Annotated in this window: 103 protein-coding genes and 2 tRNA genes (2 of these 105 cut by a window edge); 54 read left to right on the top strand and 51 right to left on the bottom strand. The window is 71.8% G+C overall.

Features of this window, described 5'->3' with window-relative positions; genetic code table 11:
* Positions 1-674 carry the 5' portion of a glycosyltransferase family 2 protein gene (locus VQH23_RS23665; protein WP_338663122.1) on the bottom strand. It extends 307 nt beyond the left edge of the window, so the window shows 674 of its 981 coding nt (coding positions 1-674); the start codon lies at positions 672-674; the stop codon falls past the left edge of the window.
* A gap of 89 nt (positions 675-763) precedes the next feature.
* Positions 764-1489: a methyltransferase domain-containing protein gene (locus tag VQH23_RS23660; RefSeq protein WP_338663121.1), complete on the bottom strand. Its 726-nt coding sequence runs from the start codon at positions 1487-1489 to the stop codon at positions 764-766.
* Between the two features lie 253 nt (positions 1490-1742).
* On the opposite strand from VQH23_RS23660, the gene VQH23_RS23655 reads away from it, so the two are divergent.
* The 5 genes from VQH23_RS23655 to VQH23_RS23635 all read left to right on the top strand — a co-directional run bounded on the left by VQH23_RS23655 (position 1743) and on the right by VQH23_RS23635 (position 7000).
* Positions 1743-3377 (top strand): hypothetical protein, encoded by a 1635-nt coding sequence (locus VQH23_RS23655; protein WP_338663120.1) that lies wholly within the window; start codon positions 1743-1745, stop codon positions 3375-3377.
* A gap of 96 nt (positions 3378-3473) precedes the next feature.
* Entirely contained in the window at positions 3474-4316 is an 843-nt protein-coding gene (locus VQH23_RS23650) for a MaoC family dehydratase N-terminal domain-containing protein (protein ID WP_338663119.1), read from the top strand.
* Positions 4309-5223 carry a DMT family transporter gene (locus VQH23_RS23645; RefSeq protein WP_338663118.1) on the top strand — a complete coding sequence of 305 codons (915 nt, stop codon included), beginning with the start codon at positions 4309-4311 and terminating at the stop codon, positions 5221-5223. Before VQH23_RS23650 ends, VQH23_RS23645 begins: the two co-directional genes overlap by 8 nt.
* Positions 5223-6110: a DMT family transporter gene (locus VQH23_RS23640; protein WP_338663117.1), complete on the top strand. Its 888-nt coding sequence runs from the start codon at positions 5223-5225 to the stop codon at positions 6108-6110. Before VQH23_RS23645 ends, VQH23_RS23640 begins: the two co-directional genes overlap by 1 nt.
* Entirely contained in the window at positions 6107-7000 is an 894-nt protein-coding gene (locus VQH23_RS23635; protein WP_338663116.1) for an MBL fold metallo-hydrolase, read from the top strand. Before VQH23_RS23640 ends, VQH23_RS23635 begins: the two co-directional genes overlap by 4 nt.
* 2 nt (positions 7001-7002) lie before the next feature.
* Here the strand turns inward: VQH23_RS23635 and VQH23_RS23630 are convergent, their stop codons facing one another.
* A complete protein-coding gene (locus VQH23_RS23630) occupies positions 7003-7680 on the bottom strand; it encodes an NUDIX hydrolase (protein WP_338663115.1) in 678 nt (225 codons plus the stop codon).
* 219 nt (positions 7681-7899) lie between these two features.
* Between VQH23_RS23630 and VQH23_RS23625 the strand changes: the two genes are divergently transcribed.
* The 8 genes from VQH23_RS23625 to VQH23_RS23590 are packed head-to-tail and all read left to right on the top strand — an operon-like array spanning position 7900 to position 14407.
* Entirely contained in the window at positions 7900-8361 is a 462-nt protein-coding gene (locus tag VQH23_RS23625; protein WP_338663114.1) for an Rrf2 family transcriptional regulator, read from the top strand.
* A gap of 10 nt (positions 8362-8371) precedes the next feature.
* The gene (gene sufB / locus VQH23_RS23620; RefSeq protein ID WP_338663113.1) at positions 8372-9868 is read left to right on the top strand and encodes a Fe-S cluster assembly protein SufB; all 1497 of its coding nucleotides are present in this window, start codon (positions 8372-8374) and stop codon (positions 9866-9868) included.
* Positions 9869-9890: 22 nt separating this feature from the next.
* Positions 9891-10640: a Fe-S cluster assembly ATPase SufC gene (sufC, locus tag VQH23_RS23615; RefSeq protein ID WP_338663112.1), complete on the top strand. Its 750-nt coding sequence runs from the start codon at positions 9891-9893 to the stop codon at positions 10638-10640.
* 10 nt (positions 10641-10650) lie between these two features.
* Positions 10651-11940 (top strand): Fe-S cluster assembly protein SufD, encoded by a 1290-nt coding sequence (gene sufD, locus VQH23_RS23610; RefSeq protein WP_338663111.1) that lies wholly within the window; start codon positions 10651-10653, stop codon positions 11938-11940.
* A complete protein-coding gene (locus tag VQH23_RS23605) occupies positions 11940-13196 on the top strand; it encodes a SufS family cysteine desulfurase (protein ID WP_338663110.1) in 1257 nt (418 codons plus the stop codon). Before sufD ends, VQH23_RS23605 begins: the two co-directional genes overlap by 1 nt.
* Complete coding sequence (gene sufU, locus VQH23_RS23600) at positions 13196-13657, top strand: Fe-S cluster assembly sulfur transfer protein SufU (protein ID WP_338663109.1); 462 nt, start codon at positions 13196-13198, stop codon at positions 13655-13657. Before VQH23_RS23605 ends, sufU begins: the two co-directional genes overlap by 1 nt.
* Positions 13650-14024 (top strand): SUF system Fe-S cluster assembly protein, encoded by a 375-nt coding sequence (locus tag VQH23_RS23595; protein WP_338663108.1) that lies wholly within the window; start codon positions 13650-13652, stop codon positions 14022-14024. Before sufU ends, VQH23_RS23595 begins: the two co-directional genes overlap by 8 nt.
* An 11-nt stretch (positions 14025-14035) precedes the next feature.
* Positions 14036-14407, top strand: a complete 372-nt coding sequence (locus VQH23_RS23590; protein ID WP_338663107.1) for an iron-sulfur cluster assembly accessory protein — start codon at positions 14036-14038, stop codon at positions 14405-14407.
* 102 nt (positions 14408-14509) lie between these two features.
* Here VQH23_RS23590 and VQH23_RS23585 read toward each other — a convergent pair whose 3' ends face one another.
* The 5 genes from VQH23_RS23585 to VQH23_RS23565 form a co-directional block, all read right to left on the bottom strand.
* Positions 14510-16168, bottom strand: coding sequence for an acetolactate synthase large subunit (locus VQH23_RS23585; protein WP_338663106.1), 1659 nt, complete (start codon positions 16166-16168; stop codon positions 14510-14512).
* 206 nt (positions 16169-16374) lie between these two features.
* On the bottom strand, positions 16375-17367 hold the full coding sequence (locus VQH23_RS23580) for a tripartite tricarboxylate transporter substrate binding protein (protein WP_338663105.1): 993 nt from the start codon (positions 17365-17367) through the stop codon (positions 16375-16377).
* Positions 17368-17401: 34 nt separating this feature from the next.
* Entirely contained in the window at positions 17402-20458 is a 3057-nt protein-coding gene (locus VQH23_RS23575) for an FAD-binding and (Fe-S)-binding domain-containing protein (protein WP_338663104.1), read from the bottom strand.
* A 19-nt stretch (positions 20459-20477) separates the two neighbouring features.
* On the bottom strand, positions 20478-21494 hold the full coding sequence (locus VQH23_RS23570; protein ID WP_338663103.1) for a hydroxyacid dehydrogenase: 1017 nt from the start codon (positions 21492-21494) through the stop codon (positions 20478-20480).
* A gap of 33 nt (positions 21495-21527) precedes the next feature.
* Positions 21528-22208: an RraA family protein gene (locus VQH23_RS23565; RefSeq protein WP_338663102.1), complete on the bottom strand. Its 681-nt coding sequence runs from the start codon at positions 22206-22208 to the stop codon at positions 21528-21530.
* Between the two features lie 127 nt (positions 22209-22335).
* Between VQH23_RS23565 and VQH23_RS23560 the strand changes: the two genes are divergently transcribed.
* Genes VQH23_RS23560 through VQH23_RS23550 form a run of 3 tightly spaced genes read left to right on the top strand, consistent with a single transcriptional unit; the run spans position 22336 to position 25049 of the window.
* Entirely contained in the window at positions 22336-23334 is a 999-nt protein-coding gene (locus tag VQH23_RS23560) for a tripartite tricarboxylate transporter substrate binding protein (protein ID WP_338663101.1), read from the top strand.
* Positions 23335-23344: 10 nt separating this feature from the next.
* Positions 23345-24262, top strand: coding sequence for an SMP-30/gluconolactonase/LRE family protein (locus VQH23_RS23555; RefSeq protein WP_338663100.1), 918 nt, complete (start codon positions 23345-23347; stop codon positions 24260-24262).
* A gap of 16 nt (positions 24263-24278) precedes the next feature.
* On the top strand, positions 24279-25049 hold the full coding sequence (locus VQH23_RS23550; protein WP_338663099.1) for an IclR family transcriptional regulator: 771 nt from the start codon (positions 24279-24281) through the stop codon (positions 25047-25049).
* On the opposite strand, the gene mnhG is transcribed toward VQH23_RS23550, so the two are convergent.
* The 11 genes from mnhG to VQH23_RS23495 form a co-directional block, all read right to left on the bottom strand.
* On the bottom strand, positions 25046-25411 hold the full coding sequence (mnhG, locus tag VQH23_RS23545) for a monovalent cation/H(+) antiporter subunit G (RefSeq protein ID WP_338663098.1): 366 nt from the start codon (positions 25409-25411) through the stop codon (positions 25046-25048). The two genes, VQH23_RS23550 and mnhG, sit on opposite strands and share 4 nt — an antisense overlap.
* On the bottom strand, positions 25408-25689 hold the full coding sequence (locus VQH23_RS23540; protein WP_338663097.1) for a K+/H+ antiporter subunit F: 282 nt from the start codon (positions 25687-25689) through the stop codon (positions 25408-25410). Before VQH23_RS23540 ends, mnhG begins: the two co-directional genes overlap by 4 nt.
* Positions 25686-26171 (bottom strand): Na+/H+ antiporter subunit E, encoded by a 486-nt coding sequence (locus VQH23_RS23535; protein WP_338663096.1) that lies wholly within the window; start codon positions 26169-26171, stop codon positions 25686-25688. Before VQH23_RS23535 ends, VQH23_RS23540 begins: the two co-directional genes overlap by 4 nt.
* Positions 26168-27772, bottom strand: coding sequence for a monovalent cation/H+ antiporter subunit D (locus tag VQH23_RS23530; protein ID WP_338663094.1), 1605 nt, complete (start codon positions 27770-27772; stop codon positions 26168-26170). The genes VQH23_RS23535 and VQH23_RS23530 overlap by 4 nt, the downstream gene beginning before the upstream one ends.
* Positions 27769-28113, bottom strand: a complete 345-nt coding sequence (locus VQH23_RS23525; protein WP_338663093.1) for a Na+/H+ antiporter subunit C — start codon at positions 28111-28113, stop codon at positions 27769-27771. The genes VQH23_RS23530 and VQH23_RS23525 overlap by 4 nt, the downstream gene beginning before the upstream one ends.
* On the bottom strand, positions 28113-31007 hold the full coding sequence (locus VQH23_RS23520; protein ID WP_338663092.1) for a monovalent cation/H+ antiporter subunit A: 2895 nt from the start codon (positions 31005-31007) through the stop codon (positions 28113-28115). Before VQH23_RS23520 ends, VQH23_RS23525 begins: the two co-directional genes overlap by 1 nt.
* A 105-nt stretch (positions 31008-31112) precedes the next feature.
* Positions 31113-31598: a PTS sugar transporter subunit IIA gene (locus VQH23_RS23515; RefSeq protein ID WP_338663091.1), complete on the bottom strand. Its 486-nt coding sequence runs from the start codon at positions 31596-31598 to the stop codon at positions 31113-31115.
* A gap of 444 nt (positions 31599-32042) precedes the next feature.
* Entirely contained in the window at positions 32043-33026 is a 984-nt protein-coding gene (locus VQH23_RS23510) for an MBL fold metallo-hydrolase (protein ID WP_338663090.1), read from the bottom strand.
* 94 nt (positions 33027-33120) lie between these two features.
* Positions 33121-34413, bottom strand: coding sequence for a TRAM domain-containing protein (locus VQH23_RS23505; protein WP_338663089.1), 1293 nt, complete (start codon positions 34411-34413; stop codon positions 33121-33123).
* Between the two features lie 67 nt (positions 34414-34480).
* Entirely contained in the window at positions 34481-35707 is a 1227-nt protein-coding gene (locus tag VQH23_RS23500) for an acyl-CoA dehydrogenase (RefSeq protein WP_408904253.1), read from the bottom strand.
* A 108-nt stretch (positions 35708-35815) separates the two neighbouring features.
* Complete coding sequence (locus VQH23_RS23495) at positions 35816-37969, bottom strand: DEAD/DEAH box helicase (RefSeq protein WP_338663088.1); 2154 nt, start codon at positions 37967-37969, stop codon at positions 35816-35818.
* A 295-nt stretch (positions 37970-38264) separates the two neighbouring features.
* Between VQH23_RS23495 and VQH23_RS23490 the strand changes: the two genes are divergently transcribed.
* On the top strand, positions 38265-38969 hold the full coding sequence (locus VQH23_RS23490) for an alpha/beta fold hydrolase (protein WP_338663087.1): 705 nt from the start codon (positions 38265-38267) through the stop codon (positions 38967-38969).
* Positions 38970-39038: 69 nt separating this feature from the next.
* A complete protein-coding gene (locus tag VQH23_RS23485) occupies positions 39039-40256 on the top strand; it encodes a DNA topoisomerase IB (RefSeq protein WP_338663086.1) in 1218 nt (405 codons plus the stop codon).
* Positions 40257-40323: 67 nt separating this feature from the next.
* Here VQH23_RS23485 and VQH23_RS23480 read toward each other — a convergent pair whose 3' ends face one another.
* The 4 genes from VQH23_RS23480 to dps all read right to left on the bottom strand — a co-directional run bounded on the left by VQH23_RS23480 (position 40324) and on the right by dps (position 45797).
* The gene (locus VQH23_RS23480) at positions 40324-41316 is read right to left on the bottom strand and encodes a tripartite tricarboxylate transporter substrate binding protein (protein ID WP_338663085.1); all 993 of its coding nucleotides are present in this window, start codon (positions 41314-41316) and stop codon (positions 40324-40326) included.
* A 68-nt stretch (positions 41317-41384) separates the two neighbouring features.
* The gene (locus VQH23_RS23475) at positions 41385-43058 is read right to left on the bottom strand and encodes an FAD-dependent oxidoreductase (RefSeq protein ID WP_338663084.1); all 1674 of its coding nucleotides are present in this window, start codon (positions 43056-43058) and stop codon (positions 41385-41387) included.
* A gap of 87 nt (positions 43059-43145) precedes the next feature.
* Positions 43146-45119, bottom strand: coding sequence for a DNA topoisomerase IV subunit B (parE, locus tag VQH23_RS23470; protein WP_338663083.1), 1974 nt, complete (start codon positions 45117-45119; stop codon positions 43146-43148).
* 159 nt (positions 45120-45278) lie between these two features.
* Positions 45279-45797 carry a DNA starvation/stationary phase protection protein Dps gene (gene dps / locus VQH23_RS23465; protein WP_338663082.1) on the bottom strand — a complete coding sequence of 173 codons (519 nt, stop codon included), beginning with the start codon at positions 45795-45797 and terminating at the stop codon, positions 45279-45281.
* A 320-nt stretch (positions 45798-46117) separates the two neighbouring features.
* On the opposite strand from dps, the gene VQH23_RS23460 reads away from it, so the two are divergent.
* Entirely contained in the window at positions 46118-46798 is a 681-nt protein-coding gene (locus VQH23_RS23460; RefSeq protein WP_408904354.1) for a fumarylacetoacetate hydrolase family protein, read from the top strand.
* 274 nt (positions 46799-47072) lie between these two features.
* Here the strand turns inward: VQH23_RS23460 and VQH23_RS23455 are convergent, their stop codons facing one another.
* Complete coding sequence (locus VQH23_RS23455) at positions 47073-48665, bottom strand: MFS transporter (protein ID WP_338663080.1); 1593 nt, start codon at positions 48663-48665, stop codon at positions 47073-47075.
* Positions 48666-48796: 131 nt separating this feature from the next.
* On the opposite strand from VQH23_RS23455, the gene VQH23_RS23450 reads away from it, so the two are divergent.
* Together VQH23_RS23450 and VQH23_RS23445 are read left to right on the top strand one after the other, a co-directional pair.
* Complete coding sequence (locus tag VQH23_RS23450; protein ID WP_338663079.1) at positions 48797-50524, top strand: ABC transporter ATP-binding protein; 1728 nt, start codon at positions 48797-48799, stop codon at positions 50522-50524.
* A gap of 32 nt (positions 50525-50556) precedes the next feature.
* On the top strand, positions 50557-50886 hold the full coding sequence (locus VQH23_RS23445; RefSeq protein WP_338663078.1) for a DUF962 domain-containing protein: 330 nt from the start codon (positions 50557-50559) through the stop codon (positions 50884-50886).
* A 24-nt stretch (positions 50887-50910) separates the two neighbouring features.
* Here VQH23_RS23445 and rutD read toward each other — a convergent pair whose 3' ends face one another.
* The 4 genes from rutD to VQH23_RS23425 form a co-directional block, all read right to left on the bottom strand.
* Positions 50911-51681, bottom strand: a complete 771-nt coding sequence (gene rutD / locus VQH23_RS23440) for a pyrimidine utilization protein D (RefSeq protein ID WP_338663077.1) — start codon at positions 51679-51681, stop codon at positions 50911-50913.
* Between the two features lie 8 nt (positions 51682-51689).
* Positions 51690-52076: a pyrimidine utilization protein C gene (rutC, locus tag VQH23_RS23435; protein WP_338663076.1), complete on the bottom strand. Its 387-nt coding sequence runs from the start codon at positions 52074-52076 to the stop codon at positions 51690-51692.
* A 20-nt stretch (positions 52077-52096) separates the two neighbouring features.
* On the bottom strand, positions 52097-53056 hold the full coding sequence (locus VQH23_RS23430) for a tripartite tricarboxylate transporter substrate binding protein (protein WP_338663075.1): 960 nt from the start codon (positions 53054-53056) through the stop codon (positions 52097-52099).
* A 77-nt stretch (positions 53057-53133) separates the two neighbouring features.
* The gene (locus VQH23_RS23425) at positions 53134-54420 is read right to left on the bottom strand and encodes an NCS2 family permease (RefSeq protein ID WP_338663074.1); all 1287 of its coding nucleotides are present in this window, start codon (positions 54418-54420) and stop codon (positions 53134-53136) included.
* Between the two features lie 137 nt (positions 54421-54557).
* On the opposite strand from VQH23_RS23425, the gene araD reads away from it, so the two are divergent.
* The 3 genes from araD to VQH23_RS23410 all read left to right on the top strand — a co-directional run bounded on the left by araD (position 54558) and on the right by VQH23_RS23410 (position 57838).
* On the top strand, positions 54558-56363 hold the full coding sequence (araD, locus tag VQH23_RS23420) for an L-arabinonate dehydratase (protein WP_338663073.1): 1806 nt from the start codon (positions 54558-54560) through the stop codon (positions 56361-56363).
* Positions 56364-56387: 24 nt separating this feature from the next.
* Positions 56388-57104, top strand: coding sequence for a ribonuclease activity regulator RraA (locus VQH23_RS23415; RefSeq protein WP_338663072.1), 717 nt, complete (start codon positions 56388-56390; stop codon positions 57102-57104).
* Between the two features lie 119 nt (positions 57105-57223).
* Positions 57224-57838: an isochorismatase family cysteine hydrolase gene (locus VQH23_RS23410; RefSeq protein ID WP_338663071.1), complete on the top strand. Its 615-nt coding sequence runs from the start codon at positions 57224-57226 to the stop codon at positions 57836-57838.
* A gap of 4 nt (positions 57839-57842) precedes the next feature.
* On the opposite strand, the gene VQH23_RS23405 is transcribed toward VQH23_RS23410, so the two are convergent.
* From VQH23_RS23405 to VQH23_RS23385, 5 genes are all read right to left on the bottom strand, one after another.
* Positions 57843-59336 carry a glycosyltransferase family 1 protein gene (locus tag VQH23_RS23405; RefSeq protein WP_338663070.1) on the bottom strand — a complete coding sequence of 498 codons (1494 nt, stop codon included), beginning with the start codon at positions 59334-59336 and terminating at the stop codon, positions 57843-57845.
* 180 nt (positions 59337-59516) lie between these two features.
* Positions 59517-59607, bottom strand: a tRNA-Ser gene (locus VQH23_RS23400).
* Positions 59608-59680: 73 nt separating this feature from the next.
* Entirely contained in the window at positions 59681-60244 is a 564-nt protein-coding gene (locus VQH23_RS23395) for a nucleoside 2-deoxyribosyltransferase (protein ID WP_338663069.1), read from the bottom strand.
* Positions 60245-60288: 44 nt separating this feature from the next.
* On the bottom strand, positions 60289-60939 hold the full coding sequence (locus tag VQH23_RS23390; protein WP_338663068.1) for a flavin reductase family protein: 651 nt from the start codon (positions 60937-60939) through the stop codon (positions 60289-60291).
* A 33-nt stretch (positions 60940-60972) separates the two neighbouring features.
* Complete coding sequence (locus tag VQH23_RS23385; RefSeq protein ID WP_338663067.1) at positions 60973-61941, bottom strand: D-glycerate dehydrogenase; 969 nt, start codon at positions 61939-61941, stop codon at positions 60973-60975.
* Between the two features lie 120 nt (positions 61942-62061).
* Between VQH23_RS23385 and VQH23_RS23380 the strand changes: the two genes are divergently transcribed.
* From VQH23_RS23380 to VQH23_RS23365, 4 genes are read left to right on the top strand one after another with little or no spacing between them, the layout of a single operon-like run.
* Positions 62062-62850, top strand: coding sequence for an SDR family oxidoreductase (locus tag VQH23_RS23380; protein ID WP_338663066.1), 789 nt, complete (start codon positions 62062-62064; stop codon positions 62848-62850).
* A 3-nt stretch (positions 62851-62853) separates the two neighbouring features.
* Positions 62854-64944: a hydantoinase/oxoprolinase family protein gene (locus VQH23_RS23375; protein WP_338663065.1), complete on the top strand. Its 2091-nt coding sequence runs from the start codon at positions 62854-62856 to the stop codon at positions 64942-64944.
* A complete protein-coding gene (locus VQH23_RS23370) occupies positions 64941-66560 on the top strand; it encodes a hydantoinase B/oxoprolinase family protein (RefSeq protein WP_338663064.1) in 1620 nt (539 codons plus the stop codon). Before VQH23_RS23375 ends, VQH23_RS23370 begins: the two co-directional genes overlap by 4 nt.
* Positions 66561-66571: 11 nt before the next feature.
* Positions 66572-67045 (top strand): YaiI/YqxD family protein, encoded by a 474-nt coding sequence (locus tag VQH23_RS23365; RefSeq protein WP_338666152.1) that lies wholly within the window; start codon positions 66572-66574, stop codon positions 67043-67045.
* On the opposite strand, the gene VQH23_RS23360 is transcribed toward VQH23_RS23365, so the two are convergent.
* Positions 67042-68046, bottom strand: a complete 1005-nt coding sequence (locus tag VQH23_RS23360) for a hypothetical protein (RefSeq protein ID WP_338663063.1) — start codon at positions 68044-68046, stop codon at positions 67042-67044. The two genes, VQH23_RS23365 and VQH23_RS23360, sit on opposite strands and share 4 nt — an antisense overlap.
* A gap of 320 nt (positions 68047-68366) precedes the next feature.
* Between VQH23_RS23360 and VQH23_RS23355 the strand changes: the two genes are divergently transcribed.
* Positions 68367-68615: a hypothetical protein gene (locus tag VQH23_RS23355; RefSeq protein WP_338663062.1), complete on the top strand. Its 249-nt coding sequence runs from the start codon at positions 68367-68369 to the stop codon at positions 68613-68615.
* 169 nt (positions 68616-68784) lie between these two features.
* Complete coding sequence (locus VQH23_RS23350; RefSeq protein WP_338663061.1) at positions 68785-70278, top strand: D-aminoacylase; 1494 nt, start codon at positions 68785-68787, stop codon at positions 70276-70278.
* A 123-nt stretch (positions 70279-70401) separates the two neighbouring features.
* Here VQH23_RS23350 and VQH23_RS23345 read toward each other — a convergent pair whose 3' ends face one another.
* The gene (locus tag VQH23_RS23345) at positions 70402-70548 is read right to left on the bottom strand and encodes a hypothetical protein (protein WP_338663060.1); all 147 of its coding nucleotides are present in this window, start codon (positions 70546-70548) and stop codon (positions 70402-70404) included.
* Positions 70549-70655: 107 nt separating this feature from the next.
* Here VQH23_RS23345 and VQH23_RS23340 point away from each other — a divergent pair, with 107 nt between their 5' ends.
* On the top strand, positions 70656-71564 hold the full coding sequence (locus tag VQH23_RS23340) for a LysR substrate-binding domain-containing protein (protein WP_338663059.1): 909 nt from the start codon (positions 70656-70658) through the stop codon (positions 71562-71564).
* A 7-nt stretch (positions 71565-71571) separates the two neighbouring features.
* Here the strand turns inward: VQH23_RS23340 and VQH23_RS23335 are convergent, their stop codons facing one another.
* A complete protein-coding gene (locus VQH23_RS23335; protein ID WP_338663058.1) occupies positions 71572-72372 on the bottom strand; it encodes a lytic transglycosylase domain-containing protein in 801 nt (266 codons plus the stop codon).
* Positions 72373-72616: 244 nt separating this feature from the next.
* Entirely contained in the window at positions 72617-73495 is an 879-nt protein-coding gene (locus VQH23_RS23330) for an N-formylglutamate amidohydrolase (RefSeq protein ID WP_338663057.1), read from the bottom strand.
* A 203-nt stretch (positions 73496-73698) separates the two neighbouring features.
* Here VQH23_RS23330 and VQH23_RS23325 point away from each other — a divergent pair.
* The 3 genes from VQH23_RS23325 to VQH23_RS23315 all read left to right on the top strand — a co-directional run bounded on the left by VQH23_RS23325 (position 73699) and on the right by VQH23_RS23315 (position 77099).
* Positions 73699-73773: transfer RNA gene (locus VQH23_RS23325), tRNA-Val, on the top strand.
* A 114-nt stretch (positions 73774-73887) separates the two neighbouring features.
* Positions 73888-75846 carry a hypothetical protein gene (locus VQH23_RS23320; protein ID WP_338663056.1) on the top strand — a complete coding sequence of 653 codons (1959 nt, stop codon included), beginning with the start codon at positions 73888-73890 and terminating at the stop codon, positions 75844-75846.
* On the top strand, positions 75846-77099 hold the full coding sequence (locus tag VQH23_RS23315) for a class I SAM-dependent methyltransferase (protein WP_338663055.1): 1254 nt from the start codon (positions 75846-75848) through the stop codon (positions 77097-77099). The genes VQH23_RS23320 and VQH23_RS23315 overlap by 1 nt, the downstream gene beginning before the upstream one ends.
* Before the next feature lie 39 nt (positions 77100-77138).
* Here the strand turns inward: VQH23_RS23315 and lexA are convergent, their stop codons facing one another.
* The 4 genes from lexA to trpC form a co-directional block, all read right to left on the bottom strand.
* Positions 77139-77873, bottom strand: coding sequence for a transcriptional repressor LexA (lexA, locus tag VQH23_RS23310; RefSeq protein ID WP_338663054.1), 735 nt, complete (start codon positions 77871-77873; stop codon positions 77139-77141).
* Between the two features lie 106 nt (positions 77874-77979).
* Positions 77980-79185, bottom strand: a complete 1206-nt coding sequence (glp, locus tag VQH23_RS23305) for a gephyrin-like molybdotransferase Glp (protein WP_338663053.1) — start codon at positions 79183-79185, stop codon at positions 77980-77982.
* Between the two features lie 15 nt (positions 79186-79200).
* Positions 79201-79677: a cyclic pyranopterin monophosphate synthase MoaC gene (gene moaC, locus VQH23_RS23300; RefSeq protein WP_338663052.1), complete on the bottom strand. Its 477-nt coding sequence runs from the start codon at positions 79675-79677 to the stop codon at positions 79201-79203.
* Entirely contained in the window at positions 79674-80468 is a 795-nt protein-coding gene (trpC, locus tag VQH23_RS23295; RefSeq protein ID WP_338666151.1) for an indole-3-glycerol phosphate synthase TrpC, read from the bottom strand. Before trpC ends, moaC begins: the two co-directional genes overlap by 4 nt.
* A gap of 375 nt (positions 80469-80843) precedes the next feature.
* On the opposite strand from trpC, the gene VQH23_RS23290 reads away from it, so the two are divergent.
* Together VQH23_RS23290 and VQH23_RS23285 are read left to right on the top strand one after the other, a co-directional pair.
* A complete protein-coding gene (locus VQH23_RS23290) occupies positions 80844-81716 on the top strand; it encodes a metal-dependent hydrolase (RefSeq protein WP_338663051.1) in 873 nt (290 codons plus the stop codon).
* Positions 81716-82534, top strand: a complete 819-nt coding sequence (locus tag VQH23_RS23285; protein ID WP_338663050.1) for a class I SAM-dependent methyltransferase — start codon at positions 81716-81718, stop codon at positions 82532-82534. The genes VQH23_RS23290 and VQH23_RS23285 overlap by 1 nt, the downstream gene beginning before the upstream one ends.
* Here VQH23_RS23285 and trpD read toward each other — a convergent pair.
* Genes trpD through VQH23_RS23260 form a run of 5 tightly spaced genes read right to left on the bottom strand, consistent with a single transcriptional unit; the run spans position 82531 to position 88356 of the window.
* Entirely contained in the window at positions 82531-83538 is a 1008-nt protein-coding gene (gene trpD / locus VQH23_RS23280) for an anthranilate phosphoribosyltransferase (RefSeq protein ID WP_338663049.1), read from the bottom strand. The two genes, VQH23_RS23285 and trpD, sit on opposite strands and share 4 nt — an antisense overlap.
* 3 nt (positions 83539-83541) lie before the next feature.
* On the bottom strand, positions 83542-84168 hold the full coding sequence (locus VQH23_RS23275; protein WP_338663048.1) for an aminodeoxychorismate/anthranilate synthase component II: 627 nt from the start codon (positions 84166-84168) through the stop codon (positions 83542-83544).
* A gap of 48 nt (positions 84169-84216) precedes the next feature.
* Complete coding sequence (locus VQH23_RS23270) at positions 84217-84927, bottom strand: FkbM family methyltransferase (RefSeq protein WP_338663047.1); 711 nt, start codon at positions 84925-84927, stop codon at positions 84217-84219.
* Between the two features lie 4 nt (positions 84928-84931).
* Positions 84932-86467, bottom strand: coding sequence for an anthranilate synthase component I (gene trpE / locus VQH23_RS23265; RefSeq protein WP_338663046.1), 1536 nt, complete (start codon positions 86465-86467; stop codon positions 84932-84934).
* On the bottom strand, positions 86464-88356 hold the full coding sequence (locus tag VQH23_RS23260) for a SurA N-terminal domain-containing protein (RefSeq protein WP_338663045.1): 1893 nt from the start codon (positions 88354-88356) through the stop codon (positions 86464-86466). The genes trpE and VQH23_RS23260 overlap by 4 nt, the downstream gene beginning before the upstream one ends.
* Before the next feature lie 123 nt (positions 88357-88479).
* Here VQH23_RS23260 and tpiA point away from each other — a divergent pair, with 123 nt between their 5' ends.
* From tpiA to VQH23_RS23180, 16 genes are all read left to right on the top strand, one after another.
* Positions 88480-89238, top strand: a complete 759-nt coding sequence (gene tpiA, locus VQH23_RS23255; RefSeq protein ID WP_338663044.1) for a triose-phosphate isomerase — start codon at positions 88480-88482, stop codon at positions 89236-89238.
* A gap of 44 nt (positions 89239-89282) precedes the next feature.
* On the top strand, positions 89283-89621 hold the full coding sequence (secG, locus tag VQH23_RS23250) for a preprotein translocase subunit SecG (RefSeq protein ID WP_338663043.1): 339 nt from the start codon (positions 89283-89285) through the stop codon (positions 89619-89621).
* A gap of 116 nt (positions 89622-89737) precedes the next feature.
* Positions 89738-91369 (top strand): CTP synthase, encoded by a 1632-nt coding sequence (locus VQH23_RS23245; RefSeq protein WP_338663042.1) that lies wholly within the window; start codon positions 89738-89740, stop codon positions 91367-91369.
* A 125-nt stretch (positions 91370-91494) separates the two neighbouring features.
* On the top strand, positions 91495-92097 hold the full coding sequence (gene wrbA / locus VQH23_RS23240; RefSeq protein ID WP_338663041.1) for an NAD(P)H:quinone oxidoreductase: 603 nt from the start codon (positions 91495-91497) through the stop codon (positions 92095-92097).
* 176 nt (positions 92098-92273) lie between these two features.
* Positions 92274-94220, top strand: a complete 1947-nt coding sequence (locus VQH23_RS23235) for a PAS domain S-box protein (RefSeq protein WP_338663040.1) — start codon at positions 92274-92276, stop codon at positions 94218-94220.
* A gap of 72 nt (positions 94221-94292) precedes the next feature.
* Positions 94293-94667 (top strand): PH domain-containing protein, encoded by a 375-nt coding sequence (locus VQH23_RS23230; protein WP_338663039.1) that lies wholly within the window; start codon positions 94293-94295, stop codon positions 94665-94667.
* 123 nt (positions 94668-94790) lie between these two features.
* Positions 94791-96074: a phosphopyruvate hydratase gene (gene eno / locus VQH23_RS23225; protein WP_338663038.1), complete on the top strand. Its 1284-nt coding sequence runs from the start codon at positions 94791-94793 to the stop codon at positions 96072-96074.
* A gap of 156 nt (positions 96075-96230) precedes the next feature.
* A complete protein-coding gene (locus VQH23_RS23220) occupies positions 96231-96560 on the top strand; it encodes a septum formation initiator family protein (protein WP_338663037.1) in 330 nt (109 codons plus the stop codon).
* 219 nt (positions 96561-96779) lie between these two features.
* A complete protein-coding gene (gene pdhA, locus VQH23_RS23215; RefSeq protein ID WP_338663036.1) occupies positions 96780-97844 on the top strand; it encodes a pyruvate dehydrogenase (acetyl-transferring) E1 component subunit alpha in 1065 nt (354 codons plus the stop codon).
* Between the two features lies 1 nt (position 97845).
* The gene (locus tag VQH23_RS23210) at positions 97846-99303 is read left to right on the top strand and encodes a pyruvate dehydrogenase complex E1 component subunit beta (RefSeq protein WP_338663035.1); all 1458 of its coding nucleotides are present in this window, start codon (positions 97846-97848) and stop codon (positions 99301-99303) included.
* Positions 99304-99315: 12 nt separating this feature from the next.
* Positions 99316-100698: a pyruvate dehydrogenase complex dihydrolipoamide acetyltransferase gene (locus VQH23_RS23205; RefSeq protein ID WP_338663034.1), complete on the top strand. Its 1383-nt coding sequence runs from the start codon at positions 99316-99318 to the stop codon at positions 100696-100698.
* A gap of 10 nt (positions 100699-100708) precedes the next feature.
* Positions 100709-101197 carry a GNAT family N-acetyltransferase gene (locus VQH23_RS23200; RefSeq protein ID WP_338663033.1) on the top strand — a complete coding sequence of 163 codons (489 nt, stop codon included), beginning with the start codon at positions 100709-100711 and terminating at the stop codon, positions 101195-101197.
* Between the two features lie 78 nt (positions 101198-101275).
* A complete protein-coding gene (gene lpdA / locus VQH23_RS23195; RefSeq protein WP_338663032.1) occupies positions 101276-102670 on the top strand; it encodes a dihydrolipoyl dehydrogenase in 1395 nt (464 codons plus the stop codon).
* A gap of 66 nt (positions 102671-102736) precedes the next feature.
* Positions 102737-103804 (top strand): lipoyl synthase, encoded by a 1068-nt coding sequence (gene lipA / locus VQH23_RS23190; RefSeq protein WP_338663031.1) that lies wholly within the window; start codon positions 102737-102739, stop codon positions 103802-103804.
* Position 103805: 1 nt separating this feature from the next.
* Positions 103806-104285: a type II toxin-antitoxin system RatA family toxin gene (locus VQH23_RS23185; RefSeq protein WP_338663030.1), complete on the top strand. Its 480-nt coding sequence runs from the start codon at positions 103806-103808 to the stop codon at positions 104283-104285.
* 74 nt (positions 104286-104359) lie between these two features.
* Positions 104360-105424, top strand: coding sequence for a threonine aldolase family protein (locus VQH23_RS23180; RefSeq protein ID WP_338663029.1), 1065 nt, complete (start codon positions 104360-104362; stop codon positions 105422-105424).
* On the opposite strand, the gene VQH23_RS23175 is transcribed toward VQH23_RS23180, so the two are convergent.
* The 5 genes from VQH23_RS23175 to VQH23_RS23155 all read right to left on the bottom strand — a co-directional run bounded on the left by VQH23_RS23175 (position 105399) and on the right by VQH23_RS23155 (position 109910).
* Entirely contained in the window at positions 105399-105917 is a 519-nt protein-coding gene (locus VQH23_RS23175) for a GNAT family N-acetyltransferase (protein WP_338663028.1), read from the bottom strand. The two genes, VQH23_RS23180 and VQH23_RS23175, sit on opposite strands and share 26 nt — an antisense overlap.
* 192 nt (positions 105918-106109) lie before the next feature.
* Entirely contained in the window at positions 106110-106604 is a 495-nt protein-coding gene (locus VQH23_RS23170) for a nicotinamide-nucleotide amidohydrolase family protein (protein WP_338666150.1), read from the bottom strand.
* Positions 106604-107044, bottom strand: coding sequence for a phosphatidylglycerophosphatase A (locus tag VQH23_RS23165; protein WP_338663027.1), 441 nt, complete (start codon positions 107042-107044; stop codon positions 106604-106606). The genes VQH23_RS23170 and VQH23_RS23165 overlap by 1 nt, the downstream gene beginning before the upstream one ends.
* Positions 107044-107889 (bottom strand): alpha/beta hydrolase, encoded by an 846-nt coding sequence (locus tag VQH23_RS23160; protein ID WP_338663026.1) that lies wholly within the window; start codon positions 107887-107889, stop codon positions 107044-107046. The genes VQH23_RS23165 and VQH23_RS23160 overlap by 1 nt, the downstream gene beginning before the upstream one ends.
* On the bottom strand, positions 107886-109910 hold the full coding sequence (locus VQH23_RS23155; RefSeq protein ID WP_338663025.1) for a lytic transglycosylase domain-containing protein: 2025 nt from the start codon (positions 109908-109910) through the stop codon (positions 107886-107888). Before VQH23_RS23155 ends, VQH23_RS23160 begins: the two co-directional genes overlap by 4 nt.
* 249 nt (positions 109911-110159) lie before the next feature.
* Here VQH23_RS23155 and dapA point away from each other — a divergent pair, with 249 nt between their 5' ends.
* Complete coding sequence (gene dapA, locus VQH23_RS23150) at positions 110160-111038, top strand: 4-hydroxy-tetrahydrodipicolinate synthase (RefSeq protein WP_338663024.1); 879 nt, start codon at positions 110160-110162, stop codon at positions 111036-111038.
* Positions 111038-111081, top strand: the 5' end (the start) of a protein-coding gene (smpB, locus tag VQH23_RS23145; protein ID WP_338663023.1) for an SsrA-binding protein SmpB. Its footprint extends 442 nt past the window's final position; only the first 44 of its 486 coding nucleotides appear in the window; it begins with the start codon at positions 111038-111040; its stop codon lies beyond the right edge, outside the window. The genes dapA and smpB overlap by 1 nt, the downstream gene beginning before the upstream one ends.

Here is a 111081-nt window from a genome sequence, read left to right as displayed (position 1 = left end):
TTGAGCCAGAGCCGCACGAGGCGGCGCAGCGTGTAGTTGCTGTGCCCCTCCGCGCGCTTGAGGTGGCGCACCTCGATCGAGTCGATGCGCTGCGTCACCTGCATGATCAGGCCGTCGATATAGGGGTAGGGGCCGGCGTAGCGCGTGATCTCCCGCACGACCAGCGCGGACATGCAGCGGAAGGAGGAGAGATAGAGGCCCTTCGGCTTATCGATCAGCAGGTCCGCGACGCCGTTGGCGAAGCGGCTGCCGAGGTTGCGCCAGCCCTCGTGCTCCTTCACCGCGTAACGGGTGTAGACCACGTCGAAGCCGCCGAGGCGGGCGTGGTCGTAGAGCTTCAGCACCTCCTCCGGCGGGTTCTGCAGGTCGTCGTCCATGGTGATGACGTAGGCGCCGCGCGCGACGCGGAGGCCGGACATGACCGCGTTGTGCTCGCCGAAGTTCCGGGCGTGCTCGACATAGGTGAGGGGGACGGTGGCTGTCTCGGCCAGCGCCCGGCAGACCTCGCCGGAATTGTCGGGGGAGCCGTCATTCACCAGCACGATCTCGATCCCGCCCGCCGGGCGGAGCTCCGAGAGCGCGGCGACGAGGGTGCCGACCGTGGCCGCGCCCCGGTACACGGGCACGACGATGGAGAGGCCGACCGTCTCGGCGAAGGGGGCGACGCTGGGCATGGGGCCTTCCTGGTTCCGCATGGCGGGCGGGTCCTCGGCGGGTGATGGCCGGACAGTTGGTGGGACGGATGCGTCGGAAGAATGGCGCATCAAGGGCGGGTTGCGGCAACCAGCACGGAGCCGCCGGCGGGCATGGGCAGGGGAAGGCGGCGCTCCGCCTCCGTCGCGCCGTAGAGGAGGCGGTCCAGCCAGCGCGGGAACTCCGACACGTCGCTCGCATGGCCCTCGCCCCGGGCCAGGACCTTGCGCTGCACGACCATGAGAGGGAGCAGGACGCTGTTCCAGTAGCCGGCCGAGACCTCGGCGAAGCCGGCGCGGCGGAGAAGTTGCGCGGCGCCGGCGGTGGTGTAGCGCCGCGCCGTGTGCACCCGCAGGTCGTGGGCGGAGTGCAGCCAGGCATAGGCGGGCAGGTTCAGCACGAGGGTGGCGCCGGGGGCGAGGACGCGGCGCAGCTCCGCCAGGGCCGCCGCCTCGTCCACGCCGGCGTGGCAGATCACGTCCACGGAGACGGCGGCGCCGAAGCTGGCATCGGGGAAGGGCAGGGCGTTCACCGTGCCGCCGGCAGCGGGCAGGCCGGACTTGGCAGCGGCGCGGCCGGCGGCGCGGGGGTTGTAGTCCAGCCCGATGGCGGCGCGGGGGATGGAGTTGGAGAAGCGGCGGAGGAAGCCGCCCGTGCCGCAGCCGGCGTCCAGCACGGGCAGGGCGGCCCGGCCGGGGCGGCGACGCAGCACGTCCAGCAGGCGGGCGTGGACGGCGCGGTACCACCACATGCCGTCCTCCGCGGCGTCCATCAGGTCGTATTCGGCGTCTTCCAAGCGGGGCTCCGAGGGCCTGGCGGCCCGGACCAGGGATCCGGCGGGGGAGGGGGAGCGGTGGGGGCCTCCCCGTCCGCTCCAGCGGGCCGCTTGTGGCAGGGGGGTGCGGCGGGGACAAGGCAGCCCCGCCCAGGGGCCGCCGCAATCCCTGTCCATTGTTAAGGGGTTCGGGGGTACAAACCCCGCAGGCCGGGTGGCGCCGGTTGCGCCGCCCGCCCCGCCCACACAGGATGCGACCGCAGATCCCTCCGGCATGAACGCTCCCGTCCCCCCCTCCCTGCCCAACCAGGCGCCAGGCGTCTCGATCGGGCGCCGCCCCGTACTGGCGTCGATGGCGGTCTCGCCCGCCCTGGCCGGGCGGCTCTGGCGGGCGGTGGCGCTGCTGCCGGCGCTCTTCTTCCTCGCCGTCGTGCTCTCTCCGCCGCTGAACCACGACGTGGCGGCGGTGCTGAACTTCACCCAGCGCTGGATCGCGGGGGAGCGGCTGTACTCCGAGCTGATCGACGTCAACCCACCGCTGATCTTCGTGCTGAACCTCGTCCCCGGCTATCTCGCGGAATGGACGCCGCTGGACGGGGTGGGGGCGCTTCTCCTCTGTCTCGTGGCGCTGGCAGGGCTGTGCTGGTGGCTGGTGGCGCGGATGGCGCGGGACATGCCGCTGGGGCCGGTGGAGCGGGCGGCGCTGGGCGCGCTGGTGCCGCTGGCCCTGGTGCTGCCGGGCTATGATTTCGGCCAGCGCGAGGTGCTGATGGGCGGCGCCGCCATTCCCTACGCGGTGCTGGCGGCGCGGCGGATGCTGGGCATGCCCACGGGCCGGCGGATGACCTTCGGGGTGGCGGTGCTGGCGGCGCTGGGCTTCGCGCTGAAGCCGCACTTCCTCGGCGTGCCGCTGCTGGTGGAGGCGGCGGTGCTGCTGCGCGCGGCCGCCACGGCCGGCTGGGCGGGGGCGCTGCGGGCGCTGAAGGACCCGGTGCCCTGGAGCTTGGCGGGGGTCTGGCTGCTCTACCTGGCCTCCATCCCCCTGCTCTTCCCCGACTTCTTCGGGCATGTCCTGCCCCTGGTCTGGGACTACTACGTCGATCTCGGCGGGCTCTCCGCGCTCAGCGCGCTGCTGACGCCGAACATGTCGGTGGCGGCGCTGGCGCTGGCGCTGGTCTCCGCCGCCTGCCTGGCGCGGCCGGGCGGGCCGCTGGTGCTGGCGCTCTGGGCCGCGATGGGCGGGGCCTTCCTCGCGGCCTGGGTGCAGCACAAGGGCTGGACCTACCACGTGGCGCCCACCTTCATGCTGGGCGGGCTGGCGGGCGGGCTGATGGCGGCGCGCTGGCTGGACGGCGCGCTGCCCTCCGCCCGTGCCCGCCGGGCGGCGCCGGCCCTCTCCGCCCTGCTGGCCGCGGCGCTGTGCCTGGGCATGGTGCGCGGAGGGGAGGCGCCGTACCGTGAGATCGAGTTCGAGACCGCCAAGGCCGGGCGCCTGACCGCCTGGCTGAGGGAGCACGCCTGGAACGAGCGGCTGCTGGTCCTGACGCCCGACATCTGGCCGATCTACCCGGCGCTGAACTATGCCCGGAGCCAGTCCACGCTGCCCTTCATGAACCTGTGGCTGCTGCAGGGGGCGAACAGCACCTGCCCCGAGAGCGGGGAGCGCTACCGCGAGACCTGGGAGATGTCCCGGGCCGAGTACTTCGTCTTCCGCACCGTGGCGGAGGTCTTCGCGGCCGCCCCGCCGTCCGCGGTGCTGGTGACGCGGCATGTCGGCATTCCCTGGTGCGGGAAGGAGTTCGACTTCATCGAGTACTTCAACCGCCACCCCCTCTTCGCGGAAGCGTTCCGGCACTACCGGCAGCAGGGCGAGATCGAGGGCTACAAGCTCTACGTCCGGGAGGATTGAGCGGGGCGGCGCATGCCAGCTTCCGGCTCCGCCGCCCTGTCGGCGACGGGAAAGCGGGGTAAGTTGCCCGCCGGCACGGGGGAGGGGACAGGGGCGATGGCGTTCGAGGCGTATGTGGGCCGGCAGGAGGAGCGCGAGGACCGCGCGGATCCCCGCCTGGCCGAGGGCATGGCGGCGACGCTCGGGCGGCCGCTCGAGGGGGCGGAATGGCCGGCGCTGTGGCACTGGACCCTCTTCCAGGACTGGCGCATGCCCGACGGGCTGGGGCCGGACGGCCATCCCCGCCGCGGCGGCTTCCTGCCCCCGGTGCACGACCTGCCGCGCCGCATGTGGGCGGGCGGGCGCGTGACCTTCCGCGCCCCGGTGCGGACGGGCGACGCGCTGCGGCGCGTCAGCACCATTCTCTCCGTGAAGGAGAAGTCCGGGGGCTCCGGGCGGCTGGTCTTCGTTACCGTGGGGCATGTGCTGCACGGGCCGGGCGGCGTGCTGGTGGAGGAGGAGCAGGACATCGTCTATCGCGGCACGGAGGGGGCGGCGGTAAAAGCCGCGGTGGCGGCGCCGGCCCTGGAGGGGGCGCTGGAGGCCTCTCTCGTGCCCGATCCGGTGATGCTGTTCCGCTACTCCGCGCTGACGGGGAACGGGCACCGCATCCACTACGACCAGCCCTATGTCACGGGGGAGGAGGGCTATCCCGGGCTGGTGGTGCACGGGCCGTTGCAGGCAACGCTGCTGGCGCGGCACGCCCTCGATCTGGCCCTGCGGGAGGGGGCGGGGCCCGGCACGGTGCTGGCGCGCTTCGCCTATCGCGGCAAGCGGCCCTGCTTCGACGGGCGCCGCCTGACGCTGCTGGGCCGGCGGGACGCGGAGGGCGTGATCCGGCTGGAGACGCGGGACGAGGACGGCGCGACCTGCCAGGAGGCCGAGGCCAGCTTTGCCTGAACTTCAGCCGGCGCGGCCGGAGGATGCGCTGCGCGGGATCGGCTGCGTCGCGGCGGGCTTCGCCATCGTCACCGTCTCCGACGCCGCGGTGAAGTGGGTGCTGCCGGAGATCGGCGTGGCGGTGGCGATGATCCTTCGCGGGACCATCGGCGCCCTCACGGTGCTGACGATCACCGGCGCCTGGCGGGCGCCGGGGCGGGTGCGGGCCGTGAACCGCCGGCTGATGTTCTGGCGCTGCCTGCTGCACTGCGCGGTGACCGTGACCTTCTACTTCGCCTGGCTGCGGGGCATGCCGCTGGGGGACAGCTACGCCGTGGCCGCCATGGCGCCGCTGGCGATGACGCTGCTGGCCATCCCGCTGTTGGGCGAGGTGGTGGGGTGGCGGCGCTGGCTCTCCACCCTCGCAGGGTTCCTCGGCGTGCTGGTGATGGTGCGGCCGGGCGGCGACCTCTGGCGCTGGGAGGCGGGGCTGCTGCTGGCGGGCGTCGGGCTCATGGCGCTGACGCGGCTGTGGATGCGCGTGCTGTCGCGCACGGACCGGCCGGCGGGGGTGACCTTCTGGCTCATGGTGGCGCACGTGCCCGTCGGCATCGCGGTGCTGCCGCTGTTTCCGCCGCTGGGCTGGCCCTCGGCGGGCGGGCTGGCGGCGATCCTGGTGCTGGGCTTCGGCAATGCCTGCGCGCATTTCCTTTTCGCCCGCGCCTTCGCCCTGGCGCCGGTGGGGCTGCTGGCGCCCTTCGAGTACTCCACGCTGGTGATGGGCACGGCGCTGGGCCTAGTGGTCTGGGGCGACGTGCCGGCGACGACGACGGTGCTGGGCGCGGCGGTGGTCGTGGCCGCCGGGCTGTACAACCTGTACCGCGAGAGGGTGCGGGCACGCCTGGCGCGCGCGGCGGGCGCGGGCTGATGGCGCTGCGGCACGATGCCCGGCGCGGGGCGCTGATGATGCTCGGCGCCACCGCCTGCTTCGCGGTGATGGGCGCCTGCGTGAAGGCGCTGAGCGCCCGGTACAGCTTCCTGGAGCTGATGTTCTTCCGGAACGTCTTCTCCCTTCCCATCGTGCTCGCGGCGGGGCTGCGGATGGGGGCGCTGCTGCGGACGCGGCGGCTGGGGGGACATGCCGTGCGGGCCTTCACGGGCATGGTGGGCATGGCCTGCGCCTTCTTCTCCCTCACCCTGCTGCCCTTGGCCGAGCAGACGGCGCTGAACTACACGCAGCCGCTCTTCGTCATCCTCCTCGCCATCCCCTGGCTGGGGGAGCGGCCGGGGGCGATGCGCTGGGCGGCCGTGATCATGGGCTTCGTCGGCGTGCTGGCGATCGCGGCAGGGCAGGGGGCGGGGCGGGGCGTGGCTGCCGGCGGGGCGGGGATGCTGGTGGGCTACCTCGTCGCGGCCCTGGGCGGGTTCTTCGCGGCGCTCTCCACCATGCTGGTGCGCCAGCTCTCGGCGACGGAGGCGAGCACCACCATCGTGCTCTGGCAGGCGCTGATGATGACGGCAATGACGGGGCTGGCCCTGCCCTTCTTCTGGACCACGCCGAGCCTGCCGGATCTTGCGATGCTGGTGCTGATTGGGCTGATCGGCGGGGTGGGGCAGGTGCTGAACACGGAGGCTTTCGCGAGCGCGCAGGTCTCCTCCCTCGGGCCCTACACCTATACCGGGCTACTCTGGGCGGCGCTGCTGGGCTGGCTGGTCTGGGGCGAGGTGCCGGGCGTGGCTATGCTGGCGGGAAGCGTGCTGATCGTGGGGGCGGGCTTTCTGGTCCTCCGCGGCGAATTCAGGAGGGCGCGATGAACCCTGTGTTCCGCCGGGACGATCCCCTGGCGCCCGGAGAGGTGGAGTGGATCGCGCCGGGCATCCGGCGGGTGATCTGCGGTAATCCCGGGCCCTTCACCTTCCGCGGCACCAACACCTACCTGATCGGGCGCGGCGAGGTGGCGGTGCTGGATCCCGGGCCGGTGGACGCGGCGCACCTGGACGCCTTGCTGGCCGCGGTGACGGGGGAGCGGGTGACGCGGATCCTCGTCTCCCACACGCACCGGGACCACTCGCCCGGCGCTGCGCCGCTGAGGGCAGCGACGGGGGCGGAGACCCTGGGCTTCGGGCCGCACCTGACTCCGGCCTCGGAGGGGGAGGGGGGCGACCACGACTTCTCGCCCGACACGCGCCTGCCGGATGGGGCCTTGGTGGAGGGGGATGGCTGGCGGCTGACGGCGCTGCACACGCCCGGCCACTGCGCCAACCACCTCTGCTTCGCGCTGGATGCGGATGCGGCGCTGGCGCCGCCCGGCGTGCTGTTCAGCGCGGACCACGTGATGGCCTGGTCCACCAGCGTCGTCTCCCCGCCCGACGGGGACATGGCGGATTACATGCGCTCGCTGGACCGGGTGGCGGCGCGGGGCGACCGGTTGCTGCTGCCCGGGCACGGGCCGGCGCAGGACGATCCCGGACCGTATATTCGGGCGCTGATCGCGCACCGGCGGGAGCGGGAGGAGGCGGTGCTGGCGGCGCTGCGCGCGGCGCCGGGGCCGGCCTCCGCGACGGAGCTCGTGCGGGCCGTCTACGGTCCGGCGCTGGAGGAACGGCTGGTGCCGGCGGCGGCGCGCAGCCTTCTGGCGCACCTGCTCAAGCTGGCGGGGGAAGGGCTGTCCCTGGAGGAGGACGGGCGCTTCCGCCCAGTCTAAGCTTACCCGCCCCGCTCCAGCCGGCGGGTGTCGCGGCCCTGGTACCAGATCATCGGGCGGGTCTCGCGCTCGGCCTCCGGCAGGGCCATGAGGTCGCGGAACTCCTTCAGCACCTTGGCGGTGATCGGGGCCATCTCGTGCGCCGGGGTGGAGTCCACGCGGTGGTACTCCAGGTGCTCCAGCTCGCCGGAGCCGGCCAGCTCGCCGCTGACAGCCTCGGCGGGGGCCGTAAGGAAGCGGGCGTTGAAGCGCACCGGGCTCATCGGCGGGGTGACAGCGCGGCAGAGGTAGCGCATCGGCGCGAGGTCGGCGTGGAGGCGCCCCTTCTCCATTCGTCCGAGGATCAGGCCGGTCTCCTCCAGCAGCTCCCGCGCGGCGGCAACGGCTATGGCGCGGGACAGCCGGGGCGGGGCCTGGCGTTCCAGGGCGCGTCGGGTGCCGGGGTGAAGCTCCGAGAGGAGCGGGGCGGTGCGGTCCTCCAAGTCCACGCGGCCGCCGGGGAAGACGAGGCGGCTGGGCATGAAGCGGTGCTTCACGCTGCGCACGCCCATCAGCACCTCCAGCCCGCCGTCGGATTCGCGCCAGAGGAGGAGCGTGGCGGCGTGCCTGGGGTGGACGGGTCTGGCAGGGGCGGCCTCGCCGGCGGCGATGAAGTCGGTGGGGCGCATCGTTTCCGTCATCGGGGCTTCTTCTCCGCTTCCGCCCATCGCTTCTAGGCCGCGGGCCGGGGTGGCGGAAGTCATGGCCCGGCCGCATGCCAGCCGCGAATCACTCTCAAGTCGTTGTTTTTGCCGGTCACGCCGGCGTGGGCGGCTTGACATGGAAGGGGTGGCGACGCATTTCCCAGCCATACCGGACCGCTGGGGTCTGGTATCCAGATCACTGGTCCGGACATCACCGTGCTTCGCCTGTCCAAACTCGCGGATTACGCGGTCGTCCTCCTCGCCCGGCTGGGTGGAGAGGGTGGGCTGCACACCGCCCCGTCCCTCTCCGCCGCAACCGGCATCGCCGAGCCGACGGTGGCAAAGGTGCTCCGCATCCTTTCCCAGGCCGGGCTCGTCGAGGCGCAGCGCGGGGCGCGGGGCGGGCACCGGTCGGCGCGGCCGATCGCTGCCATCAGCCTCGCCGAGGTGGTGGTGGCGATGGACGGCCCGATCGCCCTGACCGCCTGCGTGGACGGTGGCTCCGGTGGCTGCGAGGCGGAGGGGCACTGCCCCATCCATGGCCGCTGGAATCCCGTGAACGAGGCGGTGCGCGCCGCGCTCTCCGCCGTGACCATCGCCGACCTGGCCCGGCCTTCCTGCGCGGAGGCCCATCGCCGCGCTCCCGTTTCCCCCACCGCCAATCTGGCGGCCGAGTAAGGGATCTGACATGCCCGCCGTCGAAGAGACCCTCGATACCGTCCGGGACGCCACGCAGGGCGCCTACAAGTGGGGGTTCGAGACCGATATCGAGATGGAGTTCGCCCCCAAGGGGCTGAACGAGGACATCGTCCGCTTCATCTCCGCCAAGAAGAACGAGCCCGGGTGGCTGCTGGACTGGCGGCTGCGCGCCTTCGAGGCCTGGAAGGGCATGGAGGAGCCGCGCTGGCCCGCCGTGACCTATCCGCCGATCGACTACCAGGACGCCTACTACTACGCGGCGCCGAAGCAGAAGGTCGCGCCCAAGTCCCTGGACGAGGTCGATCCGGAGCTGCTGAAGACCTACGCCAAGCTCGGCATCCCGCTGAAGGAGCAGGCGATCCTGGCCGGCGTGGAGGGCGCGGGCGAGAGCCCGTCTGACGGGCGCCTGCCGGTGGCGATCGATGCGGTCTTCGACAGCGTCTCCGTCGCGACGACCTACAAGGGCCGGCTGGAGAAGGAGGGGATCATCTTCTGCTCCATCTCCGAGGCGGTGCAGAATCACCCGGAGCTGGTGCGGAAGTACCTGGGCACCGTGGTGCCGCACACCGACAACTTCTACGCGGCGCTGAACAGCGCGGTCTTCACGGATGGCAGCTTCGTCTACATCCCCAAGGGCGTGCGCTGCCCGATGGAGCTCTCCACCTATTTCCGCATCAACGCGAAGAGCACGGGGCAGTTCGAGCGCACCCTGATCATCGCGGACGAGGCCTCGACCGTCTCCTACCTCGAGGGCTGCACGGCGCCGCAGCGCGACGAGAACCAGCTGCACGCGGCGGTGGTGGAGCTCGTCGCCATGGACGACGCCTCCATCAAGTACAGCACGGTGCAGAACTGGTACCCGGGCGACGAGAACGGGAAGGGCGGCATCTACAACTTCGTCACCAAGCGCGCGGCCTGCCGCGGCAAGCGCAGCAAGGTGAGCTGGACGCAGGTGGAGACGGGTTCCGCCATTACCTGGAAGTACCCGTCCTGCATCCTGCAGGGCGAGGAGTCGGTGGGCGAGTTCTACTCGGTGGCGATCACCAACAACCACCAGCAGGCCGATACCGGCACGAAGATGATCCATCTGGGCAAGAACACGCGCAGCACGATCGTCTCCAAGGGCATCTCGGCGGGCAAGGGGCAGAACACCTATCGCGGCCTGGTGCGGATCAGCCCGAAGGCGACGAACGCGCGCAACTTCACCCAGTGCGACAGCCTGCTGATCGGCGATCTCTGCGGGGCGCATACCGTGCCCTACATCGAGAACCGCTGCATGACGGCCAAGACCGAGCACGAGGCGACGACGAGCCGCATTGCGGAGGACCAGCTGTTCTACTGCCGGCAGCGCGGGCTGTCGCAGGAGGATGCGGTGGGCCTGATCGTCAACGGCTTCTGCCGCGAGGTGCTGAAGGAGCTGCCGATGGAGTTCGCGGTCGAGGCGCAGAAGCTGCTGCAGATCAGCCTGGAAGGGAGCGTCGGGTAAGCCCGGCGCGGAGAGTAGAGACATGCTGCGTATCGAGAACCTGACGGCCGAGGTCGAGGGCAAGGCGATCCTCAAGGGCGTGAACCTTGAGGTGCCGGACGGCGAGGTGCACGCCATCATGGGGCCGAACGGCGCGGGCAAGTCCACGCTGTCCTACGCCCTGTCCGGGCGCGAGGGCTACGAGATCACCGGCGGTTCCGTGACCCTGAACGGCCAGGACCTGCTGGAGATGGAGCCGGAGGAGCGCGCGGCCGCCGGCCTGTTCCTCGCATTCCAGTACCCGGTGGAACTGCCCGGCGTGGGCAATGCCAATTTCCTGCGCACCGCGCTGAACGCCATCCGCCGCACCCGCGGGGAGCCGGAGGTGGATGCGATGCAGTTCCTGAAGCTGGCGCGCGCCCGCATGAAGGAGCTGTCCATGCCGGAGGACATGCTGAAGCGCGGCGTCAATGTCGGCTTCTCCGGCGGCGAGAAGAAGCGGAACGAGATCCTGCAGATGGCGCTGCTGGAGCCGAAGATCGCCATCCTCGACGAGACGGATAGTGGGCTGGACATCGACGCGCTGAAGATCGTGTCCGACGGCGTGAACGCCATGCGCGGGCCGAACTTCTCCGCCCTGGTGATCACCCACTACCAGCGCCTGCTGAACCATATCGTGCCGGACCGGGTGCACGTGCTGGCCGATGGCCGCATCGTCACTTCCGGCGGGCCGGAGCTGGCCCATCGCCTGGAGGCCGAGGGCTATGCCGGCGTCCTGGGCGAGGCCGCCTGAGGGGAATGCGATGAACAGCGTTTCCCCTGCCGGCAACGCGGCCGCCTTCCTGCACCGCTACGCGGGGCTGGCGGAGCGCCTGCCCGGCGCCGAGATCCCGGCGGTGCGCGCGCTGCGCGACGCGGCCGCCGAGACGCTGACGGCGGCCGGGCTGCCGAGCCGCCGCTTGGAGGCCTGGCGCTACACCGACCTGGCCCCGATGCTGCGCGCGGAGTTCCGCGAGGCGCTGACGCCGGTGGACGAGGCGGTGGCGCTGCCGACCGCGCGGGCGGATCGGCGGGCCGTGTTCGTGGACGGGCGGTTCCGGGCCGACCTGTCCTTCCTGGACGGGCTGGTCGCGGGCTCGCTCGCCGAGGTGATCGGGACGGTGGCGCCGCGGCTGAACAGCGTGGCTTCTGCCTCCCAGCCGATGGTGACGCTGAACACGTTGCTGTTCGAGGACGGGCTGGTGCTGGAGGTGCCGGAGGGCGCCGATGCCGGACGGGTGGAGCTGCTCTCCCTCGTCTCCGGTGAGACGGCGGCCACCGTGCACCCGCGCCACCTTATCCGCCTCGCGCGCGGGGCACGGCTGGTGCTGCTGGAGACGGCGGCCTCGCCCTCCGGCTCCGCGCACCTGCACAACCCGGTCTTCGAGATCGAGGTGGCCGAGGATGCCGTGCTGACGCATGTCCGCGTCCAGCGGGAGGCGGAGAGCGCCTACCACCTCGCCCATCTCGGCGTGCGGGTGGCAGAAGGCGGCACCTATGACGGCTTCGTCCTGAACGCCGGCGGGAAGATCAGCCGCAGCGAGACGCACCTCGCGCTGCTCGGGCCGCGCGCGACGGCGCACCTGAACGGCGCGCAGCTGGTGGCCGAGGGGCAGCTGGCCGACACGACGACGGCGCTGGACCATGCGGCGCCGAACTGCGCCAGCCGGCAGACGGTGAAGACGGTGCTGGCCGGGCGCGCGCGCGGCGTGTTCCAGGGCAAGATCCTGGTGCGGCGCGAGGCGCAGAAGACCGACGGCTACCAGATGAACCAGGCCCTCCTGCTGAGCGAGGAGGCGGAGATCGACAGCAAGCCGCAGCTGGAGATCTACGCGGACGACGTGAAGTGCAGCCACGGCGCTACGGCCGGCGCGCTGGACGAGGACAGCCTCTTCTATCTCCGGTCCCGCGGCATCCCCGCCGATGCGGCCCGCGCCATGCTGGTGCGCGCTTTCCTGCAGGAGGCGGTGGAGGTCGTGGAGGACGAGGCGGCGCGCGAGGCCTTGGACGAGGCTGTGGCGGGCTGGTGGGCGCAGCACGGGGAGGCCGCGTGATGGATGGCAGCGTGCGGCCCCCCTCTGCGAAGCAGGCGCTGGACGTGCAGCGGGTCCGGCAGGATTTCCCGATCCTGTCCACCAAGGTGCACGGGAAGCCGCTGGTGTTCCTGGATTCCGGGGCCTCCGCGCAGAAGCCGCGCGCGGTGATCGACGCCATGCGCGAGATGTTCGAGACGAGCTACGCGAACGTCCACCGTGGCGCCTATCAGCTGAGCGAGGCCTCCACCGCCGCCTACGAGGCCGCGCGCGGGGCCGTGGCGCGCTTCCTGAACGCGGGCGACGCGCGCGAGGTGGTGTTCACCTACAACTCCACCTCCGCGATCAACCTCGTGGCCCATTCCTTCGGGCGCGGGGTGCTGAAGCCTGGGCAGGCGGTGCTGGTCTCGGAGATGGAGCACCACGCTAACTTTGTGCCCTGGCAGATGCTGGCGCAGGACCACGGGATCGAGCTGCGGATCGCGGACGTGACCGAGGCCGGCGAGCTGGACATGGCCGACCTGGAGGCCAAGCTGGCCGACGGGAAGGTCGGGCTCGTCGCCGTCACCCACATGTCGAACGTGCTGGGCACCGTGACGCCCGCCGCGCGCATCGCGGCGCTGGCCCATGCGCACGGTGCCAAGGTGCTGTTCGACGGGTCTCAGGCGGTGGTCCACCGGCGCGTGGACGTGCGGGCGCTGGATGCCGACTTCTACGTCTTCACCGGCCACAAGCTGTACGGCCCGACGGGCATCGGCGTTCTGTGGGGCCGGATGGAGCTGCTGGACGCCATGCCGCCCTTCCTCGGCGGCGGCGACATGATCTCCGAGGTGACGCGGGAGGGATTCCGCCCCGCCCCGGTGCCGGCGAAGTTCGAGGCGGGCACGCCGCCGATCGTGGAGGCGGTGGGGCTGCACGCGGCGATCGACTACGTGACCGCGATCGGGATGGACGCCATCGAGGCGCATGAGCGCGCCCTGGTGGACCATGCGATGGCGAAGCTGTCCGTCATCGAGGACCTGACGCTAATCGGGCACGCGCAGGACCGCGGCGGGGTCTTCTCCTTCGCGCTCGGCAACGCGCACGCGCACGACCTTTCCACCCTGCTAGACCGCGTGGGAATCGCGGTGCGCGCCGGGCGGCACTGCGCGGAACCGCTGCACGTCCGGATCGGGCATGACAGCACCTGCCGCGCCTCCTTCGGCGTTTACACGACCCATGAGGAAGTCGATTTCCTGGCGGAGGCGCTGACCTCCGCGCGGAGGTTCTTCGCCTGATGTTCGACGACCTGCGCGACCTCTATCAGGAGGTCATCTTGGACCACGGGCGCAAGCCCCGGAATTTCCGGCGGCTGGAAACGCCCGACCTCTCCGCGCGCGGGGACAACCCGATGTGCGGCGACCGGATCGAGCTGTTCCTTGGCATGGAGGATGATCGCATCGCGGACGCCGCCTTCCAGGGGCGGGGCTGCGCCATTTCCACCGCCAGCGCCTCGCTGATGACGGAGACGGTCCGGGGCAAGACGACGGCCGAGGCACGGGATCTCGCGGCGCATTTCCGCGAGATGGCGATGACCGGCACCTGCCCGGATTGCGGCACGGCGCTGGAGGAGGAGATGGACCGGCTTCAGGCCCTCTCCGGCGTGCACGAATTCCCGAGCCGGGTGAAGTGCGCGACGCTGGCCTGGCACACCCTCAACACCGCCCTCGACGGCGGGAAGGAGGCTTCGAGTGAGTGAGTCCGCAGCGAACGGGGGCACGACCCACGAGGCCTGGTCCCCCGAGGGTCCGATCCCGGCGACGCGGGTGAGCGAGGTCGCGGTGCTGGACGCGCTGAAGACCGTGTTCGACCCGGAGATCCCCGTCGACATCTACGAGCTCGGCCTGATCTACGCCGTGGAGATCGGGGACGACGGGGCGGTGAAGGTGGACATGACCCTCACCACCCCCTCCTGCCCCTCCGCGCAGGAACTGCCGAGCATGGTGGAGGAAGCGGTGAAGGGCGTGCCCAACGTCACCTCCGTGGCGGTGGAGGTGGTGTGGGATCCGCCTTGGGACCCGTCCCGCATGAGCGAGGACGCGAAGCTGGCCCTGAACGTGTATTGATGGAGGCGGTGATGGGAACGACCACGACCGAGGCCCCGAAGGCTCGCCGGGCCCTGCCGCCGCTGATGACGCTGACCGACGCGGCGGCGGAGCGGCTTCGCGCGATGTATGAGAAGGGCGACGGCAGGAAGCTCCTGCGCGTGGCCGTCTCCACCAAGGGCTGCTCCGGCATGTCCTACCAGATGGAGTTCGTCGATGCCGCCGGGCCGGGCGACGAGACGGTGACGGACAAGGGCGTGACGGTGCTGGTGGACCGCAAGGCCACCCTGTTCTTGATCGGGACGGTGATGGACTACGAGAGGAAGGCCATGTCGGCCGGCTTCACCTTCACCAACCCGAACGAGAAGGGCCGCTGCGGCTGCGGCGAGAGCTTCCACGTGTGAGATGGCCGTCCGTCACCGCGTCGGTGGGCAGGGCGGGCCCTTGCTTGTCGCGCCTTGCCGAGGTGAAAGGCGGGTGGCGCAATTGCCGCCCGCCGCAGCAAGCTAACCAATCATTCCGGTGACTGACAGCCGGGCCCTCAGCTCGTCCACCAGGACGCGCTTGTTCTCGGAATAGTCGATCGGAACCGCGATGAGGTGCACGCCGCCGGCCTGGAAGGCGGCCTCCAGCGTCGGGACCAGCTCCTCCGTCGTCGCGACGCGATGCCCCCTGGCACCGTAGGCCTCGGCGTAGCGGACGAAGTCCGGGTTGCCGAAGGTCATGCCGAAGTCGGGGAAATCGTCCACGGACTGCTTCCAACGGATCATGCCGTAGGCGCCGTCCTCCAGCACCAGCACCACCAGGTTGAGGCCGAGCCGGACGGCCGTCTCCATCTCCTGGCTGTTCATCATGAAGCCGCCATCCCCGCAGACCGCGAGCACCCGGCGTCCCGGGTTCAGCATCGCCGCCATCATCGCCGAGGGAAGGCCGGCGCCCATCGTGGCCAGCGCGTTGTCCAGCAGCAGAGTGTTGGCCACCGTGGTCCGGTAGTTCCGGGCGAACCAGATCTTGTACATGCCGTTGTCGAGGGCGACGATCCCGTCCTCCGGCATCACCCGGCGGACATCGCGCACCAGGCGCTGCGGCGTCGGCGGGAAGCGCCCTTCCTCGGCACGGTCCGCGATCCGGGCGAGGATGCCCTCGCGCAGCGGCAGCAGGGCCCCGGCGTTGGGGAGGCGGCCCTCCAGCCGGTCCGCCACCGCCTCGAGGCTCGGGCCGACATCGCCGACCACCTCGGCGTGCGGGAAGTAGACCTGCTCGACATGGGCCGGCGTGTAGGAGAGGTGAATCACCTTGGGACCGTTCGGACCCATGAGGAAGGGCGGCTTCTCCACCGTGTCGTGGCCGATGGCGATGATGAGGTCGGCGCGCTCGATCGCCTCGTGCACGTAGTCGCGCTCGGACAGCGCGGCGGTGCCCATGTAGAGGTTGGAGCCGGCGGGAAGGGTGCCCTTGCCCATCTGCGTCGTGAAGAAGGGGATGCGGGTGCGGTGGACAAAGCCCGCCAGCCCCTGCGTGGCGCGCGGGCGGCTCGTCGCCGCGCCGAGCATCACGAGCGGCCGCTCGGCGGCCAGGATCATCGCGGCGGCCCGGTCCAGCGCGGCGGGATGTGCCACGGGGATCTCGATCGGGTGCGGCGGGATCAGCGGCGGCGCGGGTTCGATCTCCTCTCCCGCCACGTCCTCCGGCAACTCCAGGTGCACCGGCCCCGGCCGCTCCTCCTGCGCCACGCGGAAGGCGTCCCGGACCAGGGTGGGGATGGTGGCGGGGGAGACGATCTGCCGGGTGAGCTTGGTGAGGGGCCGCATGGCGGCGACCGTGTCCACGATCTGGAAGCCCGCCTGCCGGCTGCTCATGATCCCCTTCTGGCCGGTGATCATGACCATCGGCATGGCGCCGAGCTGCGCGTAGGCGGCACCGGTGACGAGGTTCAGCGCACCGGGGCCGAGGGTGGCGAGGCATACTCCCGGCCGCCCGGTCAGGCGGCCGTGGGTGGCGGCCATGAAGGCGGCCGGCTGCTCGTGCCGGGTCAGGACGAGCTCGATCCTGGACTTCCGGAGGGACTCCAGGACGTCCAGGTTCTCCTCCCCCGGCACCCCGAAGATCCGGTCCACTCCCTCGTTCTCGAGGGCCGCGACCAGCAGGTCAGAGGCCTTGGTCATCGCGTGCTCTCCTCCGATGTGCCGCACGCGTCCCGGCGCGGTGCGGCAGCATCGGCGGACCAGGCGCTGCGCGCCACCCTCCCGGTGCCCGGCAAGGGCGGGAAAGCCGTGGAACTCGGCCGGGTCGCCGCCGCGGGCGCGCCTCTACATGGCCCGCCCCACCACGGCGACCGCGATGAGGTGTTCCTGCCCCGTGCGGTCCGGGCCTACTGCTGCCACGGGGTCCTTTCCCAGATTCCGCGGTAACGGGCCTCCTGGGCGGGCATCTGCGCCTCCCACTCGGCACCGGGCAGGTAGGCCATCGCGAGCTCGAGTTGCCGGGCCTTTTCCGCCCATTCCGGCCGGCCGACCACGCTGGCGACGGCCCCTTGCAGCCGGAGGGCGATCTCGTCCGGCACGCCGCGGGGCGCGCCGATGCCGCGCTCGCTGGTCATGACCACGTCGTGGCCCTCCTCGCGGAAGGTCGGCACGTTCGGCATGAGGTCCCAGCGATGCGTTCCCATGCCCGCCAGCGGGCGCAACGGGGGCGCGTCCTGGCCGAGCATGCCAATCTCGCCGAGGTTCAGCCCGGCCACGTCGATGTGGCGCGCCAGCACGGCGTTCTTCACCAGACCCGCCCCTGCATAGGGCGCGTGGATGAACTCGGTGCCCGTGGCCGCCTGGAACAGCGTGAGGCCGAGATGGTCGTCGGTGCCGACCCCCGAGGAACCCACGCTGATCTGCCCGGGACGCCGCTTCGCGTCCGCGATGAGATCGGCGAGGGTCCGGTACGGCGAATCCCGGTGCACGACGAACGCGCTGGGGTCGTCCACCAGGCGGGCGATGGCCCGGATCCGCGTCCGGTCGTAGCGCACGCGGCGCTCGATCGGGACGGAGAGATAGCCCGGCGTGTTCAGGCCGCCGATCGTGAAGCCGTCCGGCCGTGCGGCCTGGAGCAGCGCGTAGGCCGTCTCTCCGCCCGCGCCGGGGCGGTTGCTGATGACGAAGTTCGAGCCGGGCAGCTCCGCCGCGAGGGCCTGGGCCAGGGCGCGCAGCATCACGTCGGTACCGCCGCCGGGCGCGAAGCCGACGATGATCTCGATCGGCCGGCCCGCCGGCCAGGCGGGCTGCGCCAGGGCGGGGCGGGCGAGCGGCGCGGCGACGAGCGCCGCTCCGGCCCACAGAAGGCCGCGGCGGCCCATGCCTGTGTCTTGGGTCACGGTTGATTCCTCTTCCTTGTTGACGCTCTGCCGCTCAGGCCGCCCTTGCCGGCAGCACCGATCCGCTGCCTCGCGCCTCCCGGATGGCAGCGAGCAGGGCTTGGGCGGGATGGCGGAGCGCGACGCCATCCAGTCGCTTGACTTGGGACCGGCAGGAATAGCCGGTCGCCAGGAGGTCCTCGCCCGCCGCGACGTGCCGCTTCCAGCTCAGGCCGTAGAGGTGCTCCGACATGGCGCGGTGCTCGGCCTCGTGGCCGTAGGTGCCGGCCATCCCGCAGCATCCCGCCGCGACGACCTCGAGCGACAGACCGTGCCTGGCGAAGGCGGCCCGCCACTCGCGCGGCGAGGACGCGGCGTTGGTGCGCTCCGTGCAGTGCAGGAGCAGGCGGAAGGTCCCCGGCGCCGCCCGTGGCGCATCGCCCTCCCGCTGCGCCAGCCACTCCTGCAGCAGCAGGACGGCAGGGGCCTCCACACCGGCGTCCCGGTACTCCGCCCGGTAGGTCAGCGTCATCGACGGGTCGATCCCGACGAGCGGAACCCCCGTGCCCGCCAGCTCCTCCAGCATCGCCGCGTTTGCCTCCGCCGCCCGGCCGAAGGCGCCGAGGAAGCCGTGGACATGGAGAGGCTTCCCGTTCGGCCGGAAAGGCGCGACCCAGGGCCGGGCGCCGAGCGCCAGCATCAGGTCCAGCACATCGAGCAGCAGCCGGGTCTCGTTGAAGCTCGTGAAGGCGTCCTGGACGAGGACCACGGAGCGGTCGCGCTCGGCGGCCGGCAGGTCCCGAAGCGATCCTGGTGCGGCAAGCGCGACGCCGCGGGCGGCGAGCTCCGCCGGGAGGTCGATGCCGGAGATGGGCGGGCTGTCCACGAGGCCGAGGGCACGCAGCACGGCGCGGCCCGGGGCGCTGCCGACCGCGGCGTTGTAGAGGCGGGGGAACCGCGCCGCGCGGGGCAGGGCGCGCTCCACCTCGGCGACGAGGTGGTGGCGCAGGGGGCGCAGGTAGCGGCCGTGGTAGAGCTCGAGGAACCTCGCCCGGAACCCCGGCACGTCCACCTTGATCGGGCACCCGCCGGTGCAGGACTTACAGGCGAGGCAGCCATCCATCGCCTCCTTCACGGCGTGGGAGAAGTCGGCCTCACCGCGCCGGACCAGCGTGTTCCGCAGGCGGGCGAGGAAACCGCGCAGGGGCGGGGCGGCGCGCAGGGCGCGGGCCTCCTCCACCGGATCCACCCCGGCCTCGCTCAGCCGCCGAAGCCATTCCCGCACCAGCATCGCCCGGCCCTTGGGGGAGTGCCGCCGTTCCCGCGTGCCCTTCCAGGAGGGGCACATCGCCGTGTCTGTGTCCCAGTCGAAGCAGACGCCGTTGCCGTTGCAGTGCATCGCGGTGTCGTAGGGGGCGCGCACCGCCTCGGGGATCGTGCGATCCGCCGCGCCGCGGGTCGGCACGCCGTCCACCCGCATCAGGCCCCCGCCCTCGGGCGGTGTCGCGATCTTGCCGGGGTTGAGCTGGTTATGAGGGTCGAAGGCGCCCTTCACCGCCTGCAGCAGCGGGTAGAGCGGGCCGAAGAAGCGCGGGGAATACTCGGAGCGCACGCCCTTGCCGTGCTCGCCCCAGAGCAGGCCGCCATAGCGCTGCGTGAGGGCCGCGACGGCGTCGGAGACCTCGCGGATCAGCCGCTCCTGCGCGGGGTCCTTCATGTCGATGGCGGGGCGGACGTGCAGCACGCCCGCATCGGCGTGCCCGAACATGCCGTAGTCCAGCCCGGCGCCGTCCAGCAGCGCGCGGAACTCGGCGATGTAGTCGGCCAGGCGCTCTGGCGGGACGGCGGTGTCCTCGACGAAGGCGATGGGGCGCCGCTCGCCCGCCATGTTGCCGAGCAGGCCGACCGCGCGCTTGCGCATGTCCCAGACGGCGCCAACCGCCGCCTCGCCGCGGGCCACCGTGTAGCCCAGGCGAGGCCCGGCGAAGCCCTCCGCGTCCAGCATCGCGGTCAGGCGCCCGAGCGAGGCCTCGACGGCGGCCGGCGCGTCGCCCACGAACTCCACCAGCAGCACGCCCCGGACCGGGCGCCCGGCCTCCTCGGGGAAGAAGGCGCGCACGCTCTCCCAGACGATGTCCCGCTGCGCCAGGGCCAGGACCTTGCTGTCCACGGTCTCGACAGAGGCCGCGCCGAAGGCCATCAGCGCGCCCGCGTCGCGCAGCGCCGCGTCGAAACCCGCGTAGCGCAGGTTCACCAGCGCGACGTGCTTCGGGATCGGCAGGATGTTGAGCGTGGCCTCCGTCACCACGCCGAGCGTCCCCTCGGCGCCGCAGATCACGCTGTTCAGGTCGAAGCGGCCGGCGGAGTCCCGGATGTGGGCGAGGTCGTAGCCGGTGAGGCAGCGATTCAGCTTCGGGAAGCCCGCCTCGATCTCCCCCGCGTGCTCGCGCCTGACGGTGTCCACCGCCCGGTGCACGGCGCCCACCCGGTCCGTCCGGCGCTGGATGGCGCGGAGCGCCTCCTCCTCAAGCGGGGCGGATTCCCAGGCCGTCCCGTCGGTCAGGACGGTGGTGAGGCCCAGCACGTGGTCCCGCGTCTTGCCGTAGAGGCAGGAGCCCTGGCCGGAGGCGTCGGTCGAGATCATCCCGCCAATCGTCGCGCGGTTCGAGGTGGAGAGCTCCGGCGCGAAGAACAGGCCATGCGGCGCCAGCGCGGCGTTGAGCTGGTCCTTCACCACGCCCGCCTGCACGCGCACGCGCCGCCCCGCCGGGTCGATCTCCAGGATGCGGTTCATGTGGCGGGACAGGTCGAGCACGATGCCCGACGTCAGCGACTGGCCGTTCGTGCCCGTGCCGCCGCCTCGCGGGGCCAGCACCACCCCGCGGAACCGCTCCTCCGCCAGGAGGCGCATGGCCCGGGAAACGTCCGCCGTGTCGCGCGGGAAGAGCACGGCCTGGGGCGGCACGCGGTAGATGGAGTTGTCGGTGGCGAAGACCATCCGGTCCGCGTCGCCGGACGACATCTCGCCCATGAACCCGGCCGCCCGCAGCGCGGCCAGGAAGGCGCGGGTGAGCGCCTCCGGCGGAGGCGCCTCGGGGATGCGCGGGATCATGACCGTCTCCCTTCGCCCCTCAGACCGCCTGGACGGGATCGGCGGGAAGCCCGCCCGGCACGACCACCGCCCCTTCCAGCGCGGGCAGGCGCCCGGCCAGCACGGCGATGATGCTCTCCGCCGCGCCGCAGGCCATGCCGGTCGCGCCGCGGGGCGTGTTGGCGGCCAGGTGAGGGGTCGGCACCACGCGCGGGTGGGTGCGGAAGGGGCTGTCGGCCTCCAGCGGCTCCTTCGCGAAGACGTCCACCCCCGCCCAGCTCAGCCCGCCGGAATCGAGCGCCGCCAGCAGCGCGTCCTGGTCCACGATGCCGCCGCGCGCGGTGTGGACAAGGACGGCGCCCCTGGGCAGCAGCGCCAACTCCCGCGCCCCGATCAGACCGCGCGTCTCCGGCTCCAGCGGGCAGTGAAGGGAGAGCACTTCGGAGCGGGGAAGGAGTTCATCCAGGCTCCCCACGCGCTCGCCCGGCCCGGGCAGGCCGTTCCCGGGAAGGTAGGGATCGTAGGCGAGCACGCGCATACCGAAGGCGGACGCCATGCGCGCCACCTTGGAGCCGATCGCGCCGTAGCCGACGAGGCCGAGCGTCATGCCGTCCATGTCGCGGGTCATGCGCGAGGTCTTCTCCCAGAGCCCCTCGCGCATGCCGGCGGTGACGGAGGGCAGGTCCTTCAGCACTGTCAGCATCAGCGCCATCGCGTGCTCCGCGACCGAGCGGGAGTTCGCGCCCGCCGCGCGCGTCACGGTCAGGCCGCGGGCGCGGGCGGCAGGGATGTCGATCCCGTCGATCCCCGCGCCGTGGCGGGCGACAAGGCGCAGGTCCGGCGCCGCGGCGTCCATCACCGCGCCGTTGATGATGCCCTGGCGGTGCAGGATCGCCACCGGCCGGTACTCCCGGATGGCGCCGAGCAGCTCGTCCTCGCCCGGGTAGCCGCTGGTGCAACGGACGGCGTAGCCCGCCTCCTCCAGCATCGTGACGGCCTCCGCCGCAAGCCAGGCGGCGGAGACGAGGACGTTGGGGCGCGTGTCGGAATCGGTCATGGATCGGCCTTGGGGTGAGGAGGGGAGGGCGCTCTACTCGAGCCCGTCGCAGCCCAGCTTGCGGAGGGAGGCGTCCACCCAGGACGCGTCGTGGGTGCCGGCCAGGATGTTGGGCATCTGCCTCTCCTCCGCGGCCTGCTTCGCGGATGCGGCGGCGTGGACCGCCTCCGCCTCGTCGATCGCCACGCAGAGCAGGCCGTCATCATCGCCGAGGACGAGGTCGCCCGGCGCGATCACCATGCCATCGAGCGCGACGGGCGCGTTGATCTCGCCCGGGCCGTCCTTGTAGGGGCCGCGATGCGTGACGCCGGCGGCGAAGACCGGGAAGCCCTGCGCGCGGATCGCCGCGCTGTCCCGGATGGCGCCGTTGATCACGATCCCGGCGAGGCCCTTCCTGACCATCTGCGCCAGCATCAGCTCACCGATGAGGGCGTTGGTCAGGTCGCCGCCCGCATCCACCACGATGACGTCGCCAGGCGCCGCCAGCGCGATCGCCTTGTGGATCATCAGGTTGTCGCCGGGGCGCGTGCGCACCGTCAGGGCGGGGCCGGCAAGGACGCTGCCGGGGGCGTGCATCGGCCGCAGCCGCGCGCCGCCAGCGCTCATCCGCGCCATCACGTCGCTGACATTGGCGACGGGCAGGTCGCGGAAGCGCGCAACGAGGGCGGCGTCGACCTGTCGGGTGCGCCGATGGATGCGGAAGCCGATCGCCACGGCCGTCCTCCCGGATGCGGCGCCGTTCCGCGCCGGATTGTTGACACCGGTTCTTCCCCGGTGCCAGAACGGCCAGCGGAAAATGCAACGGCGTTTCGAAATAGCCGAACGGGAAGAGGAAGCGCAAGTGTCCTGCTATCAGACCCAGTCCATCGCCCGGCGCACCCTTCTTGGGGCCGGGCTTGCCGCGCCCTTCGCCGGGCTGGCCCGCCCCGCCCTCGCACAAGGGGAATATCCGTCCCGCCCGGTCCGGGTGATCGTGCCCTGGGCGCCAGGCGGGGCCGTGGACACGCTGGCGCGCCGGATCGCCCAGAAGCTGACGGACGCGATGGGGCAGAGCTTCGTGGTGGAGAACAAGTCCGGCGCCACCGGCACGATCGGCGCGGGCGAGGCGGCGCGGGCGGTGCCGGACGGCTACACCCTGCTGGCGATGGACAACACCTACGCCATGCTGCCCTACCTGTTCAGCCGGCTGCCCTTCGACCAGGCGACGGCCTTCCAGCCGATCAGCGTCACCGCCTTCTCGCCGATCCTTCTCGCGGTCGGGGAGAGGTCGCCCTACCGCGACCTCGCCTCCCTCGTCGCCGCGGCGAAGAAGGACCCGGAGAAGCTGACCTACGGCACGGGCAGCACGGGCAGCGCCCCGCATTTCGCGACCCTCGCCTTTCAGCGCGCGGCGGGGGTGAGCCTCTACCACGTGCCCTATCGCGGTGCCGGAGAGGCGGTGATCGGCGTGCTCTCGGGCAACGTGGATCTCGTGATGATCTCGCCCGGCTCGGCGCTGGGGAACATCCGCGGCGGGCAGCTTCGTCCGCTGGCCATCAGCGGGGATCACCGCGCGGCCGCCCTTCCCGACGTGCCGACCTTTCGCGAGGCCGGGCTGCCGGGCTACAGCGTGATCAACTGGTCGGGCCTCGCCGCCCCGAAGGGCACGCCGGCCGCGATCGTGGAGCGGCTGCACGGGGAGATGGCCCGCGCGCTGGAGGCGCAGGACATGAGGACGTTCATCGCCGAGCTCGGCTCCGAGCCGGGCGGCATCACCCCGGGCGCCTTCTCGCAACTGCTGGCCGAGGAGGCCGCGCGCTGGCGCGAGGTCGCGGCCTCCGGCGGCATTGAGCGGCAGTAGGGGTGCGGGGATGAGCTTCTTCGCCCCGCCGCCGCGCATCGAAACCGAGGTCTTCACGCGCCTGCCCGACCGCTTCCGCAACGCGCGACGGACTGCCTGGAGCGACGCCAACCGCGCCGGCAAGCCCGTGGACAGCTTCCTCGAGGGGCCTTCCTTCGACCGGCAGGGGCGGCTCTACGTCACCGACATCCCCTTCGGCCGCGTCTTCCGCGTCTCGCCCGAGGGGGAGTGGGAGCAGGTGGCCGAGTATGACGGCTGGCCGAACGGGCTGAAGATCCACCGGGACGGGCGCATCTTCATCACGGACTACAAGCGCGGGATCATGCTGCTGGACCCGCAGAGCGGCAGCGTCACGCCCTTCCTCGAGACGGCGCGCTCGGAGAGCTTCAAGGGCGTCAACGACCTCGTTTTCGGGCCCTCGGGCGAGATGTACTTCACCGATCAGGGCCAGACCGGGCTGCAGGACCCGACCGGGCGGGTGTACCGCCTGGGCACCGATGGACGGCTCGACATCCTGATCGACACGATCCCCAGCCCCAACGGAATCGTGGTGGCGCCGGACGCCTCCTTCCTATTAGTGGCGGTGACGCGGGCCAACCAGATCTGGCGCCTGCCGCTGCACGCGGATGGCAGCGTGACGAAGGCGAGCATCTTCTGCCACCTCCATGGCGGCCCGAGCGGGCCGGACGGGATGGCGCTGGATGAGGAGGGCTGCCTGCTGGTCGCCCATGCCGGCTTCGGCACCGCCTGGCGCCTCTCGCCCCGGGCCGAGCCGCTGGCGCGCATCGCCTCCTGCGCCGGCTGGTCCACCACGAACCTTGCCTTCCGGCCCGGCACGGCCGAGCTCTTCATCACGGAGTCCGAGACGGGCAGCATCCTGCGCGCGACCCTTCCGGCCCCGGGAATGGCCCTGTACTCTCACGCCTGAAGGGGTGGACTGCTCCATGAGGCAGGATCGGCAGGCTGTCGGTGCGGGGATGACCGGTTCCTCCCGCGCCAAGCCATCACTGGAGGGCGTGGCATCGGCCGGGCGGGCCCTGACGGTGCTCTCGGCCTTCCGCAAGGGCGACGATGCCGTGTCCCTGGCCGAGCTGGCCGAGCGCACGGGGCTGGTGAAGAGCACCATCATGCGTCTCGCGCTGACGCTGGAGGAGCACGGCTACATCGTCGGCCTGCCGGATGGCTCCTACCGGCTGGGGGCGGAGCTGTTCCGCCTGGGCTCCCTCTACCAGCAGAGCTTCCGGGTGGAGGCGCATGTGATGCCGTCGCTGGAGGCCCTGGTTTCCGAGACAGGCGAGAGCGCGGCCTTCTACGTGCGCGACCGGCAGAGCCGCCTCTGCCTCTTTCGCGCGGACTCCCCGCACCCGCTCCGCCTGCACGTACGGCAGGGCGACCGCCTGCCCATGGACGGGTCGTCCATCGCCCAGGTCCTTCGCCTGTTCGGCGCCGTGCCGCTTCCGCCCGAGGCCGCGGGGACGGCGATCCCGTTCTACACGGCGGCCGCCAACGATCCGCATTCCTCCAGCATGGCGGCGCCCGTCTTCGGGCCGGGCCCCAACTTCGCCGGCGCGCTGTGCCTCACGGGGCCGATCACGCGCTTCACGCGCGAGGCGGCGGATGCGGCAGCGCCGGTCCTCCTCCGCGTCGCGGCGGAGCTGACGCGGAGCATGGGCGGAACGCTGCTCCCCGGCGCCCTGTCCCGCACCCCTGCCTAGCGCCCCACATCCTCCGGGCGGGCGGTGGGCGGGACCTCCGCACGGCCCTCAAGCCTGTCCCGGTGGAGCGCGGCGCGGCCGAGCAGCATCAGCGTGACGGGCGTGGTGACGACGACGAGAAGAGCGATCAGCACCTCGTGGATCACCAGCCGGCTCTGCAGGGCCGAGAAGAAGATCATGGAGCCCAGCAGCACGCAGCCCATCCCGCAGGAGGTGCCGATGGTCGGCGCGTGCAGGCGCTCGTAGAAGGTCTTCAGACTCACCAGGCCGAAGGCGCCGGCCAGGGACAGGCCGGATCCCAGGAGGAGGAGCAGCGCGACCGGGACGGCGATCCAGATCGGCAGGTCGGAGGCGTGGCTCACTCGATCACCTCGCCGCGCATCAGGAACTTGGCCAGGGCGGCCGTGCTGACGAAGCCCAGCAGCGCGACGACGAGGGCGACCTCGAAGTAGAGGTCGGTGCCGGAGCGGATGCCGAAGGTCAGCAGCAGCAGCATGCCGTTGACGTACAGGGCATCCAGCCCGACCACGCGGTCCTGCGCCCGCGGCCCGCGCGCCACGCGCCACGCGCAGAGGATGAAGGCCACGCCCAGCATGATCTGCGCGGCGAGAAGCGAGAGGTGCAGCACGGCCTGGCTCATTGGAACATCTCCATCAGCGGCGCCTCGTAGCGATCCTTGACGATCCGGACCCAGGCCTCCTCGTCGATGAGGTCCAGGACGTGCAGCAGCAGCCAGCCCTCCTCCTCCTCGTACTCCACCCAGGCCGTGCCGGGGGTCGCGGTGAGGATCACGGCGAGGATGGCGAGGGCCTGCGGGTCGCGCAGCGCCAGGCGGATGCGGATGAAGCCGGCGCGCCGGTCCTTCCGCCGGAGCAGGATGACCTGCGCCACGCCAAGGTTGGAGCGGATCACATCGGCCGCGACGTTCCCCAGCAGGCGCAGGGCCGCGCCCGGCCGGCCCAGCCGGGTCCGCCCGGGCTGCAGCACGGCCAGCGCCCAGCCGCCCAGCAGGGCCACCGCGGCGCCGACCAGCGCCGGGCCGGGCATGACCGTCCGCTGCATCAGCATCCACATGACGAAGAGCCCCGCCGAGAGCAGGGGGTGCGGCAGGAGCCCTCTCATCGGCTGTCTCCCGTCACGCCGCGCACATAATCCTGCGGCGCGTGCAGCGAGGTGGCGGCGGCCTGCATGTAGCGCGTCACCGGTCCCGCCGCCGCGGTCATGGCGACGCAGAGGCCGATCAGGAGCAGCACCGGCGCGATCTCCGCCATGCCGACCATCGGCACGCTCCGCTCCGTGGCCCAGAGGCTGCGGATGCCCGCGCGCGCCATGGCCAGCACGGTGGCGAAGCCGGACAGCACGAGCGCGGCCAGGAGGGCCCAGCCGGAGATCGGAAGCCCGGCGGGCCCGCTGCCCAGCCCATCCGGGTTCAGGATGCCGGAGAGCATGGCGAACTTGCCGATGAAGCCGGAGAGCGGCGGCAGCCCGGCCAGGACCAGCGCGCAGCACAGGAAGGAGACGCCGAGGATCGCCATGGTGGCGGGGATGGACTCGCCGCTCTCCTCGTCCTCGTGCTCGTCGTCCTCGTCGCCGTCGCCGAAGGCCTCGAGCGTAACGGCCAACACGTCGGCACCGATCTCGCGCCCGCGCTCCAGCAGCTCGATCAGCAGGAACAGCGCGCCGATCGCGAGCGCCGAGCTGGCGAGGTAGATCAGCGCCCCGCCCGTGACTGCGACCTGCCCCGCGCCGACCGCCGCGAGCAGGGTGCCCGAGGAGATGAGCACGCAGGCCCCGGCGAGGCGCGACAGGTCCTGCGTGGCGAGGACGGAGACGGCGCCGAAGCCGATCGTCATGATACCGCCCGCGAGCAGGAAGGTGTTGCCGAACCCGGCGGAGCCCCCGGCATCCGCCCCGAACAGCAGGAGGGAGAGGCGCAGCACGGCGTAAACGCCGACCTTGCTCATCAGGGAGAAGATCGCGGCGGCGGGCGGGCTCGCGGCGGCGTAGGTTGGGCCGAGCCAGAAGCCCAGCGGCCACATGGCCGCCTTCACCAGGAAGGCGGTGCCGAGGATCGCCGCGCCCGCCTCCAGCAGCGGGCGGTCCTCCGCCGGCATCTGCGGGATGCGGGCGGCGAGATCCGCCATGTTCAGCGTGCCGGCCACGCCGTAGATCATGGAGACGCCGATGAGGAAGAGCAGCGAGGCGGCGAGGTTGATGGAGATGTAGTGCAGCCCCGCCTTCACGCGCGCGACGCCGGAACCGTGCAGCGCGAGGCCGTAGGAGGCGGCCAGGAGCACCTCGAAGAAGACGAAGAGGTTGAACAGGTCCCCCGTGAGGAAGGCGCCGTTGAGGCCCATGAGCTGGAACTGGAACAGCGGGTGGAAGTGCGATCCCACCCGCTGCCAGCGCGTGAGGGAGAAGAGCAGGGCGGAGAAGCCCAGCACCGCCGTCAGCACCAGCATCAGCGCCGCCAGCCGGTCCGCCACCAGCACGATGCCGAAGGTGGCTGGCCAATTGCCCAGGCGATAGACGGTGACGATCCCGTCCCCGGCATGGGCCTGCCAGGCCAGCGCCGCGGCGATCGGTATCAGCGCCAGCGCCGAGATCACGCCGAGCGCCGCGCGCAGCCGGCCGCGCTGGTCCTCCATCGGGATCATGAGGGCGCCCGCCAGGAGCGGCACGATGATCGGCAGGACCGCCAGGTGCTGCATCCAGCCGCTCACCGCCCCGGCCCCCTTCCGTCCACGTGGTCGCCGCCGGTCAGGCCGCGCGCGGCCAGCATGACGACGAGGAAGAGCGCCGTGGTGGCGAAGCCGATGACGATGGCGGTCAGCACCAGGGATTGCGGCAGCGGATCCGCGAAGGCGGCGGGGTCGCCGGAGGTGCCGGGCTCCAGGATCGGCGGCCGGCCCACGGGGAAGCGCCCCATGCTGAAGATGAACAGGTTCACGGCGTAGGAGAGCAGCGAGAGCCCGATGATGAGCTGGAAGGTGCGCGGCCGCATCAGCAGCCACACGCCGGAGCCGCCGAGCACGCCGATGGAGAGGGCAAGGATGAGTTCCATCAGTCGTCTCCGGCGATGGCGGGGGCCGGCGGCGCGCGCTCCGGACGGATGCGGCGCGCCGGCTTGGGGCTGCGGACGGACTGGTGCGCGATGGCGATGAGCATCAGCACCGTGGCCCCGAAGACGAGGGCGAAGACGCCGAGATCGAACAGCACCGCGCTGGCCACCGGCAGTTTCCCCAGCCAGCCAAGATCCGCGTAGGCGAAGTAGGAGGTGAGGAAGGGCCGCCCCGCGACCAGGGCGGCGGCGCCCGTGCCGGCCGCCAGCAGCAGCCCGCCCCCCATCCAGCGCAGCGGGCGCACCCGCAGGTGGTCATCCACCCAGCGCGTGCCGGCGGCCATGTACTGCAGCAGGATGGCGACCGACATCATCAGCCCCGCGGCGAAGCCGCCGCCGGGCAGGTCGTGCCCGCGCAGCAGCAGGAAGATCGCGACGGTCAGGATCACCGGGAACATCAACCGCATGATGGCGCCGGGCACCAGAAGCCAGTTCCCGTCGCCGCCCCTCTGCTGGTCCGGCACGCCGATGCTCTCGGGCGCCGGGCGGAAGCGCCGCAGCAGGGCGAAGACGGTCAGCGCCACGATGCCGAGCACGGTGATCTCGCCCAGCGTGTCGAAGCCGCGGAAATCCACGAGGATGACGTTCACCACGTTGGTGCCGCCGCCCTCCGTGTAGGCGCGCTCCAGGAAGTGGCGGGAGATGCCGTCGGGCGAGGGCCGCGTCATCGTGGCGTAGGAGATGGCGGTCAGCCCCGCGCCGGCCGCGACGGCGATGACGAAGTCGCGCGCGCGGCGCAGGCGCGGCAGCAGGGCGCGGGACGCGTTCTCGAACTCCAGCCGCTTGGGCAGCCAGCGCAGGCCGAGCAGCATCAGCACCGTCGTCACCACCTCCACCAGCAGCTGGGTCAGCGCCAGGTCGGGGGCGGAGAACCAGATGAAGGTGAGGCAGGTGGCCAGCCCCGCGCCGCCGAGCATGATCAGCGCCGCCAGCCGGTGATACTTGGCCTGGTAGGCGGCGCCGACGGCGCAGCCCGCCCCCACCAGCCAGATCAGCGCCACCACCGGGTCCACACCCGTCAGCGTCACCGCGCCCAGCCGGAGCCCGTGGGGCATCAGGGCCAGTGCCCCGGCCAGGAAGGCGGCGCAGACCATCAGGCGCAGCTGCATCTGCAGCCGGCTCGTCCCCAGCAGCCGCTCCAGGGTGCGGGCGAAGCGCCAGGAGAGGAAGACCATGGTGCGGTCGAAGATGCGGCGGCCATCCAGGCGGCGCATCAGCGGCGTGCCTTCCACTCCGGCGGCGAAGTGGCGCTGCAGCAGGCGGTAGAGCAGCACGCCGAGCATCAGGGCAAAGAGGCTCAGCACCAGCGGCAGGTTGAAGCCGTGCCACACCGCCAGGCTGTACTCCGGCGTGCCGGCCCCCAGCACCGAGCGGACGGCGACGTCGAGATAGGGCCCGATGGTGGCGGCCGGCAGGATGCCCACGACCATGCAGAGGAAGACCAGCACCTCCACTGGCACGCGCATCCACTGCGGTGGCTCGTGCGGGGTGCGGGGCAGGTCGTCCGTGTCCGGGCCAAAGAAGGCACCGTGGATGAAGCGCAGCGAGTAGGCCACGGCCAGCACGCTGGCCACCAACGCCGCGATCGGCAGCACGCTGTGCAGCAGGGTGGGGGCGGAGGCGGCGGTCAGCGCCTCCGTGAAGAACATCTCCTTGGAGATGAAGCCGTTCAGCAGCGGCACGCCCGCCATGGCGGCGGCGGCCACCAGCGCCAGCCGCGCGGTGAAGGGCATGGAACGGTTGAGGCCGGACAGGCGCCGGATGTCGCGCGTGCCCGTCTCGTGGTCGATGATGCCGGCGGCCATGAAGAGCGAGGCCTTGAAGGTCGCGTGGTTCATGGTGTGGAAGACCGCGGCCACCAGGGCCAGCGGGCTGTTCAGGCCTAGCAGCAGGGTGATGAGCCCGAGATGGCTGATGGTGGAATAGGCCAGAAGGCCCTTCAGATCGTGCTGGAAGATCGCGACGTAGGCACCCAGCAGCAGGGTCACCATGCCGCAGGTGCTGACAATCCAGAACCACTCCTCCGTGCCGGCCAGGGCAGGCCAGAGCCGGGCCATGAGGAAGATGCCGGCCTTCACCAGCGTGGCGGAGTGCAGGTAGGCCGAGACCGGGGTGGGCGCCGCCATCGCCTGCGGCAACCAGAAGTGGAAGGGGAACTGCGCGCTCTTCGTCAGGGCGCCCAGCAGGATCAGCACCAGCGCGGGGGTGTAGAGCGGGTGGGCGCGGATGATGTCGCCCGCCGCCAGCACGCGGTCCAGGTCGTAGGACCCGGTGATGTGGCCCAGCAGCAGCACGCCCGCGAAGAGCGCGAGCCCGCCGCCCGCCGTGACCGTGAGCGCGATGCGCGCCCCGTCCCGCGCCGCGGCCGATCCCTGCCAGTAGCCGATGAGCAGGAACGAGAAGAGGCTGGTCAGCTCCCAGAAGAAGACGAGCTGGATGAGGTTGCCCGAGAGCACCAGCCCCATCATCGAGCCCATGAAGAAGAGCAGGAAGGAGAAGAAGCGCGGGATCGGGTCGTCCGGCGACATGTAGTAGCGCGCGTAGAGCACGACGAGGAAGCCGATCCCCGCGACCATGGCGGCGAAGACCAGGGCCAGGCCGTCCGCGCGCAGGACGAGGGTGAGGCCGAGCTCCGGCACCCAGGGCAGCTCCAGCCGCGGCACCTCACCTCCGGACACGGCGAGCCAGAGCGCCCAGACGGTCGCGAGCGTCAGCAGCGCCACGCCGCCGGCCAGCCAGGACTCCAGCTGGCGTCCATTGCGCGGGAGCAGCGCGGTGACCAGCGCGCCGAGATAGGGAAGGCCGATGGCAGCCGAAAGGGCGAGGGCGTCGGGCACTGGGCGCCGTCCTTTCTCCGTGAGTCCAGGGGATGGGCCGTGCGGGCCCGCCGGGTTGCCTCCTCAGGGCTGCCTTCTCAGGGCCGCCCTGTCAGGATTACCCCTTCAGGGTTGGGCGTCGGGGTCGGCGTGGTCCATCGCCTGCAGCATCGCCAGTGCCTCGGCGGCGGAACCGGCCCCTCGCAACCGGCGCGGCAGCCCGTTGTCGCGCAGCGCGCGGCAGATGCCGGAGAGGGCGGGCAGGAAACCCTCGGGCGTAGATTCCGGCCAGAGGACGAGAAAGACGAGATCCACCGGCTCGCCGTCGCGGGCCTCGAAGTCGATCGGCTGCGTCAGCCGAGCCAGGATCGCCAGGGGCTCCTGCAGCCAGTCCAGCCGCGCGTGCGGCAGCGCGATGCCCCGCCCCAGCGCGGTGGACCCCAGCTTCTCCCGCGCCATCAGCGCGTGCAGGACGTCCTCCTCGGTATCCTCCTCCGGGCGCCCAAGGCGGCGGGCAGCCTCGGCCGCGAGCATGTCGAGGAGCTCGGCCTTGTTCGCAGGCCCGAGGCTCAGGATGCCATCGGGGGCGGGGAACAGGTCGGCGATCGCCATGGAACACTCCAGAAGTCACGGTCGCCAGGGCGGCGACCCAGATGCGGCACCTCGGTCCGGCCCCCTTCTAGCAGAAGCTGTCCGGCTCGACCCCTGCCGCACCTCCCATATGGGGAACGCGGCCGTCGCTGGCGGAAGATCACGCGGCGGCCAGTGATCCGGCCGACCTGGAGATGCTAACCGGAGCGACGCCGGCCGGCTGCGCCTGTTTCAGCCGCTGTTCCCAGCTGGACTGGCGGCATTGCCGGGCGCCTTCCGCCTCGGTGAACAGCGGCAATCTTGCCGCCGTCCGGAGGCGCACGGACCCTCAAACCATATCCCATCCCGTGCAACAAGTCTCGCGGAGCACGCGAGGCGGGAACCCGCAACACGCGAGCACCGCCCTTGCGCCGCGGAGAGGCCGGCCTGGCTTATCCGGCGGGGCGGCCCGCGCCGCCTTCCACCCTACAGCACGCTGGACCAGTCCGCGGGCAGGAGCCGGTAGCCGTTCCCTTCCTTCACCACCGTCCCGCGCGCCGGGAAGGGCCAGTGATAGGCGACACAGGGGGTGCGGTCCGCCGCCACGCGGTCGAAGACCTTGCGGCGGGTCGCCTCCGCCATCGTCGGGTCCATGTCGAAGACGAGGTGCCAGCCGGGATTGGCGAGGTTCAGCTCCGGCCGGTTGGTCAGGTCGCCCAGGATCATCAGAGATGCGGTACCATCCGTGAGCTGGAAGGACATGTGGCCGGGCGTGTGGCCGGGCGTGTCGATACCGCGGAGGCCCGGCAGGACCTCGGCGCCGTCGCCGATCCGCTCGATCCGCGAATCATAGGGCGCGAAGCGGCGGCGGACATTGGCGAAGGCCGGGCGCATGGCCTCCGGCGCGCGGGCCGCCTGACCCTCGTCCATCCAGAAGGCCCACTCCTTTTCCGGCACCACGACCCGGGCGCGCGGGAAGGCGGCGTTGCCGCTGCCGTCCAGCAGGCCGCCGATATGGTCGCCGTGGAAATGGGTGAAGGCGATGATGTCGATCGAGGCGGGGTCGATCCCCGCCGCGGAGAGGTTCGCCTGGAGCTGCCCGATCCGGCTGTCGGCCGCCGTCTGGGGGCCGTTGCCCGTGTCGAACATCACCGTGCCGCGCGCGGTGCGGACCACGGGGATGGTGAAGGGGATCGTGATCTGCGCGGGGTCCAGCCCCTGGGCGCGGAGGGAGGTGGTGACCTCCTCCGCCGAGGCGTTGCGGACGAAGCCCTGGGTCGGGTTGGGGCGGGCGCCCTGGCCGTCATGCACCATGGTGACGAGGGCGGTGCCGACGCGGAAGCGGTAGAAGCCGGGCGCCTGCGGCGGGGGCGGCGCGGCCGCCGGCGCGGTAGCCGCAGTCTGGGCCATCGCGGCCGGGATCAGGGCAGGGGCGGCGAGGCCGGCCGCAAGCAGCGCGCGTCGATCCATGGGTCCGGTTCCTTCGGGCGGAGCCGAAGAGTTCCGGAGGCGCGTGGCTTAATCAAGGCCCACGCTTCAGGGTCCACGCTTCAGGCCCCTCGCTTCAGGACCCCCGCGCGAGGGTGACGACCGCCTCCACCTGGGAGGACCAGAGGAACTGGTCTACCGCCACCGCGCCCGCCACCCGCCAGCCCGGCGCCCGGGCGAAGGGGACGAGGTCCCGGGACAGGGCGGCGGGGTTGCAGGAGACGTAGATCACCCGCGGCACGGTGGAGCGGGCAAGGATCGCGGCCTGCTCCGCGGCGCCGGCGAAGGGCGGGTCCAGTACGAGCGCGGCGGCGCCGTTCAGCTCGGGGGGGAGAAGCGGCTGGCGGACCAGGTCGCGTCGGGTCGCCTTCACGCGGGCACCGGCGCGGCCGGCGGCGGCGTGCAGGGCGGCGGCGGCCTCGGGCGCCCCCTCGAAGGCGTCCACCCGGCCCTTGCCGGCGAGCGGGAAGGTGAGGGTACCGAGGCCGGCGTGCAGCTCAATGATCCGGGGCTTGCCGGGCAGCCGCTTCGGCAGCCCGGCCAGCACGGCGGCGGCGATGGCGGCCTCGCCCTGCGGCGTGGCCTGCAGGAAGGCGCCGGGGGCTGGGCTGACGGCATTGCCCGCGAGCACGGCCTGCACCGGGCCGGACTGGGCGGCGATCTCCGGCGTATCGCGCGTGCCCTCCCTGGACCAGGCGATGCGGGGGATGCCGTTCGCCGCCGCGAAGGCGGCAAGCTTCGTGCGGTCCGCCGGGGTCAGCGCCGCGTCGGTCCGCAGCCAGAGGTCCGGGCCGCTGTCCAGCAGGTTCACCATGGCCGATCCCGCGCGCTTCAGGGCGGGCAGGCCCGACAGCATCGCGCGCAGCGGGGCCACCAGGGCAAGCAGGCGCGGGTCGATCACGAAACAGGCCGCCATGTCAAAGGGCTCGGCGCTGCCGCGGGCGTGGAAGCCGACCGTGATACCGTCCGGCCGGCGCCGCAGCGCGAAGTCTGCCCGGCGGCGGCTGTTGGGCGGGCTGGGGGTGGCCGGCTCCACCGCGATGCCCGGGAAGCCGGCGCGGGAGAGGGCCTCCACCACGCGGGCGGCCTTCCAGGCGGCGACGGCGGGCGGGGACAGGTGCTGCACGGCGCAGCCACCGCAGGTGCCGAAATGCGGGCAGGGCGGCGGGACGCGGTCGGGGGAGGGGGTCTCGACCGCCACAAGGGTGGCGGCGCGGCCCTCGCCGCGCGCTGGGCCGGGCTCGGCCTCCACGGTCTCACCGGGCAGGGCGAAGGGGATGAAGAGGGGGCGGCCGGCCCCCGTGCCTCCCGATGGTTCGCGGGCGATGCCGTCCCCGGCGGCGCCCAAGGCCTCGACTGTCACGCGCATGATGGTTCCTGAAACAGGAAGGGGCGGCCCCGAAGGACCGCCCCCTCTCGACGTCGTGCGGCGCGGATCAGCCGAAGGCGTTCAGCCCGGTCTGCGCGCGGCCGAGGATAAGGGCGTGCACGTCGTGCGTGCCCTCATAGGTGTTCACCGTCTCCAGGTTCATGACGTGGCGGATCACGTGGTACTCGTCTACGATCCCGTTGCCGCCGTGCATGTCGCGGGACACGCGGGCGATATCCAGCGCCTTGCCGCAGTTGTTCCGCTTCATCATGGAGATCATCTCCGGCGCGGCCTTGTGCTCGTCGAAAAGCCGGCCGAGCCGCAGCACGCCCTGCAGGCCGAGCGCGATCTCGGTCTGCATGTCCGCCAGCTTCTTCTGGATCAGCTGAGTCTGCGCCAGGGGCTTGCCGAACATCTTGCGGCCCAGCGTGTACTCGCGGGCGCGCATCCAGCAATCCTCGGCCGCGCCCAGCACGCCCCAGGAAATGCCGTAGCGGGCGCGGTTGAGGCAGGAGAAGGGGCCGGCGAGGGACTTCACGCCGGGCAGGCGGTTCTCCTCCGGCACGAAGACCTCGTCCATCATGATCATGCCGGTGACGGAGGCGCGGAGCGAGAGCTTGCCCTCGATTTTCGGGGCGGTGAGGCCCTTCATGCCCTTCTCGAGGATGAAGCCGCGCAGCACGCCCTCGTCGTCCTTCGCCCAGACCACGAAGACGTCGGCGATCGGGGAATTGGAGATCCAGGTCTTGGAGCCGGAGACGAGATAGCCGCCATCGACCTTCTTGGCGCGGGTGCGCATGGAGTTGGGATCGGAGCCGGCGTCGGGCTCGGTCAGGCCGAAGCAGCCGACGAACTCGCCGGTGCGGAGCTTCGGCAGATACTTGTCCTTCTGCTCCTCGGAGCCGAAGGCGTGGATCGGGTACATCACCAGAGAGGACTGCACGGAGAAGGCGGAGCGATAGCCGCTGTCCACCCGCTCCACCTCGCGCGAGATCAGGCCGTAGGAGACGTAGCCGACGCCGGCGCAGCCGTGGCTGTCCAGGGTCGCGCCGAGGAAGCCCATCTCCCCGAACTCGTTCATGATCTCGCGGTCGAAGTGCTCGCGCCGGGTCGCCTCGATCACGCGGGGCAGCAGCTTGGACTGGCAGAAGTCGCGCGCCGCGTCGCGGATCATGCGCTCGTCCTCCGTCAGCTGCTCCTCGAGCAGTAGCGGGTCCTCCCACACGAAGCTGCCCATCTTCTGCGGAACGCGGGCCTGCGGGGCCTCCGGCAACACCTGGGTGACGACGTTCATCTCAGCGTTCCTCTGATGGGCATAATCAACGCGGTCGCATCCTGCCCCAGGGGGCAGGCGAGTGCCAGCGACAGGAGGCGGGGAGGGGCCGGAACCCCTCCCGGCAGATCAGGCCGCCTCGGCCTCGTCGTCCCGCACCCGGCGCGGCCGGGGCAGGGGGATCAGCATGAAGGCGGGCACGGCGTCGCCGAAGCCGACCACGGCGGGGCCGAGATCGTCCTGGCGGAAGCGGCGGTCGTCGCGATCGCGGCGGCCGCCTTCGCGATAGCGGTCGTCGCGCGGGCGGTCGTCCCGGCGGGGGCGGTCCTCGCCGCGGGCCCGGTCATCACGAGAGCGGTCGTCGCGGCTCCAGTCGCGGCCGCTCTCTCGCGCGGCGTCGCGGTTCACCTCGTCCAGCACGCGGTCGGCGCCGCGGGTCTCACGGCCGCCGCGCTCCTCGCGGCGGGGCTCGTCCCGGCGCCTCTCATCCTGGCGCTTCTCATCCTGGCGCTTCTCGTCCCGGCGGGGTTCGTCGCGCCGGCCCTCGTCCTTGCGGGCATGGGCCTCGCGGCGGCCGCCCTCGCGGGCCTCGCCGCCGCGCTCGCGCCTGGTATCGCCGCGGCCGCGCTCACCCCGACCCGAATCACGGCCACCCCGGCCCTCGCCGCCACGACCCCGGCCGCGCCCGCGGCCGGTCGCCTTCAGCGCGGCCTGGATGTCCTCGGGGTCCACCGGGTCCAGCCCCTCGATGGTCATGGGCGGGATGGGGCGGCCCGTCAGGGTCTCCACCGCGGCCACGGCCTTGGCCTCGTCCGCGGTGGCCAGGGTATAGGCATGGCCCTCCCGCCCCGCGCGGCCGGTGCGGCCGATGCGGTGGACGTAGTCCTCAGCGTGGAAGGGCACGTCGAAGTTGAAGACGTGGGAGAGGCCGCCAATGTCGATGCCGCGCGCCGCCACGTCCGAGCAGACGAGGAGCTGCAACTCGTTGTTCTTGAACTTCTCGAGCGTGGCGAAGCGGACGGACTGGGCGAGGTCGCCGTGCAGGGCCCCCACGCTGAAGCCGTGCTTCTTCAGGCTCTTGAAGAGGACGTCCACCTCGACCTTGCGGTTGCAGAAGATCAGGGCGTTCTGAACCTGCTCCCGCTTGATGAGTCGGCGCAGGGCCTCCCGCTTGTCGCGCTCCCCCACCCAGAACAGGCCGGCCGTGATGGTGGTGGCGACCGAGGCGGGGGCGGAGACGCTGATCTCGCGCGGGTTCTGCAGGAAGGCGTCGGCCAGGCGCTTGATCTCCGGCGCCATGGTCGCGGAGAAGAACAAGGTCTGCCGCAGCTTCGGCAGCATGGAGACGATGCGCTCGACATCGGGGATGAACCCCATGTCCAGCATCCGGTCAGCCTCGTCGATCACCAGCACCTTGCAGTCCGCCAGCAGGATGCGCCCGCGGTCAAACAGGTCCAGCAGGCGGCCGGGAGTGGCGATGAGGACGTCCACGCCCTTCTCAAGCACGGCCTTCTGCTCATCCATGCTCTCGCCGCCGATCAGCAGCGCGTGGTTGAGGTTCAGGTACTTGCCGTACTTCACGAAGTTCTCGGCCACCTGAAGCGCCAGCTCGCGGGTCGGCTCCAGGATCAGGCTGCGCGGCATGCGGGCCTTGGCGCGGGAGCCGGCCAGGATGTCCATCATCGGCAGGACGAAGCTGGCGGTTTTGCCCGTGCCGGTCTGGGCGCAGCCCAGGACGTCGCGCCCCATCAGCACCACGGGGATGGCGGCTTCCTGGATCGGGGTGGGGTGGACGTAGCCCGTCTCCGCCACCGCCTTCAGGATGGGATCCGAAAGGCCGAGGTCGGCGAAGGTGGCGCGGGGCTCGGCTTCCTGCTCCTCCTCATCCTCGTCGTCCTCATCATCCTCCTCGTCATCATCCGCAGAGGACTCGTCGGAGTCGTCCTCCGCGCCGATCTCGCCGCCATCGGGGCCGGTCTCGCCAGGATCGGACTCGTCGTCGGGGCCGGTTGCGCCCGCGTCGGAAACATCGTCGGCCTCGGCGGAAGGCTCCGCGGTGGCCAGCAGCGGATCGGCCACCTCGAAGGCGGCGGGGCGTGCGGCGAAGCCCGGGGACTCGCCCTCGCCGACAGGGTCGCCGTCCGCAGCTCCCTGGATGCTGCCGGTGGCGCCCGCGTCGGGGGGATTCGCCGACATGTTCCCGGGCAGATCCTCGCGCACGGTCTCCGGGCGCTCGTCAGGAGAGCTGGTGTCGGCGGGGCGGGGCTGGTCGTGATCGCTCAAGCGTATTTCCCTGTGCCGCTGCCCGGCCTGCTGCGGCGGAGGGCGGCGAAAACTCGGCTGCGTGGTCAAAAATGGGGTCGGGCGCCGTGCGGCACTGCCGGAAGCGCCCGGCCGGTGGTCCGGCGTGGCGCGGCCGCGCCCGGACCGGCCGGGCATGCGTCCACGCGACACGCAGCCGCGTGCGCGCGATATGCGCCTGCGGCGCCCGCGATGCAAGGTTGCAGGCCGATTCCCGGGCTTTTCCAGCCCTCCCCGCCGGGTTGCCCGGTGTTGCGCGGCGTGTTTGACACGGTGGATGAGCCGCACGCCCCTCCTTCTCCTCCCCGGCCTGCTCTGCGACGCGCGACTCTGGCGGGACCAGATCGCGGGGCTGGAGGATGTGGCGGCGCCGGTGGTGGCCGATCTGACGCTGGACGAGGATCTGGGGGCGATGGCCTCGCGGGCCTTGGCAGCGATGGACGCGGCGGGAGCGGTGCGCTTCGCCCTGGCCGGGCTCTCCATGGGCGGCTACGCGGCCTTCGAGGTGATGCGGCAGGCGCCTGGGCGGGTGGAGCGGCTGGCGCTGCTCGACACATCCGCCCGGCCGGACACGCCGGAGCAGGCACGGCAGAGGCGGGGGCTGATGTCGATGACGCGGTCCGGCCAGTTCCGGGGCGTGACGCCGCGGCTGATCCCCCGCCTGCTTCACGAGGCGAACCAGGAGGGTCCGCTGGCCGAGGAGGTGATCGCCATGGCCGGGCGGGTGGGGAAGGAGGCCTTCCTGCGTCAGCAGGAGGCCATTCTCGGGCGGCCGGACTCACGGCCGGGGCTGGCGGCGATCGCCGTGCCCACCCTCGTCGCGGTTGGGGAGGCCGATGTGCTGACCCCGCCGGAGCTGGCGCGGGAGATGGCCGGGGGCATCCCCGGCGCGCGGCTGGAGGTAATCCCGGGCTGCGCGCACCTGCCGCCGATGGAACGGCCGGGGGAGGTGACCGCGCTGCTGCGGGGTTGGCTGGACTGAGTCTCCGAGCGGGGTGCTCGGAAACCCGGGCTCGGCCCAGCGGGTTTCCTCTCGCAGAAGGATCCCGGCATGACCAGCACCGATAAGAAGCCCATCGGCAAGACCCCCGCCGACAGTGCCCCCGAGGAGGGCTCCATTGTCGAACCGCGCGAGGCGGCGCGGGCGGCGGGGCTGCGATACGTCTCGGATACGCGGCCGGGAATCACGCGCCGTCCGAAGGGTGACGGCTTCGCCTACTTCGATGCCTCGGGCGATCCCGTGACGGAAGAGGCGGTGCTGGAGCGCATCCGCTCCCTCGCCATACCCCCGGCCTATACCGATGTCTGGATCTGCCCGCACGCGAACGGCCACATCCAGGCCACGGGGCGGGACGCCAAGGGGCGCAAGCAGTACCGCTACCATCCGCGCTGGCGGGAGACGCGGGACGCGACGAAGTACGAGCACATGGAGGAGTTCGCCGCCGCCCTGCCCGCGCTGCGCGCCCGGGTGGCGGCCGACCTGGCCCGGAAGGAGCTGTGCCGGGAGAAGGTGCTGGCGACCGTGGTGCGGCTGCTGGAGACGACCCTGATCCGCGTCGGCAACGACGACTACGCGAAGGAGAACGGGTCCTTCGGCCTCACCACCCTACGGAACAAGCACGTGAAGGTGGAGGGCCGGACGATGCGCTTCGCCTTCAAGGGCAAGAGCGGAAAGACCTGGAAACTCGGGGTGGAAGACCGGCGCATCGCCCGCGTGGTCAAGGCCTGCCAGGAGCTGCCGGGGCAGGAGCTCTTCGCCTGGCCCGCCGAGGACGGGACGATGCACGACGTCTCCTCCGGCGACGTGAACGACTATCTTCGCGAGGTGACCGGGCGGGACATCACCGCGAAGGATTTCCGGACCTGGTCCGGCACAGTGATGGCCGCGCTGGCGCTGCGCGAGTTCGAGGCCTTCGACAGCCAGACGGCGGCGAAGAAGAACGTGCGCGCGGCGATCGAGAACGTCGCGGCGCGGCTGGGCAACACGCCGACCGTCTGCCGCAAGTGCTACGTCCACCCCGACGTGATCGAGGGCTACATGGCCGGCCAGCTCGTGCTGGAGATGGCGGAGCGGGCGGAACAGGAGCTGCGGGAGGAGCTGGAGCAACTGCGGCCGGAAGAGGCGGCCGTGCTGGCCCTGCTGGCGCGGCTGAAGGCCGGGAAGGCCGCCGCCCCGCCCGCGAAGATCAAGGCAAAGGCGATGCGCGCCGCCGGGAAGGCGGCGACCCGGGGCAAGAAGGCGGTGGAGACCGTGGCGGCCGCCGCCTGAGCCGGGGAGCACCGCGCCGGCAGTGGCCAGCAGGGCCGCGAGGCCGGCGACGTCGCGCGGCCCGGCCCTACTCCACCTTCGTGCCGATGGCGCGGATCACGCCGGCCCATTTCCCCGTCTCGGCGCGGATGAAGGCGGCGAACTCCTCCGCCGTGCCGGGCTGGGCGACGGTGCCGACGGATTCCAGACGCGCGCGGATCTCCGGCTCCCGCAGGGTGGCCGTGAAGGCGGCGTTCAGCGCCTCCACGACCGGGGCCGGCGTGCGCGCGGGGGCAACGAGGCCGAACCAGCCGACCGATTCGTAGCCGGGTAGCCCCGCCTCCGCGAGGGTGGGCGCCTGCCGCATGGAGGAAACGCGCTCGGGCGTGGTGACGCCGAGAACGACGAGCTGCCCGCCGGCGGCGAGGCCGCTCACCGAGGCGAGGTCCACCACGGCGAGGTCCGTGTCCCCCGACACGGCCGCCGTCATCGCCGGGGCGCTGCCGCGGAAGGGAATGGGCTCGATCCGCAGCCCCGCCATCTGGTTGAACAGCTCCGCCGAGAGGTGCATGGCCGTGCCGTTGCCGCCATGGGCGACGGTGAGCGCGCCGGGCCTGGACTTCGCCACGACGACCAGCTCCGGCAAGGTCCTGACGCCGAGCCTAGGGTTGGCGACGAGGACGAAAGGTATCCCCGCGAGCATGGTGACGGGCGCGAGGTCCCGCAGCGTGTCGTAGGGCATGTTGGGGTAGAGGCTGGGGTTCACCGAGAGGGCACCGGCGGCCCCGATGCCGAGGGTATGGCCGTCCGGCGCCGCCTTCGCGACGATGTCCATGCCGATGTTGCCGCCGGCGCCGGGACGGTTGTCGATCACCAGGGGCTGGCCGAGGCGGGCCTCGATCCGGGGGGCCAGGATGCGGCCGATGACGTCGCTGCTGCCGCCCGGCGGAAAGGTGACGATCAGCCGGATGGGCCGGGCAGGGAAGGCCTGCGCGGCGGCGGGCCGGGCGGCGCCGGCCAGGGCCGCCGCGGTGATGGCGCGCAGGGCCGTGCGACGCCCGACGGGGCGATCCTCTCTCATGGTCCGTGTCCTCGTCTCGTGCTGCGCCGCCCCTCTTCGCGGGGGCGGTCGGTTCAGGCAGGCAGGGCTCAGGCAGCGATCCTGCGCGTGGCTGCCGTGGAGGCGCCGCGGAGGCGGTCGATCAAGGCCTCGGGGTCGGCGGGCACGGCGTTGCCGCGCCAGGCCACGTGCCAGTCCGGGCGGGAGAGGACGAGCGGGTGGTCGTAGCCCGCCGCCCTCGCGTCCTCCCCGTCCAGGTCCAGCAAGGTAAGGGGCATTCCGGCGCGCGCCGCCGCGGCTTCCAGCCCTGCCGTGTCCAGGGCCGGATCGAGGCGCAGCAGCGTGTAGCCCGGGCCCATGGCGTCCAGCAGGGAGCGCCCGTCCTTCAGCCAGAGGTGCGGCGTGCGGCAGCCCGGCACGGTGGAGGGGGTAAACTCGGACATGGTGTAGGCGGGGGGCTCCGCGCCGTCATGCGCAATGACCGGGGAGGCCGGGTAGAAGTAGCCGAAATTCAGCCCGCCGCAGCAGTACTGCTGCACGTTCAGGTCGTAGGCCTCCTGGCCGAGCCTGGCGCGCGCAGCGTCTCCCTCCGGCCCCGGCGCCTCGATGTTCGCGGGCACGCCGCCGCGCTGGCGCATCATCGCCAGCGCGTGGCCCATGGCGAAGCGGGAGACCTGCTCCGTGATCGGGCGGCGCTCGGCCTCGTAGGCGTCGAGCATGCCCTCCTCCGCCCAGCCGCGGATCACGGCGGCGAGCTGCCAGGAGAGGTTCACGGCGTCGGCGATGCCGGCGTTCATCCCGTAGCCGGCGTAGGGGATCCAGAGATGCGCCGCGTCGCCGCAGAGGAAGGCGCGGCCGTTGCGGAAGCGGTCAGCGACGAGGCGGCGGCCAACCCAGTCCTCCTGGCTGATGACCTCGTAGCGGAACTCCGGCCCGACGCCGAGGATGGTGCGGATGGCCCAGTCCCGGTCGACGGAGTCGAACTCCGTCTCGTGCTCGTGCAGGTGGTTGTGGACGAGCCACTCCTCCCTCCCGTCGATCGCGACGACGGTGCCGGACCGGCGGGGGTTGAGGGAGAGGAGCATCCAGGCGGGCTGACCGATGCGGTCGATCAGGTCCGGCGCGCGGATGAAGGTGGACTGCACGCGCTGCACCACCGGCGTGCCCTCCAGCCTCGCGCCCATGGCCCGGCGGATGGTGGAGCGGCCGCCGTCGCAGCCGACGACGTACCGGCATGCGATGTGGAAGGTGCCGCCGCCCTCCAACCTCTCCACCGTCGCGCGGACGCCCTCGCGATCCTGCTCGAAGCCCTCCACCGCGACGCGGTTCAGCACGCGGATGCCGGGCTTGGCCGACATCTGCGCGAAGAGGACGGGCTCGAGGAAGGTCTGGTTGATCCGGTGCGGCGGCTCCGGTGTCGGCCACCAGGTGTCCGGGCCGCCGGTGGCGGTGTAGCGGTCGCGGCGGCAGGGGATGGGGATCCGGGACAGTTCGAGGCCGGTGGAGGTCGTGCGGTAGGCACAGTCGTTCGGGAAGTCGGCGGGAAGCCCGGTGTTCCGCACCGCCTCCACCACGCCGAGGCGCCGGAACACCTCCATGGAGCGCGCGGAGACGTGGTTGCATTTCACGTTGGGCGGCTCACCGGGCGCGCGGCGCTCCGCGACGATCACGTCCACGCCCCGGGAGGCGAGGTCCATCGCGAGCACCATGCCGACCGGCCCGCTGCCGACCACGAGCACGTCCGCGCGCATCTCCTGCGGCATGGTCCCCCCACCTTCTTGTCCGTTCCTCTAAGGTCAATACCATGACCTTATGGCCGGAGCTCGGCAAGGGACTTCTGCCGCGGCGGGTCAGACGTCCACTTCGGCCTCGTCCAGCTTGGACGCGTTCTCCTGAATGAACCGGAAGCGCAGCTCCGGCTTTCGGCCCATCAGCGCCTCGATCAGGTCGGCGGTCTCGGCCCGCGCCTCCTGCGGCAGCACCACCCGGAGGAGCGTGCGCTTCCTCGGGTCCATCGTCGTCTCCTTCAGCGAGGCGGGCGGCATCTCGCCGAGGCCCTTGAAGCGGGAGACCTCGACCTTCTGGTTCGCCTTGAACTCGCGCTTCAGGATGCGCTCGCGGTCCGCGTCGTCCCGCGCGTAGACCGACTTGGCGCCGTGCTGCAGGCGGTAGAGGGGCGGCTGGGCGAGGAAGACCTTGCCCTCCCGCACCAGGGCCGGCAGCTCCTTGTAGAAGAAAGTCATCAGCAGGGCGGCGATGTGGGCGCCGTCCACGTCCGCGTCGGTCATGACGATGACGCGGCCGTAGCGCAGCTTCGCGAGGTCGAAGCGCTCGCCGACGCCGCAGCCCAGGGCCTCCACGAGGTCGCGCAGCTCCTGGTTGCCACGAAGCTTCTCCGTGGAGGCGGAGGCGACGTTCAGGATCTTGCCGCGCAGCGGCAGCACCGCCTGGGTCGCGCGGTCCCGCGCCTGCTTGGCGGAGCCGCCGGCGGAGTCACCCTCAACCAGGAAAAGCTCCGTGCTGGCCGCGTTCTCGCTGCTGCAATCCGCCAGCTTGCCCGGCAGGCGCAGCCGGCGGGTGGCGGACTTGCGCGGCGTGTCCTTCTGCTCGCGCCGGCGGATGCGGTCCTCGGCGCGCTCCACGGCCCAGGCCAGCAGGTTGTCCGCGGTGCGCGTATCGCCCGTCAGCCAGTGGTCGAAGTGGTCGCGAAGCCCGTTCTCGACGAGGCGGGCGGCCTCGGGAGAGGTGAGCTTATCCTTCGTCTGGCCCTGAAACTGCGGCTCGCGGATGAAGACGGAGACGGTGCCGGCGAGGCCGCCGAACAGGTCCTCCGCCGTCACGCTCGCGGCGCGCTTCTCCTTCTTCAGCTCGCCATAGGCGCGCAGGCCCTTCACCAGGGCGTTGCGGAAGCCCGTCTCGTGCGTGCCGCCCTGCGGGGTGGGGATGGTGTTGGCGTAGGTGCTGAGGAAGGCCTCGCCGCCCTCCAGCCAGGTGGCCGCCCACTCCGCGCGGCCGGCCCCGCCGGGGAAGGTCACCTCGCCGGTCCAGGGGTTGGGCACCACGGTGGGCCGGCCGGCGATGGAGGTGGCGAGGTAGTCGGCCAGCCCGCCCGGGAAGTGCAGCACCGCCTGGGAAGGGGTCTCGTCCTTCACCAGGGCGGGATCGCAGGACCAGCGGATCTCCACGCCCTTGTAGAGGTAGGCCTTGGACCGGCAGAACCGGTAGAGCCGCGCCGCCAGGAAGTGCTGCTTGCCGAAGATCTCCGGGTCCGGCCGGAAGCGGATGGTGGTGCCGCGGCGGTTCTGGACCGGCCCGGCGTTCTTCAGCTTCGCCAGCGGCTTCCCGCGGGAATAGGCCTGGGTGAACAGGGTGCGGTCGCGCGCGACCTCCACCTCCATCCGCTCGGACAGAGCATTCACCACCGAGGAGCCGACGCCGTGCAACCCGCCCGAGGTGTCGTAGGCCTTGCCGGAGAACTTGCCGCCGGAGTGAAGGGTCGTGAGGATCACCTCCAGCGCCGAGAGCTTCGGGAACTTCGGGTGCGGGTCCACGGGAATGCCGCGGCCATTGTCCCGCACGGTCAGCCAGTTGTCGGCCTCCAGCACCACCTCGATGCGATCGGCATGGCCGGCCACCGCCTCGTCCATGGCGTTGTCGATCACCTCGGAGGCGAGGTGGTGCAGCGCGTTCTCGTCCGTGCCGCCGATATACATGCCGGGGCGGCGGCGGACGGGCTCCAGCCCTTCCAGCACCTCGATGTCGGCCGCGGAATAGCTCTGCTGGGCCGGACCCTTGGGGGCGCGGCCACCGAATAGATCGTTCATGTCTTGTTCTGGTTCCCCGGCCCAACCTAGCCCGGTGGCACCCCAAAAAGCAACCGCCCCGGGCCTCTCGGCGCCGGGGCGGCTGGATTGTCGGCCTTGGGGCCACCGGGCTCGGCGGCCTCCGGGCCGCCGGGATCAATGACCCTTCAGGCCGGCGGATCAATCCTTGCCCTGCAGGTGGGCCTCGATCATCCACAGCATCTTGTCGAGCTCGCGGGAGACCTGGGTCAGAAGGTCGGAGGTGTCGGCGTCGCCGGCCTCGTCCGTCTGGTCGATGCCCTCGCGCAGCTCCTTCGCCATCTGGGCGTAGCGGTCGGCCAGCGCCGCGCAGTGCTCCAGCCCGTCCAGCAGCTTGCTATCGTAGCGCTCGATCCGCTTGGTGGAGCCGATCGTCTCCGTCGTGCCGTCCGGGATGCCGCCGAGCTGGACCGCGCGCTCCGCGATCTCGTCCGTCTGCTCGTTGAGGACCGTGTAGAACTCCTCGAACATCTTGTGCAGGCCGTAGAAGTGGCTGCCCTTGACGTTCCAGTGCGCCTGCTTTGTGGAGTTGGTCAGGTCGGCCATGTCGACGAGGCAGGCCTGCAGCACGCCGATAGAAACGGCCTTGCCGTTGCTCGGGGTGTCGTTGCGGGTGGGGATCTTGCCGGGAACCTTGCCGGCTTCGGTCTTGGTCGCCACTGGGCGCTCCTTTTCTCGAGTCCGATGGACAGGATCCATGATGGTGTGGATGCCGTCCTCGGCAACCCGAATGCGCGGCGCCGGGGAAGGTTTCCGGAACGGGGCTGACCCTATGGGAGAGCATGGCCGGGCCATGCGGCCGTGCTAGCCTCCACGCCCAAGCCCCGGAACGGGGCGGGACGGAGGAGATGGGCATGAGAACGAATCGCAGAACGATGTTAAGCGCCGCGCTGCCACTCGGCGCCGCGGGGCTGGTGGGGACCACGGCGGCGGAGGCGCAGGTCGCGGCCGGGCCGCGCACCCTGTTCGAGGTGCCGCAGATGACGGTGCCGGTGGTCGGCAGCGAAGCCGCTTTTCCCGTGCGCCGCGTCTACTGCATCGGCCGCAACTACGCCGCCCACGCGCGGGAGATGGGCAGCGACCCGACGCGCGAGCCGCCCTTCTTCTTCCAGAAGCCGGCGGACGCGGTGCAGTTCGTCGCGCCCGGCACGGTGGGGGACCATCCCTACCCGACGCTGACGCGCAACTACCACTACGAGGTGGAGTTGGTCGCCGCGCTGAAGTCCGGCGGGCGGAACATCCCCGCCGACCGCGCGCTTGAGCACGTCTACGGCTACGCGCTGGGCCTGGACATGACGCGGCGCGACCTGCAGCGCGGCATGGGCGACCAAAAGAAGCCCTGGGAGGTTGGCAAGTCCTTCGACCGCTCCGCCCCCATCGGGCCAATCCATCCGGTGGCCGGCACAGGGCACTTCACGAAGGGCGCCATCTCGCTCGCCGTGAACGGCCAGGTGAAGCAGAACGCGGACCTGTCGATGATGATCTGGAGCGTGGCGGAGCAGATCGCCAACCTGTCCCAGGCCTTCGAGCTGAAGGCAGGCGACATCATCTACTCCGGAACGCCGGAGAATGTCGGGCCGGTGGTGCCGGGCGACGTGATCCTCTGCAAGATCGAGGGGCTGCCCGACCTCTCGGTGCGGATCACGCCGGCGCAGGCCTGATCCTCGGACGTCGGGCTGCCCCCGGGGAGAGGAAGAAGGAATTCCTCCTCTCCCCGGACCCCTCACCATCATTCTCTTCTAGGCTTTGGGTTTACTCGGCTGACGGTGCGCCTCGGGTCGGTGACCCGAGGCGACTGCAAGGGCAGGAAGGCGCCCGTCAAGCGGAGATCCCGTTCCAGGACGGGGCGGCGGCAGCCAGACGAGGGTCCAAGGGCCTCAGGCCCTTGGCGGGGGTTCCAGGGGGCTGCGCCCTCTGGCTCCGCAACGGCCGCCCTCAGACCGGTAGCTGCACGAAGCGCTCCGCCTCCGGCGCCGATCCGGCTTCCTGGAAGGCGGCGGCGGCGGCGAGCGTCGCGTGGTCCTGCTCGGACAGGCGCGACTGTTCCCGCAGGTGGTCTGTCCAGGAACGGACGGCCCAGAGCTCCACGTAGCGCTCGGGGTGGGCCACGTCCTCGTAGAGGCGCCACACGATCGCGCCCGCGCGCAGCCGCACCCCGCGCACCTCTCCCATGGCCGCCAGGAAGGCGGGGCGGGAGGAGGCGGGGACCCTGTAGCGCACGGATTCGAGCAGGCGGGCCTCGTCGCTGGCGAGGCTGCGCAGGATTTCCGGCGCCGGGGCGTCCGGCACCGGCTCGGCGGGCAGGGCGGCGGTGGGGGGCGGGGGCGCGGCCTCCATTGGCAGGCGGCGGGTGGCGATGGCCAGGGCGATCCCGATGGCGCCGGAGGCGATGAGGGTGGCGGGGACGCCCACGAAGGCCGCGCCCACCCCGCCGCAGACGGATCCCAGGGCCATGGCGCCGAAGGTGGCGACCTGGAAGAGGCCGATGGCGCGGGCGCGCACCCAGGGCCGGGCGCCGAGCTGGGCGGCGGCGCTGAGGGTGGAGGTCATGCCGAGCCAGGAGGCGCCGTAGAAGAGCATGGCGAGCCCGGCGGGCAGCCAGTGGCTGGAGAGGCCGAGGGCGATCATGGCGAGCCCGACGCAGGAGGAGCAGACGACAACGGTGTTGGAGAGCGAGAGGCGGCGGCGGAGGGCCGGCAGGAAGAAGCCGGCCATCACGGCGCCCGCGCCCATGGCGCCGAGCAGGAGCCCGAAGGTGCCGGGGCCGAGACCGAGGCGGTAGCGCACCAGCACCGGCATCAGGCCCCAGACGGCCGTGCCTGCAAAGAAGCAGGCCGTGGCGCGCAGGATGACGCCGCGCATGACGGGGCTGGCGACCACGTAACGCAGGCCGCTGGCGATGGCGTCCCCCAGGCCCTCGCGCGGGGTCTCGTTCCGATCCGGCTCGCGGCGCCAGAGGAGGAGGGCGACGGTGAGGTAGAGGAAGCAGGCGGCGTTGAGGGCGAAGGCCACCTCCGCCCCCGCCCAGCCCAGCACCAGCCCACCAAGCGCCGGGCCGACCGCGCGGGCGAGGTTGAAGCCCATGGAGTTGAGGACGATGGCCTGGACCAGGTCTTCGCGCCGGACGAGCTCCGGCGTGGTGGCGCCGAAGGCCGGGAAGTTGGCCGCGGCGCCGACGCCGATGCAGAAGGTGAGCGCCAGCAGCCCCCAGGGGCCGAGCATCCCCGTGGCGGTGAGGGCGCAGAGGATCATGGCGGTGACCAGGATCCAGACCTGGGTGAGGATGAGGAATCGCCGCCGGTCCATGATGTCCGCCAGCGCCCCTGCCGGCAGGGCGAGGAGGAAGACCGGCAGCATGGAGGCCACCTGCACGAGGCTGACCATGAGGGGGGAGGTGGTGAGGGAGGTCATCAGCCACCCCGCCCCGGTGTTCTGCACCCATCCGCCGATGTTGCTGACCGTGGTCGCGATCCAGAGCATCCGGAAGGCGGGGTTCCGGAAGGGGATGAAGGCGTCGGGGGCGGGCATCGTCACCTGGCGGAACGGCGGGGGATGTCCTGCCCGTCATGGACCGGCAAGGCAAGGCCGGGTTGCGCGCCAGGGCCGGGTTGCGCGCTTGTGCGGTGCGGCTACGCGGGGCGGGTGGTAAGGGGGCGGCCATGCTGAAGCGCTTTTTCGCCTACTACCGGCCCCACCGCCGGCTGTTCCTGCTGGATTTCGGCTGCGCCGTGCTCTCGGGCGTGCTGGAGCTGGGCTTCCCGATCGCCGTGAAGCTCTTCGTGGACCGGCTGCTGCCCGGGCAGGACTGGGCGCTGATCGGGCTGGCCTCGGCGGGGCTACTGGCGGTGTACCTGCTGAACGCGGGGCTGATGGCGGTGGTGACCTACTGGGGCCACATGCTCGGCATCAACATCGAGACGGAGATGCGGCGGCGGGCCTTCGCGCACCTGCAGAAGCTCTCCTTCTCCTACTTCGACAACAACAAGACCGGGCACATCGTGGCCCGGCTGACGAAGGACCTGGAGGAGATCGGGGAGGTGGCCCATCACGGGCCGGAGGACCTGTTCATCGCCGTGATGACCTTCCTCGGCGCCTTCGCGCTGATGTTCGCGGTGAACCCGCAGCTGGCGCTGATCACGGCAGCGGTGGTCCCGGTCACGGGCTGGCTGACGGCGCGGTTCGGCGGGCGGATGACGCGGAACTGGCACGCGATCTACGGGCGGGTGGGCGGCTTCAACGCCCGGATAGAGGAGAATGTGGGCGGCATCCGCGTGGTGCAGGCCTTCGCGAACGAGGAGCACGAGAAGCGGCTCTTCGCGCAGGACAACGCCGCCTACCGCACGACGAAGCTGGAGGCCTACCGGCTGATGGCGGCCAGCGGCTCGCTCTCCTACATGTCCATGCGGCTGACGCAGCTGGTGGTGATGGTGGCCGGCAGCCTCTTCGTCATGCGCGGGGAGCTCTCGGCGGGCGGGTTCGTGGGCTTCCTGCTGCTGGTGGGGGTGTTCTTCCGGCCGGTGGAGAAGATCAACTCCGTCATCGAGACCTACCCCAAGGGCATCGCGGGGTTCCGCCGCTACACGGAGCTGCTGGACACGGCGCCGGACATCGTGGACCGGCCCGGCGCGCGGCAGGTCTCCGGGCTGGCGGGCGAGATCCGCTACGAGGGCGTGCACTTCGGCTATGCCGCCCCGGCGGCCGATGCCCGGCCGGTGCTGGACGGCATCGACCTGCATATACGCCCCGGAGAGACGGTGGCCTTCGTCGGGCCGAGCGGGGCGGGCAAGACCACCCTCCTCTCCCTGCTGCCGCGCTTCTACGAAGTGGCGGGCGGGCGAATCACGGTGGACGGGATCGACGTGCGGGACATGACCCTCGCCTCCCTGCGCGGGCAGATCGGGATCGTGCAGCAGGACGTCTTCCTGTTCGGGGGCACGATCCGGGAGAACATCGCCTATGGCCGCCTGGGCGCGAGCGAGGCGGAGATTCTGGAAGCGGCGCGGCGGGCGCGGCTGGACGGGGTGATCGCGGCATTGCCGGATGGGCTGGACACGGTGATCGGGGAGCGGGGCGTGAAGCTCTCCGGCGGGCAGAAGCAGCGGCTGGCCATCGCGCGCATCTTCCTGAAGAACCCGCCGATCCTGATCCTGGACGAGGCGACTTCCGCCCTGGACACGGAGACGGAGCGGGCCATTCAGGAGTCCCTGCGGGAGCTGTCCGAAGGGCGGACCAGCCTCGTGATCGCGCACCGGCTGGCGACGATCCGGGACGCGGACCGCATCGTGGTCGTGGATGCCGGGCGCGTGGTGGAGCAGGGACGGCACGGGGAACTGCTCGGGCGGGGCGGGGTGTATTCCCGGCTGGCGGCGGTGCAGCGCGCCGGTTGATTCCGGCCGTGCAGGTCTGTCAGTCTGGCCCCATGGCCCAGCGCATCGCCACCTACGCCGAGTTCTGGCCCTACTACCTGCGGGAGCACGCGGACCCGCGGACGCGGCATGTCCATGTGCTCGGTACTGTGCTGGGGGTCGGGCTCTTCCTGGCGGGGCTGCTGACCGGGCGGTGGTGGCTGGTGCTGGCCGGGCTCGTCAGCGGCTACCTTTTCGCCTGGGTCAGCCACATGACGATCGAGCGGAACCGGCCGGCGACCTTCACCTATCCCCTCTGGTCGCTGGGTTCGGACCTGCGGATGGCCGGGTTTTACCTGACCGGGCGGCTGGACGTCGAGCTGCGGCGGGCGGGGGTTCGCTGAGAGCCGCGCCGCTTCCCGGTGCGGTCAGGCCCCCAACAGGAATTCCAGTACGGCGCGGTTGAACGGCTCCGGCTGCTCCACGGTGGAAGCGTGGCCGCCGGTCTCGCTTACCCAGAGGCGGGCATTCGGCAGACCCTCCGCGAGCTTCTGCGAGGCGGTCCAGGGCACGAGAAGGTCGTCCTTCGTTGCGACGACGAGAGTCGGCGCCGTGATGGCGGCGAGGTCCGCGCGGGCGTCGAAGGCGCGGAGGGCGCCGATGCGGCGCAGCAGGTTCTCCTCACCCTGGAAATGCGCGGTGCCGTGGGCGATCTCCTCGTCCAGCTTGTCGGAGTGCTCCGCCATGTAGGGAGCGGTGTGGAGAAAGAGGGGTTGGGCGGCGACGTAGGCGGCCGGGCCCTGCGACTTCAGGATGCCGATGCGGATGTCGAAGCACCGCTCGGAGTGGCGTTCCACCTTCGCCCAGGCGTTCACGGGAACGAACCGGCCCAAGCGCGCGGGGTGGCGGCGGGCGAGTTCGAGGCCGACGAGCCCGCCCAGCGCGTGGCCGACGAAATGGGCGCGGCCGATGCCGGCATCGTCCAGCACCGTCACCACATCGTCGGCCATTTGGGCGATGCTGTAGCCATCCGGCAGCGGCTCTGCGTTGCGGCCCGTGCCGCGCTGGTCGAAGGCGACGACGCGGAAATGCTCCTGCAGCGCCGCCATCTGTGGCTTCCAGAAGGCGGCCGCGCCGCCGAGCCCGGCGGAGAGGACGACCGCCTCCGCGCCGGGCTTTCCCGTGATGTCGTACCTCAAGGATCCACTCACCGGGCGATGTGCGCGACGGTGGCGATCTCGACGAGGGCCTCCGGCTTCACCAGGCCGCACTGGATGCAGTAGCGGGCCGGCTTGTCGCCCGGGAAGTACTCGGCATAGACGGCGTTGACGGCGCCGTAATTGGCCCAGTCCGTGACGAAGATGTGGTTCATCGTCACGTCGGCCATGGTGCCGCCCGCGGCCTCCACCACGGCCTTGATCAGCTTCAGCACGTGGCGCGTCTGGGCCGCGGCGTCGCCGACATGGACGACGTTGTTCTCCTTGTCGAAGGGCAGGGTGCCGGAAACGTAGAGAACACCGTCCGCCATCGCGCCGGGGGAGAAGGGCGCGATGGGCTTGCCGGAGCCGGCGGGGATCACGGGGGTCATGGGCATGGTGCGGGGCTTCCCTTGTTTCAGTCGGCGCGGATGCCGGTGGCGCGGATCGTGGCGCCCATGCGTGCGGTCTCCTCGGCGATGAAGCGGCCGAACTCCGCGGCGGGCAGGGGGCGGGGAAGACTCCCCGTCTCGAGGATGCGGGCCTTCGTCGCCGGTTCGTTCACCGCGGCTACGGTGGCTGCCTCGAGCCGCGCCGCGCGGTCCGCGGGCACGCCGCGCGGTGCGAAGAGGCCGAACCAGCCAACGGAGACGAGATCGACGCCCGCCTCCCCCAGCGTCGGCACATCGGGGAAGGCGGGCACGCGCTCGGCGCTCGTCACGGCCAGCGCCCGCATGCGGCCACCCCTCACGGGGCCGGCAGCGGCGGAGATGGTCTGGAACATCACCTCCACCCGGCCCGACATGACGTCGGAATTGGCCGCCGCCGTCTCCCGGTAGGGGACGTGCGTCATCTCCAGCCCGGCGGCGAGGGTGAACTGCGCGCCGGCCAGGTGCAGCGAGGTGCCGTTGCCGATGGAGGCGTAGTGCGCGGGCCTCGCCTTCGCCAGCGCGACGAACTCCGCCACGCTCCGCACGGGAAGGTCGTTGGAGACGACCATGATATTCGGCACTACGGCGAGCATGGCAAGCGGCGTGAAATCCCGGTCCGGGTCGTAGGGCAGGCTGGGGTAGAGGAAGCGGTTCACGGCATAAGGCAGGCCGTTGAGGAGGATGTTGTGCCCGTCCTTCTCCCCCTGGGCCGCGACGGCGGTGCCGATGTTGCCGCCGGCGCCACTGCGGTTCTCCACCGCGATAGGCTGGCCGAGGGACTTCGCCATCGGCTCGGCAGCCACGCGCCCCAGGAAGTCTGCCGCGCCGCCCGGCGGGAAGGGCACGATCATCCGCAGAGCGCGCTCCGGAAAGGCCTGCGCCCGCGCGGCGGGCGTGGCCAGCAGCGCGGGGGCGCTGAGGAGGATGCGCCTGGTAGGGTGCGGCAATGCGGGGGTCCTTGCGCGGGGATCGCGTCCGGATCGCCGGGCAGCAATCCCCGTGCCAGTGCTGTTCGCAGGGCCGGTCAGGCCAGGGCGAATTTCACCACCGAGAGCGCGGCGATGAGCCACACGGCGCCGTGCACCTCACCAGGCCGCCCCGCAACGGTCTTGATGGCGACATAGGCAATGAAGCCGATGCCGATGCCCGTTGCGATGGAGAAGGTGAAGGGCATGGCGATCGCGCCGAGCATGGCGGGCAGGTATTCCGTCGTGTCGTCCCAGGCCAGGTCGCGCAGGGAGTGCGCCATGAGGCAGGCGACGAAGACCAGCGCCGGAGCCGTCGCGAAAGCCGGGATGGAGGTGGCGAGCGGCGCGAGGAACAGGGCGAGGAGAAAGAGCACGCCGACGGTCAGCGCCGTCAGCCCGGTGCGGCCGCCCGCCTGGATGCCCGCGGCGCTCTCGATGTAGGAGGTGGTGGTGGAGGTGCCGAGAGCGGCGCCGAGGATCGCGCCGCCGGAATCGGCCAGCAGCGCCCGGCCAAGGCGCGGCACCGTGCCATCCGGCTGCATGAAGCCTGCGCGGTGGGTGGTGGCGATCAGCGTGCCCGCATTGTCCAGCAGGTCCACGAGGAAGAAGGTGAAGACGATCCCCGCGACGCCGAGCGAGAGCGCGCCGGCGATGTCCATCTGCAGGAAGGTGGGGGCGAGGGAGGGGGGCATGGCGACCACACCGTTGAGCTTCGTGAGCCCGAAGGGGATGCCGAGCGCGGCGGTGACGAGGATACCGATGATGATGCCGCCCGGCACGTTGCGCGCCGCGAGCCCGGCGATGAGCACGAAGCCGAGGCAGCCCAGCAGCAGCGGCGCGGCGCGGACATTGCCCATGGTCACCAGCGTGGCGGGGTGGTCCACCACCAGCCCGAGGTTCTCCAGCCCGATGAGCCCGAGGAAGAGACCGATCCCCGCGGCAATGCCGAGCTTGAGGGAGACGGGGATGCCGTTGATCAGCCACTTCCGGAACCCGGCGAGGGAGACGGCCAGGAAGATGATGCCGGAGAGGAACACCGCGCCCAGCGCCACCTGCCAGGAAATGCCCATGCCGCCCACCACGGCGAAGGCGAAGTAGGCGTTCAGCCCCATCCCCGGGGCCAGGGCGATGGGATAGTTCGCGAGCAGGGCCATGAGGATGCAGCCGATCGCGGCGGCCAGGCAGGTGGCCACGAAGGCCGCCCCTTGGTCGATGCCCGCGGCCGAGAGGATCTGCGGGTTGACCACGATGATGTAGGCCATGGTGAGGAAGGTGGTGAGCCCCGCCACCACCTCCCGCCGCGGCGTGGTGCCGTTCTCCGCCAGCCGGAAAAGCCTTTCCATCGCTCTGTCCCCTGCGACTCTTCCGTGAAGGGAAACAGGCATTGTGCGCCGCGGCAACGGATTCCCGGGTGCTTCCAGCCTCTGGCGCGGTCCGCCGTATCTGCTATGTCAGTCTGAACGCCGTCCGGGAGAGCGCCATGTCCGATCCGAACCTGCCCCCTGAGTCCCTGGAGCCCGCATCCCTGGAGCCGGGCCCGACCGAGGCCGGACCAAAGCGCAAGACCGTCGAAGAGCTGCGTTCCCGCCGCTGGTTCGGCCCCGCCGACCTCCGCAGCTTCGGCCACCGTTCCCGCGCCATGCAGATGGGCTACGCGCCGGAGGAGTGGACGGGCAAGCCGGTCATCGCGATCGTCAACACCTGGTCCGACCTGCAGCCCTGCCACGCCCACTTCAAGACGCGCGTGGACGACGTGAAGCGCGGCATCCTGATGGCGGGCGGCTTCCCGGTGGAGCTGCCGGCGCTCTCCGTTTCCGAGAGCTTCGTGAAGCCGACGACGATGATGTACCGCAACATGCTGGCCATGGAGACGGAGGAGCTGCTGCGCTCCCACCCTGTCGACGGCGTGGTGCTGATGGGCGGCTGCGACAAGACGACGCCGGGGCTGCTGCTGGGCGCGACCAGCATGAATATCCCCGCCATCTACTTCCCGGCCGGGCCGATGCTGCGCGGCAACTGGCAGGGTAAGGTTCTCGGCTCCGGCTCCGACAGCTGGAAGTACTGGGACGAGCTGCGCGCGGGCAAGATCACCGACCAGGACTGGCTGGGCGTGGAGGGCGGCATCGCCCGGTCCTACGGCACCTGCATGACCATGGGCACGGCAAGCACCATGACGGCCATCGCCGAGGCGGTGGGCATGGTGCTGCCGGGCGGCTCCTCCATCCCCGCCCCCGATGCAGGGCACATCCGGCTGGCGAGCGAGAGCGGGCGGCGGATCGTGGAGATGGTCTGGGAGGACCTGACGCCGCAGAAGATCCAGTCCAAGGCCGCTTTCGGCAACGCCATCGCGGTGGCCATGGCCATGGGCTGCTCCACCAACGCCATCATCCACCTCATCGCCATGGCGCGGCGCGCGGGGCAGGAGATCGGGCTGGACGACTTCGAGCGCTATTCCCGCCGCGTGCCCGTCATTGGCAACGTGCGGCCCTCCGGGAACCAGTACCTGATGGAGGACTTCTTCTACGCCGGCGGCATCCGCGCGCTGATGGGGAACATCCGCGAGCACCTGGACCTGTCCTGCCTCACCGTGTCCGGCAAGACGCTCGGCGAGAACATCGAGGGCGCGCGGGTCTACAACGACGACGTGATCCGCAGCACCGCGAACCCGATCTACGGCGAGGGATCGCTGGCCGTGCTGAAGGGCAATCTCGCGCCTGATGGCTGCGTCATCAAGCCGGCGGCGATGGACCAGAAATTCCTGAAGCACTCCGGCCCCGCCGTTGTGTTCGACGACTACCCCTCCATGAAGAAGGCGGTGGACGACGAGAGCTATCCCTTCACCCCCGACACGGTGATGGTGCTGCGCAACGCGGGCCCGCAGGGCGGGCCGGGCATGCCGGAATGGGGGATGCTGCCCATGCCGAAGAAGCTGCTGAAGATGGGGCTGCGCGACATGATGCGCATGTCCGATGCCCGGATGTCCGGCACCTCCTATGGCGCCTGCGTGCTGCACGTCTCGCCCGAGAGCTGGATCGGCGGGCCGCTGGCGCTGCTGCGAAACGGCGACATCGTGACGGTGGACGTGGACGCGCGCACCATCAACATGGAGGTCTCCGAAGAGGAGCTGGCGGCGCGCCGCGCCGCCTGGAAGGCGCCGGAGCCGCGCTTCGAGCGGGGCTACGGCTACATGTTCACCAAGCACATCCAGCAGGCGAACGAGGGCTGCGACTTCGACTTCCTGCGCACGGAGTTCGGCGCGCCCGTGCCCGAGCCCGTGATCTACTGAGCTGACAAAGGGGGAACGATCCAGATGCCGCTTTCCGACGCGACGCGCCAGAAGCTGAAGGGCGTGAGCACCGCGACCCTCGCCACCGCGCTCTACAAGCGCGGCCTGCGCAACCAGTTCATCCAGGACGTGCGGCCGCTCAGCCCCCCGACCGAGAGCATGGTCGGCGAGGCCTACACGCTGCGCTACATCCCCGCCCGCGAGGACCTGAACGGGCTGGAGGTGTTCCGCGACCCCGAGCACCCGCAGCGCAAGGGCGTGGAATCCTGCCCGCCCGGCGCCGTGCTGGTGATGGACAGCCGCAAGGACGCGCGCGCGGCCTCCGCCGGCTCCATCCTCGTCACCCGGCTGATGGTGCGGGGCGTGGCGGGCGTGGTGACGGATGGCGGCTTCCGCGACGCTGCGGAGATCGCGGCCATGGACATCCCGGCCTACCACTCCCGCCCCTCCGCGCCGACGAACCTGACGCTGAACCAGGCGATCGATCTGAACGTGCCGATCGGCTGCGGCGACGCGCCGGTCTTCCCGGGCGACGTCATCGTGGGCGACGGCGACGGGGTGATCGTCATCCCCGCCGGGATCGCGGACGAGGTCGCGAGCGAGGCAGTGGAGATGACGGCCTACGAGGACTTCGTGACGGAGCGCGTGCGCGCGGGGCACAGCATTCGCGGCCTCTACCCCGCGACGGACGCGAAGAACCTGGAGATCTTCGCGGAGTGGCGGAAGGAGAAGGGGCGCTAGGTCGCGCAGCCTGAACCGCAGCCTAAACCTATGTGAAGGCGCGATTTCCGGCACCCGCGCCGCGTATCCTCCGGCCCCCTCCGGCGTTCCTGGCGACGGAACATCGGGAGGGGCCGGGGATGCCGGACGAGAAGGATGGGCTGCACTTCGGGCCGCTGGGACCGAACTGCGTGCATCTCTGCGTGGACATGCAGAACCTCTTCGCCGAGGGCACGGAGTGGCATACGCCCTGGATGAAGCGCGTGCTGCCCGTGGTGAAGCGGATCGCCGAAGCCCATCCCGCAGAGACGGTCTTCACCCGCTTCATCCCCGCCGCCCGCCCAGGGGAAGGGCAGGGCACCTGGAACCGCTACTGGAAGCGCTGGCCCGGCATGACGCTGGAGGCGCTGCCGGAATCCATGGTGGAACTGCTTCCAGACCTCGCCCGCTTCGTCCCGCCCGCGACCATGATCGACAAGACCGTCTACTCCCCCTGGCTTCAGCCGGAGCTGGAGGCGCTGCTGCGGGAGAGGGGCACGGACACGCTCGTCGTCACCGGTGCGGAGACGGATGTCTGCGTGCTGGCCGCGGTGCTCGGCGCGGTGGACCGGGGCTACCGCGTCATCATCCCGACCGACGCGCTCTGCTCATCCTCCGACCGCACGCACGACGCGCTGCTGACCCTCTACCGCGAGCGCTACGGCCAGCAGGTGGAGGCGGTGGGGACGGACGCGCTGCTGGAGGCCTGGCGCTAGGCGCTCAGGCCGCCGGCGCGGGCTCGCGCATGGCGCGCAGCACGGCCGCCGCGGCCTCGTCCCAGGTCACCGGGCGGAACTCGCGGGCCACGCGCCCCTGCCAGCGGCGCAGCCCTTCCGGGTCCTCCACCACCTGCCGGATCACCCGGTAGGCCTCGGCGGTGTTCTCCGGGTCGAAGTAGCGGGCCAGCGTCCCGCCCGCCTCCGGCAGGGAGGTGCTGCTGGAGATGATGGCGGGCTTGCCGAAGGCCAGGCTCTCCGTCACCGGCAGGCCCCAGCCCTCGTAGAAGGAGGGGAAGAGGGTGAACTGCGCGCCCCCGTAAAGGGTGCTCAGCTCTCCGTCCGTCGGGTCCTGGAAGAGCACGAGCTTGCCGTCCAGGTAGTTGGCGTTCTTCAGCTGCTGCATGAGGTCGGAGACCATCCAGCCGACGCGCCCGGCGAAGACGAGGGTGGGCACCTTCTCCCGCGGCATCTCCTCCAGCATACGCCGCCAGACGCGGAAGAGGAGAATGTGGTTCTTCCGCGCCTCGATGGTGGAGACGATGAGGGCGTAGCTCCCCGCCTCCGGATACTCGCGCCCGGGCAGGCGGGTGGCGGGGGCGGGGGTGCCGAAGCCCGTGCCCATGGGGATGGCGATCGGCCGGGCCTTCAGGTTCCAGCCCTTCTCCTTGCCATAGGCGTCGATATCGTCGGCGCTGGCCTTGGAGATGGCCAGCAGCACGTCCGCGTGCGGCAGCACGGTGCTGAGCCAGTGGCTGAAGATCCGCACCAGCCCCTGGTCGCAGAACTCCGGCCGGCGCAGCGGGATGATGTCGTAGAGCAGCACGCCGAAGCGGATGCCCCTGGTTGCCTTCATCCGCTCGATCAGCGCGCCGTAGCCGGCGTGGAACCAGGGGGAGCCGAGGACGAGCAGGGTGTCGCCGGGCCCGGCGGCCGCGAAGGGGTCGGCGCCGTTCGCGGGCGGGGGCACCTCGGGCGCGGCGGAGAGGGGTTCCGCGCGGGGCGGGGGCGGCGGCAGCGGGGCGGGCAGGGCTGCCTGCGGGCGCGGACGCCTGACGGCGGACCAGGCGATCCGACCGGCCCGGGCCGCGCTGCGCAGCGCCACGATCTGGTGGACCACCGCCTCGCCGAGGGGAAGGCGCAGCGGCTCCGGAGTGCGGCGCGCCAGCCAGCGCAGCAGGCGGCGGCGCAGGCGGGGCGGCGGGGCCGTGTCCGGCACGGAGGCGGTGAGGGTGCCGAGGGCGGGGGTAGGGGCCGCCGCGGTCTCGGCCGCCTTGGTCCTGCTGAAACCGGCGAAGAGGGCTTCCACCTCCGGCCAGGTGACGGTGCGGAAATCCGTGCCACCCGCGGCGTGGCGCAGGAAGCGCACGGTGCCCGGCGCCCCGGCGGCGAAGAGGCAGCGGCAGATCTCGTACTCGACGCGCTGGATGCCGCTCGGCCGGGGGTTCACCACGGCGTAGTCGAACAGGTCCTCCACATCGATCCAGATCGTCGTCATGCGTCCTTCGCTCCGGCGGAGGTGGGAGAGGGAGGGCAACGGCCGGAGGCGCCGCTGCGGGCCAGCCCGCGGAACGGCTGGTCGCCCAAATCCGGGCCGGGATCAAGCCATGGCCGCGCGGATCCGGCCCGGGCGGGGCCTGATGGGGCGGGCGTCACGACCTGGGTATAGGGGGGTAGATGGCGGACAGGGTGGGATTCGAACCCACGATAGGCTTTTGACCTATACGCACTTTCCAGGCGCGCGCCTTCGACCACTCGGCCACCTGTCCAACGGCGGCGGGGTATAGGGGGCATGGCGCGGCCGGGCAAGCCGGTGTGACAGTTATTCTGTCACCCACCCCGTCACCGGCCGTTAAGAAGGAGCCGGAGCGCTTCCTCGAAGGCGGCGAGGTCGCGCCAGCGCCCCTCCTCCGGTACGTCCCGCACGACCAACGGGCCTCCGGCGGCGCGGATCCCGCCATCGATCATCAGGTTGTCCTGCAAGCCGAAGGCTTCGAGCTGCAGGCCCTCCGCATCCTCCCAGGTGCCGTCAGGGCGCGGGCGGACGGAGGCGCCCAGAAAAGCGCGGCTGCGCGTCTCGAAGGGGGTTGCCACGTTGGCGTAGCCGGCCACCGGGCGGCCGAGCGCCCGCATGAAGCCCAGCTCGTACACCGTGCCCGCATCGGCGGAAGGGCCGCGGAACGGGGTGAGGTTCGCGATCAGCGCGTCCGCCCCCCGGATATGGGTCTCGTTGCGGAGATAGATGGCCAGCCACTCCTCCGCCGCCTCGTCGGCGGCCGGGCAGTGGACGGGGTCGAGGGGGAAGATCCCGGTGGCGCCGTGGCGCGCGCAGAGGGCGCGCTTGGCATCCGCCAGCGCGCCGGCATCCGGCAGGAAGACCTCCGGGCCCGCAAGGTAGATCCGCATGGACCAGAACTAGCAGGGGCGGGCGGGCGGAACCAGTTCGCCGGTCAGCCCCTGCGGCGCGCCTCCACCCCTTCCGGCGTCACGCGGGGCATGTCGAAGCGGTCCGTGGTGCGGGCGTACCAGCCGCCCCCGTGCAGCCGCCCGACAAGGTTCAGCTTCGGCGTGTCCACGTAGAGGCGGTCCATGTCGAGCATGCACTCTTCCCGGACATGGACGGCCAGGACCTCGCCGAGGACGAGGTGGTGGGTGCCGATGGGGATGGCCTGCCAGAGCCGGCACTCCAGCGCCACCGGGCTCTCCGCGATCCGGGGCGTGCGGATCTTCGCGGAAGGGGCGGTGGTGAGGCCGGCCATCGCGATCTCGTCCACCCCCGCCGGGTAGTCGGCGGCGGTAACGTTCATCGCCTCCGCCAATTCCTCGCTGACGAGGCAGACGGTGAACTCGCCGGTGGCCCGGATGTTGTCCATCGTGTCCTTCATGTCGGCCACCTCCTCCCCGCCCATGCCGCGAGCGCCGACGCCGATCCCGACCACCACCGGGTCGTTGCTGAACACGTTGAAGAAGGAGAAGGGGGCGGCGTTGGTGCGGCCCGCCGCGTCCTGCGTGACGGTCCAGGCGATGGGGCGGGGGACGACCGTGGAGACCACCAGCTTGTAGCGGTCCTTCTTCGGCAGGGCCTCGAAGTCGAAGAGCATGGCGGGGGTCTTCCGGCGGGGGTGGGATGGGCGTCAGGCGACGCGGTGCGGCGGCTCCGCGCCGCGGATCAGTACGGCATCCAGGTTGTCGAGGCAGCGGAAGCCCATGGCGTCCCGCGTCTCCACCGTCGCGCTGCCGAGATGGGGGAGAAGGGTGACGTTCGGGGCGGTGTGGTAGCCCTCATGGATCGCTGGCTCCCCGGCGAAGACGTCCAGCCCCGCCGCGCGCAGGTGGCCAGCCCGCAGCGCGTCGCACAGCGCCTCGTCGTCCACGGTGGTGCCGCGCCCGGTGTTCACGACGATGGCGCCCTTTGGCAGGGCGGCGATGCGGGCGGCGTTCAGCCAGCGGTTGGTGGCGGGCCCGCCGGGGATGTGCATGGAGAGCACGTCGCAGGCCGCCAGGAAGCTCTCGTCATCCGGGTGGAAGGTCGCGCCCTCCTCCTCCTCCGGCGCCAGACGGGCGCGGTTGCGGTAGTGGATCTCCATGCCCATGCCGCGGGCCATCCGGGCCAGCTCCCGCCCGATGCGGCCCATGCCGAGAATGCCCAGGCGCTTGCCCTCCAGGGTCACGCCCATGAGCTGGGTGGGGGCCCAGCCCGTCCATTCCCGGGCGCGCAGCAGCCGCTCCGCCTCGCCCGCGCGGCGGGCGCACATGAGGATCAGCAGCATGGCAATCTCGGCGGTGGCCACGCTCAGCACGTCCGGCGTGTTCGTCACGGCGATGCCGCGGGCCTTCGCGGCATCCAGCGCAATGTGGTCGGTGCCGACGGAGAAGGTAGCGATGATCCTCACGCCCTCCGGCAGGGCCGCGATCGTGGCGGCGTCTAGCGCGTCGCCGGCGGCGCAGAGGATGCCCTCGCACCCTTTGGCGGCGGCCAGCAGCGCGGCGGAATCGAGGGTCCGGTCCGGCCCCTCCGGGCGTCGGACGGCGTAGTCCCGGGCGGCGCGGGCCTCCACGGCCGCTGGCAGGTTGCGGGTCTGGAGCAGGGTCGGGCGGGCCATAGGAGGCAGGATGCCCGCGCCCGCCCGGCTTGCCAAACCCCGGCCCGGAGCTCGGCCCCGATCTTGCCAGCCATGGTGGCGCGGTCCAGGGTCCCCGCCCTGAATCGGTTGGAGGTTTCGATGGAACTCGGTCTTCGCGGCAAACGGGCGCTGGTGATGGGCGCCTCCAAGGGGCTGGGCCGGGCCATAGCCGAGGCGCTGGCCGCCGACGGCGCGGCGATCGCCATCTCCGGGCGGGACGCGGAGCGGCTGGCGCCGGTCTGCGAGGCGCTGAAGGGCATGGGCGCACCGGTAGCGCAGGCCTTCGCGGCCGACGTTGCTAAGGGCGAGGACATGGACGCGCTCTTCGCCGGTGCCGTGAAGGCCCTGGGCGGGGTGGACATCCTCGTGCTGAACCATGGCGGCCCGCCGGCGGGCACGGCGTCCGACCTGACGGAGGAGGCACTGGAGACCTGGTTCCGCCGCATCGTCCTCTCCCCCATCCGGATGGCGAACCTGGCGCTGCCGGGGATGCGGGAGCGGAAGTTCGGGCGCATCCTGGCGGTGGGCAGCTCCGGCATGATCCAGCCGCTGCCGAACCTCGCGCTCTCCAACGTGCTGCGCGCCAACATCGTGGGCTGGGCGAAGACCCTGGCGGACGAGGTGGGGCCGGACAACGTGACGGTGAACATCGTCGCCCCCGGCGCGATCCAGACCGACCGCACCTACGAGCTGGCCCAGGCCGCCGCCAGCAAGTCCGGCAAGACGCCGGAGCAGGTGATCAAGGAGCGCGAGGGGACCATCCCGCTGCGCCGCTACGGCACGGCGGAGGAGTTCGGCAAGACCACCGCCTTCCTCGCCTCCGAGGCCGGGGCTTACATCACCGGCAGCCTCATCAAGATCGACGGCGGCGTGGTGCGGAGCATCTGATCGGTGCCCCTCCACGGAGCTGACGTGCGGCTGGCCTCCGACATCGGCGGCACCTTCACGGACCTCGCGCTGGAGCGCGCGGACGGGCAGGGTGGCTACGATCGCTGGACGGCGAAGGTGCTGACCACCCCCGCCGCGCCCGAGCTGGGCGTGCTGGAGGGCATCCGCGTCGTGCTCGCCAAGGCGGGGATAGGGCCGGCCGACGTCTCGCTTTTCATCCACGGCACGACGCTGGCGACGAACGCCGTGATCGAGCGCAAGGGCGCGCGCACGGCGCTGCTGACGACGGAGGGCTTCCGCGACGTCCTCGCGCTGGGGAATGAGAGCCGCTACGACCAGTACGACCTGAACATCACCCTGCCGCAGCCGCTGGTGCCGCGGCGCTGGCGCCTGCCGGTGCCGGAGCGGCTGGACAACGAGGGGCGCGCGCTGCTGCCGCTCGACACGGGCGCGGTGCGCGAGGCGGTGCGCTTCATGAAGGGGGAGGGGATCGAGAGCCTGGCGATCGGCTTCCTGCACGCCTTCGTCAACCCCGCGCACGAACGGCAGGCCGCCGACATCGTGCGGGAGATGTGGCCGGAACTGCCCGTCTCGCTCTCCTCCGAGGTCTCGCCGGAGATGCGGGAGTGGGAGCGCTTCTCCACCACCGCCGCGAACGCCTATGTCCAGCCTTTGATGATGGGCTACCTGCACCGGCTGCGCGCGGGCGTGCAGGAAGCGGGCTTCACCTGCCCGCTCTACCTCATGCTGTCCGGCGGCGGGCTGACAACGCTGGAGACGGCGGCGCGCTTCCCCATCCGGCTGGTGGAGAGCGGGCCGGCGGGTGGCGCGATCTTCTCCGCCTTCGTGGCCCGGCAGAAGGGGTGGGACCGCGTGCTGTCCTTCGACATGGGCGGGACCACGGCGAAGGTCTGCCTCATCGACGACTTCGCGCCGCAGACGGCCCGCACCTTCGAGGTGGCGCGGATCGGGCGGTTCAAGAAGGGGTCGGGCCTGCCGCTGCGGATCCCCGTGATCGAAATGGTGGAGATCGGGGCGGGGGGCGGCTCCATCGCCTCCGTGGACGCGCTGGGCCGGATCCAGGTGGGGCCGGAGAGCGCGGGCGCCGATCCCGGCCCGGCCTGCTACGGGCGGGGCGGGGCGAAGCCGGCAGTGACGGACGCGAATTTGCTGCTGGGGCGCTACGACCCTGTCACCTTTGCGGGCGGGGCGATGACGCTGCATCCCGGCGCCTCCGCGGCAGCGATGGAATCCTCGCTCGGCGCGCTGGGGCTGGAACCCGCGATGGCGGCGCTGGGCGTGGTGGAGGTGGTGGACGAGAACATGGCCAATGCCGCCCGCGTCCACGCGATCGAGAGTGGGAAGGGCTATGACGGGCGCGCGGTGATCGCCTTCGGCGGCGGCGGGCCGGTGCACGGCTACCGCGTGGCGGAGAAGATCGGGGTGACGCGGCTCCTGGTGCCTTCGGGCGCGGGGGTGGGATCGGCCATCGGCTTCCTGCGGGCGCCGGTGGGATACGAGGTGGTGCGGAGCCTGTACCAGCGGTTGCGTACTTTCGATCCGGCGGCGGTGAACGCGCTGCTGGCGGGAATGTCGACCGAGGCGCGGCGCGTGGTGGCGGACGCGGCCTTCGGGGCGGAGCTGGTGGAGCGGCGCATCGCCTACATGCGCTATGTCGGCCAGGGGCACGAGATCGCGGTGGAACTGCCGGTGACAGCCCTGGGCGATGCGGACGTGGCCAATGTGCGCGCGGCTTACGACCGAGAATATGCCGCCTTCTACGATCGCCCGGTGCCGGGAAGCGACGTGGAGATCCTGTCCTTCGCCGTGACGGTGGCGACGGTGGTGGACGCGCCGCCGCCCGTGGCCGAGGTAGACCCGGCGCCCGCTCCGGCGCCGATCCGCAGCCTGGCTGTGCGCGATACGGCAAGGGGCGAGGTGTCGGACTGGCCGGTGTATGAGCGCGAGGGCTTCGCGCCGGGCGCGACGGTTTCCGGCCCTTGCATCGTGGCGGAGGCGGAGACGAGCACGCTGGTGGGGCCGGGCTGGACCTGCCGGATGGACGGCCTGGGTTATCTGGAGCTGACGCGATGAGTGAAGCGCTGGCCGCCATCCAGCGGCAGATCCAGTGGAACCGCCTGATCGCGGTGGTGGAGGAGCAGGCGCAGATCATGATCCGCACCGCCTTCAGCACCACGGTGCGGGAGGCGGGCGATCTCTCCGCCGGCATCTTCGACCTGCGCGGGCGGATGCTGGCGCAGGCCGTCACGGGCACGCCGGGGCACGTGAACTCCATGATGGAGAGCGTGGGCCACTTCCTGGCGAAGTTCCCGGCGGAGTCGATGAAGGCGGGGGACCACTACATCACCAACGACCCCTGGCTCGGCACGGGGCACCTGCACGACCTCACGGTTGTCACCCCCGCCTTCCGCAACGGCATCATCGTCGGCCTCTTCGCCAACACGGCGCACGTGATCGACGTGGGCGGGCTGGGCATGGGGCCAGAGGGGCGCTCGGTCTTCGAGGAAGGCCTCTACATCCCTATCGTGAAGTGCTTCGACCGGGGCGAGGCGAACGAGACCTTCTTCGACATCCTGCGCGCCGGCACCCGCACGCCGGCTGAGCTGGAGGGCGACGTCTACTCCCTCTGCGCCTGCAACGACGCGGGGGCCCGGCGGCTGGTGGAGATGATGGACGAGTTCGGAATGGACTCGCTCGACAGCCTCGCGGAGTCCGTCTTCGAGGCCTCCTCCCGCGCGACGCTGGCCGAGATCGCGAAACTGCCGCGCGGCGAGTTCTCCGCGGATATCAGCTCGGACGGCTACGAGGCGCCGGTCACGCTTCGCGCCCGCATGACGATCGCGGAGGAGAACATCACCGTCGACTACGCGGGAACCTCCGGCCTCTCCGGCCGCGGCATCAACGTGCCGGCGGCCTACACGCGCGCCTACGCCTGCTTCGGCATCAAGTGCGTGGTCGCGCCGGAGGTGCCGAACAACTGGGCCTCCCTGCTGCCCTTCCGCATGGAGATTCCGGACGGCTGCATCCTGAACGCGCCGCGGCCCTATCCCGTGGCGGTGCGCCACGTCGTCGGGCAGCTCCTGCCGGACCTGATGATGGGCTGCCTGCACCAGGCCGTGCCGGATCGCGTGACAGCGGAGGGCTCCTCCTGCCTTTGGAACCCGCCCCTGCGCGGCGGCGGGCAGGTCAGCGGCGCGGATGCGGAGCTGCCGGATTTCGAGGTGATCACCTTCAACTCCGGCGGCACCGGCGCGCGCCCGGGGCAGGACGGGCTGGACGGCACCGCCTTCCCCTCCGGCGTGCGGACCATGCCGGTGGAGGCGACGGAGAACGTCGCCCCCGTGATCTTCTGGAAGAAGGAGCTGCGGCCGGGTTCCGGCGGTGCCGGGCGCACCCGCGGCGGGCTGGGGCAGGTGATGGAGATCGGCGGGAAGAACGACGCGGAATTCGCCGTGAACGCCATTTTCGACCGCGTGGCGAACCCGCCAAAGGGCCGCGACGGCGGCGGGGAGGGTGCGCCGGGCTGGGTGGGGCTGACGGACGGCACGCTTCTCCGCACGAAGGGCTTCCAGGTGATCCCCAAGGGCAAGCGGCTGCTGCTCAAGCTGCCCGGCGGCGGTGGCATGGGCGATCCGGCGCAGCGCGACCCGGCCCTGGTGGCGCGCGACGAAGCGGATGGCCTGCTCTGAGCACCCCCCACATCTACGTGGACGGGGATGCCTGCCCCGTCCGGGACGAGGTCTTTCGCGTGGCGCGGCGGCTCTCGCTGCCTGTCACCGTCGTCTCCAACGGCTCGCGCGGCGTGCGCCTGCCCGACGGCGTCCGCCGCGTGATCGTTGAGGAGGGCGCGGACGCGGCCGACGACTGGATCGTGGAGGCGATCGGGCCGAACGACATCTGCGTCACCGCCGACATCCCGCTCGCGGCGCGATGCTTGGCCAAGAAGGCGCTCTCCGTCTCGCCGCGCGGCCATGCGTGGACGGAAGCGAATATCGGTGGCGCGCTGGCCGGCCGCGAGATCTCCCGTCACATGCGGGAGACAGGGATGGAGACGCGGAACGCCGCCTTCACCGGGGCGGACCGGCAGCGCTTCCTCGTCGCGCTGGACGCGGCGACGGCGGCGGCCATGCGCCCCGCCCCGCCGGCATTCCGCATCCCGCCCGGGGGTTTCTAGTAGCCCAGGCGGCCCAGGAACTCGGCCCAGGCGTCCGGCGTCAGCATCCCGCCCGTTGCCCGCGCATGGCCCTGGGCAAAGTTCTCGCCCGCGTGGTCCGGCGCGCGCTCCCGCAGGAAGGCGATGAGGTCGCGGCCATCCGAAGAGCGGGCGGCGAAATGGACCCACCCCTCGCGGTAGCCGGTGTTGGCGCAGATGACGACCTTGCCGCGCAGGCGGGAGACCCAGGACTGCGCGACGAGCGGATGCACCTGGCAGGGCGTGTGGACGCGGATCAGCGCGACCTCCCCTGAAACCTTCGGCGGCACGCGCCGGGCGGCGTCCAGCGCCGCGCGCACCTCCTCCCGCGCCGCGGCCAGGATCGCGGTTTCGGGCTGGGAGCCGTCGATCACCTCGCGCGGGCCGCTCGCGCGGAGGAGGAGGGCCAGCGCCGCGGAGGCGTCGCCGGAGGCGGCGCGGCGGGGCGCGTTGAGCAGGGCCACCGCCTCCTTCAGCACGCCGATCCCGTGCCGCTTGCGGGCATCGGCCAGTTCGGGAAAGGGCGCCTTGTCCCCGAAATCGCCGAGGATGCCGATGGCCGCCAGCCAGGGATCCTCCCCGCCCGCGCACCAGTGGGCGATGAGGGCGGAGCAAGGCTGCGGCTCCGTGTCGTGCCCGGCGATCACCGTCACGCCCGCGGGCGCAGCGGTGTCGCCGATCGGCAGATGGTGGTCCAGCACGGCGGTGGGCAGGCCCGGCACGACGGCCGCCGCGCGTGTGCCGAGATCGGCCACGAGCAGCCCGCCCGGATCGCGCGCCCGAACCTCCGCCGCCGTCTCCTCCGTCCAGGCACCCTCGCCGCGGCCAATCACCCGCGCCGCGGCCCCGGGCAGGGCGCGGGCGAGGATGGCCCCGGCCGCCAGCCCGTCCGCGTCGTGATGGCAGAGGACGAGCGGAGGGCGGGACGGGTCGAAGCCGCGTCGCGCGCCCTCAAAGGCACGGCGTGCCTCGTCGGGCGTCAAGTGGCAGGGCCGGGGTGACGAGGGGACATGGGGCGGATCCTGGCGGGGGTCGTGTGCGGGAACGGCCCCGCGCGGCATGGGGTTGCCCTGCGTTCGACCCCACCCGAACCGAATGCGCCGCACTCCTGCCAATCTGTCGGGGCACACCTGGCAGCTCGGCGACACTGTTCCGCTACGGTCCGAGTAAGTTCCGTGATGTAAATACCCTGTTTCGTGTCGAGCCGAAATCGCAACAAGCGGCCCGGGCTCTTGCGCCCTCGATGCGCGGCGGCGGATCGAAGCGGCTTCCCGCTGCGCTGAACGTCGAGAAGGAGCCCCGCATGCGGGAAAACTCAACCGGACGGAATCGCGGCGCCTGCCTGCGCAGCCTTCTCGTGGTTGCCGGCCTCGGCCTCACGGCAGGCCTGGGGCTGGCCGCGCCAGGCACGGCGTCGGCGAACGATCTTCGCCCGGCCCTCGCATTCGCGGCGCCGTCCGTCATCGGAGAGGTGGTACTGCCCGTTCAGTACTACCGGCGGATCTACCGCACCTACCGCGTGCGCCGCTACTACTACCGCTACTACCGCTGAAGTCGCACCCGGCTTTCCGGACGGGGCAAGCTGGATGGGGCAAGCTGAACGGGGCACTTCTGCTCTGCCCCACCCGCGCCCTTGAGGCGGCGGGACCGGGCCGGCCGGACGGACTGGTGCCTCGGGGTCGGTGACGCGGCGCTGGATCGCGGGTCCTCCCGGGTGCAACATGGACGATCCCTCGAGAGGCGACGCCATGGCCCTGCGCTGCGACACGATCATCCGCGACGCCACCCTGTTCGACGGCACCGGCGCGCCGCGCCGCGCCGGCGATATCGGGCTGCGGGGAGACCGGATCGTGGGCGTGGGCGACCTGGGCGGCGCAACGGCGGACCGGGAGGTGATCGCCACCGGCAAGGCCGTGGCGCCCGGCTTCATCGACAGCCACACGCATGACGACCGCGCCGTGCTCTGCGGGCCGGAGTGCACGACCTGCAAGACGAGCCAGGGCGTGACGACGGTGGTGGTGGGCAATTGCGGCGTCAGCCTCGCGCCCGCGCGCTTCACCACGCGCCCCGTGCCGCCGCTGGACCTGCTGGGCGAGGAGAGCTGGTACACCTTCGAGAGCTTCGGGGACTACGCCCACGCGCTGAAGACGAAGGGCAGCGAGGTGAACACCTACGCCTTCGTCGGCCACCAGACCCTGCGCGCGCGCACCATGAACAACGACGTGTACCGTCCGGCGAAGGACGCCGAGATCGCGCGGATGCACGACCTGGTGAAGCAATCGATGGGGGAGGGGGCGAGCGGCTTCTCCACCGGCCTCTACTACCCGCCCAATGCCGAGGCGACGACGGAGGAGGTGATCGCGGTGGCTGAGGCCATCCGGCCCTTCGGCGGCCTCTACTGCACGCACATGCGCGACGAGGCGGACCGCATCCTCGGTTCCATCGAGGAGACGGCGCGGATCGGCAAGCGCGCCGGCGTCTCCGTCCATATCAGCCACCACAAGTGCTCCATGCCCGAGAATTACGGGCGCTCCACCCAGACGCTGCCGCTGATCGCGGAGTACGCGCGTACCCAGGCCGTGAGCTACGACGTCTATCCCTACCCTGCGGGCTCCACCGTGCTGATGCCGGACAAGCTGCGCGACGACGTGGAGGTGATGGTCACCTGGTCGATCCCGCACCCGGAGATGGCGGGGAAGTACATCAAGGACATCGCCCGCGGCTGGAACACGGACATCCGGTCCGCCGCCGCGCGGCTGCTGCCGGCTGGGCAGGTGACCTGGCAGATGGACGAGGAGGATGTGCGCCGGATCATGGCGCATCCCATGTCCATCATCGGCTCGGACGGCATCCCGCACGACGCGCACCCGCACCCCCGGCTCTGGGGCACCTTCCCGCGCGTGCTCGGCCACTACGTGCGGGACGTGAAGCTCTTCAGTCTGGAGACGGCGGTCCACAAGATGACGGGCAAGGCGGCCGAGACCTTCGGAATGGTGGATCGCGGCGTCCTGCGCGAGGGCGCCTACGCCGATATCGTCCTCTTTGACCCCCACACGGTGCGGGACCGCGCGACCTTCGAGAGCCCCAAGCAGATCAGCGAGGGGATCGAGGAGGTGTGGTGCAACGGCGTTCCCACCTACCTCGCCGCGCAGGGTGACAGGCGGGGAGGCGCCACGGGGGAGAAGCCGGGGCGGCTGTTGACGCGGAACCGCTGACTCTCCGGCCCGGAAGCGCAGCCCGTCGGCGCTGGGCGTCGCGGGCAGGTGCCGGTCCGGGCGGGCTCTCAAGCCTTTTCCCGTGTCAGGGGCCGGGCCAGGGGGCGCGGGCAGCAGGGGCGGTCAGGGCGTCGGCCCGGTCCGGCGCGCGGCGACGAGCTGGATCAGGAGGCGAAGCGCGGCGCGCCCGGCCGGGCTCATCGCCCCGCGCCGGCGCCCGCCGTTGCGCCGGGCCGTGGGCGCCGGGGCCAGCCTGGTCGTCTTTCGCATGCTGCCGCCCGCCTCCGCGCTACACCAAAGGGGAGATCGCCCAGCGGCGCGATAAAGACCAATACAGTCCTATTCATTAATCGATAGGGACGGGTTATGGATGGGCCATGTCCCTCGCCGGCCTGTCCCTTCGCGACCTGGAATACCTGCTCGCCGTGGCGGAGCAGCGCCATTTCGGCCGCGCGGCGGAGAGCTGCGGCGTGTCCCAGCCCGCCCTCTCGGCCCAGATCCGGAAGCTGGAGGGGCTGCTCGGCGTCGCCGTCTTCGAGCGGCTGCCCGGCCGCGTCCTCGTCACCGCGCGCGGGGAGGCGGTGCTGGCCCGCGCCGCCGTGGTGGTGCGCGAGGCACGGGCCCTGCTGCTGGCCGCGCGGGCGGAAGGGGGCGAACCGCTGGCAGGTTCCTTCCGCCTCGGCGCCATCCCCACGCTCGGTCCCTACCTCCTGCCCCGGATCTTGCGCCCGCTGCGAGAGGCCTTCCCCGCCATGCGCGCGGTGCTGGCGGAGTCGCGAACCGCCGAGCTGCGGGAGTCGCTGAAGGCGGGCTCCCTGGACGCGGCGCTGTGCTGCGCCGGCTCGGCGGATCCGGCACTGCGTGCCCTGCCGCTCTTCGTTGAGCCCTTCCTGCTGATGCAGCCATCGGGGCGGCCGGCCCGGGCGCCGGCCGGGATGCCCGAGGAGGGGGAGCTGCTGCTGCTGGAGGAGGGCCACTGCCTGCGGGACCAGACCCTGGCCGCCTGCGGAATGGGCGCCCCACCCGGGGCGCGGCACGCGACCGGGCTCGAGATGCTGCGCCACATGGTCGCGGCGGGTGAGGGATCCTCCCTGATGCCGGCCATGGCCGCCGCGACGCTCGGGCCGGTCGAGGGGCTCGTGGAGTACGCGCCCCTGCCCGAAGGCTTGGGGCGCGAGGTGGTGCTGCTGGTTCGCGCTTCCGACCCGCGCGCGGAAGCCCTGGAGGAGGTGGCCGGGGTAATCCGGGGCGCGGTGCCCGCGATGGCGACGGGCCGCGCGCCGTGAAGCGCCCCTAGCCACGCCCGCCCTGGAGGCCGCGCAAGGGGATCGGCGCTGCCCGGACGGCCAGCGGAACGGGCGACGGAACGGCCAGCGGGATGGCCATGGCCCGGTAGGCGTCCAGCCCGCGCCTGCGCTCGCCGGAGTCGGCCGTGCCCGCCCGCATGATGGTGGGCGGCGGGGCGGCGCGGATGCTCATGCCGGGGGTGGAGGCGGTGGTAGCGGGGAAGCGCGATCCGGCGGGCGCGCCGGACCAGCCGGGCTGCCAGGCCGGGGCGGCGCCGGCCTGGCGCTGCTCCTCCGGCAGGCGCAGGGCCACCTGGGCACGATAGGCCTCTGCCCGGGCGGGGGTGTGGCTGTGGTAGTGGCCCGCCGCCACCATCCAGTCCCCGCTCGCGGCGTGCAGCCCCTTGAGGAAGCGCGCGGCATAGCGGGCGTTGGTCAGGGGATCGAGGCCGTCCTCGAGGGAGGCGAAGGCATCGCGGTGGTGGTGCAGGTTGATCTGCATGCAGCCGATGTCGATCAACCGCATCCCCCCGGCGCGGAGCTGCCGCACCTCGGCAACCGCTTCCGCCTTGGAGGAGAAAAATTTGCCGGCCCCCTCGGCGTTCATCGTCCAGGGCCATGGGCCGCTCTCGCCGGTTGCAGGATCGCGCCGGCCGGATTCGACCCGGCCTATGGCGGCCAGGAGCCCTGCGGGAAGCCCATATTCCCGCTCAGCCGAGGCGATGGCGGCCCGGCAGAGGGCGGTCGGGGAGGGCTGGGCCAGGGCTAGGCCGGGCAGCAGGCCGAGAAGAAGGGCAAGGAGGCGCATGGCATCCACAGCTCAAGCCGCGTGCCAGCGGGGCGACTCTCATTTCCGTGATGGTGCGATGCGAAAAAGCCCTTGCGGAATCGGGGAGGCACCACTACTTTGTGCATCGCAGCAACGCGATGTTGTCGCGTTGTTGTCTTTCTTGGACGTTTCCTCCCTAAACTCGGCGGTGCCTCTGGCACCGCCTTTTTTTTGCCCGAACCACACCTCTGGCCGAGCGGGCGCGCCGCGCCACGGCCTCAGGTCAGGCGCGCAGGAAGGACCAGTCCTCGGCCACCAGCCGCGCCAGCATTCGTTCCATGTCCGCCCGCAGCGTGGCCAGGCCGGGCAGGCGCTGGATCCGCCGCTCGTCCATGTAGAGGCTGCGCGCCATCTCCAGCTGGATCACGTGAACGCCCTCCCGCGGGCGGCCGTAGTGGCGGGTGACGTAGCCGCCGGCATAGGGGTCGTTCCGCCGGTGCCGGTAGCCGAGGGCGGTGAGCGCCTCCTCCATCATCCGCGTCGCGCGCGGGGCGGCGGCGGTGCCGTGGGCGTCACCCAGGATCATGTCCGCCGAGCGCCCGGATTCGCCGGGGATGGTGGGCATGGAATGGCAGTCGATGAGCAGACAGGCGCCGTGGCGCCGCACCGTCTCCGTGATCAGCCCGGAGAGGGCGGCGTGATAGGGTTCCCACAGCGCCCGGATCCGGTGCGCGGCCTCGTCGAAGGAGAGGCGGCGGCGATAGACGGGCTCGCCGCTCGCCACCACCCGGGCGATGGTGCCCAGCCCTGCGCCGACGCGCGGCGAGGCGCTGTTGACGAAGTCCGGCAGCGGCCCGTCGAACATGCCAGGATCCAGTTCCCAGGCCTCGCGGTTCGCGTCGCAGTAGACGCGCGGGAAGGTTGCGGCGAGGAGCGGCACGCCGTGCCGCGGCGCGTCGGCGAAGATCTCCTCCACGAACCCGTCCTCGGAGCGGCGGAGCGCGACGGGGTCCAGCCGGCTCTCCGCCAGGAAGGCGGCTGGGTAGTGGCGGCCGGAATGGGGCGAGGCGAGGACGATCGGCGCGGCTTGGTCACGCGGCCGGATCAGCTGGAAAGGCGGTGGGGCGTCGGCCTCGGGCGCGGCCTCGATCGGAAGGTCCATCTGTTCCTGAATCACCACAGCCGGGCGCGCCTGTCACGCGGGATACTGCTCGGGGGATTCTGCTCGGGGGATCCTGCACGCGGGATGCTCGTCCCGCCGCGGCGGCACTTCCGCAGGCCGCCTTCGGGCTTGCTGCGCGGCGGGGTACACGCTAAAGGGGCCGCCACGCCGCGGCCCTCTGGGGCCTGGCGGACCCGGCGGATGGGCGCATAGCTCAGCGGGAGAGCACCACCTTGACACGGTGGGGGTCACAGGTTCAATCCCTGTTGCGCCCACCATCCGCCTGCTTTTCTCTCATATTCGGAGTGGGTTGCGCGGCACAGGCCGGCGCAGGCCTCGTCTTCCCGGCCCGATCCCGGTTACAAGCGCTGCATGCCGTCCAGGCCAGGCCAGTGCTGATCACCGACCCGCTTCCCTACGCCGCCTTCATCGTCCGCCACCTCATGCGGCCCGTCGGCCCGCGCTTCGGCGAGCGGCATGCCGTGGCGGAGACCGAGGAGGCAATGGACGGGGACCGCTGGTTCTGGTCCGACGACAACGCGAAGGTGCTGGAGTTCCTCTCCATCCCCTCCGTCTGGTGGGCCTACCCGGAGGCGGTCGAGGCCACCTTCGGCTTCCTGCGCGACCTCTGCCGCGGCCCCTACGTGTATCGCCGCCTCGGCGCGGTGCGGCTGGAGGCGGTGGAGAACGATGGCGCGCGGGCGCGCTTCGTCCACAGCCTGATGGACATCACCTGCGACCTGCCGCGCGGGGTCGTCACCGTCGGCATGCGGTTCCATGACGGGCGCACCGCCCGGAACGTGATGCTGACCGGTAACTACGTGCGCTTCACCCATGCCGGGGTGGACCGCACCCTGGACGTGGAGGACGCGATCGATGCCTGGGAGGTGCGGCATCGCGGCGACCTGCTAGAGCTCTCCCACGCCAGCGACCTGTGTTTCGCGCATGAGGGACAGACCTTGCGGCTCGGCCGCCTCGTCTATGCCTACCGCTTCGACGCGCGCAGCACGGTCTTCCGGGCAGAGGTGTCGCTCGACCTCGATCCGGGCCTGACCGTCTCGGACCTCGTGCTGACGATCGCGACGGACGAACTCACCCACGGCGAGCTCGGCATAGTCTATAACACCGTGCGCGCCCGGCAGCCCGGCGCCGCGCCGATCGTGGCCGGCGCGACGGAGCCCGCCGAGGGTCTGTTGCCGATCCGGGGCGCCCCCTACTGGTCCATGTCGCGGGACCGGTTCATGCGCGGCTTCTCGCCCGCCATCCACTCCCTCCCGCGGGAGCCCGGGCGCCTCTCGGCCCTCAGCATTGTCGCGCGGGAGGAGGGGAAGCTGCACTGGGTGGTGGCCGAGCACGCCTTCCCCGGGGCGCACCGCGGCGGCCGGATCTCGGCCGAGGAGACGAAGCTGCTGACCTCCGGCGGCTTCTACGACCGGGTGGAGGACATGGCCGCCATCATCGGCGCGGAGGCGGCCGCCGCGCCGAGCCAGCCGATCGACCTCTCCCTGTCCTACGACTACGGCGTGGAGCTGGCGGCCTTCGCCCGGCGCGCCCGCATGCTCGCCCGCGCGGGGAACGCCGCGGGGCCGGTGGTGGAGGAGGCGCTGGGCATGCACGACCAGCTCCTCGCGGCCTATGAGGAGAACATGCTCGCCCCCGCGGCGGCGGACCCGCGCGCCATCTTCTCCCGCCCGCTCTCCTTCGTGGTGATGGGGCTGGTGGACGCCCTGGCCGTCACCGGCTCCCCCCGTCACCACGAGGCGCTGCGGCGCGCGGTGGACGCGCTGCTGACCTTCGAGCGGCCGATGAGGGACGCCGCCGGAGGAGAGGTCTCCGTCTTCCCCATGGGCCAGGGTGAGCCGCCCTACCTGGACTGCCACGCCGCCGCCGTGCTCGCCCTGGCCCGCGCGGCGACGGCGCTGGAGGACCCGCGCATCGCGCCCGCGCTGGACCGGGCGCTCGGCGCCTATGCGCTCGGCACCCATGCCGTCGACCTTGGCGGCCCGGTGAGGCAGGACGGGGTGGTGGTGGACGCGACGGATGAGACGGGCGGGCGCCACGCCCACGGAAGCTTCTGGAACTATTCCGCCGGCCTCTCGCTCCGCGGTTTCGCGGCGCTCCGCCGCTCCTCCCGGCCTGAGGTGCGGGAGGTCCTGTCCCGCCACGGCGAGCGGTTGGAGCTGTTCGAGACGCTGATGCGCCGGCAGGTCGCCCGCTCCATCCGGGAGCGAGGGGACGCGCTGGAGATCCGCACCTCCGTTCCCTCGGCCGAATCGAACTCCGAAACCCAGCCCTGGGTGGCCATGGGGATCATCGACGATCCCTGCGACGACGGGCCGGAGGCTCCGTGATGCGTGTGCTGCGGAGCCTGGAGGAGCTGGACGAGGCCCTGGCCGAATGCGACCGGGCGGAGCGGGTTTCGGACGATGCTATGCGCGCCGTCTTCGGCACCTTCCGCATCGACCCGCCTGCTGGGATGCCGGAGGATCCCTTCTCCGACGCCTATCGCGAGGCGCAAATGGGCATCTACGTCACCATCGCCGGCCGGGACTACGCACTGGCGAACGAAGCGACGCCGCTGGACGTGGAGGCCGCCCTGTGCCGGCCTTTCCCGTACTCCACAGGCAGCGCCACCACCGCCGGCGAGCACCTGATGGGCATCGACTTCGCGCTGCGCGCCATGGCGCTGCCGCCGGGGTCGCGCGTGCTGGAGTTCGGGCCGGGCTGGGGCAACACGACGCTGGAGCTGGCGCGGCTGGGCCACCACGTCACCTGCGTGGACGTGGAGCCGCGCTTCTGCGAACTGATCCGCCGCCGCGCCGCGCGGGAAGGACTCGCGGTCGAGGTGGTGAACGACGACTTCTTCTGGGCGGAGAAGGGCGGCGACACCTTCGACGCCGTTCTCTTCTTCGAGTGCTTCCACCACTGCGCCGACCACCTGCGCCTGCTGCGGGCCCTGCAGGCCCGCGTGGCAGAGGGCGGACGCATCTTCTTCGGCGGGGAGCCGATCACCGCCGACTTCCCCCAGCCCTGGGGCGTGCGGCTGGACGGCAACTCCCTCTGGGCCATCCGAAAGAATGGCTGGATGGAACTCGGATTTCACGAGAGCTACTTCCGGCGTGCCCTGGCCCGCGCCGGATGGGCCGGCGACTGCATTCCCTGCGCCGACCCGGCCTGGGCCACGGTTTGGGAAGCGCGGCGCCTCACGAAAGCGGCCATGCACCTGCCCGCCACCGACGATCGGCTGCAGACCGGCATCGGCCGGCGGGAGGACAGGGCCATCATCCTCGACGGGACACCAGGGACCGGCCTGTTCGGCCCGTACCTGCCGCTGGCGCGGGGACGCTGGACCGCGCGCCTGCGCTTCCGCCCCGGCGCGGCGGCCAGGGGGGATGCGGTCATGGATGTCTGCGCCGGAGGCGGCACCGCCCGTTTGGCAGCCCGCACCGTTCAAGGGGAGGCACTTATTGTCGAGGGCTGGACGGCCTCGCTGACATTCGACGCGGCCGAGAACTTGAGCGGCGTGGAGGTCCGGCTGTTCTGCGAGGCCGGCTTCACCGCCGTCTTAGAAGGGGTGGAACTCCTGTCCGACGAGGCGGGCTGAATTTGGCAGAGCCGGGGGCGAACCCCCGGCGCCCGGCCATCAGTGGTAGCGCCGCACCAGCCCGACGAGCCGGCCCTGCACCTTCACCCGGTCCGGCCCGAAGATGCGGGTCTCGAAGCGCGGGTTGGCCGCCTCCAGCGCGATGGAGTTGCCGCGGCGGCGCAGGCGCTTCAGCGTCACCTCGTTCTCGTCCACCAGGGCCACCACGATGGCGCCGTTGTCGGCCGTGTCCCCACGGCGGATGATCACCGTGTCGCCGTCCAGGATCCCGGCCTCGACCATCGAGTCGCCGGAAACCTCCAGCGCGTAGTGCTCGCCGCCCCCGAGCATCGCGGCAGGCACCTCCACGCTCTCGCCCATGTCGCGCAGCGCCTCGATCGGAAGGCCGGCGGCGATGCGGCCGTAGAGCGGCAGGTGGACGGCCGCCGCGTCGTTGGCCGTGCGGACGGCGCCGGGAAGGTTGGTGGCGAAATTGCCGCGGATGACGTTCGGCGCGAAGGCGGGCGCGGGCGCCGGCAGGGGCGCGGCGGCCACGGCCTGGGCGGCGCGGGGGGACAGGCTCTCCGGCACGCGGATCACCTCCAGCGCGCGGGCGCGGTGGGCGCGGCGCTTGAGGAAGCCGCGCTCCTCCAGCGCCGTGATCAGGCGGTGGATGCCGGACTTCGACTTCAGGTTCAGCGCCTCCTTCATCTCCTCGAAGGAGGGGGAGAAGCCGGTGTCCCGCAGGTGCTTGTCGATGAAGGTGAGCAGCTCGTGCTGCTTGCGGGTGAGCATGGTCTGGGCGTCTCCCTGGAGGCGGGCATGGCTTGTTCACACGAACAAACGGGCAACCCATCCGGAAGTTCTATGAAAGTTCTTCCGCGTCGGTCAATGCCGCTCCTCAGACGCCGAGAGAAGAAAGGTCCACAATTTCGATAGAACAGCCCGCCGGGGCCGCCGGAGCATGTGGCGGGCGCACCACCAGCGCCCCGGCCCGGGCGAGGGCGGCGAGCATGGAGCTGTCCTGCACGGCGAGGGGAGTAGCCGTCAGGGTTCCGTCCGCGGCGCGGGCGAGTTCGGCGCGAACGTAGTCCTGGCGACGGTCGTTCGCGGGCATGTCGCGCCCCAGCAGGGCGGTGCGGGTCTCCACCGGGCCGGCCGGCAGGCCGGAGAGGCGGCGCAGGGCGGGGATCAGGAAGATCACGGCGCAGACAAGGGCGGAGACGGGGTTCCCCGGCAGGCCCAGCATCGGTGTGCCGCGCAGGTCGCCCCAGATCAGCGGCTTGCCCGGCCGCATGGCGATCTTCCAGAAGTCCAGGGAGAAGCCCTGGGGAGCGAGGGCGGACTGGACGAGGTCGTGCTCGCCCACGCTCGCGCCGCCCGTGGTCAGCAGCAGGTCGCAGCGGGCTGCGGCCTCGGCGGCGGCCGCGATGGCATCCCGGTCGTCGGTGGCGATGGGCAGGACCACCGGCTCCCCGCCAGAGGCCCGGACGAGGGCCGCCAGGGCGTGCGCGTTGGAGGAGACGATGCCGCCCGGCGGGATGGGGTCGCCGGGCAGGGCGATCTCGTCCCCGGTGGCGAGGACACCGATTCGCGGGCGCCGGTGGACGTGGAGCCAGGGGTGGTTCGCCGCGGCCGCCAGGCCGATGTCGCGGGCGCTCAGGCGGCGGCCCGCCTCCAGCACCGCGTCGCCGGCGGCGAAGTCCAGCCCGGCCCGGCGGATGTGGCGGCCCTTCTGCGCGGCCTCGGTGGGGGTCACGAGGCCGTCCCCGGCCGTCGCGTCCTCCTGCAGCAGGATCGAATCGGCCCCGGGGGGCACCGCGCCGCCGGTGAAGATCCGCACCGCCTCGCCCAGGCCGACCGCGCCGGCGAAGGGGTGCCCGGCGGGCGCGCTGCCGATCACGCGCAGCCGCGCCCCCGCTGCGGCATCGGCCGCCCGCAGCGCGTAGCCGTCCATGGCGGAGACGTCGGCAGGCGGTTGGGTCACGCGGGCGAGGACGGGACGGGCGAGGACCCGGCCCCAGCCTTCCGGCAGGGAGACCGTTTCGGCAGGGGCGGGGATGAGGGCGGAGAGGATGCGCTCCAGCGCCTCGGCGACGGGGATCATCCTGTCCGGCCTTCCCTAGTCGGCTTCGTAGAGGCCGGACTTGCCGCCGGACTTCCGGGTCAGGCGCACCGCCTCGATCCGCATGGCGCGATCCACGGCCTTCACCATGTCGTAGACGGTCAGCGCGGCCACGGTCACGGCCGTCATCGCCTCCATCTCCACCCCGGTGCGCCCGGCGGTGCGGACGGTGGCGGTGATCTCCACCGCGTCCGGCTCCGCCAGCTCCAGTTCGACGGAGGCGGAGGAGAGGGGGAGGGGGTGGCAGAGCGGGATCAGCTCGGCGGTGCGCTTGGCGGCCATGATCCCGGCCAGCCGCGCCACGCCGAGCACGTCGCCCTTGCCGGCCCGGCCTTCCGCAATCAGGGCCAGGGTTTCCGGGCGCATGGTGATGCGGCCCCTCGCGGTCGCCTCCCGCACCGTCTCGGCCTTGGCGGAGACGTCCACCATCGCCGCCCGGCCGGCGGCGTCGAAATGGGTGAGCGGGCCGCTCAAGCCGCCTCCACCAGCAGGCGCGCGGCGGCGCCGGGATCGGGCTGGCGCAGCAGGTGCTCCCCCACGAGCAGGCAGCGGGCACCGGCATGGGCCATGCGGCGCACGTCCTCGGGGGTGCGGATGCCGCTCTCGGCCACGGGGATGCGGTCCGCGGGGATCAGGGGGGCCAGGCGCTCGGTCACCGCGAGGTCGGTCCTCAGGCTGCGGAGGTCGCGGTTGTTCACGCCGATCAGCCGCGTCTCCAGGCCCAGCGCCCGCTGCAGCTCCGCCTCGTCATGGACCTCCACCAGCACACCCATGTCCAGCCCGCGCGCCGTGTCCTCCAGCCGCTCCGCCATCTCGTCCGTCACGGCCGCCATGATGATGAGGATGGCGTCCGCGCCCATGGCCCGAGCCTCGAAGACCTGCCAGGGGTCCACCATGAAATCCTTGCGCAGCACGGGGAGCCGCGTCGTCTCGCGCGCCTGGCGGAGATGCTCCGCCGTGCCCTGAAACCAGGGCTCGTCCGTCAGCACGGAGAGGCAGGTGGCGCCCGCCGCCTCATAGGCCCGCGCGATCCCGGCGGGGTCGAAGGGCTCGCGGATCAGCCCGCCGGAGGGGGAGGCGCGCTTCACCTCGGCGATCAGCCCCACCCGCAGATCGGCCACGGCGTTGCACAGGGCGGCGGTGAAGGGGCGGGGACGGCCCGCGTCCCGCGCGCGCCGCTCCATCTCGGCCAGGGGCATCTCCTGCTGGCGCGCCTGCACCTCCAGGTACTTGGCCGCGAGGATCTGCCGGAGGGTGTCCGACAGGGTCGCGCCAGCAGGTGTCGCGCCAGCAGGAGCGGCGCTGGAGGGGGGAGGCGCGGCGCGCCCCGAGTCGGTCAGGGGCGCGTCCGTCACCGGGAGGGTCTGGTCCATGATGGGCGGTTCCTCGCGCCGTTGCGCCGGTGCCGTCAAGCGGCACGCGCGCGGGGCAGGGGGGCGCTGGCAGCCTGCCCGGCCCGCAGCGGCTCCAACGCGGGCCCCCTTGTTCCGGATGCGGGCCGGTAATTGCCGGAACGTGGATCGCTACGCGCCCGGAACGGCGGCCGGCGAGGGCGGAGGGGTGGAAGGGCGGCCGGGTGGGACCATCTGACCGTCTCGGCTATACCGCCCCTCCTGGCCCCACGGAGCGCACAGGCCGCCATGGACGACACCCCGGAGATCATCCCCCGCGACATCCGCTTCGGCATCGCTGCCCAGCCGGACCGCGCCTGGTTCGACGGGGACCTGCTGAAATCCGCCCTGGTGGACGGCTTCGCGGTGATGCTGCCGGAGGGGGAGCGCTTCTTTATCCGCTCCCTCCGGCCCTTTGCGGGGGAGCTGAAGGACCCGGAGGTGCTGAAGGGCATCCAGGGCTACGCGCTGCAGGAGGCCTTTCACACGCGGGAGCACGAATCCTACAACGACGGCCTGCGCGCGCTCGGCTACGACGTGGAGGGGATGGAGGCGAAGGCGAAAAGGATGCTCTCCGCCGCCCAGGGCCCGAGGAGCCGGGTGGTGGTGACCTGCGCCATCGAGCAGATCACCTACAGCATGTCGTGCTCCGTCCTCGGCCGCCCGAAGCTGCTGCGGCGGGTGAACCCCGCCTACCGCCGCCTCTGGACCTGGCACGCGCTGGAGGAGGTGGAGCACTCGGCGGTGGCCTTCCAGGTGCTGCACGCCATCCCCTCCCGCCTGCCGGGGTGGAAGCGCTACGTCGGCCGCGTCCTCACCTTCGGCACGGTGGTGGCGGCGGTCTGCAACCTCGCCCTCCGGAACGCCTTCTCCATGGTCCGCGCCTCCGGGCAGGAGGTGACGCTCGGCGTGCGGCTGCGCTTCCTCTGGATCATCCTCGTCTATCCCGGCTTCATCACGCGGCTGATCGGCGCCTGCCTCGCCTCCCTGCGGCCGGGCTACCGGGGCGGGGGCGGGGCGAAGGATGCGCGGCTGATCGAATCCGGGCGACGCATCCTGGCGGAGGAGGGGCTGGCCCCCATCCACCACGCCGCGCCCAGCCCCGGCCCGATCCCGGCCTAGTGGCCACTCCCCTGTTCCGCCGGGTGCTGCGGGCGACGGAGCGCGGGGCCTTCCCGCGGCTGCGGCGCTGGATCTGGCGGCGCAGCTACAACCTGCTCTCCCGCCTCTCCGGCACGCCGCGCTGGGCCTTCCTGAACTACGGCTACGTCGTGTCCGGGGCCTCCTTCCCCGTCTCGGCGGAGGAGGAGCCCGCCCGCGCCTTCATCGGCCTCTACCACCAGGCGACGGAGGGGTTGCCGCTGAAGGGAGCGAGGGTGCTGGAGGTGGGCTCCGGCCATGGCGGCGGGGCCGCCTGGATCGCCCGGCACCTGCCCATCGGATCGGTGACCGGGGTGGACATCGCCCGGCAGACCGTGCGGCGGGCGTTGCGGCTGAACGCGGGCGTGCCGCGCCTGGAGTTCCGGGAGGGCGACGCGGAGGCGCTGCCCTTCCCGGATGCCTCCTTCGACCTCGTCGTGAACATCGAGTCCTCCCACTGCTACGGCAGCATGGACCGCTTCGCGGCGGAGGCGGCGCGGGTGCTGCGGCCAGGCGGCTGGCTGACCTGGGCAGATATGCGCAGCCCGGCGATGCTGCCGGACCTGGACCGCGCCTTCGGCCGCGCCGGGCTGGCGCTGCGGGCCGAGGCGGAGATCAACGAGGGGGTGGTCGCCGCGCTGGACGCGATGGAGGGGGCGAAGAGCGCGGCGATCACCCGCATCGCGCCGCTGCGGCCGGTGATGCGGCAGTTCGCGGGGATGCAGGGATCGGTCCTGTACCGGGCACTCCGGCGGCGGCGGGTGCTCTACCTTGCCCGCCGCTACCAGAAGCCCGGCTAGGCGGCCGTCGCGGCCCGCAGCCTCTCCAGCGCGGCGAATGCACGGCCCGAGGCGATGGATTCCGCCGCCAGCGCCGCGCCGTCCTTCAGCGTCTCCACCCGGCCCGCGACGATGAGGGCGGCGGCGGCGTTCAGCAGCACGCAGTCCCGGTAGCCGCCCGCCTCGCCCTTCAGCAGGGCGATCAGCGCCTCCGCGTTCTCCGCCGGCTCGCCGCCGCGCAGCGACTCGGCGGGGTGGCGGGAGAGCCCGGCCTCCTCCGGCGTCACCTCGAACTCCCGGATGTGGCCGCCCTTCAGCTCCACCACCTGAGAGGGGCCGGCCACCGTCAGCTCGTCCAGCCCCTGCCCATGCACCAGCCAGGCGTGCTCCGTGCCGATGCGGGCCAGCGTCTCGGCCATGGGGCGCAGCCATTGCGGGGCGAAGGCGCCGGTCATCTGGCGGCGGACGCGGGCCGGGTTCGTCAGCGGGCCCAGCAGGTTGAAGATGGTGCGCGTGCCCAGCTCCATCCGCGGCCCCGCGGCGTGGCGCAGCGCCGCGTGGTGGCGGGGGGCGGCCAGGAAACAGATCCCGGCCTCCCGCAGCACCTCGGGGATCCGCTCCATCGGCACGTCGGTGTTGACGCCGAGCGCCGTCAGCACGTCCGAGGCGCCGGAGCGGGAGGAGAGGGCGCGATTCCCGTGCTTCGCCACCGGCACGCCGCAACCCGCCACCACCAGCGCAGCGGCGGTGGAGATGTTGAGGGTCCCTGCGGCGTCGCCCCCGGTGCCGACGAGGTCGATCGCGCCCTCCGGCGCCTCCACCGCCAGCATGCGGGCGCGCATGGCGCGCACGGCGCCGGTCATCTCCGCCACCGTCTCTCCGCGGACGCGCATGGCCATCAGCAGGCCGGCGATCTGGGCGGGGGTGGCCTCGCCGGCCATCACCGTGCCGAAGGCGGCCTCCGCCTCGCTCTCGGCCAGGCGCTCCCCGGCGGCGAGCCGGGCCAGGACGGGCTTGAGCGACATGGATCAGGCCGCCCGGCGGAGGGGGTCGTTCACCGAGCCGCCCTGGGGCGGGAGGTTGATCCCGGCCAGCCGCATGACGTTGGCCAGCATGTCGTGGCCGTGTTGCGAGGCGATGCTCTCGGGGTGGAACTGCACGCCCCAAACCGGCAGGTCGCGATGCGCCAGGCCCATGATCAGCCCGTCCTCCGTCTCCGCCGTCACCCGCAGCGTCTCCGGCAGGTCGTCGCGCCGGACCACGAGGGAGTGGTAGCGCGTCGCCCGGAAGGGGGAGGGGAGGCCGGCGAAGACATCGCTGCCGCCGTGGTGCATCTCGTGCACCTTGCCGTGGACGGGCTGGGGCGCGCGCACCACCGCGCCGCCGAAGGCCTGCCCGATGGACTGGTGGCCGAGGCAGACGCCGAAGAGGGGAACGGACTTCTTCGCCGCCGCGCCGATCAGGTCCAGGCAGATCCCCGCCTCGTTCGGGGTGCAGGGGCCGGGGGAGAGGATGATGGCCCGCGGGTTCATCTCCATCGCCTGGTCCACCGAGAGCGCGTCGTTGCGCCAGACCGCCACCTCCGCGCCCAGCTCCCCGAGGAAGTGGACGAGGTTGAAGGTGAAGCTGTCGTAGTTGTCGATGAGCAGGATCATGGCCGCCCCACTTCGGCCCAGGGGCCGCCCCGGGTCAAGGCGGCGGGGTCAGAAGGCACCTTCCAGGTCCGCCTCGTAGCCCTCGCGGTAGAGGTGCAGGGTCTCGGCCCCCGAGCTGCGGAGGTTGATGCGGAAACCCCGGTCGTAGAGCCGCTTCATCATGGCGTCCGTCGGCGCCACCCCGGCCTTGCGGTAGTGCGTCTCCATGATGATACCGGTGATGGGGTCCAGGTCGGCGGTGCCGAGCAGGTCCACCTCCCCGCCCTCGATGTCCATGATGAGGAAGTTCGCGCCGTGTCGCGCCACCTCGTCCTCGAACACCGCAACCGGCACCTCCACGCTCTCCCGCCGGGGGATGGGGATGAGCGAGGAGGAGACGAGGGAGGGGGAGACGAAGAAGGGCACCGTGGCCGGCCCCGCCGCGGCGGAGCGGCGGGAGAGGAGCACGGCGTTGTAGAGCTCGATCGGCAGCCCGTTCGCCCCGAAGTGGTGCGCGGCCAGGGCCGCGTTCTCCGGGTTCGCCTCGTAGCAGCGGATGGCGGCGGGGCCGACGATCCGCGCCGCGATTATCGCGACGAAGCCCGTGCAGGTCCCCATCTCCAGCACGCGGTGGTGCGGCCGCAGCACGCGGCGGGTGATCCTCGCCTCCGTCGCCTCGAAGGCGCCCCGGCGGAACTCGTCCGCCACGGGCCGGATGCGGGGGTGCTCGAGGTCAATTCGGACGCCGTTGGTCTCGAACAGCTCCGTCCCGCCGCCCAACAGGTCAGCCCTCGGTCCGGCGCGGCATGGCCGCGGCGAAGCGCACGGCCTCCTCCGCCGCGCGGAAGAGGGCGCGGGCCTTCTGGCGCGTCTCCTCCTCCTCGGAGGCGGGGTCGCTGTCCGCCACCACCCCGGCGCCGGCCTGGACGTACATCGTGCCGTCCTTCACCAGGGCCATGCGGAGGCCGATGCAGGTGTCCATCCCGCCATCCCCGCCGAAATAGCCGAAGCACCCCGCATAGACGCCGCGGCGGGAGGGCTCCAGCCGCTCGATGATCTCCATGGCCCGCACCTTCGGCGCGCCGGAGAGGGTGCCGGCGGGGAAGCCGGCCATCAGCGCGTCCAGCGCCGTCAGGCCCGGCCGCAGGCGGCCCTGCACCTCCGAGCTGATGTGCATGACCTGGGAGTAGCGCTCGATCCCGAACTGGGCGGTGACCTTCACGCTGCCGATCTCCGCCACCCGGCCCACGTCATTGCGGCCGAGGTCGATGAGCATCAGGTGCTCCGCCCTCTCCTTCGGGTCGGCCAGCAGCTCCTTCTCCAGCGCCAGGTCCTCCTCCGGCGTCGCGCCGCGGCGGCGGGTGCCGGCCAGGGGGCGGACCGTGACCGCGCCGTCGCGCAGCCGCACGAGGATCTCCGGGCTGGCGCCCGTGGCCGCGAAGCCGCCGAAGTCGAAGTGGAAGAGGAAGGGTGCGGGGTTCAGCCGCCGCAGCGCGCGGTAGAGGGCGAAGGGCGGCAGCGCAAACGGCGCCTGGAAGCGCTGGCTCGGCACCACCTGGAACACGTCGCCGGCGGCCACGTACTCCTTCGCGCGCTCCACCAGGGCCATGAAGCCCTCGCGCGTGAAGTTGGACGCGGGCTCGCCGGGTGCCGGAAGGGAGGCGGGCGGGGCGGGGCGGGGCACCGGCCGATCCAGCGCCGCCTCCGCCTCGTCCAGCCGGGCCTGCGCGGCCTCGTAGGCTTGCCGCGCCGTCTCACCCGACTCCCTCTTGAGCGGGTCGGGGTAGACCGGGGCGCAGAGGGTCAGGATGTCCCGCACGTGGTCGAAGACGGCGAGGAGGGTGGGGCGTCCGAGGATCGCCTCGGGGATGCCCAGCAGGTCCGGGTTCTCCGCCGGCAGGCGCTCCATCTGCCGGACCATGTCGTAGCCGAGGTAGCCGAAGAGGCCGGCCGCGCTGGGCGGCAGCCCCGCCGGCAGCTCCATGCGGCAGGCCTCGATGAGGGCGCGAAGGCTGTCCAGCGGCGCCGCTTCCTCCGGGACGAAGGCGTGCGGGGCGGAGAGGGCGTGCCGGTTCACCTCCGCCCGGCCGCCGCGGCAGCGCCAGATGAGGTCGGGCGCGAGGCCGATCATGGAGTAGCGACCGCGGCTCTGCCCGCCCTCTACGCTCTCCAGAAGGAAGGTGTTGGGCCGGCCCTCCGCGAGCTTCAGGAAGGCGCCGACGGGGGTGTCGAGGTCCGCGACGCGCTCGCGGAACACCACTTGGCCGCGGCCGGCGGCGTGGGCGGCCGCGAAGGCGGCGTAGCCTTCCTGCGCCGTCATCGCGCGGCCACCTGGTCCATCATCGCCGGGTTGATCGTCACCGCCGCGCGGGCGCGCAGGGCGGCGGCGAACTGGGCCTCCAGGTCCTCCTGCATGGCCTGCTCCACCTCGGTCTTGGCGCGCGCCCCGGCCTCGGGGTTGGCCTCGGCGGGAAGGACCTCGACCAGCCGTCCCACCGCGAAGCCGGCGGCGGTGGTGGCCATGGTCACCTCGCCGGGCTTCAGGGTGAAAAGGCCGGGCAGCAGCTCGGCCGGGATGCCACCGGTGGCCGGACCCTGGGCGTCGCGGGTGGCGGGACCCATGCGGGCCGGCTCGACCCCGGCCTCCTTAGCGGCCTCGGTGAAGTCCTTGCCCCCTTGCACGGCGGTCATCAGCGCCGTCGCGCGCTCCTCCTGGGCGCGGCGGCGGGCGTCGATCGTCCAGGCGCGGCGGACCTCGGCCTCCACCTCCGCGAAGGGGCGCAGCGCGGCGGGGATGGCGTTTGGCACGTCCAGCGCGGCAAAGGCCTGCCCGACCTCCGCCACGCGCGGGCCGGAGCCGGCGGGGTTGGCGAAGATCGCCTCGATCAGCGCGGTGCGGCCGGCGGGATCGCCGGGCAGGGCCACGGGGCGGCTATCCCGCCCGTTGCCCTGGCGGTCCAGGGTCACGCGCGCGGCCTGGAGGCCGAAGCGCGTCGCGGCCTCCTCCACGGTGGCGCCGCCGGAGAGGGCGTCCTCCAGCCGGTTCGCCTCCTCGAAGGTCCGGTCGGCGGCCTTCTCGCGGGCCAGGGTCTCGCGGGTGGCGGCCCGCAGGGTCTCCATCGGGATCTCGGCCGCGGCCTGGATCGCCGTCACCTTCATCACGTGCCATCCGAAGGGGCTCTGGATCGGCTCGCTCACGCCGCCCTGGGGAAGGGCGAAGACCGCGTTCCCGATGTTCTCCACCGGCATCTCGGCCCGCGTGACCGTGCCCATCTCCAGCGCGGCGCCGCCGGCAGCGACGGCCTGGGCGGTGATCGCCTGGAGGTCGGCGCCGCCGGTCCAGGCCGTACGGATCGCGTCCGCCGCCTCCTTCGAGGAGACCAGGGCCTGCTCCACCGTGCGGCGCTCCGGCGCGCCGCTGCGCTCGCGCTGGGCCGCCAGCCCTGCCTCGATCTCGGCCTCCGTCACCTCCACGTTCGGAAGGATCGTCTCGACGGAGAGGGGGGCAATGACGGCCTCGCGGTACTCCGGGGACGAGAACTGCGCGGGGTTGTTCTCGTGGAAGCGCTCGAGCTGGGCCCCGGTGGGCTCCGGCACCTCCGGGGCGCTGAGGAGGGGGAACTCCGCCACCTCCGCCACGCGCCGCTCCCCCGCGAAGGCGGCAAGGAGCTTCGTCAGCGTCTCCGGCGCGCGGGCGCCGGCGCGCACGGCGCCCACCAGCTGCTGGCGCTGCAGGTCGGAGACGACGAGGCGCGTGAAGTCGGCCTCCGTCATGTCGTTCTGGCGCATGAAGGCCTGCAGCATGAAGGGGCTGAACTGCCCGTCCGCGCCGCGGAAGCCGGGGATGGAGAAGGTGTAGGCCCGCACCGCGTCGACGGAGGCGGAGACGCCGAGGCGCCGGGCCTCCTGGTCCTGGGCCCGCGACCCGATAAGGTTCTCCAGCGCCTGCCGGGCCACGGCCTGGCGGAAGGCCTCGTTCGGCTCGAAGCGCGGGCCGAGCTGGCGCTGCAGGCGCTGCGTCTCGCGCCGGGCGGCGTTCTGGGCCTCGGTCAGCTCGATCGGCTCCCCGCCCACGCGGGCCACGGCGCTGTCCCGGCCGAAGTTGCGGATCGTGTCCTCAATCCCCCAGACCGCGAAGGAGAGGACCAGCAGGACGAAGAGGCCCTTGGCGAACCAGGTGCCGGCGAGGCGGCGGAACGCGGTGATCATGGCGGCGGCGGGCCCTGCTGGGGGAAGTTCGGACATGGGGCGGTAGCCCATCCCGGTGTGGTTGCCAAACCTCCATCCGCCCGATAGGCGGCATTGAAACCCGCCGTTGCACCAGGAGAGCCCATGACCCCCGGAGTCCGCCCCCTCATCGCCGGCAACTGGAAGATGAACGGCACGCTGCGCGACGCCGCGGCGCTGGCCGAAGGGGTGCGGGCCGGGCTGGACCGGGTGCCGGGCGCGGACCTGCTGCTCTGCCCGCCCTTCCTGCACCTGCACGTCGCCGCCGCCTCCATGGGCTGGAAGCCCGTGGCGATCGGCGGGCAGGACTGCTCGGCCGAGGCGAACGGGGCCCATACGGGCGATGTCTCGGCGGCCATGCTCGCGGATGCCGGCTGCGGCTACGTCATCCTTGGCCATTCCGAGCGCCGGGCGGATCACGGGGAGACGGACGCGCTGGTGCAGGCCAAGGCGCGGGCGGCGATCGAGGCCGGGCTGATCCCCGTGGTCTGCGTCGGCGAGACCGAGGCCCAGCGCGACGCCGGGGAGGCCGAGGCGGTGGTGGCGGCGCAGATCGCCGGATCCCTGCCGCCGGACTTCGCCAGGGCGAAGGGCGTGGTGGCCTACGAGCCGGTCTGGGCGATCGGCACGGGGCGAACGCCGACGGAGGCCGACATCTCCGCCATGCACGGGCGGATGCGGGCCGAGGTGGCGGCGCGCTTCCCCGGCCAGGGGGAGAGCCTGCGCCTCCTCTACGGCGGCTCCGTGAAGCCCTCCAACGCCGCCGCCATCCTGGCCCTGCCGAACGTGGACGGGGCTCTGGTGGGGGGCGCGAGCCTGAAGGCGGAGGATTTCCTGGGTATCGCCGCGGCGGTTCCGGCCTGAAACCCTTCCCCCGACCGCCCTTACGGGGCTAGAAGCCGGGAATCATGACCACCGTCCTCCTCGTCCTGCACTTCTTCGTCGCCGCCGCCCTGATCGGGGTGGTGCTGCTGCAGCGCAGCGAGGGCGGGGGGCTGGGCATCGGCTCCTCCCAGGGCATGGGCAACCTCATGTCCGGCCGGGGCACGGCGAACCTGCTGACGCGGGCCACCGCGGTGCTCGCCACGGTCTTCATGGCGCTGGCCCTCGCGCTCGGCCTGTTGAACCAGGGGACGGGGCGGCAGCGCTCCATCTTCGAGTCGCCGCCCGCGGCGACCGCCCCGGCCCTGCCGGCCGCGCCCGCGGCGCCCGCCGCCCCGGCCGCGCCCTCGGTCCCGACCAACTAAGCCACTGTAACCACGGCGGCCCCGATCAAGCCCCGGGCGGGCGGGGGCCGCGCATGGCACTCCCGCGTCCGCGGCCCCTGGCCGCGGCGCCCCCGCGCGCGCTAGAAGGGCCACCCATGACGCGGTACGTATTCATCACCGGCGGCGTGGTCTCTTCCCTCGGAAAAGGCATCGCCGCAGCCTCCCTGGCTGCGCTGCTTCAGGCGCGCGGCCACAAGGTCCGCATGCGAAAGCTGGACCCCTATCTCAACGTGGATCCGGGCACGATGAGCCCGTACCAGCACGGCGAGGTCTTCGTGACCGATGACGGGGCGGAGACGGACCTCGACCTCGGCCACTACGAGCGCTTCACCGGGGTGCACGCCAACCAGGCCGATGCCTGGACTTCGGGGCGCATCTACTCCGAGGTGATCGCGAAGGAGCGGCGGGGCGAATACCTGGGCGGGACCGTCCAGGTGATCCCCCACATCACGGACGCCATCAAGGAGGGCATCACCAGCGGGGTCGAGGACTACGACTTCGTGCTGGTGGAGGTCGGCGGCACGGTCGGCGACATCGAGAGCCTGCCCTTCCTGGAGGCGCTGCGTCAGCTGGCGAACGAGCTGGGGCCGCGCAACAGCCTTTTCGTCCACCTGACGCTGGTGCCCTGGATCGCCTCCGCCGGCGAGCTCAAGACGAAGCCGACCCAGCACAGCGTGAAGGAGCTGCTGGGCCTGGGCATTCAGCCGCAGATCCTGCTCTGCCGCTGCGACCGGCCGATCCCCGAGAACGAGCGGCGCAAGATCGCCAGCTTCTGCAACGTGCGGCCGGAGAGCGTGATCCCCGCGCTGGACGCCACCAGCATCTACGCCGTGCCGCTGCAGTACCATGACGAGGGGCTGGACCGGGAAGTGCTGCGGCACTTCGACATGTCGGTCTACGGCGAGCCGGACCTCTCGCGCTGGCAGAAGATCGTCAACTCCCTCCAGCACCCGGAGGGCGAGGTGACCATCGCCGTCGTCGGCAAGTACATGTCGCTGCTGGACGCCTACAAGTCGCTGAGCGAGGCGCTGACCCATGGCGGCATCGCGCACAACGTGCGCGTGAGGCTGGACTGGGTGGACAGCTCCATCTTCGAGGGCGAGGGCGCGACGAAGCGGCTGGAGGGGGCGCACGCCATCCTGGTGCCCGGCGGCTTCGGCGAGCGGGGGAGCGAGGGCAAGATACGCGCGGTGCAGTTCGCGCGGGAGCGGAACGTGCCCTTCCTCGGCATCTGCTTCGGCATGCAGATGGCGGTGGTGGAGGCGGCGCGGCACCAGGCCGGCCTTCCGCACGCCTCCTCCACCGAGTTCGGGCCCTGCGAGGACCCGGTGGTCGGGCTGCTGACGGAGTGGAAGCGCGGCAATCAGGTGGAGAAGCGCTCCGAGGGCGGCGACCTCGGCGGCACCATGCGGCTCGGCTCCTACCCCTCGCTCCTGGCCGAGGATTCGCTCGTCCGCTCCATCTACGACGGCAAGCCCGAGATCATGGAGCGGCACCGCCACCGCTACGAGGTGAACGTGAACTACCGCGAGAAGCTGGAGGCCACGGGCCTGCGCTTCTCCGGCATGTCGCCCGACGGCGTGCTGCCGGAGATCGTGGAGCGGCCGGACCACCCCTGGTTCCTCGGGGTGCAGTACCACCCGGAGCTGAAATCCAAGCCCTTCGAGCCCCACCCGATCTTTGCCGGCTTCATCGGCGCGGCGGTGCGGCAGGCGCGCCTCGTCTGAGGCGTGCCAAGCGCGCGGCGTGAATGACGGTCATTTCCGCCCAGCGTTTTCCGCCGCCAATGCGTTCGCCTAACTCGACGGCAGGCCCGCCGCCCCGGCGGGCCGCCAGACAGAGGTGAAGCGCGATGGCGAAGGTCCTGGTCCTCTACTACTCCAGCTACGGACACATCGAGGCGATGGCGCAGGCCGTGGCCGAGGGCGCGCGCGGCGTGCCCGGCGTGACGGCCGACGTGAAGCGTGTGCCGGAGCTGGTGCCGGAGGAGGTGGCGCGGAACTCCCACTACAAGATGGACCAGGCCGCCCCGGTGGCGACCGTGAACGAGCTGGAAGGGTACGACGCCATCATCATCGGCACCCCCACCCGCTACGGGAACATGGCGTCGCAGATGAAGAACTTCCTGGACCAGACCGGCGGCCTCTGGGCCCGGGGCGCCTTCAACGGGAAGGTCGGGTCCTGCTTCACCTCCACCGCCAGCCTCCATGGCGGGCAGGAGAGCACGATCCTGGCCACCAACAACGTGCTCTACCACCTCGGCATGGTCATCGTGGGCCTTCCTTACTCCTACGCGCCCTTGCAGGATGTGACGAAGGTGCAGGGCGGCACGCCCTACGGCGCTAGCACGGTGGCGGGCGGCGACGGTAGCCTGAAGCCGACGGCCGACGACCTGGGCGCGGCGCGCTTCCAGGGCGAGCACGTGGCGCGGATCGCGGCGAAGCTGGCGGCCTGAGCGCGGGCGGGGAGGCCCAAGGCCTCCCGCTCGTCTCCTGCTGTGTGGCGCGAAGAGTTGATCCTCAGGACCCGTCAGGGTTGTGGGTGCCCCTCGCCGCCTTGCTTGAGGGCGGCCGGGATCGGTGCTTAGAACTGGCCGGGTTGGTAGCGGGTCAGACCTCGATCAGTGCTTTCATGAACCGGGCAAAGCCGTCCCTCGCCGCGGACTCCTACGAGCTGCTGATTCAGGGCGTGGTGGATTACGCCATCTACATGCTCGACCCGACCGGGCTGGTGGTGAGCTGGAACCCGGGCGCGGAGCGGATCAAGGGCTACGCGCCCGCCGAGGTGATCGGCACCAGCTTCTCCCGCTTCTACACGGAGGAGGACCGGGCCGCCGGCACGCCGGAGCGGGCGCTGCGGACCGCCGCCGAGGAGGGGCGCTTCACCGCCGAGGCCTGGCGCATCCGCAAGGACGGCACCCGCTTCTGGGCAATGGTTGTGATCGACCCGATCCGGCGGGGCGGCGTCCTGATCGGCTTCGCCAAGGTCACGCGCGACATGACGGAGCAGCGCGCGGCCCAGCTGGCAGCGCTCGAGACGGAGCGGCGCTTCCGCCTTCTTGTCCAGGGCGTGCACGACTACGCCATCTACATGCTGGGACCGGACGGTCAGGTCACGAACTGGAACACCGGGGCCGAGCGGATCAAGGGCTACGCCGCCGACGAGATCGTGGGCCAGCACTTCTCCCGCTTCTACACGGAGGAGGACGCGGCGGGAGGGGTGCCCCACCGCGCGCTGGAGACGGCGCGGCGGGAGGGCCGCTACGAGGCGGAGGGCTGGCGGCGGCGCAAGGACGGCACCCGCTTCTGGGCCGGCGTGGTGATCGACGCGATCCGCGACGAGTCCGGGGAGCTGATCGGCTTCGCCAAGGTGACCCGCGACCTGACGGAGCGGCGCGAGGCCCAGATCCTGCTGGAGCAATCCCGGGAGCAGCTGTTCCAGGCCCAGAAGATGGAGGCGCTGGGGCAGCTGACGGGAGGGCTGGCGCACGATTTCAACAACATGCTCGCCGGCATCTCCGGCAGCCTGGAGCTGCTGCGCACCCGCATCGCCCAGGGCCGGGTGGGGGAGGCGGACCGCTACATCTCCTCCGCCCAGGGCGCGGCGAGCCGCGCCGCCGCGCTCACCCATCGCCTGCTGGCCTTCGCCCGCCGGCAGACCCTGGACCCGAAGCCGACCGACGCGAACCGGCTGATCGAGGGCATGGGGGAACTGGTCCAGCGCACCGTCGGGCCGGCCATCGAGGTGCGGAAGACGCTGCGGCCCGACCTCTGGGTGACGCTCTGCGACCCCAACCAGCTCGAGAACGCGCTGCTCAACCTCTGCATCAACGCCCGGGACGCCATGCCGGGGGGCGGGGCGCTGACGGTGGGGACCGAGAACCTGACTCTGAGCGCAGAGGCGGCGCCGGCGCGGGGCCTGCGGCCCGGCGACTACGTCTCCGTCAGCGTGACCGATGCGGGGGTGGGAATGGCCCCGGAGGTGCTGGAGCGCGCCTTCGACCCCTTCTTCACCACCAAGCCGCTGGGGCAGGGAACGGGACTCGGCCTCTCCATGGTCTACGGCTTCGCCCGGCAGTCCGGCGGGCAGGTGCGGATTCGCTCGGCCCCGGGGGAGGGGACGGGCGTGACGATCTACCTGCCCCGGCACCTCGCGGCCGCCGAGGAGGACGAGGCCCCGGCCGGCTCCGCGGAGGCACCGCGGGCGCGGGCGGGGGAGACGGTGCTGATCGTGGACGACGAGGAGACCGTCCGCATGCTCGTGGCCGAGGTGCTGCAGGACCTGGGCTACACCGCGCTGGAGGCGGGGGACGGCCCCTCCGGCCTGGAAATCCTGCGGAGCCCGCGCCGGATCGACCTGCTGGTGACGGATGTCGGGCTGCCCGGCGGGCTGAACGGGCGGCAATTGGCCGATGCCGCGCGCACCGCCCGGCCGGGGCTGCGGGTGCTGTTCATCACCGGCTACGCCGAGACCGCGGCGGTGGGCGACCGGCTGGAGCCGGGGCTGCACGTGATGACCAAGCCCTTCGCGATGGAGGCCCTGGCCGCGCGGATCAAGGCGATCATCGAGGGGGGGTGAGGACGGGGGGGCGGCGTTGCGCCCGCTTGCGGAAGGGATAGGCTGTGCGGCCCGACCTCCGAGGAGACCTCCTTGTCGCTTCTCTCCGGCCTGATGGGCCATGCCAGCGAGATCAGCCCGGCCCAGGCCGCGGCCGACTACGCGCGTCTGCTCGCCCCCTCGGAGAGGGTCCAGCTCGCCTACAAGCTGATCCGCGACGTCATCATCCTGACGGACAAGCGGGTGATCCTCATCGACAAGCAGGGGGTGACGGGGCGGAAGACGGAGTACCTCTCCATCCCCTACCGAAGCATCACGCGCTTCTCCGTCGAGAGCGCGGGCAGCTTCGACATGGAGGCCGAGCTCCGGATCTGGTCCAGTGGCGCGGAGCCGGTGCAGCTGACCTTCGGGCGCGGCGTTGACGTCTACGCCCTTCAGGCCGCCCTGGCCGTCAACGTGACGGGCTGACCGGCCGGGTTCGCGGAGGGCGGGGACCTTACCTCTCGCCCGCCCCCTCTTGCCGGGCCCCTCTTGCCGGGCAGGACGACCGGCCTTATCGCCGGGGCAACGTCCCGGAGCGCTGGAGCCCCCATGTCCGCCATTTCCGACATCATTGCCCGCGAGGTCCTCGACAGCCGCGGCAACCCGACGGTGGAAGTGGAGGTGGTGCTGGACAGCGGGGCCATCGGCCGCGCCATCGTCCCTTCCGGCGCCTCCACCGGCGCGCACGAGGCCGTTGAGCTGCGCGACGGCGACAAGTCCCGCTACGGCGGCAAGGGCGTGCTGAAGGCGGTGGCGAACGTGGAGGGCGAGATCTTCGACGCCCTCTCCGGCCTGGACGCCACGGACCAGGTGAAGATTGACGAGACGATGATCGAGCTGGACGGCACGCCGAACAAGGCGCGGCTGGGCGCCAACGCGATCCTCGCCGTCTCGCTCGCGAATGCCAAGGCCGCGGCGGAGCACTACGGGCTCCCGCTGTACCGCTACGTCGGCGGCACCTTCGCCCGCACCCTGCCGGTGCCGATGATGAACATCATCAACGGCGGCCAGCACGCCGACAATCCGATCGACATCCAGGAGTTCATGGTCATGCCGGTGGCCGCCGGCACGATGGCGGACGCGGTGCGGATCGGCTCCGAGGTGTTCCAAGCGCTGAAGAAGAAGCTGCACGACGCGGGCCACGCGACGAACGTGGGCGACGAGGGCGGCTTCGCGCCGAACCTGAAGAGCGCGGAGGAGGCGCTGGACTTCATCGCCGCCGCCTGCGAGGCCGCCGGCCACCGCGTGGGCGAGGACATCATGTTCGCCCTCGACTGCGCCTCCACCGAGTTCTTCAAGAACGGCACCTACGATATGGAGGGCGAGGGGAAGAAGCTCGACGCCGCGGGGATGGTGGACTACCTCGCCGCGCTCTGCGGCAAGTACCCCATCGTCTCCATCGAGGACGGCATGTCCGAGGATGACTGGGCGGGCTGGAAGCTGCTGACAGAGCGGCTGGGCGACCGCGTGAACCTCGTCGGCGACGATCTGTTCGTGACGAACACGGAGCGCCTGCGCCAGGGAATCGACCAGGGGGTGGGCAACGCCATCCTGGTGAAGGTGAACCAGATCGGGTCGCTGACGGAGACGCTGGAGGCCGTGGAGACGGCGCACCGCGCCGGCTACAAGGCGGTGATGTCGCACCGCTCCGGCGAGACGGAGGACGCGACGATCGCGGACCTCGCGGTGGCCACCAATTGCGGCCAAATCAAGACGGGCTCGCTGTCCCGGTCCGACCGACTCGCGAAGTACAACCAGCTCATCCGAATCGAGCAGGGGCTGGGCCCGGCGGCGCGCTACGCGGGCCGCAACGTGCTTCCCAAGGGGCGCTGAAGAGGCCGCGCGCGCCGCAGAGCGCGGCGCGCGCGCAACGTCCACAGCTAATTCCGCAGCCCTGCCCCGAATGACCTTGCGCCGCAGCGTGGCGCCGATTTTACTCCGCCCCAGGGGATCATTCCGATCGGCCTAAGCTCTTCGGGGGAGGGGCAGTTGGCTTTCTTACAGGGGGTGAAGCGCCGGGCGCAGGCCTTGGTGCTTCCGACAATTTTCTTCGCGCTGTGCGGATACTTCGCGCACCACGCGATGAATGGCACGCGCGGGCTTATCGCGCGCGATGCCCGCAACGCCGAGATCGCCGCAGCCCGGCTGGTACTGGCCGAGGCGGAGGCGGAGCGAGACACCATGGAGCGCAAGGTGGCGGGCCTGCGGGCCGAGCACCTGGACCGCGACATGCTGGAGGAGCGCGCCCGCGCCCTGCTGAACGTGGTGGCCAAGGACGAGATCATCGTGCCCTACGCGCCGAACCGCCGCCTCTTCTAGGGTTCGGAAAGGCCGGATTTTCGGACGGCGCGGCGGTCCTTCCGCCGCGCCGTGCGGCGTTCCCGGACCTGTCCTTTTGTATCCGGCGCGGATATTCGCGATGTTGCAACGCAACATCAACGACTTAGCCGAGTCTTGTAGCTTGCTGATCCCCGGCGCCAACCGTATCTGCCGATGAAAGACGGCCTCCCCGGCCGACTTTTCAAGCAGGAGCAGCCCATGGCCCTCGGGACCGAAAGCGCGGCGAAGCGCCGCGGGAACGGCAAGGATACTCCCCCCGCCGCCGGCCATAACCAGGACGTGCTGGCCAAGGCCTACCGCGAGATGCTGCTGATCCGCCGCTTCGAGGAGAAGGCCGGCCAGCTCTACGGCATGGGCCTCATCGGCGGCTTCTGCCACCTCTACATCGGCCAGGAGGCCGTGGTGGTGGGCATGCAGATGACCCTGAAGGAGGGCGACCAGGTCATCACCTCCTACCGTGACCACGGGCACATGCTCGCCACGGGCATGGAGGCGCGCGGCGTGATGGCGGAGCTGACCGGGCGCATCGGCGGCTACTCCAAGGGCAAGGGCGGGAGCATGCACATGTTCTCCCGCGAGAAGGGCTTCTACGGCGGGCACGGCATCGTGGCGGCGCAGGTGCCGCTCGGCCTCGGGCTCGCCTTCCACAATTGGTATAAGGAGAACGGGGGCGTCGCGCTGGCCTATTTCGGCGAGGGTGCCTCCAATCAGGGCCAGGTCTTCGAGAGCTTCAACCTGGCGGCCCTGCTGAAGCTGCCCTGCATCTTTATCATCGAGAACAACCGCTACGGCATGGGCACGAGCGTGGAGCGCGCCTCCGCCTCCCGCGACCTGTCGCAGAACGGCGCGCCCTGGGGCATCCCGGGCGAGAAGGTGAACGGCATGGACGTGCTGGCGGTGAAGGAAGCCGGGGAGCGCGCCGTGGCCCATTGCCGCGAGGGCAAGGGGCCGTACCTGCTGGAGATGCAGACCTACCGCTACCGCGGCCACTCCATGTCCGACCCCGCGAAGTACCGCACGCGCGAGGAGGTGCAGGGCATGCGCGAGAACAGCGACCCGATCGAGCAGGTGCGCAAGCTGCTGCTGGAGCAGGGCCGCAGCGAAGCCGACCTCAAGGCCGTGGACGACGAGGTGAAGGCGATCGTGCAGGACAGCGCCGAGTTCGCGCAGTCCAGCCCGGAGCCCGACGAATCCGAGCTCTGGACCGACGTGGTGCTGCCCAGCCCGGTCGACGCCCAGTCTGTTAAGATGGAGACCCGCTGAGATGGGCGCGACGATCCTGATGCCCGCCCTCTCCCCGACGATGACGGAGGGCAAGCTCAGCCGCTGGCTGAAGAAGGAAGGCGAGGCGGTGAAGTCCGGCGACGTGCTCGCCGAGATCGAGACCGACAAGGCCACCATGGAGGTGGAGGCCGTGGACGAGGGGACGATCACGAAGATCCTCGTCCCCGAGGGCACGGAGGGCGTGCAGGTGAACGCCGCCATCGCCGAGCTGGATGGCGGCGACGGCAGCGCGGCCCCGGCCGGCGACACCGCCACCCCGGCGAACGCGCAGGGCAGCAAGCCCGCGACCCCGCAGCAGCCGGAGTCCAACGCCACGCAGCAGGGCGGTAGCGTCGGCCAGGTGGCGAAGGCCGCCGAGGACCACGCCCAGGTCGCCGCCAAGGGTGCGGAGGAGCGCGAGGGCGTCTCGGCCCAGCCCAAGGCACCCGCCAGGGAGCCGGAGAAGGACTGGGGCCCGACGAAGGCGACCACGGTGCGCGAGGCGCTGCGCGACGCGATGGCGCTGGAGATGCGCGCCGACGCCGACGTGTTCCTGATGGGTGAGGAGGTCGCCCAGTACCAGGGCGCCTACAAGATCTCCCAGGGCCTGCTGGACGAGTTCGGCCCGAAGCGCGTGCTGGACATGCCGATCACCGAGTACGGCTTCACCGGCATGGCCGTGGGCGCGGCGCTGGCGGGGCTGAAGCCCATCGTCGAGTTCATGACCTTCAACTTCTCGATGCAGGCCATCGACCACATCATCAACTCGGCGGCGAAGACGCTGTACATGTCCGGCGGCCAGCTCGGCTCGCCGATCGTGTTCCGCGGCCCGAACGGCGCCGCGGCCCGCGTGGCGGCGCAGCACAGCCAGGACTACACCTCCTGGTACGCGCACGTCCCCGGGCTGAAGGTGATCGCGCCCTGGTCGGCGGCGGACGCGAAGGGGCTGCTGCGGGCCGCCATCCGCGACCCGAACCCCGTCGTCTTCCTCGAGAACGAGATCCTCTACGGCCAGAGCTTCGAGTGCCCGACGGCGGAGGATTTCATCCTGCCGATCGGCAAGGCGAAGGTGGAGCGCGAGGGCAAGGACGTGACCATCGTCGCCTATTCCATCATGGTGGGGCTGGCGATGCAGGCCGCGGATGAGCTGGCCAAGGCCGGGATCGACGCGGAGGTGATCAACCTCCGCACCATCCGGCCGCTGGACATCGAGACCGTGCTGAACTCGGTGAAGAAGACCAACCGCCTCGTCACCGTCGAGGAGGGCTGGGCCTTCGCCAATGTCGGCGGGGAGGTGGCGATGCAGGTCATCGAAAGGGCCTTCGACCACCTCGACGCGCCCCCGACCCGCGTGGCCGGGCTGGACGTGCCGATGCCCTACGCGGCGAACCTCGAGAAGCTGGCGCTGCCCACGGTGGCGCAGGTGGTCGAGGCGGCGCGCAAAGTCACCTACAAGTAAGGGGCGGGTCTCATGGCCACCAACATCCTGATGCCCGCCCTGTCCCCGACCATGACGGAGGGGACGCTCGCCCGCTGGCTCAAGAAGGAGGGCGAGGCGGTGAAGTCCGGCGACGTGATCGCCGAGATCGAGACCGACAAGGCCACGATGGAGTTCGAGGCCGTGGATGAAGGCATCCTCGGCAAGATCCTCGTGCCGGACGGGACCGAGGGCGTGAAGGTCAACCAGCCCATCGGCATCATGGTGGAGCAGGGCGAGGCGGTTCCGTCGGATGCCGGCGCTCCCGCCCCTGCCGCCGGGTCCGGCGGCGGCGCGGGCCCGAACCCGTCGCCTTCCGGCAGCCCTGCCCTTGAGGCGGTGCAGGCCGCTGGCGGCAAGGTGGCGGGGGCGCCGGAACAGCCGGTTTCCGCGCCCGTGCCCTCAGGGCAGAACCAGCCGGCTCCGGCCGCGCCCTCCTCGGGCGGGCAGGGTGGGCGGGTCTTCGCCTCTCCGCTGGCCCGCCGGATGGCGGAGCAGGCCGGCCTGGATCTGGGTTCCGTGAAGGGCTCCGGCCCGAACGGGCGCATTGTGAAGTCCGACATCGAGGCCGCCCAGGCAGCCCCGAAGCCGGCCGCCGCCCCGCAAGCCCAGCCCGCCGCCCCGGCCGCTGCGGAGGCGCCGAAGTCCGCGCCCAAGCCCGCCGCGCCCGCCATCACGGCGCCGCACAAGGTCGTGCCGCACTCCTCCATGCGGAAGGTCATCGCCCGCCGCCTCTCCGAGGCGAAGCAGACCATCCCGCACTTCTACGTTTCCATCGACGTGGAGCTGGACGCGCTGTTGAAGCTGCGCGCGGACCTGAACGCGCGCTCCCCGAAGGAGGGCGCCGGAGCCTACAAGCTCTCGGTGAACGACCTGGTGATCAAGGCGGCCGCCGCCACCCTGCGGAAGCTGCCGAACACCAACGCCTCGTGGACCGACGAGGGAATGGTGATCTACGACGACGTGGATATCAGCATCGCCGTTTCCATTCCCGACGGGCTGATCACGCCGATCATCCGGAAGGCCGACCAGAAAGGCCTGGCCACCATCTCCAACGAGATGAAGGACCTCGCCGCCCGCGCCAAGTCCGGTAAGCTGAAGCCGGAGGAGTTCCAGGGCGGCGGCTTCTCCATCTCGAACATGGGCATGTTCGGGGTGTCTAACTTCTCCGCCATCATCAACCCGCCGCAGGCCGGCATCCTGGCGGTCTCCGCCGGCGAGAAGCGGCCGGTGGTGAAGGACGGGCAGCTCGCGGTCGCCACGGTGATGACGGTGACGCTCTCCGTCGATCACCGCGCCATCGACGGCGCGCTGGCGGCGGAGTGGGTCTCGACCTTCAAGTCGATTGTGGAAGACCCCCTGAGCTTGATGCTGTGAGCCTGATGCAGTGAGCGGGCCGCAGCGCTTCACCCTGAGGGACGCCACCCCGGCCGATCTGCCGGAGGTGGTGCGCCTCGTCCGCGAGCTCGCCGACTACGAGCGGATGCTGGATGAGGCGGTAGGGACGGAGGACGACTTCCGCGCCCTGCTCTTCGGGGAGAAGCCGCTGCTGCACGCCGTTCTGGCGGAGGTGGAGGGCCGCGTGGTCGGGCAGGCGCTGTGGTTCAACAACGTCAGCACCTTCACCGGCAAGCCCGGCATCTACCTGGAGGACATCTTCGTCGAGCCCGGCCATCGCGGCCTGGGCATCGGCGGCGCCTTCTTCCGCCACCTCGCCCGGCGCGCGGTGGCGGAGGGGTGGACGCGGATGGATTGGCAGGTGCTGGACTGGAACGAGCCCTCCATCACCTTCTACCGCGGCCTGGGTGCCGAGACGAAGGGCGAGTGGCTGGGCCAGCGCCTGAGCGGGCAGGCCCTCAGGGACCTGGCCGCGTGACCTTGGCCCAATGACCTCGGCGGGGCGACCCGCCGGCTGAGACGCAATCGGCGCGAAGGCGCCACGGAGGAGGCCCGCATGGCCGACCAGTTCGATCTCGTGGTGGTGGGCGGCGGCCCGGGCGGCTACGTGGCCGCGATCCGCGCCGCGCAGCTGAAGATGAAGGTCGCGCTGGTGGAGCGCGAGAACCTCGGCGGCATTTGCCTGAACTGGGGCTGCATCCCCACCAAGGCCCTGCTGCGCGCCAGCGAGATCCACCACCTGCTGCACACGCTGGATGCCTACGGCTTCGCGGCCGACAACATCCGGTTCGACTTCCAGAAGGTGGTGAAGCGGTCCCGCGCCGTGGCCGGGCAGCTCTCCGGCGGCGTGAAGGGGCTGCTGAAGAAGAACAAGGTCACGGTCTATGACGGCCACGCCAAGCTCGCCGGCTCCGGCAAACTGGCCGTGACGAAGGACGGCAAGCCGGTGGCGGATCTGGCCGCCAAGAACATCATCCTCGCCACCGGCGCCCGCGCCCGCGTGCTGCCGGGGATGGAGCCGGACGGGAAGCTGATCTGGTCCTACCGCGAGGCGCTGGTGCCGGACGCGATGCCCAAGAGCCTCATCGTCATCGGTTCCGGCGCCATCGGCAGCGAGTTCGCGAGCTTCTTCCTCAACATGGGCGCCCAGGTGACGCTGATCGAGGTGATGGACCGCATCCTGCCGGTGGAGGACACGGAGATCAGCGCCTTCGTGGGGAAGGCCTTTGCCAAGCAGAAGATGAACGTCCTCACCTCGGCCAAGATCGGCAAGATCACGAAGAACGGGGATTCCGTCACCGTCTCCGTCGAGGCGGGGGGCAAGACCCAGGAGATCACGGCGGACCGGCTCATCTCCGCCGTCGGCATCGTCGGCAATGTCGAGGATATCGGCCTCGAGGGCACGAAGGTGAAGGTCGAGCATACCCACGTGCTAGTGGACGAGATGTGCCGGACCGGCGAACCGGGCGTCTACGCCATCGGCGACCTGGCCGGGGCCCCCTGGCTGGCCCACAAGGCCTCCCACGAGGCGATCATCGCCGTGGAGCATATGGCCGGGCTGCACCCGCACCCGCTGGAGGCGCTGAACGTGCCGGGCTGCACCTATTGCCGCCCCCAGGTGGCCAGCGTCGGCCTGACCGAGGCGAAGGCGAAGGAGGCCGGGCACGAGGTCCGGGTCGGGCGCTTCCCCTTCATCGGCAACGGAAAGGCCATCGCCATGGGTGAGCCGGAGGGTCTCATCAAGACGGTGTTCGACGCCAAGACCGGGGAGCTGCTGGGCGCCCACATGGTCGGGCCCGAGGTGACGGAGATGATCCAGGGCTACACCATCGCCCGGACCCTCGAGACGACCGAGGCCGAGCTGATGCACACGGTCTTCCCGCATCCGACGGTGTCCGAGGCGATGCACGAGGCCGTCCTTGATGCCTACGGCCGGGTGATCCACATCTAGGGCAAGATCCCGCACCCCTATCGCCGCGCCCCCCGCCCCGGGGGCGCGGCCGAAGGACAGAACCCTATGACCACCCGCATCCTGGTGGATCACCGCGCCGGGGGTGCCCAAGGGGGCGCCCTGGGCGCCAGCCCCGCCGTTGCCGCGCCCGAATCCGTGCTGCCCGCCCATATCGCCCGGATCGTGCCCAGCGCCGCCCCGGCGCCGCTGCGCCACCCCGAGAAGGCGAACCGGCCGGACAACCCGATCAAGCGCAAGCCGGACTGGATCCGGGTGAAGGCGCCGACCCACCCGGTCTACCACGAGACCCGCAACCTGATGCGGGAGAACAAGCTCGTCACGGTCTGCGAGGAGGCGGCCTGCCCCAACATCGGGGAGTGCTGGTCCCAGCGCCACGCGACCATGATGATCATGGGCGAGATCTGCACGCGCGCCTGCTCCTTCTGCAACATCACCACGGGCATGCCGAAGGCCCTGGACGCGGACGAGCCGCGCCGGGTGGGCGATGCCGTGGCGGCGCTGGGCCTGCGCCACGTCGTCATCACCTCCGTGGACCGGGACGACCTGAAGGACGGGGGCGCGCAGCACTTCGCGCAGACCATCGCCTCCATCCGCGCGGCGGCGCCGGAGACCACGATCGAGATCCTGACGCCCGACTTCCTGCGCAAGGACGGCGCGCTGGAGGTGGTGGTGGCCGCCCGGCCGGACGTGTTCAACCACAACCTGGAAACGGTGCCCCGCCTCTACACAACCATCCGCCCCGGCGCGCGCTACTTCCATTCCCTGCGCCTGCTGGACGAGGTGAAGCGGCTGGATCCCGGCATCTTCACCAAGTCCGGCGTGATGGTCGGGCTGGGCGAGGCGCGGGGCGAGGTGCTGCAGGTGATGGACGACATGCGCTCCGCCGAGATCGACTTCCTGACGATCGGCCAGTACCTGCAGCCCACCGTCAAACACGCCGCCGTGGACCGTTTCGTGGAGCCGGCGGAGTTCGAGGACTACGCCCGGCTGGCGCGGGCCAAGGGCTTCCTGCTGGTCTCGGCCACGCCGCTCACCCGCTCCTCCTACCACGCCGACAAGGACTTCGCGGACCTCCGGGCCGCGCGGGATGCCAGGCTGGGCCGCGCCGCCTGAGATGCCCACCCATGCCGAGACCAAGCGCCTGCCCTACGCGCCTGAGCAGATGTTCGACCTGGTGGCCGATGTGCGCCGCTACCCGGAGTTCCTGCCCTGGTGCGTCGGTGCCCAGGTGGTGTCGAGGACAGAGAACGAGCTGATCGCGGACCTGACGATCGGCTTCAAAATGTTCCGCGAGACCTTCCGCAGCCGCGTGACACTGGAGCGGCCGGATCATGTGCACGTGGAGTACCTGACCGGCCCATTCCGCTACCTGAACAACCACTGGAACTTCTTGCCGGTCGAGGGCGGCTGCGAGGTCAAGTTCTTCGTGGACTTCGAGTTCAAGTCCCGCCTGCTGCAGGCCGTGATCGGCACCGTGTTCAACGAGGCGGTGCGGCTGATGGTCCGCGCCTTCGAGCGGCGGGCGATGGTGCTCTACCGGCGGGACAGGCCGGGCGGGAGCCTGGCCCCGCGCACCAGCCCCGGCCCGGGCTGAGGCCGCGGGGCGGCCTTCTGGCCGCGCCGCGCCGCCGCTGGCAGAACCTTGCGTAACACGACGCGGAGAGCCCCATGGTCCAGATCCCCGAGCGCCCGGCTCCCGGCGCCCCGCCCGTCCGCATCAACCTCTACTCCGACACGCAGACCCGCCCCTCCGCCGCGATGAAGGCGGCGATGATGGAGGCGGAGGTCGGCGACGAGCAGCACGGCGACGACCCGACCGTCCACGCCCTCTGCGACCGGATGGCAGCGCTGCTGGGGAAGGAGGCAGCGGTCTACCTGCCCTCCGGCACCATGGCGAACGTCATCGCCGTGAACGTGCACTGCCGCAACGGCGACGAGGTGCTGGCGCACGAGACGGCGCATATCCTGACGAGCGAGGCGGGGACGCACGCCGCCATCGCCGGGGTGCAGGTGAACCCCTTGCGCGGCCCGCGCGGCATGTTCGATGCCGACACCCTGCGCGCCGCCATCCGCCCACGCAGCCGGCACTCGCCGGAGCAGACGCTGCTGGAGATCGAGCAGACCGCCAATATCGGCGGCGGCGCCGTCTGGCCGCTGGCTACCCTGACGGAGCTGACGGGCATCGCGCGGGAGCAGGGCTGGTCCACCCACATGGACGGGGCGCGGCTGATGAACGCCTGCGTCGCCGCCGGCATCCCGGCCGACAGGATGTGCGCGGGCTTCGACAGCGTGTGGCTGGACTTCACCAAGGGCCTCGGCGCGCCGCTGGGCGCCGTGCTGGCGGGCTCGCACGAGTTCATCGACCGCGCCTGGCGATGGAAGCAGCGGCTCGGCGGCTCCATGCGCCAGGCCGGGATCTGCGCGGCCGCCTGCCTCTACGCCCTGGACCACAACGTGGACCGGCTCGCCGAGGACCATGCCAACGCGAAGGCCCTGGCCGTCGGGCTGCGGGGGATCGAGGGCGTCGTGGTGGAGGAGCCGGACACGAACCTCGTCTTCTTCGACCCGACCGGTGCGGGGATGTCCCCGGCCGCGCTGCAGGCAGCGCTGCGCGGCGAAGGGATCGCGGTCAGCGGCCTGGGCGGGCGCCTTCGCGCCTGCACCCACCTCGACGTGGACGCCCCCATGATCGAGGAGGCGCTGGCCGTTACTCGCCGCCTGCTGCGCGGCTGAGGGCGGGCACCTCCTCCTCCAGCAGCGCGCCGAGCGCGTTCCGCTCGATCCGGTAGTAGGTGCGGCCCAGCACCCGCCCGCCGATCCCGTCGTAAAGGCGCCGGGCGGGCAGGTTCTGGGAGTCGGTGGTCCAGTCCAGGGCGCAGAACCCGCCCTCCCGCACCAGCCGGGCGGCGCAGGCCACCAGGGCGCGCCCGACCCCGCGGCGGCGCGACCGCGCGGAGACGAAGAGGTCCCGGATGTAAAGGGACCGGCGCAGCTCCGCCGCGGGCAGCATCACGTTCAGCACGCAGGAGCCGATCGCCGAGCCCGAGTCGATCGCGAGAAGGGTGCGCGGGTTGAACCCCTCCGGCGGCAGCGTGCAGAGCTGGCCTGCGGCCTCCAACGCCTCCTCCATCGGGACCGGAGCCCCGTAATAGGCCTGCATCTCGGCCAGGAGCGAGGCCAGTGCCGGAATGTCCGCGGGGTCGGCGGCGCGAACCGTCAGGGTCATGTGCGCCGCGCCCCGCGCCACGCGGCGCCCGCCACCCGCTGCTGCCTCATCCCTCTGACGCTCCCCTGCCACTGGCCATTCCGTGCGCGCCCCGCGCGCAGGTTCCCTTCGCGACGCCACCATACCGGGATTTTGCTGCACCGGATGCAACAACGCCGATAATACCGACCCCAGTGGTGGAAAATCAGCCGCTCATGCCGCGCCGAGCTCCGCGAGCGCCAAGCGCAGAGCGGCCTCCACCGTACCGGCCCGCACCTCGTCCCTGTCCCCGGGGAGGAGAAGGCGCCGCGCCGCCGTATCCCCTCCACGCCGCGCCGCCGCGATATAGACGAGTCCCACTGGCTTCTCCGCGGTGCCGCCGCCCGGCCCTGCGATGCCCGTGGTCGCGATCGCAAGCCCGGCCTCCACCGCCCTCAGCGCCCCCTCCGCCATCGCCCTCGCGCACTCCGCGGAGACGGCGCCGTGGCGGGCCAGCACCGCCTCGGGTACGCCGAGGAGGCGGGTCTTCATGGTGTTGGAGTAGGTAACGAAGCCGCCCTGCACCGCGTCGGAGGAACCGGGCACGGCCGTGAGCGCGGCGGCGACGAGCCCGCCGGTGCAGGATTCGGCCGTGGCCGCGGTCAGCGCCCTCTCGCGCAGCGCCGCGAGCAGGGCGGCGGCGAGGTCGATGGTTTCGGGCGGCAGCATCATCCAATATTCCCGAAGGAGCGCAGCAGGCCCAGCACCGCCGCGGCCAGGATCCCGGCCAGAACGTCGTCCAGCATGACGCTCAGCGTGCCCCCACGCCGGTCGGCCCAGCCGACGGGGCCGGGCTTCAGGATATCGGCGGCCCGGAACAGGGCGAAGGCGAGCAGGACCCACCAGAGGTTCGCGCCGGCGGGCAGGGCGGCCAGGGCCAGGCACTGCCCGGCGGCCTCGTCCGCCACCACCCAGCCCGGGTCCTCCCGCGCTTCCGGCAGGCGGGAGACGGCCCAGAGGCCGGCGAGCGCGAAGGCGATCCCCAGTGCCAGGCACGGCCCCGGCCCCAGGAGCGCGGCGGGCAGCACCACCGCCGATCCCCAGGTGCCCGGCGCCGGCCGCAGCCGCCCGATGCCGCAGAGGGACGCGACCATCATGGCGGGGGACATCAGGGAATGCGGTCCAGGAAGTCGTCCACCGGGCTGACGAGTTGCGGCTCCTCCAGCGTCGGGGCATGGCCGGCGCCGGGGAGGGTGACGAGCTCCAGGTCCGGCTTCTCCCGGACCATGGCGCGCACCGTGGCGGCGGCGAGGAACTCGCTTTCTTCCGCCCAGACCAGCATGGCCGGCACCGGCCGCAGGCCGCGGAAGAGGGGCCCGAGATCGGGCGGGGCGGCGCCCGCCTCCATCGCCTCCGCGATGCGGGTGTCCCAGCGCGGGTGCAGCCGCCCGTCCTCGCCGCGCGCGTAGGTGAGGCCCGCGAAGTGCCGCCAGGCCTCGTCATCGGCCAGGGGCATGCCGGGCATGACGGTGCGGAGATAGGCCACGGCGTCGTCGAGTCCGGGAAAGCCCGGGTCGTTGCCGGCAAAGCCACCCACCTGGGCGAGGCCCCGCTGGTCGATCACCGGCCCGATGTCGTTCAGCACCACGCCCCGCAGCAGGGTGGGGCGGAGGACGGAGAGGATCATGGCCATGATCCCGCCGAAGGAGGTGCCGACCAGCACGGCCCGCGGCAGGTGCAGCGCGGCACAGGCGTCCAGCACGTCGTTCACCGCCCGCTCCGGCCTGTAGCGGGCGATGTCCGCGGCGCGGGCGCTCCTGCCGTGGCCCATGTAGTCCAGCGCCACCACGCGGCGCTTCCCGGCGTGCCGGGCGGCAAAGCGGTCGTAGTCGTGGGCGGTGCGGAGGATGCCCGTCAGGCAGAGAAGGGGCGTGCGACCCTCCTCGCCCGGCCAGTCCAGGGCGTTGAGAACCAGCCCGTCCCGCGCGGCGACCTGCCGCGTCACGGGGGTCACTGGCCGGTCATCCAGGGCCTGAGCGGATAGGGCAGGGAGGCTGCCGCCGGATCCAGCGCCCGGTACACCATCACGTTCTCCACCACCCGCTGCACGTAGTTCCGCGTCTCCGCGAAGGGGATCAGCTCGATCCAGTCGATGATGTCCGTCCCGCCCTCGCCCGGGGTGCCATAGGTGCCCAGCCACTCCTGCGCCCGGCCCGGCCCGGCGTTGTAGGCCGCCGCCGCCAGGGCGAGGTTGCCGCCGAAGCGCGCCAGCTGGTCCGAGAGGTACTGCGACCCCAGCCGCATGTTGTGGGCGGGGTCGGAGGTCAGCCACCCGACCTGGTGGGGGATGCCGAGCTTGCGCGCCACCCCGGCGGCGGTGGCGGGCAGCAGCTGCATCAGCCCGCGCGCGTTCGCGCCGGAGACGGCCTCAGTGTCGAAGTTGCTCTCCTGCCGGGCAATGGCGTTGACGATCGCCGGCTCCAGGACGCCGGGCGGGGTGGGGTAGGGGGAGGGCCAGCCCTCCGGCAGCAGCATCACCCCGTCCGCCCCGGCGCGGCGCGAGATCCAGACGGCGAAGTCCGGCCGGCCCAGCGCCGCGCCGTGCCGGGCGATCAGAACCCGGTCCGCGGCATCGGGTGACAGCTCCTCCATCCGCAGCAGGAAGAGGCGCGCGCGGCGGTGGTCGCCGAGATCGGCCAGGGCGGCCGCGGCGGCGGCGAGCTCCCGGCCCCCGAAAAGGCGCCGCGCCTCCTCGCTGGGCTGGGGCGGCGCGATCGCCCGGATCCGCGCGGCGATGCGCGGCTCGTCCTCCCCCAGGGCGAGGGCGGCGAGCTGGCCGTAGAAGGCGGTGCCGAGGCTCGCGGCCTCCCCCAGGCGCGCGCGGGACCGGGCCGCATCCCGCCCTTCCAGCGCGCGGCCCTCCCAGTAGGCGGAGCGGGCGCGGGTGATGATGCTGGCGCTGTTGTCGCCCACCAGGGCGAAGTGGCGGGCGGCCGAGGACGGGTCGTTCAGGCGGCGCAGGGCGATCCAGCCGGCCAGGAACTCCGCCTCAGAGCGCGGCTCCCCCTCCGTCGCGCCGTGCTGGGAGGCGACCGCGTAAGCCAGCCGGTCCTGGCCCAGCCGCACGAGCTTCCGCGCGAGGACCTGGCGCTCCGTCCAGATCCCCTTGGCCGCTTCCGGCGGCAGGTCCCTCTGCAGCGGGGCGGCCGCGGCCCAGGCGGCGGCGGCCTCGGCGTCGCGGTCCGCCCGGCGCAGGGCGCGCGCGCTGGCCGCGAGGATGCCAAGGTCGTCCCCGGCCGTCACGGGCTGGGCCGTGCCGGCGGCCACCGCCAGCCGCATGTCGGCGATGGCGCGGCGCGACGGGTCCAGCCAGGCCGCGGCGCGCGCGGCGTCGCCGGTGTCGAGGGAGAGGAAGGCGCGGTCGAAGCGGCGCCAGCGATCCTCGGGCGTCAGCAGGGCAGCATAGCGCTCGGCGAAGCCGGTCTCGGCGGCGGCGTCGCCGAGGCCGGTGGTCCAGGCCCTCCGGACCGCGGCGGCCGCCCCCGCCGCGTCACCGGCGCGGGTCAGCGCCTCGGCATGGCGCGCCGCGCCGTCCAGCGTAGTGGCGGGAAAGCGGGAGAAATGGGCGAGGGCGCGCGCGTCGTCCGGGTCGGCGGCCAGCGCTTCCTCCGCCCGGCGGGTCACCGTGTTCGGCAGGGGCCAGTCGGGGTTGGCGGCCATCCAGTCCACCAGCTCCGCCGGGCCGCCCTGGCCACGCGCCTGGAGCCGCAGCCAGAGGGCGATCTTGCGCACCAGCGGGTCCGCCTGGGCGGCGGCGGATTCGGCGGCGGCGTAGCGACCGCCACCCGCCAGGCCGAGCGCGGCGCGGCCTGCGCTCCGCTGCGCCTCGGTCGCCCAGGGCTGGGCGGCGGCCGGGGAAGGGGCGGCCAGGAAGCCAAGGCCAAAGCCAAGGCCAAAGCCAAGGCCGAGCAGCAGCGCGGCCCGCGCCCCGGTGCGGGAGGCGGGGCGGGAAGGGGTGGGGGCCGTCAGGGGCATCTCGGCGCTCCGGCGGTGGCGGCGCAAAGTCGGGCGGCGCCGGCCCCCTGGCAAGCCCCGCGCGCGCCGGCGCCGCTTCCGCTGCCAGTTGTCGCGGCTGCGCGGGCGTGGTCGGGGCGCCGGCCCGTCGCTCCGAAGGGGTTCCACCCTTGTTCGGAAGGGGGCCGGCGCGTAATCCGGGACGGGCTGGCGCGCCGGTCGCCGGCAACCCATATGTCTCGTTCCCCCCGGCCGCAGGAATTGTCCCCCATGTTCAAGGGATCGCTCGTCGCCCTCATCACGCCCATGACGCCCGAGGGGAAGATCGACGAGCGCGCCTTCCAGGACCTCGTCGCCTGGCAGGTGGAGGAGGGCACGCAGGGGCTGGTGCCCGTGGGTACCACCGGCGAGAGCCCGACCCTTTCCCATGAGGAGCACCACCGCGTGGTGGAGCTCTGCATCGAGGCGGCGGGGGGCAAGGTGCCGGTGATCGCCGGCGCCGGCTCAAACTCCACGGCGGAGGCGGTGGCGCTGACGAAGCACGCGAAGAAGGCCGGGGCCGACGGCGTGCTCGTGGTGACGCCCTACTACAACAAGCCGACGCAGGAGGGGATGTACCTGCACTTCAAGGCCGTGGCGGACGCGGCCGACATCCCCGTGATCATCTACAACATCCCCCCGCGCAGCGTGGTGGACATGAGCGTGGAGACGATGGCGCGGCTGGCGCAGCACCCCAACATCGTCGGCGTGAAGGACGCGACGGCGAACCTGACCCGCCCGCTGCACACGCGCATCGCCTGTGGTGACGACTTCTGCCAGCTCTCCGGCGAGGACCACACGGCGCTGGCCTTCAACGCCGCCGGCGGCGTGGGCTGCATCAGCGTGACGGCGAACGTGGCCCCCCGGCTGCTGCGGGAGATGCACGACTCCTGGGCCGACGGGCGCGTGAAGGAGGCGCAGGCCATCCAGACCCGCCTGACGCCGCTGCACGACGCCATGTTCTGCGAGACTTCGCCGGGGCCGGTGAAGTACGCGGCCAGCCTGCTGGGCCGGGGCACGGAGTTCTGCCGCCTGCCGATGGCGCCGATCGCGGAGGCGTCGAAGCAGAAGGTGCGCGCGGCCATGACCGGCGTGGGGCTGCTCAACTGATGGCGGAACCCCGCAAGAAGGCGCTGATCAGCCACGGTATCGC

Origin of the sequence: Pararoseomonas sp. SCSIO 73927, assembly GCF_037040815.1 — a bacterium.
Taxonomy (GTDB): domain Bacteria; phylum Pseudomonadota; class Alphaproteobacteria; order Acetobacterales; family Acetobacteraceae; genus Roseomonas.
This window is presented reverse-complemented; position numbering and strand designations above follow the sequence as displayed.

Excerpts from the sequence above, each read along its gene's own strand:
- VQH23_RS23655 (WP_338663120.1), top strand. The coding sequence starts at position 1,743 with ATGAACGCTCCCGTCCCCCCCTCCCTGCCCAACCAGGCGCCAGGCGTC.
- VQH23_RS23650 (WP_338663119.1), top strand. The coding sequence starts at position 3,474 with ATGGCGTTCGAGGCGTATGTGGGCCGGCAGGAGGAGCGCGAGGACCGC.
- VQH23_RS23640 (WP_338663117.1), top strand. The coding sequence starts at position 5,223 with ATGGCGCTGCGGCACGATGCCCGGCGCGGGGCGCTGATGATGCTCGGC.
- VQH23_RS23635 (WP_338663116.1), top strand. The coding sequence starts at position 6,107 with ATGAACCCTGTGTTCCGCCGGGACGATCCCCTGGCGCCCGGAGAGGTG.
- VQH23_RS23630 (WP_338663115.1), bottom strand. The coding sequence starts at position 7,680 with ATGACGGAAACGATGCGCCCCACCGACTTCATCGCCGCCGGCGAGGCC.
- sufB (WP_338663113.1), top strand. The coding sequence starts at position 8,372 with ATGCCCGCCGTCGAAGAGACCCTCGATACCGTCCGGGACGCCACGCAG.
- sufC (WP_338663112.1), top strand. The coding sequence starts at position 9,891 with ATGCTGCGTATCGAGAACCTGACGGCCGAGGTCGAGGGCAAGGCGATC.
- sufD (WP_338663111.1), top strand. The coding sequence starts at position 10,651 with ATGAACAGCGTTTCCCCTGCCGGCAACGCGGCCGCCTTCCTGCACCGC.
- VQH23_RS23605 (WP_338663110.1), top strand. The coding sequence starts at position 11,940 with ATGGATGGCAGCGTGCGGCCCCCCTCTGCGAAGCAGGCGCTGGACGTG.
- sufU (WP_338663109.1), top strand. The coding sequence starts at position 13,196 with ATGTTCGACGACCTGCGCGACCTCTATCAGGAGGTCATCTTGGACCAC.
- VQH23_RS23590 (WP_338663107.1), top strand. The coding sequence starts at position 14,036 with ATGGGAACGACCACGACCGAGGCCCCGAAGGCTCGCCGGGCCCTGCCG.
- VQH23_RS23585 (WP_338663106.1), bottom strand. The coding sequence starts at position 16,168 with ATGACCAAGGCCTCTGACCTGCTGGTCGCGGCCCTCGAGAACGAGGGA.
- VQH23_RS23575 (WP_338663104.1), bottom strand. The coding sequence starts at position 20,458 with ATGATCCCGCGCATCCCCGAGGCGCCTCCGCCGGAGGCGCTCACCCGC.
- VQH23_RS23570 (WP_338663103.1), bottom strand. The coding sequence starts at position 21,494 with ATGACCGATTCCGACACGCGCCCCAACGTCCTCGTCTCCGCCGCCTGG.
- VQH23_RS23555 (WP_338663100.1), top strand. The coding sequence starts at position 23,345 with ATGAGCTTCTTCGCCCCGCCGCCGCGCATCGAAACCGAGGTCTTCACG.
- VQH23_RS23550 (WP_338663099.1), top strand. The coding sequence starts at position 24,279 with ATGAGGCAGGATCGGCAGGCTGTCGGTGCGGGGATGACCGGTTCCTCC.
- VQH23_RS23540 (WP_338663097.1), bottom strand. The coding sequence starts at position 25,689 with ATGAGCCAGGCCGTGCTGCACCTCTCGCTTCTCGCCGCGCAGATCATG.
- VQH23_RS23535 (WP_338663096.1), bottom strand. The coding sequence starts at position 26,171 with ATGAGAGGGCTCCTGCCGCACCCCCTGCTCTCGGCGGGGCTCTTCGTC.
- VQH23_RS23525 (WP_338663093.1), bottom strand. The coding sequence starts at position 28,113 with ATGGAACTCATCCTTGCCCTCTCCATCGGCGTGCTCGGCGGCTCCGGC.
- VQH23_RS23515 (WP_338663091.1), bottom strand. The coding sequence starts at position 31,598 with ATGGCGATCGCCGACCTGTTCCCCGCCCCCGATGGCATCCTGAGCCTC.
- VQH23_RS23510 (WP_338663090.1), bottom strand. The coding sequence starts at position 33,026 with ATGGATCGACGCGCGCTGCTTGCGGCCGGCCTCGCCGCCCCTGCCCTG.
- VQH23_RS23505 (WP_338663089.1), bottom strand. The coding sequence starts at position 34,413 with ATGCGCGTGACAGTCGAGGCCTTGGGCGCCGCCGGGGACGGCATCGCC.
- VQH23_RS23500 (WP_408904253.1), bottom strand. The coding sequence starts at position 35,707 with ATGAACGTCGTCACCCAGGTGTTGCCGGAGGCCCCGCAGGCCCGCGTT.
- VQH23_RS23490 (WP_338663087.1), top strand. The coding sequence starts at position 38,265 with ATGAGCCGCACGCCCCTCCTTCTCCTCCCCGGCCTGCTCTGCGACGCG.
- VQH23_RS23485 (WP_338663086.1), top strand. The coding sequence starts at position 39,039 with ATGACCAGCACCGATAAGAAGCCCATCGGCAAGACCCCCGCCGACAGT.
- VQH23_RS23480 (WP_338663085.1), bottom strand. The coding sequence starts at position 41,316 with ATGAGAGAGGATCGCCCCGTCGGGCGTCGCACGGCCCTGCGCGCCATC.
- VQH23_RS23475 (WP_338663084.1), bottom strand. The coding sequence starts at position 43,058 with ATGCCGCAGGAGATGCGCGCGGACGTGCTCGTGGTCGGCAGCGGGCCG.
- parE (WP_338663083.1), bottom strand. The coding sequence starts at position 45,119 with ATGAACGATCTATTCGGTGGCCGCGCCCCCAAGGGTCCGGCCCAGCAG.
- VQH23_RS23460 (WP_408904354.1), top strand. The coding sequence starts at position 46,118 with ATGACGGTGCCGGTGGTCGGCAGCGAAGCCGCTTTTCCCGTGCGCCGC.
- VQH23_RS23455 (WP_338663080.1), bottom strand. The coding sequence starts at position 48,665 with ATGCCCGCCCCCGACGCCTTCATCCCCTTCCGGAACCCCGCCTTCCGG.
- VQH23_RS23450 (WP_338663079.1), top strand. The coding sequence starts at position 48,797 with ATGCTGAAGCGCTTTTTCGCCTACTACCGGCCCCACCGCCGGCTGTTC.
- VQH23_RS23445 (WP_338663078.1), top strand. The coding sequence starts at position 50,557 with ATGGCCCAGCGCATCGCCACCTACGCCGAGTTCTGGCCCTACTACCTG.
- rutC (WP_338663076.1), bottom strand. The coding sequence starts at position 52,076 with ATGCCCATGACCCCCGTGATCCCCGCCGGCTCCGGCAAGCCCATCGCG.
- VQH23_RS23425 (WP_338663074.1), bottom strand. The coding sequence starts at position 54,420 with ATGGAAAGGCTTTTCCGGCTGGCGGAGAACGGCACCACGCCGCGGCGG.
- araD (WP_338663073.1), top strand. The coding sequence starts at position 54,558 with ATGTCCGATCCGAACCTGCCCCCTGAGTCCCTGGAGCCCGCATCCCTG.
- VQH23_RS23415 (WP_338663072.1), top strand. The coding sequence starts at position 56,388 with ATGCCGCTTTCCGACGCGACGCGCCAGAAGCTGAAGGGCGTGAGCACC.
- VQH23_RS23410 (WP_338663071.1), top strand. The coding sequence starts at position 57,224 with ATGCCGGACGAGAAGGATGGGCTGCACTTCGGGCCGCTGGGACCGAAC.
- VQH23_RS23405 (WP_338663070.1), bottom strand. The coding sequence starts at position 59,336 with ATGACGACGATCTGGATCGATGTGGAGGACCTGTTCGACTACGCCGTG.
- VQH23_RS23395 (WP_338663069.1), bottom strand. The coding sequence starts at position 60,244 with ATGCGGATCTACCTTGCGGGCCCGGAGGTCTTCCTGCCGGATGCCGGC.
- VQH23_RS23390 (WP_338663068.1), bottom strand. The coding sequence starts at position 60,939 with ATGCTCTTCGACTTCGAGGCCCTGCCGAAGAAGGACCGCTACAAGCTG.
- VQH23_RS23385 (WP_338663067.1), bottom strand. The coding sequence starts at position 61,941 with ATGGCCCGCCCGACCCTGCTCCAGACCCGCAACCTGCCAGCGGCCGTG.
- VQH23_RS23380 (WP_338663066.1), top strand. The coding sequence starts at position 62,062 with ATGGAACTCGGTCTTCGCGGCAAACGGGCGCTGGTGATGGGCGCCTCC.
- VQH23_RS23370 (WP_338663064.1), top strand. The coding sequence starts at position 64,941 with ATGAGTGAAGCGCTGGCCGCCATCCAGCGGCAGATCCAGTGGAACCGC.
- VQH23_RS23355 (WP_338663062.1), top strand. The coding sequence starts at position 68,367 with ATGCGGGAAAACTCAACCGGACGGAATCGCGGCGCCTGCCTGCGCAGC.
- VQH23_RS23350 (WP_338663061.1), top strand. The coding sequence starts at position 68,785 with ATGGACGATCCCTCGAGAGGCGACGCCATGGCCCTGCGCTGCGACACG.
- VQH23_RS23345 (WP_338663060.1), bottom strand. The coding sequence starts at position 70,548 with ATGCGAAAGACGACCAGGCTGGCCCCGGCGCCCACGGCCCGGCGCAAC.
- VQH23_RS23340 (WP_338663059.1), top strand. The coding sequence starts at position 70,656 with ATGTCCCTCGCCGGCCTGTCCCTTCGCGACCTGGAATACCTGCTCGCC.
- VQH23_RS23335 (WP_338663058.1), bottom strand. The coding sequence starts at position 72,372 with ATGCGCCTCCTTGCCCTTCTTCTCGGCCTGCTGCCCGGCCTAGCCCTG.
- VQH23_RS23330 (WP_338663057.1), bottom strand. The coding sequence starts at position 73,495 with ATGGACCTTCCGATCGAGGCCGCGCCCGAGGCCGACGCCCCACCGCCT.
- VQH23_RS23315 (WP_338663055.1), top strand. The coding sequence starts at position 75,846 with ATGCGTGTGCTGCGGAGCCTGGAGGAGCTGGACGAGGCCCTGGCCGAA.
- lexA (WP_338663054.1), bottom strand. The coding sequence starts at position 77,873 with ATGCTCACCCGCAAGCAGCACGAGCTGCTCACCTTCATCGACAAGCAC.
- glp (WP_338663053.1), bottom strand. The coding sequence starts at position 79,185 with ATGATCCCCGTCGCCGAGGCGCTGGAGCGCATCCTCTCCGCCCTCATC.
- VQH23_RS23290 (WP_338663051.1), top strand. The coding sequence starts at position 80,844 with ATGGACGACACCCCGGAGATCATCCCCCGCGACATCCGCTTCGGCATC.
- trpD (WP_338663049.1), bottom strand. The coding sequence starts at position 83,538 with ATGTCGCTCAAGCCCGTCCTGGCCCGGCTCGCCGCCGGGGAGCGCCTG.
- VQH23_RS23275 (WP_338663048.1), bottom strand. The coding sequence starts at position 84,168 with ATGATCCTGCTCATCGACAACTACGACAGCTTCACCTTCAACCTCGTC.
- trpE (WP_338663046.1), bottom strand. The coding sequence starts at position 86,467 with ATGACGGCGCAGGAAGGCTACGCCGCCTTCGCGGCCGCCCACGCCGCC.
- VQH23_RS23260 (WP_338663045.1), bottom strand. The coding sequence starts at position 88,356 with ATGATCACCGCGTTCCGCCGCCTCGCCGGCACCTGGTTCGCCAAGGGC.
- tpiA (WP_338663044.1), top strand. The coding sequence starts at position 88,480 with ATGACCCCCGGAGTCCGCCCCCTCATCGCCGGCAACTGGAAGATGAAC.
- secG (WP_338663043.1), top strand. The coding sequence starts at position 89,283 with ATGACCACCGTCCTCCTCGTCCTGCACTTCTTCGTCGCCGCCGCCCTG.
- VQH23_RS23245 (WP_338663042.1), top strand. The coding sequence starts at position 89,738 with ATGACGCGGTACGTATTCATCACCGGCGGCGTGGTCTCTTCCCTCGGA.
- wrbA (WP_338663041.1), top strand. The coding sequence starts at position 91,495 with ATGGCGAAGGTCCTGGTCCTCTACTACTCCAGCTACGGACACATCGAG.
- VQH23_RS23235 (WP_338663040.1), top strand. The coding sequence starts at position 92,274 with ATGAACCGGGCAAAGCCGTCCCTCGCCGCGGACTCCTACGAGCTGCTG.
- eno (WP_338663038.1), top strand. The coding sequence starts at position 94,791 with ATGTCCGCCATTTCCGACATCATTGCCCGCGAGGTCCTCGACAGCCGC.
- pdhA (WP_338663036.1), top strand. The coding sequence starts at position 96,780 with ATGGCCCTCGGGACCGAAAGCGCGGCGAAGCGCCGCGGGAACGGCAAG.
- VQH23_RS23210 (WP_338663035.1), top strand. The coding sequence starts at position 97,846 with ATGGGCGCGACGATCCTGATGCCCGCCCTCTCCCCGACGATGACGGAG.
- VQH23_RS23205 (WP_338663034.1), top strand. The coding sequence starts at position 99,316 with ATGGCCACCAACATCCTGATGCCCGCCCTGTCCCCGACCATGACGGAG.
- lpdA (WP_338663032.1), top strand. The coding sequence starts at position 101,276 with ATGGCCGACCAGTTCGATCTCGTGGTGGTGGGCGGCGGCCCGGGCGGC.
- lipA (WP_338663031.1), top strand. The coding sequence starts at position 102,737 with ATGACCACCCGCATCCTGGTGGATCACCGCGCCGGGGGTGCCCAAGGG.
- VQH23_RS23185 (WP_338663030.1), top strand. The coding sequence starts at position 103,806 with ATGCCCACCCATGCCGAGACCAAGCGCCTGCCCTACGCGCCTGAGCAG.
- VQH23_RS23180 (WP_338663029.1), top strand. The coding sequence starts at position 104,360 with ATGGTCCAGATCCCCGAGCGCCCGGCTCCCGGCGCCCCGCCCGTCCGC.
- VQH23_RS23175 (WP_338663028.1), bottom strand. The coding sequence starts at position 105,917 with ATGACCCTGACGGTTCGCGCCGCCGACCCCGCGGACATTCCGGCACTG.
- VQH23_RS23170 (WP_338666150.1), bottom strand. The coding sequence starts at position 106,604 with ATGCTGCCGCCCGAAACCATCGACCTCGCCGCCGCCCTGCTCGCGGCG.
- VQH23_RS23165 (WP_338663027.1), bottom strand. The coding sequence starts at position 107,044 with ATGTCCCCCGCCATGATGGTCGCGTCCCTCTGCGGCATCGGGCGGCTG.
- VQH23_RS23155 (WP_338663025.1), bottom strand. The coding sequence starts at position 109,910 with ATGCCCCTGACGGCCCCCACCCCTTCCCGCCCCGCCTCCCGCACCGGG.
- dapA (WP_338663024.1), top strand. The coding sequence starts at position 110,160 with ATGTTCAAGGGATCGCTCGTCGCCCTCATCACGCCCATGACGCCCGAG.